Source organism: Pseudomonas sp. TR47 (assembly GCF_044143025.1).
GTDB classification, from domain to species: domain Bacteria; phylum Pseudomonadota; class Gammaproteobacteria; order Pseudomonadales; family Pseudomonadaceae; genus Aquipseudomonas; species Aquipseudomonas putida_E.
The window spans coordinates 1-111,216 of record NZ_JBHFCS010000004.1; the positions used below are offsets into that span (position 1 = coordinate 1).

The following is a 111,216-nucleotide window of genomic DNA, read 5'->3' on the forward strand; positions in this document are numbered from 1 at the left end:
TCCAGCGCAGGCCTCCTGAACTGCGCGGTCCGTGTAGGAGCCGGCTTGCCGGCGATGGGCTGCGCAGCAGCCCTGAAACGGTTAGGGCTAACCAATCAGATTGAACGTTTCAGCAGTCCGCCCCGTCGGTACTTCCAAGTCGTTCGCATTTGGAGGCACTACCCATGAAGTACCGCGCACTCGGCAACACTGGCCTGCTGGTTTCTGAACTGGTGGTCGGCACGGTCCCGTTCGGCGGGCGTGGCGCATTCGAGAAAACCGGCAGCGTGGACGTGGCACTGGCCCGGCGCATGTTCGACATGGCCTTCGACGCCGGGGTCAACCTGGTCGACACGGCAGACCTGTACTCCCACGGCCTGGCCGAAGAAATCGTCGGCCAGGCGCTGGGTGAGCGGCGCCAATCGGTCATCCTCGCCACCAAGGCGCGCAGCCCGATGGGGGACAACCCCAACGACAGCGGCGCTTCGCGCTATCACCTGATCCGCGCCTGCGAAGCCAGCCTCAAGCGCTTGGGCACCGACCATATCGACCTCTACCAGATCCACAACTGGGACGGCATCACGCCTGTGGAAGAGACCCTGGCCGCCCTTGAGCACCTGGTGCAAAGCGGCAAGGTGCGTTACTTCGGCACGTCCAACTACACCGCCTGGCAGATGATGAAAACCCTCGGCAGTGCGCGGCTCAACGGTTGGCAGCAGCCGGTTTCCCAGCAGATCTACTACACCCCCGAGGCCCGTGAAGCGGAGTACGAACTGCTGCCGATGGCACTCGACCAGGGCCTTGCCACGCTGGTGTGGGGGCCGCTGGGGGAGGGCTTGCTGACCGGCAAGGTGCGGCGCGGGCAACAGACGCCGGCCGGTACCCGCCAAGGCAACGATTGGCCGGAACCCTACGTGCATGACAGGGAGCGGGCCTACGACATCATCGAGGCGCTGATCGAGGTGGGGCGCCGGCATGGCTGCTCACCGGCGCGGGTGTGCCTGGCCTGGCTCAAGGACCGACCAGGCATCACCAGTGTCATCACGGCCGGGCGCACGGCCGAGCAGTTGCACGACAACCTGCAGGCGGTGGAGCTGGTGCTGACAGGCCAAGACCTTGAGCAGATCGAGCGGGTGACGCGGATCGCGCCGCAGTATCCGTACTGGCATCGCATCGCCGCGAAAATGGACCGCATCGACCCGGCGGAGGCGCCGTTCATTGCCCTGCATCGGCAAACGATGAAGCAGCACAAACCCTGACCCGCAATCAGCCCGAGGTACCGATGGCCTGAGGCATGCAGGAAAGCTCGCTTTCAAACGGCAGGTCCGGCCCGGCCCTTGAACAGGTCACCGCAGCCGCCCCAATGGCGTAGGCCAGCATCGCATCGACCGTGTCGCGCGCCAGCATCGCCACACCCATCGGGCTGTCCGCACCCAGCCGAGCCAGGCAGGCCAGCACGGCCGCCTGGAACGTATCCCCGGCCCCCACGGTGTCGCGAACCGGCAGTGAGCTGTCCGCCGGCCGGTGCCACGACCCGTGCGCACAATGCACGCTGGCACCCTCAGCCCCGTGGGTCACGAACACCAGCCGGCAGCGCTCGTTCAACCAGCCACGGGCTACCTCGCCAGCGTCGCGCCCCGGGTACAGCACCTGCAGGTCTTCCTCGCTGGCCTTGATCAAATGTGCATGCGCGGCAAACGCTTCAACGCGCCTGCGCCACAGCGCCACATCGGGCTGGGGATTCAGGCGCACGTTCGGGTCCAGGCTGATCAACCGCTGGTCGCGTTCGCGTTCCACCAGTGCCAGCAACGTGTCGGCCACGGGTGTCACCACCAGTGTGTATGACCCCACGTGCAGCCCACGTACGTTCTCATCCAGTACCGGCAGATGCTCAAGCCGCACCTGCCGGTCGGCGCAGCCTTCGCCGCGGAACTGGTACTGCGCCGAGCCGTTAGCATCCAGGCCGACCATGGCCAGGGTGGTGGGTGCATCGCTGGTCACCAGGTGCTGGCAATTTACGCCTTCTTCCTCCAGTACCCAGCGCAGGCGCGCGCCGAGGTGGTCGCTGGACAACCCGCCGAAAAAGCCTGCGGCAACGCCCAGCCTGCGCAGGCCGACGGCGACGTTGAACGGCGAGCCGCCAGCAATTGCGCTAAAGCCCAGCTCTGAGGTGCGCGGGCTGTTTGCCAGGCTGAAGACATCGAACAACGCCTCGCCACATACCAGATACATGAAGTTCTCCCAAACAGAAAAGAGTAAGGACAGTACCGCGATCAGTGCACAGGCAGGTGATCCAGGTAGCGTCTGTAGGCCACGCCGTAGGCGGCCTGTTGCGCCAGGCCGGGCAGGGTGCGGGTGCTTTCGTCCAGCTCGACGCAGCGTTCGCACAGGGCCTGCAGGCTGTCGCCGTGGCCCAGTTGGCGGCCAAGGCTCCAGGCAGCCTGGATTGCCGCCCCCAGCGCGGCGGCTTCGGTCTGGCGCGGGCACACCACTGGCAGGCCGAGCAGATTGGCCAGTACCTGGCGCCACAGCTCGCTTTTTGCCGCCCCGCCCACCAGGCGGATTTCGCTGCCCTGCAGGCCGCTGGCGCGCAGCAGGTCCAGGCCATAGCGCAGGCTGAAGCAAGTGCCTTCGAGTACGGCCCGGCACAGGTTGGCGCGGGTGAGGTTGGCGCTGGTCATGCCATGCAGGCTGGCGCTGGCAGTGGGCAGCGCGGGTACCCGTTCGCCATCGAAAAACGGCAGCATCAACAGGCCGTCGGCGCCAAGCGGCGCTTGCGCGGCGAGGGCCGTGAAGCGGGTGAGGTCAAGCTCCAGCAGGTCACGCACCAGCGCGCAGGCGTTGGTCAGGTTCATCGTGCAGATCAAGGGCAACCAGCCACCGCTGGAGGCGCAGAAGTTCGCCACCTCGCCCTTGGGGTTGAACTGGGCATGGTCGGCGTAAGCTGCCAGGGTGCCCGAGGTGCCCAGGCTGAGGGTAATCATGCCAGGGCTGATATTGCCGGTACCGATGGCGCTGAGCATGTTGTCGCCGCCGCCGATGGCCACCCAGGCGTGAGGGTTCAGCCCCAGGCCTGCGGCGGCCTGCTCGCGCAGCGGGCCGACGCAGTCGCCGGGGGCGAGCAGCTCGGGCAGTGCCGCCAGCAGGCGCTCGCCCGGTTCGATGTGTTGCAGCACATCGGTTGCCCAGGTGTTGTGGTGCACGTTGTAGTAACCGGTGCCAGACGCATCGCCCGGCTCGCTGCAGGCGCGGCCTGTCAGCCAGTAATTGAGGTAATCGTGGGGCAGCAGCACATGGGCCAGGCGGGCGAACAGGTCGGGGAAGTGCCGTTTGCTCCACAGCAGCTTGGATACGGTATAACCCGGCGCAATCACCAGCCCCAGGCGTTCGATCGAGCCCTGCGGGCCGCCGAGCGCGTTCAGCAGTGCCTGGTTTTCTGCCGTGGTTTCGGTGTCGCACCAGAGCTTGGCCGGGCGCAGCACCTGGCCTTGGGCGTCCAGCATCACCAGGCCATGCTGCTGGCCGGATACCGCCAGCGCACGGATGGCCTGGCCATCGACGCCGGCCTCATGCAGCGCGCCAGCGACTGCCGTGTGCAGGGCGGCGAGCCAGTCGGCCGGGTCCTGCTCGCGGCGCCCGTCGCGGCCCCGTGCAGGCGCGTGCGCGGCACTACCAAGGCCCAGCACCCGGCCACTGCCGGCGTCCAGCACCAGCGCCTTGGTACCCTGGGTACCGCAATCAATGCCGAGAAACAGTCCGTCCATTGCGTGTGCTCCAGGTCAGTCGCCAAGCACTCGGCGCAGCGTTTCGCTCACGCCAACCTCACACAGGCTGTCATACAGGCGCTCGAAAGCGCTGACGAAGGCACCGGAGGCGGGGATGACCGTGCCAAATATCGTTTCGTCGCCCAGCACCCGGGCAGCCAGCCCGTCACGCTGCACCACCCGTGCCTGGCATTGGGCCGCGCGTGGGTCGGGGATGGCATAGGCGCTGCCCTGTTCGTCTACCCCGCCCAGGTACAGGGCCCAGGCCGCTACCACCAGGGCCACGCGGTCCAGCGGCTGGCCCTCGGCAATCAGCTGGTTGGCGGTGGGGACGATGTACTTGGGAAACTTCGATGAGCCGTCCGAGCACACCCGCTCCAGCTGGTCGGCGATGGCGCGGTTGGCGAAGCGCTCGGTGAGGCTGTCCTTGTAGCGTTCCAGGTCGATGCCGGGCGCCGGGGCAAGTTGCGGGGTCACGTCCAGGTCCATGAACGTGCGCATGTAGCGGCGCAGCAGTGGGTCGGCAAGGGTTTCGTGGACCAGGCGGTAGCCCTGCAGGAAGCCCAGGTAGGTCAGTGCCAGGTGGCTGCCGTTGAGCAGCTTGATTTTCATTTCTTCATAGGGCGTGACGTCGTCGGTGAACTGCACACCGACCTTTTCCCAAGCCGGGCGCCCGGCTACGAATTTGTCTTCCACCACCCACTGCAGGAACGGCTCGCACACCACCGGCCAGGCATCCTCGACGCCGTGGCGCTCGAACAGTCGTTGGCGGTGGTCGCTGGTGGTCATTGGCGTGATGCGATCGACCATGGCGTTGGGGAAGCTCACGTTCTCGCCTATCCAGTGGGCCAGGTCCGGGTCGAGTAGCCGGGCAAAGGCCAGCAGGGCCTTGCGCGCGACCGCGCCATTGTGCGGAAGGTTGTCGCAGGACATCACCGTGAACGGCCCCACGCCGGCCTCGCGGCGCCGCCGCAGGGCTTCGCAGAGAAAGCCGAACACGCCTTGCGGGGCCTGCGGGTTGGCCAGATCGTGCCGGACCTGCGCCAGGTCGGCGCGAAACTCGCCGGTGCTGTCGTCGATGCAGTAGCCACCTTCGGTGATGGTCAGCGAGACGATGCGGACGCCGGGCTCGGCCAGTTTGGCCAGCAGCGCTTGGGCATCGTCCTCGGCCAAGAGCATGTCATTGAGGGCACCGATCACCCGCACTTCGGTGTCGGGTCGGTCGTCCAGCACGAACAGGGTGTACAGGTAGCCCTGCGCCGCCAGGGCGTCGCGCATGGCGCGGTCTTCGCTGCGCAGGCCGGCGCCGCAGATGGCCCAGTCCAGGCCTTCGCCGCGGTTCATCAGGGCGTCGGTGTAGGCCGCCTGATGGGCACGGTGAAACCCACCTACGCCAATGTGCACGATGCCCTGGCGCAGCTGCGAGGGCGCGTAGGAAGGGCGGGCGACCGTGGGCGCCAGCAGGTCGAGGTGGTGCGGGTCGAGTTTCATCGTGTACGTCCTCAGGCCGCTTGCTGCAGGCGTTTGTCCAGGGCTTGGCCGTTGCTGTCGAACAGGTGGCAGTGGCCTGGGTCGAAGGCCAGTTCCAGGGGCTCGCCGAAGGCCGGCGCAAAGTCGCCGCGCACCCGTACGGTGAGCATTTCCCCGGAGCCGGCACGTACATGGCAGTAGCTGTCACTGCCCAGGCGCTCACTGACGTCGGCGGTCACCTGCAGCAAGCCGGGTGTGCCGTGCCCGGCGCTGGCGATGTTCAGGTGCTCCGGGCGGATGCCCAGCGTCACGGGGCTGCCAGCGGGCAGGCCGTCTGTGCACAGTGCCAGGCTGACACGGGCGCCGCATTCAAGGGTGACCTCGCACGATGTGCCCTGGCTGTGGCTCACGTGGCCGCGCAAAAAGCCCATTTTCGGGGTGCCGAGAAAGCCTGCGACGAACAGGTTGGCCGGGTGGTGGTACAGCTCAAGCGGCGAGCCGACCTGCTCGATGCGCCCGCCGTTGAGCACCACCACCTTGTCGGCCAGGGTCATCGCTTCGACCTGGTCGTGGGTCACGTAGATCATGGTTGCAGCCAGCTCCTGGTGCAGGCGCGCAAGCTCCAGGCGCATCTGCACGCGCAGGGCGGCGTCAAGGTTCGACAGCGGCTCGTCGAACAGGAAAATCTTTGGGTTGCGCACGATCGCCCGGCCGATCGCCACCCGCTGGCGCTGGCCACCAGACAGTTGGCGGGGTTTGCGTTCAAGCAGCGGTTGCAGTTCGAGGATGCGCGCGGCGTTGTCGACTTTGGCCTGCACCTCACGCTTGTCCACGCCGGCCAGGTCCAGGGCGAACGACAGGTTCTTGCGTACGGTCATGTGCGGGTAGAGCGCGTAGGTCTGGAACACCATGGCCAGGTCGCGTTTGGCCGGGGCGGTGTCAGTGATGTCGACGCCGTCCAGGGTGATGTGGCCGCCGCTGACCTCCTCAAGGCCGGCGATCAGCCGCAGCAGTGTCGACTTGCCACACCCGGACGGGCCGACGAACACCACGAACTCACGGTCGCGCACCTCCAGGTCGATGCCCTTGATGATGGCGTGGCCATCGAAGCCTTTGTGCAGGTTGCGGATCTTCAGGTCAGCCATGGCGAATGTCCTCTGCGGCGGCCCGCAATAGGGGTGATTGAGCAGGTGTCGTGTGGGGGCGGTTCATTTCACGGCGCCGAACGAAAGGCCGCGCACCAGCTGCTTCTGGCTGATCCAGCCGAAAATCAGGATGGGCGCGCAGGCCAGGGTCGAGACGGCCGAGAGCTTGGCCCAGAACAGCCCCTCCGGGCTTGAGTAGGAAGCCACCAGCGCGGTCAGTGGGGCGGCAGCCGAAGAGGTCAGGTTGAGCGACCAGAACGCCTCGTTCCAGCACAGGATCAACGACAGCAGCACGGTCGAGGCCAGCCCGCCGCGAGCGATCGGCAGCAACACGCGGACGATTTCCTGCCAGGTGCCGGCACCGTCCAGGCGCGCGGCTTCAAGGATGTCCACCGGGATGTCCTTGAAGTAGGTGTACACCATCCACACCACGATCGGCAGGTTGATCAGGGTGTAGACGATGATCAGCGCCAGGCGCGAGTCGAGCAGGCCGAACTGTTTGGCCAGCAGGTAGATCGGCATCAGCACGCCCACCGGCGGCAGCATCTTGGTCGACAGCATCCACAGCAGCGTGCGCTTGGTATGGCGGGTTTCGAAAAAGGCCATGGAGTAGGCCGCCGGCACTGCGACAAGCATGCACAGCGCGGTCGCCGAGAAGGCGATCAGCACCGAATTCCAGGCGTAGGCGAAGTAGTCGCTGCGCTCGTTGATGTGCAGGTAGTTTTCCAGCGTTGGCGCGAAGATGAACTGTGGCGGTGTGGCGAAGGCGTCGAGCTCGGTCTTGAAGCTGGTCAGCAGCATCCAGAAGATCGGGAAGAAGATCACCAGGGCGATGCCCCAGCACAGCAGGCCGATCAATGCGTCGCGCAGGCGGCGGGTTTGCTTGAGTGGCAGCATGGCGGGCTCCTCAGCGGCGCTCGGTCAGGTTTTTGCCGATCATCCGTATCAGCACGATGGCGGCGATGTTGGCGATCAGCACGGCGATCAGGCCGCCGGCCGAGGCCATGCCGACGTCGAACTGCAGCAGCGCCTGGTTGTAGATCAGGTAGGCGAGGTTGGTGGACGCATAGCCCGGCCCGCCGCTGGTGGTGGTGAAGATTTCGGCGAACACCGACAGCAGGAAGATGGTCTCGATCATCACCACCACGGCAATCGGGCGGGCCAGATGCGGCAGGGTCAGGTGCCAGAAGATCGCCAGCGGCCCGGCGCCATCCAGGCGCGCGGCTTCTTTCTGTTCCAGGTCCTGCGACTGCATGGCGGTCATCAGGATCAGGATGGCGAACGGTAGCCACTGCCAGGAGACGATCAGGATGATCGACAGCAGCGGGTAGTGCGCCAGCCAGTCCACCGGCTGCGCGCCGAACAGCCGCCACACGGCCGCGAGGATGCCCGACACCGGGTGCAATATCAGGTTCTTCCACAGCAGCGCGCTGACCGTGGGCATGATGAAGAACGGTGAAATCAGCAGCACCCGTACCACGCCGCGCCCCCAGAACTCGCCGGCCTCCAGCAGCGCCGCGATGAGCACGCCGAACACCACGCTGATCGCCAGCACGCTGCCGACCAGGGTCAGAGTGTTCAGGGCGCCGGGCATGAAGCCTGGGTCGGTGACGAAGTACGCGAAGTTCTCCAGGCCTACGTACGCATTTTCGCCCGGGTACAGCAGGTTGTAGCGGATCAGCGAAAAATACAGGGTCATGCCCAAGGGTACGACCATCCACAACAGCAGCAGCGCCACCGAAGGGCTGACCAGGAACCAGCCCGGGCCGACGCGGCGTTTGCCGGGGCGTGCGGTGGCGAGGGTCGGGGTATCGAGGGCCGAAGTGTCCATGGCGACTCCGTGTGCAGCGAAAAGGGCGGACGGCAGCCGTCACCGCGCCAGGCGTTGGCGCGGCTCAGGCCACGGGTGGGCTACTTGGGATAACCGGCGCGCTTCATCTCGCGTTCGGTGGACTGCTGGGCGGCGGCAAGCACCTGGTCGACCTTCATCTGCCCGGTCAGGGCGGCGGAGAACAGCTTGCCGACCTGCGTCCCAATGGCCTGGAACTCGGGGATGGTCACCAACTGAATACCCACGTACGGCACGGGCTTGAGCGTGGGGTGGTTGGGGTCAACGCGCTTGAGCGATTCCAGCGTCACCTTGGCGAACGGCGCTGCGGCCAGGTAGGCGTCGCTGTAGGTAGAGGCGCGGGTGCCTGGTGGCACGTTGGCCACGCCTTCCTTGTCGGCCACCAGCTTGCCGTAGGCTTCGGACGTGGCCCAGGTGCTGAAGGCCTTCGCCGCGTCCTTGGCCTTGGAACTGCTGGGGATGGCCAGCGCCCAGGAATACAGCCACGAGGCGCCCTTGTCGGTGACCTCTTTTGGCGCAAAGGTGAAGCCGACCTGGTCGGCGACCTTGCTCTGGGTCTTGTCGGTGACGAACGAGCCGGCAACGCTGGCATCGACCCACATCGCGCACTTGCCGCTGTTGAACAGTGCCAGGTTTTCGTTGAAGCCGTTGCTCGACGCGCCTGGCGGGCCGTACTGCTTCAAGGTGTCGACGTAGAAGTTCAGCGCGTTCTTCCACGCGCTGCCGGTGAATTCCGGCTGCCACTGTTCGTTGAACCAGCGTGCGCCAAAGGCATTGGCCACGGTGCCGATCAGCGCCATGTTCTCGCCCCAGCCGGCCTTGCCGCGCAGGCAGATGCCGTACTGGCCCTGGTCGGGGTGGTGGAGTTTGGCGGCAAATTCACCCAGCTGGGTCCAGGTCGGTTGCTCGGGCATGCTCAGCCCAGCGTTCTGGAACAGGTCCTTGCGGTAGTAGGTGATCGAGGCTTCGGCGTAGAAGGGCAGGGCGTACAGCGTACCGTTGGCCGACAAGCCATTGCGCACAGACGGGAACACGTCGTCGAGGTTGTAATCGGCCGACAGGTCCTTCATCGGCTCCAGCCAGCCTTTGGCGCCCCACAGTGCGGCTTCGTACATGCCGATGGTCAGTACGTCGAACTGCCCGCCCTGGGTGGCGATGTCGGTAGTCAGGCGCTGGCGCAGCACGTTTTCTTCAAGCACGACCCACTTGAGCCTGATGTCCGGGTGCTGCTCTTCGAACACCTTGGCCAGGCGCTGCATGCGGATCATGTCGTTGTTGTTGACCGTGGCGATGGTCAGCGTTTCGGCGCCCTGGGCCATTAGCGGCAGGCTGAGGCAGGCGGCGGCCAGGCAGGCCTTGATCGCGTCGTTCATCTATGAACTCCCTTACCGGGCCGGCTGACGGCACGGAAGACATTATTATTTTTGTGTCGCTGGCGCTGATTACACCCCCGCGTGGCGCTGCCGACAAAGCTTGGGCTGCACGCTGGCTGATACTTTTTTGCAGTTGTTGCGCTCAGTGATGGTTCTGCTCGGTCAGCCGCTGGATCACCAGGCTGCGATAGTCGGAGGGGGTCATGCCTTTGAGCTGTTGAAAGCGCCGGTTGAAATTGGACAGGTTGCTGAAGCCTGATTCGAAGCACACCCCGGTCACCGGCAGGTCGCTTTTGGCCAGCAGTTCGCAGGCCTTGCTGACCCGCAGGCGGTTGACGAACTCGACAAAACCCCGCCCTGCCGCCTGTTTGAAGAAGCGTGAGAAGTAGGTGGGGGTCATGCCCAGGTGCTCGGCCACTTCGTTCTGGGTCAAGTCCTGGGCGTAGTGCTGGAAGATGTAGTTCACCGCCCGGTTGATGCGCTCGACGTTGTGCTCGTCAGCCAGGTGCGAGGAGGTGACCGTGGACAACAACTGGTAGTCCTCGCAGCCGGCCAGCTGCTCCATGAGGATAAAAAAGTATCCAAGGCGGGTCATGCCGCGGCTGTGCGCGATGCGTTGCAACAATCGGCGGCTCTCGGCGATCAGCGCGGGGTCACGGAACTCGATGCCGTAGTGTGCGCGGGCCAGCAACGGGCTGAGCTGGTGCAGTTCAGAAAATGCCCGGCTGCCGCTGTGCAGAACCTCGTCCGTGAAATTGACCAGCATGTCGCGCTGGCTGAATACCTCCCCGGGGCCGGCCTGGCTGATCCAGTTGTGCGGCAGGTTGGGCCCTGTGAGGAACAGCGTGTTCGGCGCGAAGCTGCCGATGTAGTCGCCGATGAACACTTTGCCGGCGCTGGCCACGATCAGGTGCAGTTCGTATTCCTTGTGGAAATGCCAGCGCACCAGCGGGCTGGGAAAGCCATGCTGGCGGTAGATCAGAGAGTCGCCCTCGTGATCGTCCATCAACTCGTAGGACGGGTCGCTGACTTTGCTCGTTCTGGGCATGGCGCTGCTGGGCTCCGAAGGACGAAGTACCATCGTAGCCTGAACAGGGCAGGTGTCACAGGGCGCCAAGCGCGCCCGCGCTTGCGGTAAGATGCACGCTTCTGTCTCTGGAACCTCCCTGGATGAGCAAGCCCGGTCAAATGGTGCTGATCGCGTTACGCAAGATGATCGCCTCGGGCGAACTGGCGGCTGGCGCGCGGCTGATGGAAGTGCCTACCGCCGAACGGTTCGGCGTCTCACGCATGCCCGTACGCATGGCGTTTCGTACCCTAGAGCAGGAGGGCCTGCTGGTGCGTTGCGGCGGCCGTGGCTTCCAGGTGCGTTCGGTCAGCGCCGACGACATTGCCGGCGCGGTGGAGGTGCGCGGTGTGCTCGAAGGCCTGGCTGCCCGCCAGGCCGCTGAGCGCGGCCTGCTGCCCGCGGCGCGCGAGGCGCTGCAGCGCTGCCTGGTCGAAGGCGACCTGTTGTTCGACAAGGGGTATGTGACCGAGGAAGACTTGCACGCCTATCACGACCTGAACATGCGCTTTCACCAGGTGATCGTCGAGGCCAGCCACAACCCGGCCATCGCCGATGCCCTGGCGCGCAACGACCACTTGCCGTTCGCTTCGGTCACTGCGCTGGCGGTGGACCGTCACGACCTGGCCCGTGAATTCCGGCGCTTCAACTTCGCGCACATGCAGCACCATGCGGTGTTCGATGCGCTCACCCACGGCCAGGGTGCCCGCGCCGAGGCGATCATGCGCGAACATGCCAATGCCACGTTGCGCTATGCCGAAACCTTTGGCGCGGCCACGGCGGACGAGGGCATGAAGGTGATCCTGCCCTCGTCCTGAGGCGTTTTACAGGTCCAGTACCAGCAGGGGCGTCTTCGCCCGCGAACAGCACGGCGTGAACTGGTCGTTCAGGGCCTGTTCCTGTTCCGTGAGGAACAGGTCGCGGTGCTCTGGCGTGCCCTGCAGCACACGCGTCAGGCAGGTGCCGCAAATACCCTGTTCACAGGAGACGGCGATCTCGATGCCGTGGCGTTCCAGCACCTGCACCACGCTCTGGTCGGCCGGCACCTCGAACACTTGGCCGGTGCTGCCTACCTGCACCGAGAAGCTGCCGTCGTCGCTGTTTGCAACCGGCGCTGCGGCGAAGTACTCGCGGTGCAGGTTGGCCTGCTGCCACCCCAGCTGCTTGGCAGTGTCCAGCACGTGCTGCATGAAGCCGCCAGGCCCGCACACGTAAAGGTGCACATCGCCCTGCGGGCTGCCCAGCACTTGGGCGATGTCCAGGGCGGTCTCCGGCTGCTCGTCAAAATGTACGAACAGGCGGTCAGCGAAGGGTGCGGCGCTCAGGCGCTCGACAAAGGCTGCGCGGTCGCTTGAACGGGCGCAGTAGTGCAATTCGAAATCGTCGCCGTTGCAGGCCAGTTGCTCCGCCATGCACAGCAGGGGCGTGATGCCGATGCCACCGGCGAACAGCAGGCTGCGCCGGGCGCCCTGGGCCAGCGGGAACAGGTTGCGCGGGGCGCTGATGCGCAGGCGGTGGCCAGCCTGCACCTGCTGGTGAAGGCTGCGCGAACCGCCGCGTGAGGCGGGGTCGTTGAGCACGCCGATCAGGTAGCGGTGGCGTTCTGCAGGGTGGTTGCACAGGGAATACTGGCGCACCAGCCCGTCCGGCAGGTGCACATCGATGTGCGCGCCGGCGCTGAAGGGCGGCAATGGGCTGCCATCGGCGGCCGCCAGCTCGAAGCTGCAGATGCCCAGGGCTTCGTCGTTGCGGGATACCACTACGGCATCGATCATGGCGCGGGCTCCTCAGGCGGGGGTGGTGTGGGTGGCGATCACGTGCGGTTGGGGCGCGTGCTCTTTGGCGATAAGCCGCTCCAGCACCTTGCGCGCCTGTACGCCGCCGGCGTCGATGTTGAGCTTGAGCAGGTTGCGCTCGGGGTAGGCGAGCAGGTTCTGCTGCTGGCGTTCGAGCATTTCCAGGTCTTCGCTGAAAATCTTGCCCTGGCCTTCGCGGATGCTCGCGGTCAGGGCCTGATCGTGGGCGGCAAAATTGCGCGCCATGCCCCAGAAGTACCAGATCGAGGTGTCGCTCTCGGGGGTGATGAAATCGACCACGATGCTCGAGGCCTTGTGCTCGGCCGGGGCGTGGTAGCCGCCGTGGCCGGCATGGGCCACGCCCACCTCGATCAGTACATGGCTGGGCGGGGTGAAGCGGCAGATCTGCCAGCGGTCCACCGGCACATCGTCGGCCAGGCCGTTGCCGCGCAGGGCCATGCGCCAGAAGGGCGGCGGCATGATGTTTTCCATGTGCCGGGCGGTGACCACTTCGTCGCCGCTCACCGTGGTGGCCGGGGGCGCCTCGTCGATTTCCTTCTGGCCGATGCTGGAGGCGTGCACATAGGTTTCATGGGTGAGGTCCATGAGGTTGTCGATCATCAGGCGGTAATCGCAACCGATGTGGAACAACCCGCCGCCATAGGCCCATTCGTCGCTGGCCGCCCACGGCAGGTGCGGGATCAGTGCCGGGTCAGCCTGGGCCTGGTCACCGGGCCAGACCCAGATGAAGCCATGGCGCTCGACCACGGCGAAGGCTTTGTTGCAGGGGAAGCCCCGCACCCGTTGGCCCGGCATGGCGACGGTCTTGCCATCACAGCCCATGACCAGCCCGTGGTAGCCGCACACCAGGTTGCCGTTTTCGACAAAGCCCAGCGACAAGGGCGCGCCGCGGTGCGGGCAAAAGTCTTCTACGGCGGCGACGCGGTTTTCGTTGGCGCGGTAAAACACGATCTTTTCCCCGCAAATCTGCCGGCCCAAGGGCTTCTCGGCGATTTCGTCAGGGGTGCAGGCGACGTACCAGGTATTTTTCGGGTACATGGAGGACCTCCGATTGTTGTTGTTATCTAATGGATCCATTAAGACCTGATCTGAAAGGCTGGTCAATGGTATATCCCAACAAAAATTGGAGGTCTTGCGATTATCGTGCGTCTAATGGATCCATTTAATGGTTTGCGGATGAATGGCCCTATTCCTTGTAAATTTTCGTCAGCAGCCGCAGCAGCTCCGTGCGCTCGGCTTCTTCAAGGCTGCCAGTAGCCTCCCGATCGCTGTCGCTGGCGATCTGTTTGAGCTCCTTGAGCATCGCTTCGCCCGACTTGCTCAAGAAAATCCCGTAAGAGCGCTTGTCCGGCTTGCACCGCACACGCACGGCCAGCGCACGCTCTTCCAGTTTGTTCAGCAGCGGCACCACCTGCGGCGGCTCGATCGCCAGGGCACGCGCCAGGTCCGCCTGCATCAGGCCAGGGTTCTGCTCGATGATCGCCAGCGCAGAGAACTGCGCCGGGCGCAGGTCGTAGGCCGCCAGCCGGCTGATCAGGTGCTGGAACAGCTTCAGCTGGGCGCGGCGCAACGCGTAACCGAGCAGGTCCTCAAGGACCGTGTCGCCAGGGGGCGTGGGCAGGGAAGCGGTGTCGTCGGTTCGGGCAGACCTTGCCATCGGATTGCATGCTCCTGTGTCATGAGTAAGAAAGTTACCCAGTTTGCCTGCGCTGGCTCAATCCGGCTAGTGAAGCTCAGGCTAAAAAGCTTCTCAACCGGCTGGAAGGCAAAGATAATTTTCATAATAGTTAATTGACATAACTAATTTGCCGGATTAGTTTGATGGTCACCACCTCGAACAACAAGAGTGCAGAACCATGAGCAAATACGAAGGCCGCTGGACCACCGTGAAGGTCGAACTGGAGTCGGGCATCGCCTGGGTAACCCTCAACCGCCCGGAAAAACGCAATGCCATGAGCCCCACCCTGAACCGGGAAATGGTCGACGTGCTGGAAACCCTGGAGCAGGACGCCGACGCCGGGGTGCTGGTGCTGACCGGGGCCGGTGAGTCGTGGACTGCAGGCATGGACCTGAAGGAATACTTCCGCGAGGTCGACGCCGGTCCCGAAATCCTTCAGGAAAAAATCCGCCGTGAAGCCTCGCAATGGCAATGGAAGCTGCTGCGCATGTACGCCAAGCCGACCATCGCCATGGTCAACGGCTGGTGCTTCGGCGGCGGTTTCAGCCCGCTGGTGGCCTGCGACCTGGCCATCTGCGCCGACGAGGCCACCTTCGGCCTGTCGGAAATCAACTGGGGCATCCCGCCCGGCAACCTGGTCAGCAAGGCGATGGCCGATACCGTTGGCCATCGCCAGTCGCTGTACTACATCATGACTGGCAAGACCTTCGGCGGTGCCAAAGCCGCCGAGATGGGCCTGGTCAACGAGAGCGTACCGCTGGCCCAGCTGCGCGAGACGACCCGCGAGCTGGCGCTGAACTTGCTCGAGAAGAACCCGGTGGTGCTGCGTGCAGCCAAGAACGGCTTCAAGCGTTGCCGCGAACTGACCTGGGAGCAGAACGAAGACTACCTCTACGCCAAACTCGACCAGTCCCGCCTGCTGGACACCGAGGGCGGTCGCGAGCAGGGCATGAAGCAGTTCCTCGACGACAAGTCCATCAAGCCGGGCCTGCAGGCTTACAAACGCTGAGGGCCGGGGCGGGCTGTGCCGCCACTGGCCACAGCCTGCGGATATTTCTCTACAACCACAACAAGAGGGATGAGCATGTTGCAGGTGCCTTTGCTGATTGGCGGGCAGTCGCGCCCCGCCAGCGATGGACGAACCTTCCAGCGCTGCAACCCGGTCACCGGTGAGGTGGTGTCGCAAGCCGCTGCCGCCACGCTGGCCGATGCCGATGCTGCGGTGGCCGCCGCCAGCGCAGCGTTCCCGGCCTGGGCCGCGCTGGCGCCCGGTGAGCGGCGCAGCCGCTTGCTGGCCGGCGCCGACCTGTTGCAGGCGCGTGCTGCCGAGTTCATCGCCGCGGCCGGCGAAACCGGGGCCATGGCCAACTGGTATGGCTTCAACGTGAAGCTGGCCGCCAACATGCTGCGCGAAGCTGCGGCCATGACCACGCAGATTACCGGTGAGGTCATCCCCTCGGATGTACCCGGCAGCTTTGCCATGGCCCTGCGCGCCCCTTGCGGTGTGGTGCTGGGCATCGCACCGTGGAACGCCCCGGTGATCCTCGCCACGCGGGCCATCGCCATGCCGCTGGCCTGTGGCAACACCGTGGTGCTCAAGGCCTCCGAGGTCAGCCCGGCGGTGCACCGATTGATCGGCCAGGTGCTCCACGATGCAGGCTTGGGCGAAGGCGTGGTCAATGTGATCAGCAATGACCCTGCCGATGCGCCCGCCATCGTCGAGCGGCTGATCGCCAACCCTGCGGTGCGCCGCGTCAATTTCACCGGCTCCACCCAAGTGGGGCGCATTGTCGGCGAGCTGGCTGCACGGCACCTGAAGCCTGCCTTGCTCGAACTGGGCGGCAAGGCGCCGCTGTTGGTGCTCGATGACGCCGACTTGGACGCCGCCGTCGAAGCTGCAGCGTTTGGGGCCTACTTCAACCAGGGCCAGATCTGCATGTCCACCGAGCGCCTGGTGGTCGACAACCGCATCGCCGACACCTTCGTCGACAAGCTGGCGGCCAAGGTCGGCGGGCTGCGCGCAGGTGACCCGCAGGCCAGCACGTCGGTGCTCGGTTCGCTGGTCAGCGGTGCGGCCGGCGAGCGCATCAAGGCGCTGATCGACGATGCCGTGGCCAAGGGCGCACGCCTGGTGTGCGGCGGCCAGCTGGACGGCAGCATTTTGCAGCCCACCCTGTTGGACAACGTCGACGCAAGCATGCGCCTGTACCACGAAGAGTCCTTCGGGCCGGTGGCAGTGGTGCTGCGCGCCGAGGGCGATGAAGCCTTGCTGACGCTGGCCAACGACTCCGAGTTTGGTTTGTCGTCGGCCATCTTCAGCCGCGACACCAGCCGTGCGCTGGCCTTGGCCCAGCGTGTGGAGTCGGGTATCTGCCATATCAACGGCCCGACCGTGCATGACGAGGCGCAGATGCCCTTCGGTGGGGTCAAGGCCAGCGGCTACGGCAGCTTCGGCAGCCGCACCGCCATCGATCAATTCACCCAGCTGCGCTGGGTCACCCTCCAGCACGGCCCCAGGCATTACCCCATCTAGGCAACGCGCACCATCGGCCGCCGCCCGCACCGCCGGGCGGCGGCAGGCTGTACAACAATAACAAGGAGCAACCTGCGTGAATAACCAAGCCCGCACAGGGTCGACCGCCCCTGGTCAAAGCCCGCGCTACCGGCAGGTGTCCATCGGGCATCCCCAGGTGCAGTTCAGCGAGGCCGACGGCATCCTGCGCATGCAGGCCGTCGAGCCCCTGGCGCCGCTGCCGGCGCGCCTGCTTGACCGGCTGCTGCACTGGGCCGCACAGCGCCCGGACACCACCTTCATTGCCGCGCGTCAGCCCGACGGTGCCTGGCGCACAATCACCTACGCGCAGATGCTCGTGCAGGTACGCACCATCGCCGCCAACCTGCTGGGCTTTGGCCTGAGCGCCGAGCGGCCACTGGCGCTTTTTTCCGGCAACGATATCGAGCACCTGCAGATCGCCTTGGGCGCCATGTATGCCGGCATCCCGTATTGCCCGGTGTCGCCGGCCTACGCACTACTGTCCCAGGACTTTGCCAAGCTGCGGCATGTGTGCGAGGTACTGACGCCGGGGTTGGTGTTCGCCACCGACACCCAGCCGTTCCAGCGTGCCTTCGACGCCGTGCTGGATCCATCGGTGGCGGTGGTGAGCGTGCGCGGCCAGGCCGCCGGCCGCCGGCACCTGAGCTTCGACAGCCTGCTGCAGCCGGGCGACCTTGCGCCAGCCGATGCGGCGTTTGCCGCCACCGGGCCCGACACCATCGCCAAGTTCCTCTTCACCTCCGGCTCCACCAAGCTGCCCAAGGCGGTCGTCACCACCCAACGCATGCTGTGCGCCAACCAGCAGATGCTGTTGCAGACCTTCCCGGTGTTCGCTGAAGAGCCGCCGGTGCTGGTGGACTGGCTGCCGTGGAACCACACCTTCGGCGGCAGCCACAATTTGGGCATCGTGCTGTACAACGGCGGCAGCTTCTACCTGGACGCCGGCAAGCCCACCCCGCAAGGCTTCGGCGAAACCTTGCGCAACCTGCGCGAGATTTCCCCTACGGCTTACCTGACCGTGCCCAAGGGCTGGGAAGAACTGGTCAAGGCACTGGAGCAGGACGCACATTTGCGTGAAGTGTTCTTTGCCCGCATGAAGCTGTTCTTCTTCGCCGCCGCCGGGCTTTCACAAAGCGTGTGGGACCGCCTGGACCGCATTGCCGAACAGCACTGTGGCGAGCGCATCCGCATGATGGCCGGCCTTGGCATGACCGAAGCGGCGCCATCCTGCACGTTCACCACCGGGCCTTTGTCGCTGGCAGGCTATGTGGGCTTGCCTGCCCCGGGGTGCGAGGTGAAGCTGGTGCCGCTGGACGGCAAGCTGGAGGCACGCTTTCGCGGCCCGCACATCATGCCCGGCTACTGGCGTTCGCCGCGGCAAACGGCCGAGGCGTTCGATGACGAGGGCTTTTACTGCTCGGGCGATGCCTTGAAGCTCGCCGATGCGCTGCAGCCCGAACAGGGCCTGATGTTCGATGGGCGTATTGCCGAAGACTTCAAGTTGTCGTCGGGGGTGTTCGTCAGTGTCGGGCCGCTGCGTAACCGTGCGGTGCTCGAAGGCTCACCCTATGTGCAGGACATCGTGGTGGCTGCGCCGGACCGCGAATGCCTGGGCATCCTGGTGTTCCCGCGTCTGCCCGAATGCCGGCAACTGGCCGGGCTACCGGCTGCGGCCAGCGATGCCGAAGTGCTCGGCAGCGATGCGGTGCGCAGCTGGTTCGCCGCTTGGCTGGAGCGCCTGAACCGTGACGCCCAGGGCAACGCCAGCCGGATCGAATGGTTGTCACTGCTGGTAGAGCCGCCATCGATCGACGCCGGGGAGATCACCGACAAAGGGTCGATCAACCAGCGTGCGGTGTTGCAGCGCCGGGCTGACAAGGTAGAGGCGCTGTACCGTGGCGAAGACCCAACCGTGCTGCCCGCGCAGGTGCGCCCGTGAGCAGCGCCGGGCTGTGCACCGCGTTCGACGATGTGGCCATCGTGCAGATGGTGCGCACGCCGTGGGTCGACCTTGGCGGTGCGCTCGCCGCGGTTTCACCGATCGACCTGGGCATCAAGGCCGGGCGGGCGGTGCTTGCGCGGGCCGGTATCGCCCCGCAGGCGGTGGACAGCGTGCTGGCCGGCAGCATGGCCCAGGCCAGTTTCGATGCGTACCTGCTGCCGCGCCACGTCGGGCTGTACTGCGGTGTGCCGCAGGCTGTTCCGGCACTGGCCGTGCAGCGCATCTGCGGCACCGGTCTCGAGCTGCTGCGCCAGGCGGGGGAGCAGTTGCGCAGTGGTGTGCAGCAGGTGCTGTGCGTGGGCGCCGAGTCGATGTCGCGCAACCCGATTGCGGCGTATGAACACCGTGGCGGCTTTCGCCTTGGCGCGCCGGTAGGGTTCAAGGATTTTCTCTGGGAGGCGTTGTACGACCCGGCTGCCGGGGTGGACATGATCGGTACCGCAGAAAACCTGGCCCGCGCGCATGGCCTTGGCCGAGAGACCGTGGATGCCTGGGCGCTGCGCAGCCATCAGCGTGCGCTGCAAGCCCAGCAGCAGGGCTGGTTCGACGATGAAATCGTCGAGGTCACGGCGGAGGCTTTCAGCGCCGAAGGCTGCCTGCCACGTGGCATCGAACTGCCACGCGGCGTGGCCCACGTCAGCCACGACAGCCACCCGCGGCCGACCGATGCCACAGCGCTGGCCCGCCTGCGTGCGGTGCACGCCGGTGGCGTGCAAACCGCCGGGAACAGTTGTGCAGTGGTCGATGGCGCGGCGGCGGCGTTGGTGACGCGTTTTTCCACGTGCACCCAGCCACCGTTGGCACGCTTGCTGATGGCCACGGCCGTGGGCGTGCCCCCCAGCACCATGGGCATCGGGCCGGCCCCGGCCATTGCCTTGCTGCTCGAACGCAGTGGCCTGCGCCTGGAGCAGATCGACCGCTTCGAAATCAACGAAGCGCAAGCCGCCCAGGTACTGGCAGTGGCCCAGGCGCTGCAACTGGATGTGGAAAAACTCAACGTGCATGGCGGCGCCATCGCCCTGGGCCACCCCTTGGCTGCCACCGGCCTGCGTCTGGTGCACACCCTGGCCCGTCAGTTGCGCCAGGGCAACCTGCGTTATGGCATCGCTGCGGCCTGCATCGGCGGCGGCCAAGGCATGGCGGTGCTGATCGAAAACCCCCACTTCGCGGCTTGAATCCGAGGACTCCCATGGCTTGGAAGGCTCCCCTGCAGGACATGCAATTCGTGCTGGAGCATTGGCTTAGGGCCGAACAGGAGTGGCAGCACCTGCCAGCCTACGCCGACGTCGATCTCGAACTGGCCCTGCAGGTGCTGCAGGAGGCTGCCCGCTTCAGCGAACAGGTACTGGCGCCGTTGAATGCACCGGGCGACCGCCAGGGCTGCCGCCTGGAGCAGGGCAGGGTACGCACACCGGACGGCTTTGCGGCGGCCTATCGGGCTTACGTGGACGGCGGCTGGCCGGCGCTGGCCTGTGAGCCCCGGTGCGACGGCCAGGGGCTGCCGTTGGTGCTGGATGCAGCGGTTCAGGAAATGCTCTTTGCCAGCAACCATGGCTGGGCCATGTACACCGGCATCGCCCATGGCGCCTACCTGTGCCTGAAGGCCCATGGCAGCGACCAATTGCAGGCGCGTTACCTGCCCGGCATCGTCAGCGGCGCAAGCCTGCCCACCATGTGCCTGACCGAGCCGCAGGCCGGCAGTGACCTTGCCTTGCTGCGCTGCCGTGCCGAACCGCTGGGCGACGGCAGCTACGCGGTCACCGGCAACAAGCTGTTCATTTCCGGGGGCGACCACGACCTGACCCGCGACATCCTGCACCTGGTGCTGGCGCGTTTGCCCGATGCACCGGCAGGCAGCCGTGGGCTGTCATTGCTGCTGGTGCCCAACGGGTTGGAGGGCGGTGTGGGCAACGGGGTGCAGTGCGATGGCCTTGAGCACAAACTGGGCATTCGCGGCAGCGCCACCTGTGCGCTGCGCTTCGAGGGGGCCAAGGGCTGGCTGGTGGGGCAGGCGCACGGTGGCCTGGCGGCCATGTTCGTGATGATGAATTCCGCCAGGTTGCATGTCGGCCTGCAAGGGTTGGGGCACGCCGAAGCGGCTTGGCAACTGGCCCGTGACTACGCGCTGGAGCGTCGCCAGATGCGCGCACCCGGCCATTCGCCGGGCGCCGCTGCCGACCCCATCCACCTGCACCCCGCCATGCGCCTGACGTTACTGGAATTGCGGGTGCGTACCGAAGGCATGCGCACCTTGGGTTACTGGACGGCGCACTGGCTGGATGTGGCCGACGCCTCTGATGACCCTGCGCTGCGTGCCAAAGCGTCGACGCTGGCGGCGTTGCTGACGCCGATCATCAAGGCGGCGTTCACCGACTATGGTTTCAGCCTGTCGAGCAAAGCGCTGCAGGTGTTTGGCGGCTATGGCTACACCTGCGAATTCCCCATCGAGCAGGTGCTGCGCGACAGCCGGATTGCGATGATCTACGAAGGCACCAACGAAATTCAGGCCAACGACCTGTTGTTGCGCAAAGTGCTGGGCGATGGCGGTGAAGGCTTTGCGCTGCTGCTGGGCGAGCTGCGTGCCGAGGCCGGGGCCGGCCAGGGCGGCGCTGCCGAGGCGCTCGGTACGGTCTGCGACCGGTTGCAAGGGGTGGTTGCCGAGGTCGAGCGCAGTGCTGCGCACGGCCCGGAATACCCCTACCGCGCGGCCGGGGCGTTCCTGCAGTTGTGCGCCACGGCACTGCAGGCTTTTGCCTGGGCCCGCACCGTTCGCTGCCTCGAGGCGTTGCCGGCCGAAGCGCCGCTACGGCGCGAGAAGCACGAAAGCGCCACCTTCTTTTTCAACTATCTGCTGCCAGACTTCGACCGGAAGGTGGCAGCCATCGAGGCGGCCGCCTGCCCATTGCCGTTCATTGGCGAACCGTTCTGAACCCCACGTGCGAGGTCGCGATAAAGACGGGCTGCGGCTGGCGTGCCGAGGGCCGGTAACGCATGCACAGGTCTGCTGAGCACAGGTGCGAGCCGCCTTTGATCACCGCCACCGGTATGCCCGGCTCGGCGGGGTCGTAGCTTTCGCTCAAGGCGGGGCCGGGCGGGTCCAAGGCCGCGTCGCGTTGCGCATCGTGGCCCGGGCGATAACCCGTGCGGGTCAGCTCCCAGACATTGCCCCCCGCATCGAACACGCCGAACCGGTTGGCGGGGAAGCAGCCCACCGGTGAGGTACCGGTGAAACCGTCAGCGGCCATGTTGTTGTAGGGGAACTGGCCCTGCCAGGTGTTGGCCATCAGCTTGCCCTTGGGCAGCTCAGTCTTGCCCCAACTGAAGTCGGCATCTTCCAGCCCGCCACGCATGGCGTATTCCAGTTGCGCTTCGCTGGGCAGGGCACGGCCAGCCCAGCGCGCGTAGGCCTGGGCATCTTCCAGTGTCACTTGCACCACCGGGTGGTTTTCAAGCCCTGCCAGGTCACTGCCAGGGCCCTGCGGGTGGCGCCAGCTGGCCCCTGGCACAAACTGCCAGCCGGGGGCGAGCACGTTCGGCCCTTGCTGGAACACCATCGCGCCCGGCACGCGCAGGGTGTCGGGCAGGGTGGGGTCCACCTCGGCGCTGATGCCCCGTTCGGCCTGTGTAAGGTAACCGGTAACTGCCACGAACCGGGCGAACTGGGCGTTGGTGACCGGGTGCCTGTCGACCCAGAAGCCCGACACCTTTGCCGCGTGTGGCGGGCCTTCTTCATCGTAGAAACGGTCGGAACCGAAGGTGAACGCGCCGCCCGGCACGTGCACCATGCCATCGTGCCTGGCGGGCAAGCCGCTGTAGCCCTCGCACAGCAGTACCGGCGCCGGGGCTTGTGGCCAGGCGCCGTAGGCCACGGCGAGTAAGCCGGCGGCGACCAACGCGCAACCGGCTACCCGCGCAATCATGGCTTGCTGGCCAGGGGCAGGGCGGGGCTTGCCGGGCGCCCGTCAGCGTCGATGGCGATATTGCTGCGTTGGGCATAGGCCTTCCAGTCGCGCAGCAGGTCGCTCACCTGCCGGGGGTGTGCGGCTGCGATGTCATGGTGCTCGCCAGGGTCGTTGCTCAGGTCGTACAGGTGCCAGGCCGGGGTGCCATCGGTAGCATCCCACAGCAGTTTCATCGGCCCTTTGCGCAGCGAGGCACTGCCGTTGATTTCCCAGCCCAGGGCCTCGTCATGGGCGTGGATCCGGGTGTCCTTGCCTTGCAGGTAGTCCAGCGCCGAGGTGCCCTGCGGCGGAACGATGGCGCGGTCGCGGTAGTTGATGCCGGGCATCGGCGCGCCGGCCAGTTGCAGCAGCGTCGGCATGATGTCCCGGACACTGGCCAGCTCATCGCTGCGTCCGGCCTTGATGGTGGCCGGGTGGTAAACGAAGGCGGGCACGCGGATGCCGCCCTGGTAGGTGGTCATCTTGTAGCGGCGGCTGGGCAGGGCGCTGACCTGGGCCCAGGCCGAGCCGATCATCAGGAACGAATCACGCCGCCCGTAGTTGGCCAGGCGGGTATCGAAGTTTTCCTTGATCCAGTTGGGGGCGACGCGGGTGGCATTTTCCGGCCCGTTGTCGGACATGAACAGCACCAGTGTGTTGTCCAGTTCACCGGTTTTGCGCAGGTGATCGACCAGGCGCCCGACCTCGGCGTCCAGGGCCGCCACCATGGCCGCGTAGACCTCCATGGTGCGCGCTGATTGCTGTTGCTGCTGTTTTGTCAGCGATGCCCAGCCCGGTACGCCCTCCAGTTGCGGCTCCAGCGGGAAGTCCGCTGGCACCAGCCCGGCCTTGCGCTGACGCGCCAGGCGCTCGCGGGCAATCACCTCATAACCTTGGTCGTAGCGGCCGCGGTATTGCGCCAGGTATTCATCCGGCGCCTGCAAGGGCCAGTGCGGCGCGGTGTAGGCGGCAAAGGCAAAGAAGGGCTTGTTGCTGGCCTTGCCGTCGTCGATGGCGTCGATGAGACGGTCGGTGAACCAGGTCGTGGAGTAGAAATTATCGGGCAGTTCGATGGGCTCGCCATTGTGGCGGAAGGTCGAACTGTAGTTGGGCTGCAGCGCCATGTTGGCCTGTTTGAAATGTGCGGCGCCCCCTTCGAGCAGCACGTAGGCCTGGTCGAAACCACGGTTCTGGGGCTGCTGCGCGGGCTGCATGCCCAGGTGCCATTTGCCGGAGATGTAGGTGCGATAGCCAGCATCGTGCAGCAGTTCTGCCAGGGTGGCGACATTGCTGCCCAGGACCCCTTCGTAACCGGCGCGCACCTGAGCGCCGGCCGGCAAGCGCTTGCGTGCTTCGGCCATCATGCCCAGCCCGGCCAGGTGCGGGTCGTTGCCAGACATCAGCATGGCGCGGCATGGAAGTCCAGCATCAGGCGGCCGTCGGTCAGCAGTTTGTCCAGGTTGGGCGTCTGGATTTCGCTGCCCAGGGCCGACAGGTCCGAGAAGCCAAGGTCATCGGCGACGATCAGCAGAATGTTTGGTTGTTTAACGGTTGGCGAGGCCAGGGCCTGGCTTGCGCCGAGCATGAGCAAGCCGAGAGCGGCAAGAGGTTTGAGGCAGTTCATGAGGATGCTCTTTTTGTTTTGATTAGAGTCGTGGCGGCGTTCCCGCAAGGTAGAGAGCCCGCAACGTCCATGTTAACGGCCATTTGTGCGGCTGCGCAGGCACCTGCGAAAAAAACGTTCGATAAACGAACGCTGGATCTGCCTGATATCAGGTAGTTTCACTCGCCCTATTGACGGCAAGATGGTTAACAAAAATAATCGTTAACAGAGTTATCCAATTTCATAAAAACAAGTAAAGGGAAATTCTGATGGCCAGGCCGTTGAACCGGTGGTGGGTGCCCGTTGTACTGCTTTCGATAGGCCAATGCGTGCAGGCGGCCAGTCCGCTTGAACAGAGCCGGCCAGGCCGGCCCGGTGCGCCTCGCTGGGTTGAGGACTATCGGTTCCTGGATGCCCCGGCCAAGGCCAGCGACCCGTTCGATGGGGTGCGCTACCATCGCTTGTCCGAGTCGGCCTGGCTGCAGCTGGGGGCCGAAGCCCGTTACCGGGCCGATGTATTCAACAAGCCTTTTTTTGGCTTGCGCGGGTTGAACGACGACTCTTATTTGATGCAGCGCTTGCAGGCGCACGCCGACCTGCATCTGTTCGATGATGCTGTGCGCACCTTCGTCCAGGTGGAGAACACCCGGGCTTTCGGCAAGGACCTGTACTCCCCAAATGATGAAAGCCGCAATGAAGTGCGCCAGGCCTTCGTCGATTTCAACCATGATTTTGCCCAGGGGCGTTACACCACCCGCATCGGCCGCCAGGAGATGGGGCTTGGCGACCAGGCTTGGGTCACCTACCGGGACTCGCCCAACATCCGCCTGAGCTTCGACGGCGTGCGCGCCAGCCTCAACCTCAAGGACGGCCGCAAGCTCGACGCCTTCGCGTTTCGGCCGCTCAAGACCGGCGAGGACAGCTGGGACGATGGCAGCAACAATGCAGTCAAGTTCTATGGCCTGTATGGCACCTTGCCGCTGACGGCGGCCTGGAACATCGACCTGTTCGCCTTCGGCCTTGAAACCGATGACCGCAGCCTGGCCGGTGAAGCGGGCGACGAGCAACGCTATACCTTCGGCACGCGGGTGTTTGGCCGCCAGCAGGCGCTGGACTGGAGCTGGAACCTGGCCGGGCAGACCGGGCACCTGGGCAATGCCTCGATCCGTGCCTGGGCGCTGTCCAGCGATACCGGCTACACCTTCGCGCACGCCTGGCAGCCCCGGCTGGGCATGCGCATCGACGCCGCCAGCGGTGACCGCGAGCTGGGCGATGGCAAGGTCAACACCTTCGACCCGCTGTTCCCGCGCAACGGCGTTTATGGCGAGGCCAGCCTGACCACCTTGAGCAACATCATCGTGGTGGGGCCGACGTTCGGCTTTTCACCCTGGCGTACCTTGCGCTTCGAACCGGGCGTCTTCGAAGTGTGGAAGCAGCGTGCAGAAGACGGTGTGTACATGCCTGGCATGAGCCTGCTGGCCAATACCCGTGGTACCGGGCGCCATGTGGGCACCATCTACCGTGCCAACACCCGTTGGCTGGCAACACCCAACCTGACCCTGGACGTCGACCTGAAGTACTACGACGTCAGTTCCGCCATCAAGGACGCCGGAGGGGAAGATTCTTCGTTCATCTCGTTACGTGCCACGTTCAGGCTTTGATCCTAACCCAACGCATAACAACAAAAGGGCTTACCCATGCGTGATTCATCCCCTTCTTCAAGCAAGCCGGTGCTTACCATCGGCCTGTGTTTTCTCGTGGCATTGCTCGAAGGCCTCGACCTTCAGGCTACCGGCATCGCCGCACCGCACATGGCCAAGGCGTTCGCGCTGACGCCGGCGATGCTTGGCTGGGTGTTCAGTGCAGGGCTGCTGGGGTTGCTGCCCGGTGCATTCATCGGCGGTTGGCTCGCTGACCGGCTGGGCCGCAAGAACATCCTCATCGTGGCGGTGCTGTTGTTCGGCGGCTTTTCGCTCGGTACCGCCCTGGCCGACAGCTACGCCTCGCTGCTGGTCGCTCGACTGATGACGGGCCTGGGGCTGGGTGCCGCGTTGCCCATCCTGATCGCCCTGGCCAGTGAAGCGGCGCCCGAGCGGCTGCGCAGCACTGCGGTGAGCATCACGTATTGTGGCGTGCCCCTGGGCGGCGCCATCGCTTCGATCATTGGCATGGCGCCATTGGGCGAAGACTGGCGTGTGGTGTTCTACGTGGGTGGTATCGCACCGATCGTCATCGCCCTGGTGCTGGTGGTATGGCTGAAAGAGTCCCAGGCGTTTCGTGCCCAAACCGGTGAGAAGGTTGCCGGCCAAGGCATGCTGGCCCAGCTGTTCGGGCCGGGGCATGCAAGCCGCACCCTGCTGCTGTGGGTGGCGTGCTTCTTTACCCTGACCGTGTTGTACATGCTGCTCAACTGGTTGCCGTCGTTGTTGATCGGGCAAGGTTTCAGCCGCCCGCAGGCAGGCACGGTACAGATCCTGTTCAACCTCGGCGGTGCGGCGGGCTCGTTCCTGACCGGGCGGATGATGGACAAGGGCCACGCCCGCCGCGCAGTGTTCATTGCGTACATCGGCATGCTGGCGGCGCTGGCGGGGCTTGGCCTGTCGACCAGCTTTGCCTTCATGCTGGTGGCCGGGTTCATTGCCGGCTACTGCGCCATCGGCGGCCAACTGGTGCTGTACGCACTGGCGCCGACCCTGTATTCGACCCAGGTGCGGGCCACTGGGGTGGGCGCTTCGGTTGCCATCGGGCGCTTGGGTTCGATGGCCGGGCCGTTGGCGGCGGGGCAGATCCTGGCCGCAGGGACGGGCGTAGGCGGGGTGCTGCTGGCGGCTTCACCAGGCCTGGTGGTGGCTGCTGTGGCCGCACGGGCATTGCTGGCCAAACGTAATCGCCAACCGCAGTAAGCTGCCTGCAGGCGGTTCAAGGTGCCAGGCAGTTCGGTGACCCTCCCTGGCACTTCTTGGGCTCAGTGTGCGGCCATGCTCATTTCCAGAACCCCTTGTGCGCAGCCGCTGCTTCGTCCTCCAACAGCGGGCCGTGCACGATCACATCACGCTGACCACGGGCAAACACCTCACGGCACGGCAAGGAAAACGTCGGATTTTCCGGGTGGTCCCCGGTCAGCCCGAGCAGCGTATGTTCCGACAGCGCATACACCACCCGGCCAATACCGGTCCAGTACACGGCACCGGCGCACATGCAGCAGGGTTCGGCGCTGGTGTAGAGCGTGCAGTTGGCCAGTGCTTCGGGCGGCAGGGCCTTGGCTGCCAGGGCCGCAGCGACCAGTTCGGCGTGTTGGGTGGGGTCGCCTTCGGGCGGCATGGAGTTGTTGCCGGCGCTGGCGATCACCCGGCCTTCGGCATCGGCGACGATGGCCGCGAAGGGGTGGCGACCGCGTGCTTTGGACTGCTCTGCCAGGCGCATCGACTGGCGTAGCAGGTCCAGGTCGAGGGCGGACAGGTCGGTGGCAGCTGGCGTGTAGGGAGTGGTCATGGATGCTCCTGGGGATAGGCAGGGGTAAAAGGGCTCACTTGGCCACGCTGGCATCGGCGCGGTCCGGGTCTGTGGTCTTGTCGTCATTGAGCAGCAGGTTGAGCGTGATCGCCGTGATCGCGCCGAGGAAAATGCCGCTCTCCAGCACCAGCTTGAGCGGGCCGCTCAGGTGATGGAAAAGCGCCGGGAACGACATTGGCAACACGCCGATGCTGATCGAAACGGCGACGATGATGCCGTTGCGGGTACCTTCGAAAGGCACGCGTGAGAGCGCCTGGATACCGGCCACCGTGGTCATGCCGAACATCACGATGGCGCACCCGCCCAGCACTGGCGTGGGCACGGCGGCGATCAGCGCGCCCAGTTTCGGAAACAGCCCCATCAGCACCATGATTGCGCCGGCAGCGGCGACCACGAAGCGGCTCTTGACGTTGGAAAGCGCGATCAGCCCGGTGTTCTGGGTGAAGGCGTTGTACGGGAAACTGTTGAACAGCCCGCCGAGCATCGTCGACAGGCCGTCTGCCCGGAAAGCGTTGCCTAGTGTGCTGGTATCTGTGGGCTTGCCGACCAGTTTGCCGATGGCCAGGCAGTTGCCCGTGGTCTCGGCCATGATCACCAGCATCGCCAGCACCATGATGAGGATTGGCGTGGTGGAGAACTGCGGCGCACCGAAGGCCATGGGTGGGCTCAGCTCGAACCAGGCGGCTTCGCTGACCTTGCCGAAGTGGGTCATGCCAAAGGCTGCGGCCAGCAGGCTGCCGCACAGCAGGCCGATCAGCACGCTGAGGTTGCCGATAAAGCCCGAAAAGCGCGCATACACCAGCAGCGTGATGGCGACCGTCGCCATGCCCAGCAGCAGGTTGGCGGGGTTGCCGAAGTCCGGTGCACCCGGGTCGCCGCCACCCAGCCAGATGGCCGCTGCGGGCATCAGCGAGATACCGATGATGGTGATCAGGCTGCCGATCACCACCGGCGGGAAAAAGCGCAGCAGCCGGCTGAACAGCGGCGCGAGGCCGATGGTGATGGCGCCGGCGGCAATCACGGCGCCAAACACCTCCTGCAGGCCGTACTGCTTGCCGATCATGATCATCGGTGCCAGCGCGATGAACGAGCAGCCCTGGATCAACGGCAGGCGTGCCCCGAAGCGCCAGAAACCCAGGGTCTGGATCAGTGTGGCGATGCCCGAGGTGAACAGGTTGGCGTTGATCAGCGTCACGATCTGCGCCTGGGTAAGGCCCAGTGCGCTACCGAGGATGAGCGGCACCGCGACCGCGCCGGCATACATCACCAGCACGTGCTGCAGGCCAAAGGTGAACAGTTGCCGCAGCGGTAATACTTCGTCTACAGCGTGGACCTTGCTTGGGCTCATGGCGTGAATCTCCTGAAGGTGCGGCTCTTTTCGTTGTTTTCGGCGCCTGGAGTGACACGCAGCGCAGGGTTCGAACAGGGCAGCTGCAAGCGTGGTCGAGGCCGATGATCCGGCGAAATGAACGATGGAACAAATGAGTAACCATCGTTAGCATCGATGGATCATGTGGCAGGGCAGGGGGTTGGGATGCGCTTTTCGCTGGAGCAATTGCAGGTGTTCGTCGCCGCAGTACAAGCGGGCTCGTTTTCGGCAGCGGCGCGGCGCCTGGGGCGCACCCAGTCCACCGTCAGCGCTGCAATCAGCAACCTGGAAACCGACCTGGGCGTGGAGTTGTTCGACCGCAGCAGCCGCATTCCGGCATTGACCGCCGCCGGGCATAAACTGCTGCTACGGGCCGAGGGCATCCTTGAGCGTTGCTATGCCCTGGAGGGCAGCGCCGACAACCTGGCGCAGCAGGCCGAGCCTGCGCTCACGCTCGCCATCGAGGTGCCGTATGGGTCACTGATCCCGGTGTTCAAAGCGTTCGATCAGGCGTTCCCCTTCGTCGACTTGCTGATTCGCCACCCGGTGCACGGCGATGTCAGCGAAATGGTGCTTAAAGGTGAGGCAGACCTGGGCATCGCTTTTTCCCAGCCGGGCTACCCGCCTGCATTGGCCTTCCAGCAGCTGGGCAAACTGATCATGGCTCATGTCTGCCACGCCACCCACCCGCTGGCGCAACTGCAAACCTGCACCTTCGCCGACCTGCACGCCCACCGCCGCCTGGCCTTCTTCGCCCACGCGCAAAAGCTGCCCAGCAGCGAATACCTGCGTACCGCGCAGCTTTGGCAGGCCGAGAGCTACCTGGCGCTGGTGGAAATGGTGCGCGGTGGCCTGGGTTGGGCGACCCTGCCACGGCAGCTGGTGCAGCGGGAGCTGGATGCCGGTGAACTGATCGAGTTGCAGCTGCAGGCCTATCCGCACACCGACTGGCTGGTCGGCGTCGACCTGCTGTGGCATCAGCAGCGCCGGCCGGGCAGGGCTGCCCTGTGGTTGCGCGATTGCCTGCAGCGCACCAAGGTGTTCGAGCTGGACCGGCGCGGCATGCCTACCACGTTGTAGGCGCCATGTGCTGAGCCTGCCAGGCGCGCTGGCCTGCTGCCGATGATTGCAACGTCGTCTACATTTCAACAAATCTCTACACCGCAAAGGATGCTCTCATGGCCAAGTTGAAAGCTCTGATTGCCGCTGTAACGTCAGTGGCATTGCTCGCGGCGTCGGGCGCTGCGCTCGCCGACCCGGGTAATGGCAAAGGCAACGGTAATGGCAACGATAAGGGGCATGGGCAAGGCAAGGGGCAGGCCCCGCATGCCCAAGGCCAAGGCAACGCTGGCGGCAAAAAGGGTGGCTCGGGTAGCGATGACTGGCATGGCGGGCCGTCGATCGACCGGGGTGATGTGCTGGGCATTCTGGGTGGCCACCGCAGCTATTGGAGCCCGGGCCCCGCATTGCCGCCGGGCATCCAGAAAAACCTGGCGCGGGGCAAGCCACTGCCGCCCGGTATCGCCAAGAAGCTCGATGGCCGGCTGCTTGGGCAGTTGCCTCATTACGACGGTTACGAGTGGATGCAGGCCGGGGTTGACCTGATCCTGGTAGCTGTCGCCACGGGGATCATTTATGAGGTGGTGAACGGGGCGTTCGATTGAAGTGGCTGAAGCGGCGCTTTCAACCCATCTTCAAGCGTGCCGTAGTCGTGTTGACCACCTCGCTCGGGCGCCGCTCTAGCGTTTTGTTGGCTACCCCAAACGGCACATGCACCATCGGCAAGTCCCCTGCCGCCGACATCAGATGGCTGCGCTGGTCATCGAAGAACATGTGTGGTTTGAGAATCGACAGCACGCGGCTCTTCTCCATTCCCCCAAGAAAGAACGATTCATCCGGTGAAACACCCCAGTCCTTCAAGGTCGTCACCACCCGTTCATGTGACGGGGCATTGCGCGCGGTGACGATGGCGATACGCAGGATGCGTTTGTATGCCGGGTCCTGCACCAGCTTCTGATCTTCGAGCGTGCGAATCAGCGAAAGCTTGCGATACAGGTCCGCCAACGGCCCCGGCTGGTGCGGAATGGCCTTGTGCGCATGTTCATGGGCCTGGAATTCATTCAGGTCCTGGCGCTCTTTGTACACGCTCTCCGCTTCGTCATCGGCAATCACCCCATCGAAGTCGAAGGCCACCCGCAATTCGGTGTCGATCTCGTCATCATAGATCTTGCTCGGCAGCACCAGGCCGGCGGGGTAGTCGGCGTCGATGGCACGCTGCACGTCGCCTTCGTGGGCGCTGAGAAACAGCGAGGCGTTGAAGGCGGGGATGTATTCGTAGGGCGAGCGGCCGGACATGAATGCGGCACGGGTGATGTCCAGGCCGTAATGGGCGATGGAGCGGAACACCCGCAGGCCGGTTTCGGGTGAGTTGCGCGACAGCAGCACCACTTCTACCGGCAACTGCTCGGGGAAGGCCTTGTTGATGCTCAGGAAGCGGCGGATGAAGGGGAATGCCACACCTTTGGGGAAGGGCACGTCGAGGTTGGCCTCTTGGTGCAGGCGGTAGGCTTCCACGCCATCTGTCTGGTAGATATCGTCCGAGACGGTCAGGTCGAACAGTGCACTTGAGGCGACGCCGACGACGAGTTTCTGTTCGATGGGGTAGGGCATGGCGGGCTTCCTGGTGATGGTGCAGGGGCGCCTTGTCAGCAGGCTAGGCTCGAATCCTAGCAAACCCGGGCACCTACCGTCACAGACCCTGACCTGCAGCAAGTCCTGCGGCCAAACCACCACTATGCTGAACCCTTCAACTCAAGCTCACTCAGGTAATCAAGGAGGCATTCATGAAAGCTGCAGTTGTTGCAAAAGGGCGCCGTGTGGACGTGGTGGAAAAAACCCTGCGCCCGCTTGCGCACGGTGAAGCGTTGCTGAAGATGCAGTGCTGTGGCATGTGCCACACCGACCTGCACGTCAAGAATGGCGATTTCGGTGACAAGACCGGTGTGATCCTCGGCCACGAAGGGATTGGCGTGGTGGTGGAGGTAGGGCCGGGCGTCACTTCGCTCAAGCCGGGCGACCGGGCCAGCGTGGCGTGGTTCTTCCAGGGCTGTGGGCACTGCGAGTACTGCAACAGCGGTAACGAAACGCTGTGCCGTGAGGTGAAGAACTCGGGCTATACCGTCGACGGCGGCATGGCCGAGGCGTGCATCGTGGTGGCCGACTACGCGGTAAAGGTGCCCGACGGGCTCGACTCGGCTGCCGCCAGCAGCATCACCTGCGCTGGTGTGACCACCTACAAAGCGGTGAAATCGTCCAACATCCGCCCCGGGCAGTGGATTGCGGTTTATGGCCTCGGCGGGCTGGGCAACCTGGCCTTGCAGTATGCGAAGAATGTCTTCAACGCCCGGGTCATCGCGATCGATGTGAATGATGAACAGCTGGCGTTCGCCCGTGAGATGGGCGCCGACCTGGTGGTCAATGCGCGCAGTGAGGATGTAGCCACAGTCATCCAGGCGCAAACCGGTGGCGCGCATGCGGCCGTGGTGACGGCAGTGTCCAAAAGCGCGTTCAACTCTGCGGTCGATGCGCTGCGTGCCGGTGGCCGGCTGGTGGCTGTCGGGCTGCCGCCAGAGGCCATGAGCCTGGACATTCCGCGGCTGGTGCTCGATGGCATCGAAGTGGTCGGGTCACTGGTCGGTACCCGCCAGGACCTGGCTGAAGCCTTTGAATTTGCCGCGCAAGGCAAGGTGGTGCCGAAGGTGACGCTGCGGCCGATCGAAGACATCAACGACATTTTCGAAGAGATGCTGGAAGGTAAGATCAAGGGTCGGATGGTGATCAACTTCGCGGATTGAGCAGTGCCCTGTCAGGTGCATGGGGCGGGTTTTTCAGCGCTGTCTGGATCGAGCGCCAGAACACCCGAGCCATGCACCCGTCACTGTCTTCAACCTTGGCAACATCACCAGGTAATCGGCTGACCGTCCCACGCCCAGAAGCTGCCACTGTCCGCCGGCCCAAGCCGGCCAATCTGCTCAAGGATGCACTGCGCAGCGAACGCAGGTTCAAACAATTGCTCGGCGGGCACATTGGCCTGAAACGGTTGGGAAAGCTGCGTATCGGTGGTGCCGGGGTGCAGCACCAGCACCGTGGAAGCTGGGTTGATGCGTTTGAGTTCGATGCTTGCCGTATGCAGTAACTGGTTCAACGCGGCCTTGCTGGCGCGGTAGCTATACCAGCCGCCCAGGCGATTGTCGCCGATGGACCCGACCCTGGCCGACAGCGCGGCAAAGGTGCAGGGCTGCTTGCGCAGCAGCGCCAGCAGGTGCTTGAGCAGCAGCACCGGCGCGAACGCGTTGGTCGCGAAGCTGGCCTGCAGGCCAGCCAGGTCAAGTTGGGCAAGGGCCTTTTCCGCCTTGGCACCGTCGCGCTGCAGAATGCCCAAGGTGCTTATGACCAGATCAAGGTGCGTGCAGGTGCGGCTGACCTCACGGGCCAGTGCTTCAAGGGACCGTTCGTTGCGGGCGTCGCAATCAATGCGCACCAGGCGCTCGCCATGTGCAGCGGCGAGCGCGGCCAGGGCTTCGCTGCCCCTGGCCTGGCGCGACACCGCCCACACCCGCGCCATGTCATCGCGTGCCAGCAGCTGTTCACAAAGCGCCAGGCCGATGCCCTGGCTGGCGCCGCAGATGAGTGCGTTCAGCGTCATGGTGCAGCGGCCCTATTCGCTTGCCAGGCGCTTGAGCAGCGCCGTGGCCACCGCCTCGGACGATGCCGGGTTCTGCCCGGTGATCAGGTGCCCGTCCTCGACCACATGGCTTGCCCAGTCCGGGCCCTTGGAATACTCACCGCCATTGCGCTTGAGCATGTCCTCGACCAGAAATGGCACCACATCGGTCAGTCCGACCGCGTCTTCCTCGCTGTTGGCGAACCCGGTCACTTTCTTGCCCTTGACCACTGGATGACCGTCCGGTGCGTTGACGTTCTTGAACACACCCGGCGCATGGCACACGGCGGCAATCGGTTTGTTGGATGCATAGAAGGCTTCGAGCAGCGTCTTGGAGTCGTTGTCCTCGGCCAAGTCCCACAGCGGCCCATGGCCACCGGGATAAAACACGGCGTCGAAGTCGTAAGGGTCGATTTCGCTCAGCGGTACTGTGTCGGCCAATGCCATCTGCCCCTCGGTGTCACTGCGAAAACGCCGGGTCGCATCGGTTTGCGCATCGTCCTCGTCGCTCTTGGGGTCCAGCGGCGGCTGCCCGCCTTTGGGCGAGGCGAGGGTGACGTCTGCGTTGGCGTCGATGAACACGTAGTAAGGTGCGGCGAACTCCTCCAGCCAGAAGCCGGTTTTTTTGCCGGTATCGCCCAACTGATCGTGGGATGTCAGCACCATCAGGATCTTTTTCATCTGAGCCTGTTCTCCAAACATGAATGGGCAGCGCGCGGTTCGCCCTGCATTACTGTGGGAGGGCTGCGCAGGGCAGACGTTCCCTGCGCAGCAGCATCCTGTGTTGTCAGCTTTGCGCAGTCTGCGGCCATACCACGGCCTGGCAAGGTAAGTATGTCCGATATCCTGCGGCAGAATGCAGCATCGCCCTTGCTGGTGATGCAGGCGCTGCGGTGTATGGCACCGGCTTTGCCGGTGATCGCCGGCAAGCCGGCTCCTGCAGGAGTGGCGTCAGCTGTAGAAATTGGATAAGCCAGTGCCCCGCAAGGTGGTGAAACGGGTTGGATGCCATGCCTTATGGCCGGCGCCGTACCTCGTGTGTGTGCCGGCTTGCCGGCGATCACCGGCGAAGCCGGTGCCTGTCGAGCTTCAGCCGTTACGCCGGCCTGGCCCTCGTGGTTGACGCTACCCCTACGCCATCCCGTTGCGCCCATGGGCCAGGAAGCCTGCACGCTCGCTCAGCCGTTGGTAGTAATCCCGTACCGCCGGCAGGTGCGGGTGCTCGAAGGGCGTTTCGAACCAGCGATTGACCGAAAGCCCGATGGGGATATCGGCCAGCGTAAAGCTGTCACCGGCCACATAAGCACCGGTCGCAGCCAGCTGCTGCTCGAGGATTCGCATATGGCGCGACCAGTCTGCGCACCCGGCGGCCAGCGCCTGGGCATCCTGGTGCGCGGGTGAGTGACGCACCAGCGACATGAACGCATAGCTCCACGAGCGGTTCAGGTCCGAGGCCTGCCAGTCGATCCATTGATCCACCCTGGCCCTGGCCGTGGCCTCGGTGGGGTACACCGGCGCATCGCCATAACGCGTGGCCAGGTAGCGGATGATGGTGTTGGATTCCCACAGCGTGAAGTCGCCGTCCTGAATCACCGGGACCATGGCGTTGGGGTTCAGGGCCAGGAAGGCGGGCGTGTCGGTGGGCTGGAAGCCTGCGCCCCAGTCTTCGCGCTCGAAGGGAATATCGAACTCGATGCAGGCCCAGAGGACCTTGCGCACGTTGATGGAAGAATCCCTGCCCAATATCCGTAGCATGCTGTAGTCCTTTTCCGGGAAGAGCCGATCGTCAACCACGGCACTTCTTCGGTCAAGCGTAAAGCGCAATGGGCAGTAGCGGCCATGCACCCCCACCTAGGCACCGATTCGGTCCCCGGCGAGACGGCCGTTACCGAGGCCTTGCAGCCTTGGTGTTACGCCCATTCTGGCGTTTAGCATTTGAATGGATCGCGGGCAAGAAGCCCGGCAGCCGGCTACGCTCACTACTTGAGAAACATTCTGCAACATTAGGCCAGCAGGCCCTGAAGGATCACGTTCACCGCTGCTGATGGATGGTCGCGCTGGTTTGGCAGGTCGCCCCATGGGGGGCCGCAAAACACAGGTTGCCGCAAGCAATCTGTGCAACTCCAAGCGGAGGATCATCATGCTCAGGAAATGCTTGTTGGCTTTGGCCATCGGGGCTGTGTTGTCGGCTTCGGCGGTATTGGTGCCTGACACTATCGGCAATACTTCGAATGCGTATGCGAAGGATGGTGGTGGTGGTGGTGGTGGTGGTGGTGGCCATGGTGGCGGTGGTGGCGGCCACGGTGGGGGTAGCGGTGGTGGTGGCCACGGCGGTGGGGGAGGTCACGGAGGCGGCGGTCACGGCGGTGGCGGTGGTGGGGGGCATGGAGGCGGCAGCGGTGGCAGTGGCGCAGGCCACGGCGGTAGCGGCCACAGCGGTGATGGCGGCGGTCATGCTAGCTCAGGTCGCGGTGAAAGTGGCCGCAACGGGGCGGATGATGGGGCCAACCATGAAGCGAATCACGAAGCCAGTCATGGTGTGGGTGAGGCCCACGGCGTAGGGCATGGTGCTGATGATGGGGTCAATCATGATGTCGGGGATGATCATGGAGGTGATCGGACCTGACATTCACTCACCTCATGCAGCCCGATCCTGTCGCCGGCAACCCGGCCACAGGCACCCCGCTGCATGTCAGCTGTTGCAGGCCTCATCGCTGGAATGTTTGCGTAGCCATGCCAGCGATGAGAAGCACCCGTCAGACGCGGAACTGGTCCATCAACCCCTGCTGCTGGTTGGCCAGGCTGTTGAGCGACTGGCTGACCCGCGCCGACTCGTTGGCCTGCCCGGACAACGACTCGGTGACATCGCGGATGGTCGCGACATTGCTGTTGATCTCTTCGGCCACTGCGCTCTGCTCTTCGGCGGCGGAGGCGATCTGCAGGTTCATGTCGGTGATCACGGTCACGGCCTGGCCGATGCGCTGCAGCGCGGTGACGGCCTGGCCGACCTGCTCCACACCGCCCTGGGCCTGGCGGTGGCTGTTGTCCATGGCGCCGACCACTTCGCGGGTGCCGGCCTGCAGGGCTTCGATGACCTGGCGGGTTTCTTCCACCGACTCCTGGGTGCGCTGGGCCAGGTTGCGCACTTCATCGGCGACCACGGCGAAGCCACGGCCGGCCTCACCGGCACGGGCGGCTTCGATGGCGGCATTGAGTGCCAGCAGGTTGGTCTGCTCGGCGATCGAGCGGATCACCTCCAGCACCGAGCCGATCTTCTCGCTGTTGTGGGCCAGCCCTTCGACCTCGGCCATCGCATGGCTCATGTCTGCTGCCAGTGTGTCGATGCTGCGGGTGGTGCGGTCGATCACCGCCAGGCCTTCGCGGGTTGCCTGGTCTGCTTCACGGGCGGCCTGTGCAGCCTGTGCGGCGCTGCGGGCGACGTCCTGGGCCGTGGCGCTCATTTCGTGCGAGGCGGTGGCCGCCTGGTCGACCTGGCGGTATTGCTGTTCCATGCCGGCGCTGGTTTGCGTGGCAATCGCCGAGGACTGGTCTGCGGTGCTGCGGGCCGCCTGCACCGAGCGTTTGACCTCGGCGATGGTCGGCTGCAGTTTGTCCAGGAAGCGGTTGAACCAGCCGGCCAGTTCGCCGAGCTCGTCCTGTTTGTCATAGGTCAGGCGGCGGGTGAGGTCGCCTTCACCGCTGGCGATGTCCTTGAGCATGGCCGCCACCCCGAGGATCGGCCGGGTCACGCCACGGGCCATCAGCCACACCAGCAGCAGGCCGGCAATCGCAGCGCCCAGGCCAAGGCCCAGCTCCAGCAGGGTGCCGCTGGTGTTCAGGGTGTCGAGCTCTTGTTTCAGCGCCTCGGCCGGCCCGGTCAGGGCGTTTTCCGGCACATCCAGCAGCACACCCCATGGCTGGGCGCCAGGGATCGGCTGGAACGCCGCGAGTACCTTGAGGCGTTGCTGGTCGTGGTGGACGCTCAATTTACCTTCGGCCAGCTTGCGTACCAGTTCGGCGCCTTTGCTGGTGTCAACCTGGTCGAAACGCTGGGCCAGCTTGCTGGCATCGGCACTGTAGCCGGCCAGCAGGCCCACGGGGCTGAGAATGCCGACCGTGGTGCGGCCTTCGTACAGGCTGCGGCTGGCTTCCTGGCTCAGGGCCTGCAGGCTGTTGAGGTTGATGTCGATGGACAGGGTGGCGATCACCTTGCCGTTGACCGCCAGCGGGAACACGATGCTGGTCATCAGCACGCGCTGGCCGTCGATGTCGTAGAAGTACGGCTCCACCACGCAAACCTTGCCGCTGCTGCGCGGGCACACCCACCAAGTGTTGGCGGGCTGGCCGCTGGGGCCGATCTCGGTGTTGGCCATGTCGTGCTCGGGCAGGGCCATGGCGGTCAGCTGGCCCACGCGCGGCTGCGACCAGTACAGGGCGAAGCGGCCGGTCTCGTTGCTGCCAAGCTCGGGTTGGCCGGTGAAGAGGCTATCCTTGCCGTCCAGGGCATTGGGTTCGAACACCAGTGACAGGCCCAGCAGGTCGGGGTTGGCCTGTAGGGCTGCACGAACCTGGCGGGTCATGTCTTCGCGCAGGTCGTAGGCATCCAGGAAGCGCTTTTCCGCCTGTTCACGCAGGAACAGCACCTGGCGGGCGAACCCGGCGCCGTACTGGTAGGCATCCATGAACTGGCGGCTGATGTTCAAGGCCTGGACCTCGCCTTGCGACTCGATGCGCGCCTGCGCTGCCTCACTGAGCATCTTCTCGCTGCTGGCTTTGACCAGGTCCGAGCTGTGGTCCATGCGGTACAGCGAAAGGCCGACGAGCAGTGTGACGATGCTGGCCAGGCACAGGCCGGCAAGCAGGGTGATCTTCCACTGGATGGAAAGTTGTCGCAAAGGCATGGGGCGTCCCTTTTTTGAGGGTAAGGGTTTGGCTTTGGATCTTGGGTGGGGCTCAATCCCTCTGCTATATCGGCGGCCCCGGTTTTTTCTTTATTCAAACATTCAATTTAAATTTGCCGGCCCGCGTAATACGCCGCCGCCTGGCGCTTTTGACATCTGTGCGCCAGTGCTGCAGAGTGCGCGCTTTTTGTCTGCAGCTACGAGGAAAGCCAAACCATGAATGCAGTGATTGCCGCGGTAGGCATCATGCTGATACTCAGCCTGTCGCGCGTGCACGTGGTCATCGCCTTGATCATCGGCGCCCTGGCCGGTGGCATGGTCGGTGGCCTGGGCATCGAGGGCACGCTCAAGGCCTTCAACGGCGGACTGGGCGGTGGCGCCACGGTGGCGTTGTCCTACGCCTTGCTCGGCGCCTTTGCCGTGGCGATTGCCAAGTCCGGCCTGGCCCACGCCCTGGCCGACCGTGCGCTGGCGATGATCGACCGCCAGGGCCATGCCAGCGGCGGCAAGGTCAAGTGGCTGCTGATCGGCCTGATGCTGGTGGTGGCGGTGGCGTCGCAGAACATCCTGCCCATCCACATCGCCTTCATCCCGCTGCTGGTGCCGCCGCTGCTGTACGTGCTGACCCGTCTGCGCATCGACCGCCGGCTGATCGCCTGCGTGATCACCTTTGGCCTGATCACGCCGTACATGTTCCTGCCGGTAGGGTTTGGCAACATCTTCCTCAACGAGATCCTGCTGGCCAACGTTGCCCGCGCAGGCGTGGACGTGAGCGGTGTCAACGTCACCCATGCCATGGCCATTCCGGCGGCGGGCATGCTGGCCGGCTTGCTGCTGGCGGTGTTCTTCAGCTACCGCAAGAAGCGTGACTATGACCTGGCGCGCATCGAGCAGGTCGAGCAGGCCAGCGTGCAGTACAACCCGCTGACCCTGCTGGTGGCGGGGCTGGCGATCGCTGCGGCGTTCATCGTCCAGCTGTGGCTGGACTCGATGATCATCGGCGCCATGGTCGGTTTCCTGATCTTCTCGCTGTCGGGCATCGTGCGCTGGAAAGACACCGACGGCCTGTTCACCGAAGGCATGAAGATGATGGCCATGATCGGGTTCATCATGATCGCAGCTTCGGGGTTCGCCGAGGTGCTCAAAGCCACTGGCGAGGTCAACGGCCTGGTACAAACCTCGGCGCAATGGATCGACCACAGCAAGGGCGTTGGTGCCTTGCTGATGCTGTTGGTGGGGTTGCTGGTGACCATGGGCATCGGTTCGTCGTTCTCGACGGTGCCGATTCTGGCGGCGATCTTCGTGCCGCTGTGCGTGCAGCTGGGCTTCGACCCGCTGGCCACGGTGTGCATCGTCGGCACCGCCGGTGCCCTGGGCGATGCAGGCTCACCGGCATCGGACTCGACCCTGGGGCCAACCTCGGGGCTCAACGTCGATGGCCAGCATCACCATATCTGGGACACCGTGGTACCGACGTTCATCCACTACAACCTGCCACTGATGGCGTTTGGCTGGCTGGCGGCGATGACGCTCTAGCGCATCAGCCCTTGTCGGGCGGCGGGGAAATGCGGTTGAGGACGGTGCTGCCGTCCTTGCTGCGGGTCAAGTACACCGGCAGCACCTTGGGCAGGTTGTCCACCAGGCGCTTGACTTCACGGGTGTTGTAGATGCCGCTGATGCGGATGCGGCCGGTGCTGGCATCGGCCAGCAGCAGAGGCGCATCGAGGTAGCGGTTGATCACTGGCAGTGCCTGTTCGAGGCTGAGGTTGTCGAGCACCAGCTTGCCGCTGCGCCAGGCCAGGCTGTTGCCATAGTCTTCGCTCTGGGCCAACTGCGGCTCGAAGTCGCCGGTGCGATAACTGGCCTGCATGCCTGGGCCAAGGCGGTAGCCGCCGGTGCTGCCGTCGCTGCTGACCAGCACCGAACCCTGCACCAGGGTGACCTTGACCTGGTCCTGATACTTCCACACGTTGAACTGGGTGCCAGTGACCCGGGTCTGGCCGTGGCCGGCACGGACGATGAAGGGGTGGGTGCTGTCATGCTGCACCTTGAAGAACGCCTCGCCTCGCTTGAGCGTGACCTGACGCTGGTCCTTGTAGTTGAAGTAGGTCAGTTCGGTGTTGAGGTTGAGCTCCACCGTGCTGCCGTCGCTCAGTTGCACGGTCCGCGCCTTGTCGCCTGCTTCAACGTGCTGGTAGTGGTTGGGTAGCCAGCCCTGCTCCCAGCCAACCCAGCCCGCCAGCGGCAACACCAGCAGGGCGATGGCTGCTGCCGAGGCCATGGGCCGCCAGTGGCGGCGTTGCCGCGCCATAGTGCGTACAGGTGGGTTGAAATCGATGACCGTGGCGTTGCGCGGCAGCAGGTCGGCGGTCTGCCAGATTTCCAGCATCGCCTGGTATTCATCAGCGTGGCGCGGGTCCGCTGCCAACCAGCGTGCGAATGTTTCACGCTCGGCCTGGGTGCAATCGTCGGCGTGCAGGCGCATGCACCACTGCGCGGCGGCGTCGGTGATGGCATCGTCTGGGCTGGGACTGAGGCGGTCTTGGTTCATTGCGGCTCCGGGTTTTGCGCATTCTACCCCTGCGAGGGGCCTCCCGAGAACCAAGGTAATGGCGAATGACTATCAGTTATGTGTGTTTTGATCGGTTTCGCCAGGATTTTCCAGCGTTTGAGAACCCTTCCCGGCACCCACCTGCCGTGTGTCCCAAGGCTATTTCCATAGCCCCCTAACGAAAGCTTTGACATTTGCTGCCTAGGCAGTAATATTTTTACACAATTGCCCTAGCTGCTGCTGATGTCCCATTTCACCCCGCAAAACTTCCAGTCCTGCGCCATCGGCATGCTGCTGGGCCGTGCGGCGATCCTCAAGGACCGCATTCTCGACTGGCACCTCGAATCAGAAGGCGTCACCGCCGCGCAGTTCAAAGTGTTGATCATCGTCACCCAGTACCAGGTGGATACGCCGGCCGAGCTGTGCCGCTACCTGGGCCTGGACAGCGGGTCGATGACCCGCATGCTCGACCGCCTCGAGCACAAGGGCCTGATCTTGCGCAACCGCTGCGCCGACGACCGTCGCCAGGTACGCCTGGCCCTGACCGCCGAAGGCCAACGCCTGGCCGACCGCTTGCCCCAGATCGGCGCGGCGGCGATGAACGAACTGGTCGGCGTGCTGCAGCCTGATGAGCTCAAGACCCTTGAAGGCCTGCTGGCCAAGGTCCTGCTCGGTGCCGGCGACCCTCTGACGATCCGCCGCTTCGGCGATCGTTGATTCCTGTTTCATATTCCAAGGTATTGTCATGGCCAATAACGCAGACACCTCAACTCCCTCCGCCGCACCCGAACCGTCGCGCAAGCGCAAAGTCTGGCTGCTTGGCCTGTTGCTGGTGGTGCTGCTTGCCGGCGCTGGCGCCTGGGCCTGGTACAGCCTGATCGGGCGCTGGCACGAAAGCACCGACGACGCCTACGTCAACGGCAATGTGGTGGAGATCACCCCGCTGGTCACCGGCACCGTCACCAGCATCGGCGCCGATGACGGCGACCTGGTGCATGCTGGCCAGGTGCTGTTGCAGTTCGACCCGGCCGACAGCGAGGTGGCCCTGCAGGCCGCGCAAGCCAATTTGGCCCGTACGGTGCGCCAGGTGCGTGGCCTGTACAGCAACGTCGATTCCCTCAAGGCCCAGTTGCAGACACGCCAGGCCGAGCTGCAGAAGGCCCGGCAGAACTACAACCGGCGCAAGGTGCTGGCTGACAGCGGTGCGATCGCTGCTGAAGAAATCTCCCATGCCCGCGATGACCTGACCGTGGCCCAGGCCGCCGTCAACAGCGCGCGCCAGCAGCTCAATACCAGCACGGCGCTGGTGGACGACACGGTGGTGTCTTCGCACCCCGAGGTCATGGCCGCCGCCGCCGACCTGCGCCAGGCTTACCTGGACCACGCACGCACCACGCTGGTGGCGCCAGTCACCGGTTACGTCGCCAAACGTACCGTGCAGCTCGGCCAGCGTTTGCAGCCGGGCACCGCGACGATGGCAGTCATCCCGCTGGACGAGGTGTGGATCGACGCCAACTTCAAGGAAACCCAGCTGCGCGACATGCGTATCGGCCAACCCGTGGAAATCAGCGCCGACCTGTACGGCAGCGACGTGAAGTACAGCGGCACCGTCGACAGCCTGGGCGCCGGCACCGGCAGCGCGTTCGCCTTGCTGCCGGCACAGAACGCCACCGGCAACTGGATCAAGATCGTCCAGCGTGTACCGGTGCGCATTCACCTCAGCCCGGACCAGCTCAAGGCCCACCCGCTGCGCATTGGCCTGTCCACGGTGGTCGAGGTCGACTTGCACGATCAGAGCGGCCCGGCCCTGGCCCAACAGCCGCCGCAGCAGGCCAGCTACACCACCCAGGTGTACGACCGTCAGTTGGACGAAGCTGACCATCTGATCGCTCGGCTGATCCACGACAACAGCGCCCCTGGCAAGACGGCGCAACGATGAGCAACAACGCTGCGGCGCAGTTCACCCCGCCGAGCCTGCTGCTGACCACCATAGGCCTGTCGCTGGCAACGTTCATGCAGGTGCTCGACACCACCATCGCCAACGTGGCCTTGCCGACCATTTCCGGCAACCTGGGGGTGAGTTCCGAGCAGGGCACCTGGGTGATCACCTCGTTTGCGGTGAGCAATGCCATCGCATTGCCGCTGACCGGTTGGCTCAGCCGGCGCTTCGGTGAGGTCAAGCTGTTCATCTGGGCCACGCTGCTGTTCGTACTGGCGTCTTTCCTCTGCGGTATCTCGCAGTCGATGCCGGAGCTGGTGGGCTTTCGTGTGCTGCAGGGGGTGGTGGCCGGGCCGCTTTACCCGATGACCCAGACCTTGCTGATTGCCGTCTATCCGCCAGCCAAACGGGGGATGGCACTGGCGTTGCTGGCGATGGTCACGGTGGTGGCGCCGATTGCCGGGCCGATCCTGGGCGGGTGGATTACCGACAGTTACAGCTGGCCGTGGATCTTCTTCATCAACGTGCCGATCGGCTTGTTCGCTGCTGCGGTGGTGCGCCAGCAGATGCGCGCACGGCCGGTGGTGACCAGCCGCCAGCCCATGGACTACATCGGCCTGCTGACCTTGATTGTCGGTGTGGGCGCATTGCAGGTGGTGCTCGACAAGGGCAATGACCTGGACTGGTTCGAGTCGTCGTTCATCATCATCGGCAGCCTGATTTCGGTCGTGTTCCTGGCGATATTCATCATCTGGGAGCTGACGGACCGCCACCCGGTGGTCAACCTGCGGCTGTTCGCGCACCGTAATTTCCGCATCGGTACCATTGTGCTGGTGGGGGGCTATGCAGGCTTTTTCGGCATCAACCTGATCCTGCCCCAGTGGCTGCAGACGCAGATGGGCTACACCGCCACCTGGGCAGGCCTGGCAGTGGCACCGATCGGCCTGCTGCCGGTGATCATGTCGCCGTTCGTGGGCAAGTACGCGCAGCGTTTCGACTTGCGGGTGCTGGCGGGGTTGGCGTTCCTGGCCATCGGTGCCAGCTGCTTCATGCGCGCGGGCTTCACCAACGAGGTGGACTTCCAGCACATTGCCCTGGTGCAGCTGTTCATGGGGATTGGTGTGGCGCTGTTCTTCATGCCGACCTTGAGCATCCTGCTGTCGGACCTGCCGCCGCACCAGATCGCCGACGGGTCTGGCCTGGCGACGTTCCTGCGCACGTTGGGCGGCAGCTTTGCGGCGTCGTTGACCACGTGGATCTGGATCCGCCGGGCGGACCAGCATCATGCCTACCTGAGCGAGAACATCAGCCAGTTCGACCCGGCGACGCGGCACACGCTGGAGCAACTGGGCGGGGCAAACCCGCAAAGCTATGCGCAGCTGGAGCAGATACTCAACGGGCAGGCCTACATGATGTCGACGGTGGATTACTTCACCTTGATGGGCTGGGTGTTTGCCGGGTTGATTCTATTGGTGTGGTTGGCCAAGCCGCCGTTTGCTGCCAAGGCGGGGCCGGCTTCAGCGGGGCATTGAGCAGGCGCGGTTTTGGGGGCGGCGCTCAATTTTGCGCAAGCGGTTGGCGCACGCTCTTTCGCCGCGACGCGCTATGCTTGGCCCATGAGCACAGCACTTGCCTTACGCCAACCTTGCCCACCTGGCGCCTGTGACTGCGGCCGCGAGCACCTGGCCGCGCAGCCGCCTGCGGCCCAGCGCATCCTCCTGCTCACCCGCCAGGAGGAGAAGCGCCTGATCGAGCGGCTGGAAAACCTCAAGGACCTTGAAGACCTGCAGCGCTTGCAGGCCAGGCTGTACGAGAACCTGGGCATTCGGCTGCATATCGCGCCCGGTTACAACGAGGTGCGTACCATGCGCGGGATAGTCATCGAACTCGATGACCAGCCTGGGTTATGCCGCAAGACCCGCCAGTCGATTCCGGCGGCTATACGGCGCGGGTTGGAGCGCAATCCGCAGGTGGCTTATCGCTTGCTGGATACCCATGACTTGCTGAGGGATGCTTGAGGCCCAGAAGTTGTCATGCCCAAACGCTAATTTTTCGGATGTTTCCTACGTCTACCAGAGAGCCGCCCTACGCCAAGCGCGTACCGGCATCCATCACTCAAGGAGACAGGCAATGACTTCCGTTTTCGACCGCGACGATATCCAGTTCCAGGTAGTGGTCAACCACGAAGAGCAATATTCCATCTGGCCCGACTACAAGGCGATCCCCAACGGCTGGCGCGCTATGGGCAAGAGCGGACTGAAAAAGGACTGCCTGGCCTACATCGACGAAGTCTGGACCGATATGCGCCCGCTGAGCCTGCGTCAGAAGATGGCGGACGCTGCCGCACAGTGACCGCGCTCAACCTGCTGTGCCTGCCTTATTCCGGGGCCAGCGCCATGGTCTACAGCCGTTGGCGGCGCAAGCTGCCAGCCTGGCTGCAGGTACGCCCGGTCGAGTTGCCCGGGCGCGGTGCGCGCATGGGCGAGCCGCTGCACACCGACATGCAGGCCTTGGCCCGGCAACTGGCGGCCGAGCAGCGCCAGGCCGCTGCTGCGCCGTATGCGCTGTTTGGCCATAGCCTGGGGGCGCTGCTGGCCTTCGAGCTGGCCCACGAGCTGCAGGCGCTGGGGTGCCCGCTACCGGTGGCGCTGTTCGCTTGCGGTACGGCGGCGCCCACCCGGCGTGAGGACTATGACGGCAAGAACTGGCGTGAGCCCAAGACCGATGACGAGCTGCGCAATGAGCTGCGGGAACTCAATGGTACGCCGGAGGAGGTGCTGGCCAATGCCGAGCTGATGAGCCTGACATTGCCGATCCTGCGGGCGGACTTCCTGCTCTGTGGCCGTTACAGCTACCGCCCAAGGCCTGCCTTGGCGTGCCCGCTGCATGTGCTGGGCGGGCAAGACGACCGCGCCAGTGAAGAGCAACTGCGGGCCTGGGGCCAGGAAACCCAGGGTGCATTCACCTTGCAGATGTTTCCGGGCAGCCACTTCTTCATCCATGAGCAGGAGGACCGTGTGCTCACGGCGCTGGCTGCAGCATTGGAGCCCCATCGGCTTTGCGCCTGATTGACGTTGCCGCTTGCCTTGGGGATGCTAGGCGTTTTCCCAGGCAAGAGGCAGACAATGCTGATCGATCCTCACCAGGCCACGTTGCTGGTCGTCGACATCCAGGAAAAGCTCATTGGCGCGATGAGCGACGCCGAGGGCACCCGCGCCCGGGCACGCTGGCTGCTGGCAGCATGCGCCGATCTCGCACTGCCGATCGTCATCAGCGAGCAATATCCCAAAGGCCTGGGTCACACCCTGCCCGAGCTTCTCGCCGCCGCCCCTGCAGCTGAAATCGTGGAAAAGACCCATTTTTCCTGCGTTGCGGCCCAGTGCCTGCCAGCCAGCTTGTTGGCGCGCGAGCAAGTAATCGTGTGCGGCATGGAAACCCACGTCTGCGTGCTGCAGACCGTGCTCGGCTTGCTGGGCCTGGGCAAGCAGGTGTTCCTGGTCGAGGATGCCTGCGACAGCCGTACCTTGGCCAACAAGGCTGCAGGGCTTGCACGGATGCGTCAGGCCGGGGCGCAGGTAGTTACCCGCGAAATGGTGCTGTTCGAGCTCATGGGCAACGCCAGCCACCCGCAATTTCGCCACATCAGCAAGACCTATCTGGTCGGGGAGCAGCCCTGAACGGCCGGCTGCTGGCTGCCGGGTTGATGGCCCTGGCGCTGCTGCAGGGCTGCGCCGGGCGTCGTGAGGAAGAGCCTGAGGCCGACCCTGCCAAGGTGCGTGCCCAACTGGTGCGCTTGTTGCCAGCCCAGGCCAGGGACCGCGAGGGCTGGGCCAAGGATATCCAAGTGGCGTTCGAAGCCCAGCGCATCGCCCCGAGCAAGAGCAACCTGTGTGCGGTGCTGGCGGTGACCGAGCAGGAATCGACCTTCAATGCCGACCCGCAGGTCCCCAACCTTGGGCGCATTGCCCGTGCCGAGGTCGACCGCCGCGCGGCGAGCCTGCATATCCCGCGGTTGCTGGTGGACGGCGCGCTGAATACGGCTTCTGGCAATGGCCAGACGTATCAGCAGCGGCTGCTTGCGGTGCGCAGTGAGAAGCAACTGAGTGCGCTGTACGACGAGTTCATCACCGGCCTGCCGCTGGGCCGGACCTTGCTGGGCGGGCTGAACCCGGTGCACACCGGTGGGCCGATGCAGGTCAGCGTCGAGTTTGCCGAGCAGCATGCCAAGGATTACCCCTACACCTACGACGGCACCATACGCCAGGAGGTCTTCAGCCGTCGTGGCGGCATGTATTTCGGTATCGGCCATTTGCTGGGTTACCCCGCGCACTATGAGCGCCAGCTCTATCGCTTCGCCGACTTCAACGCGGGCTGGTACGCCAGCCGTAATGCCGCGTTTCAGGCGGCCCTGAGCAAGGTGACGGGCGTGCCCTTGGCCCTGGATGGTGACCTGACCGCCCCCGGCGCGATCATGCCCGGCAGCACCGAGCAGGCGGCGCGCAAGCTGGGTGTGAAGCTGGGGCTGCGTAACCCGCAGATCCGCAGCCAGCTGGAACTGGGTGACAGCCTGGCCTTCGAGGACAGCAAACTGTACAGCGGGGTGTTCGCCCTGGCTGACGCAGCCGCAGGCAAGCCGGTGCCGCGCGCCAAGTTGCCGGGGATCGAACTGAAAAGCCCGAAAATCACCCGCAAGCTGACCACGGCGTGGTTTGCGGGGAGGGTGGATGAGCGGTATCAGCGGTGCATGAAACGCTAGGGCTGTCTGCCCTGGCCCGATCGCCGGCAAACCGGCGATCGGGCAGGTACAGGCTGCATCACCCTTTGCTCAGCGCCCCGACCACCTGATCGACACTGGCCTTGAGCCCGGCCACGGCGTCTTGCGGGTCACTTTCCACCACGAGCAACGTGGCCCCCGAGGCCTTTACCACCTCGGCCACTGCCGCATCCGGCTGCCGATGGTCCAGCACCAGCGCCACATCCTGGTTCTTGAGGTTCTCGCCCAGTGCCTTGAGCGCGGCTTCGTCCCACTTGCCCTCGGCCGGCAGTGTCTGTTCCACCACATCCAGGTTCAGGCCGCTGGCCAGGTAGCCCAGGCGCTCGGACAGGCTGACCACGCTGAGGTTGTCGATTTGGGCAAGCTTGGTCTGGCTGCTGGCGGTCAATTCCAGCAACTGGCGCTTGAGCCCCGCCAGGTTGCCCTGGATCTTCGCCTTGTCGGCGGGCGCCAGGCGTTCCAGGTCGTTGGCCAGCACGTCGGCCATGCGCCCAAGGTTGGTCGGGTTCAGCCAGGGGTAGGCGTTGTAGGCGTCATCGCCACTGACCGCGATGCCCGGCAGGGCACCGTCCACCGGCCGCGCTGCATCGATTTCGACGATGCGGATATTGCTGCGCCGGGCCATGGGGTACAGCGGGTCGTCACGCCAGATCGAGCGCAGGCCGATCACCGCATCGGCCTGTTGCGCCGCTTTGGCAAGGCTCGCGCCGCCACGGCTGCTGAAGTACGAAGGCTGGCGGCTGGCCGGCAGGTTGGCCGGCGCGGCGCGCTTGAGCTGCACGGCGGTGCCGTCGAGCAAGGCCGCAGCCAGGCTGTGGGTCACCGGCAGGGTGGTCAACACCTCGGTGGCGAGGGCGAACGAGGGCAGGCCGGCGAGGGCCAGCGCCAGGGTGAGCTGTTTCAGGTTCATGCCGGGTTTCCTTGCAGGCGTGGGACGAGGGCGCGGGCCAGGGCCGCGAGGGCGAAGCAAATGCCGGCAACCAGGATGATCGCGGCACCCGACGGTACCGGCAGGTCAAAGACGATCGGCATCAGGATGCCCAGCAGCGTGCTCAGGGTGGCGATCAGTACCGAGATGAAGAAAAAGCCTTTGAGCGACTGGCTGACCAGGCGCGCGGCAGCGGCCGGAATCACCAGCAGCGCACCGACCAGGATTGCCCCGATCACCTTCACCGACGCCACCGTTACCAGTGTCACCAGCACCACGAACAGGTAGTCCAGAGTCTTCACTGCCACCCCGCGTACGGCGGCCAGCTGGGGGTTGAAGCTGGCCAGGATGATGCGGTTGTACAGCGGCAGGGCCAGCGCCAGCACCAGGGCAGCGACGATGCCCAGCACCACCAGGTCCTGGGCGCTGACCGTCAGCACCGAGCCGAACAGCACGTTCTCGAGGATGTGCACGTTGATCTTGCCGGCCAGCATCAGCAGCAGGCTCGCGCCTAGAGCCAGCGACACCGAAAGGAACACCCCGATCAGCGTGTCAGGCGACAGCCCGGTGCGGTTGCGCAGGAAGTTGAGCAGGATGCCGAACAGCAGGCAGTAGCCGAACAGGCTGCCGTACGGCCCGGTATAGGGTTCGCCGAGCAGGATGCCGATGGCCACCCCGGTCAGGGCGGCATGCCCGACGGCTTCGGAGAAGAAGGCAAAGCGCTTGACCACCACCAGGGTGCCCAGGCCGCCCAGTACCGGGCCGATCATCAGGCCGGCGAGCAGTGCGTTGATCACGAAACCGTAGGCCAGTGCCTCGGGCAGGTAGCCAGCGCCGGCCCATTCCTGGACCAGTTGGCGGAATGCTTCGTAGCTCATCAGGTGCGGCCCTCGCTGCGCGGGTGGACGGAGAACAGGCTCAGCAGGCGCTCCGGGGTAAGGGCTTGGGCAGGTGGGGCGTCGAACAGTACCTGGCGGCTCAGCCCGGTGACCCGGTCGGCCAGGCGCAGCACCGCTTGCAGGTCGTGTTCGATCCACAGCACGGTGGTGCCGGCCTGGCGCCAGCCCTGCAGCAAGTGCTCGAACACCCGGATGCCGGCTTCATCGAGCGCCGACATGGGCTCGTCGAGCACCAGCAACTGCGGCTCGGGGATCAAACCCTGGGCCAGCAGCACGCGCTGGCGTTCGCCGCCCGACAAAGCGCCCATGCGCCGCTTGCGTTTGTCGAGCATGCCGACCTGCGCCAGCGCTGCGTCGATGGCTGGTTGCACGCGGCGCGAAAGGCCGAGAAAGGCTGGGCGGCGTTGGCACATTGCGGCCATGAAGTCGTCCACGGTCATCGGCAGGCCGCGGTCGAACTCCAGCGCCTGGGGGACGTAACCGATCACCTGCTGCTCGCCCGGCCAGTGCAGGGTCAGTTGGCCCTGGTGTGGCATCTGCCCGAGCAGGGTCTTGATCAGCGAGCTTTTACCGCCGCCGTTGGGCCCGACGATGGCATGTACGCTGCCGGCGGCGACGCTGAACTGGACCTGTTCCAGGATGCGCGTGCGGCCAAGCGTCAGGTCTATGCCAGCGAATTCGATGCCGGGCCCGCCGCGCACCATGAGGTTGGCGGCCGCGGTCATGCGCGGTTCTCCTGAATGGCGCGGACCACGGTGTCGAGGTTGCGCTTCATCTCTACTTCGTATTTGTCCTTGGTGTACTCGCCGTAGGAAATATGCGTCAGCGGATACAGGCGCACACCGGACTCACGCTGGATGGTCTCGACATAGGCCGACGGGAAGTCCATTTCCGAGAAGATCACCTTGACGTCCAGCGCCTTGAGCTGGTCGATGGTTTTCTTAAGCTGTGCCGGGCTCGGTTCGATGCCGTGGGCCGGCTCCACCACTGCCGTGACCTCCAGGCCGAAATCACGCACCAGGTAGTCGTAGGCTGCATGAATGGTGGCCACACGGAAGTTGGCGCCGGGTGCCTCGGTGACCTTGGCCAGCGCCTCGGCGCGCAAGCCGCGCAGGCGCTTGGCATAGGCGCGGGCGTTCTGGGTGTAGAACCTGGCGTTGTCCGGGTCGAGCTTGCCCAGTTCACGGGCGATGTTGTTGACCTGGGCAATGGTGGTGCTGATGGACAGGAAGGTGTGCGGGTTGACCACTTTGCCGGCACCGCGGGCGGCGATGCCGGTGGCCGCCAGCAGCGGCACGTTCTGGTTGGCTTCGATGATCTTGATGTCGGGCTTTTCACTGGCAGCGATCATGCGGTCGGCGAAATCGTCATGGCCGACGCCGTTGAGCACCACCACGTCCAGGCTGCCGATACGCTTGATGTCCTCGGCACGTGGCTCGTAGGCGTGCGGGTTGAAGCCTGCGGGAATCAGCGGCACCACTTCGGCCTTGTCGCCGACGATATTGCTCACATAGCTGTAGTACGGGTGCAGGGTAATGCCGATGCGCAAGGGCTTGCCGGTGTCGGCCAGGGCCAGGGCCGGTAACGCGAGGGCCAGGAGCAGGGTGAGGGCGGAGCGCAACATGGGGAATTCCTTGGGTTCAGTGACGGTGTTCGCGGGTGACCCCGGCGTCGTAATGGCTAGCCACTTGCTGCCAGCCAGCGGCGATCAGGGCTGCCTGGCCAAGGTCGTCCGGCACCACCGCGGCGCTGTCGCGGCGCAGCCAGACGTCAGGCTGGGCGCTGTGCTCGTGCGGCACGATCAGCAAAAAGCTGCCGGCGACCTGCGGGGCCTGGCTGCGACCCAGATAGGCGCCAGCCTCCAGCCACTGCCATTGGTGGCTGCCACGGCTCTGGCTGCCGGCGTCTACCACGAACGGTGGCAAGCCTTCCTCGGCCAACGACGCCACACTGGGCACGGCGGCGGTTTCTTCGCGCAGCAACTGAACCTCGTCGAATGCGACGCGAAGGTCGGTATAGATGCCTTGTTCGGCGGGCGTCAGGTCGCGGCGGGCGTCGATCTGGTGGCTGGCGATGGCCTGCTCGTCTTCGCGTTCACCGCGCAGCAGCACCACGCAGGCGGCGACGATGACGATCAGCAGGCTGACCAGCAGCACGTAGAGGGTTTCGTGCCCGGCGCCGGCGGGGCGCACCACCTGGGTACGGCTCAGGGTAGGGCCGCTCATGGTTGCGTGATGTCGGCGTAGTCGACTTCCACCACGTGGCCGGGGCCGGCATCGAACAGCACGTAGAACTCGCCGTCGGGGCGCTTGAAGGTAAGCGTCGAGTCATCGCCCAGCTTGCCGCCGACCAGTACCTGTTCGTCATAGCCGATCACGTCCAGGGTCACGCCCGGGGCGCCGCTGCCGTCCGAGAAGCCACCGGTGCATTTGACCTGGCCGCCATCGAGCTCTTCGCACTCGCACATCGGGTTGTGGGCCAGGGCCGGGCCTGCGGCCAGCACCAGCAGGGGCAGGGCGAGCCTGCGCATCATGTGCTTCATTTCTTGCCTCCTTGTTTTTCGAGCCAGGCCACGGTGGCTGGCGAAGCCTTGCTCAGCGGGACCGATGCCTGATGCATGCTGCCGTCCCAGCCTTCGAGGGTGATCCAGATCTGCGCGTCGGGCTTGGTGCGCGCAGGGATCGGCAGGTTGGTACCCATGCGGTAGGGCGCGCCGAAGAAGATGGTGCCGGCGGCGCGCAGGCTGCGGGGTTTGCCGATGCGCAGGTACACGGCTTTGACGTCGTTGATGCAGGCTTTGCAAAGCGCGGCGTTGAAGGGCTTGAAGTAGCCCGCCGGGCCGTCGGCGCGGGGCGCTTCGCTGCGCAGTTCGGCCAAGTCCAGGCTGTAAGGGCCGACCTGAATATCGCTGATCTGGTTCACGCCCAAGCCGGCATCACCGCGAAACAGCTTGGCGTCGGCGAAATACTTGGGCATGAAGCCCAGCGGGATGAGAATCAGCAGAATGTTCAAGTGAAAGCGCCACTTCAGCCACCACTGCTTGAGTGGGCGGGTGGGCAGGGCCTGGGCCTGGCTCATGGGCGGATCTCCACGGGGGTGTCGCTGGCGGTGGCACGGGGTGCACGGGGTGCACGGGGTGCACGCTCGCTGCGCTTGAGGGCGGCGGCGGTCGCCTGGGCGGTACGTTTGGTCCATATCAGCAGGCCGCTGAACACCATCAGCGTCAGGATAAGGCCGAAGAAGAACCAGATCAGTTTGACCGGCAGGCCGCCAAAGTCGCCGGTGTGCAGTGGGCGCATGGATTCGGTGACGAACTCCAGGGCGGAGCGGTCGCTGATCAGGAACTGGCTGTCGACGTTACGCGTGTAGGGGTTGATGTTGGCACTCTGGAACATCAGCGGGTACCAGCCCGGGCCGTTCAGGGTGATGTGGCTGTAGGCCGTGGCGGGCAGCGAGATGGCGTTGATTTCAAGGCCCGGAATGGCCAGGCCGGCGATGCGCGCCGCTTCGTCCAGGTCGATGCGCGGGGCAGGGCTGCCATCGGCGGTTTGCGGTACATCTTCCCGGGCGATCACAGGTGTGATCGGTTGGCTGGAGATCGTGATCTGGTTATCGAACAGGATCGCCTGGATCAGGAACCAGGTGCCGGTGATGGCAATGACCGCGATGAACCAGATCGACCAGACCCCGGCCAGGCGATGCAGGTCGCCCCAGAAAATGCGCGAGCCGTGGCCGGTGCGAATGGGCTTGAAGAAGCCTTTCCAGAACTTCTTGTACACCACCAGGCCAGTCACCAGCGAAGCGAGCATCGGCAGGCCCAGCAGCGAGACCAGGTACCAGCCCCAACTGAAACCGTTGGTGAAGGGCACCAGCCACCAGCCGTGCAGGGCACGGGTGAACGCTTCGAAGTTGAAGTCCGGGACCTTGCCCTGGATGGCCCCGGTGTAGGGGTTGACGTACAGCGTCGGGTTGCTGCCGTCGGGCAGGGTAACCCCGGCGTTGAGCGCAAAGTGCGAACCGTCCGGCTGCCTCAGTGTGCGCACCACCATATCCGGTTCGGCCTTGTGCAGGGCGTCGAGCACTTGCTGGAAACTCAGGCGTTCTGCGCTGTCGTCGGGCTTGTTGGCGCGCACATCGGCGTTGGCCAGCCAGACGATTTCCTGGCTGACCACGGCGAGCATGCCGGTGAAGCAGACGATCAGCACGAAGAACCAGATCGGCAGGGCGAGCCAGCTATGGACCAGGAACCACAGCTTGGACTTGGATTTTTTGGTTGATTTGGCCATCGGTCGGTCTTCTGAAAATGAGGGTCGAGCATATGCCCAACCACAGGGGCTGCATCTATAAAGACGAATGAGAATGGAAATCCTGCCTATTTAAATGCAAGCAAATGTTTCAGAAAAGCAAAAGCCGACAGGGCGCGGGGCGCCGTGTCGGCTTGAAGGCCGCAGAGGGTCAGGCGCTGGTGAGGGCGACCGGCGGTTGCGCTTTGCCGTGTCGGCGGGCGAGGTCCTGGTACAGCGCCTGGCCGATTTCGGCGGCACGGGACGGCAGTACCGACAGCAGGGTGTCGCTCAGGCCATGGCTGCCCTCGCAGAAACCTTGCAAGTAAACCGACGCTTCAAGGTCTGGGCTGGACAGTACCCGGTAGTTGCGGTCGACGTTGAAATCCTCGAGGTAACCGGCCAGCGGTGCCAGCAGGTCGCGATGCGAGCGGCGCTCGTAGCCGGTGGCCAGGATGACAGCATCGTAACGGTGGGTCTGATGCTGGTCGGTGGCCAGGTCGCGCAGGGTGAGTTCGATGCCGTCGCGGGTGGCGACAACCGCTTCCACCTGGCGACGGCACAGCACGTTGTGGCGCACCTGATGCGAAACCTTCTGGCGGTAGAGGATGCCGTAGATGCGCTCGATCAGGTCCAGGTCGACCACTGAGTAGTTGGTGTTGTGGTATTCACCCAGCAGCTTGGCGCGCTGCTCGGCCGGCTCGTTGTAGACCAGGTCGGTGTAGTCCGGCGAGAAGATCTCGTTGACGAACGGGCTGTCGTCCGCAGGCTTGAGCGCTGAACCGCGCAGTATCATGTCGACCTTGACCGACGGGTAGCTGTCATTGAGGTCGATGAATGCTTCTGCGGCGCTCTGGCCAGAGCCGATTACCGCGATGCGCATCGGTTTGCCCTCGGTGCATGGCAACTTTTGCAGGCTGCTCAGGTACTGGGAGTGGTGGAAGACGCGCGGGTCGTCCTTGAAGGCGCCGAATTTTTCCGGGATTTTCGGCGTACCGCCCGTGCCGACCACGACCGAACGGGTACGCCGGGTGTATTCACGGCCCTGCGCATCTTGAGAGACCAGGCGCAAATGCTCGACACGGCCAGCCTTCACTTCCGGCTCGATGCGCAGCACTTGCTCGCCATAGACGGCTTGATTGGCGAAATGTTCGGCGGCCCAGCGCAGGTAATCGTTGTACTCCAGGCGGCAGGGGTAGAAGGTGCCCAGGTTGATGAAATCGGCCAGGCGCTGCTTTTGGTGCAAGTAGTTGACGAAACTGTAGGGGCTGGTGGGGTTGCGCAGCGAGACCAGATCCTTGAGGAAGGATATCTGCAGCTCGCTCTGGGTCGCCAGCGTTTCACCATGCCAGCGGTATTGCTTCTGCTTGTCGATGAACAGCGCGTCGAGGGCGCGGCCTTGGGTGTGGGCGAGTTCCTCCAGGGCGATGGCCAAGGCCAGGTTGGAAGGGCCAAAGCCCACGCCGATCAGATCCTTGATGGTTTCCGGGTTTGAAGACTGGCTCATGGCTGCGATCCCATAATGGTCGAATGTGTGCGCCCGCCGGGGCTCCGGCGCCTGCGTGAGTACATTGGTTGGAACGAGCCATGTACCGGGGAATTTACTGGGGGCATTGCGCACAGCTTGTGCAGCCGGGCTAAAGAAGTGCGCCGCGTGGCCGATAGGCAGGTCAACGCAAGGACCTATTTCAAGGCAGGGACCGGAACATGGCAGGTATCGCGGCAATCACCATCAACAACGTTTCGGCGCAGGCCGCCGGCAGTGCTGAAACGGTAAAAAGCGAAGACGCACAGAAAAGTGGAGCCTCGGCCGCGTCGGCAGAAACGCCCAAGGCTCAGGGTGGCGGCGGTGCGCAAGGTGCGCAGCAAAGCGATGAGAGCTCGGAGCCTGCGCACATCAAGCAATTGCGCGAGATGATCAAGCAGCTGCAAAAGCAGTTGGCCGAAGAGCAGAAGCAGTTGGCCAACCTGATGGCGCAGAAAATGGAAGAGACAGCCAAGACCGCTGCCGTGAGTGCCAGGCAGGCGAGCATTACCACGCTCAATGGCCAGATCATGACCGCCACGTCGCAACTGCTCGAAGCGTTGCAGGAGACGGGTGGCAGCACTGCGGGTACGGTCGTCAGCACTCAGGCCTGAGCCTGTGTGAACCGGCCCGCCTGCGGATAACGCCGCAAACGGGCCAGCCCCTTGAGGCGTTACTCTGCGGCCAGGCGGCTCTTGTTCTGCCGGTCCGACTTGTACTGCATCGCCACTGCCGGTGCCGGCTTGGCTGTGCCGGTCTCCAGCCACTGGCGCATGCGGCTTGCATCGGCAAAGTGGGTGTACTTGCCGAACGCATCGAGGATCACCATGGCCACCGGGCGGTTGTCCATGCGCGTCAGCAGCACCAGGCAATGCCCGGCCTCATTGGTGAAGCCGGTCTTGGTCAGCTTGATGTCCCAGTTGCTCTTGTTGACCAGGTGGTCGGTATTGCGAAAGCCCAGTGTGTAGTTGGGTTTGCGGAAGGCCACGGTTTTTTCGCGGGTGGTCGACAGCTCGCTGAGCATCGGGTATTTGCGCGACGCCATCAGTAGCTTGGCCAGGTCGCGGGCGCTGGAGACGTTCTGCGTCGACAGGCCGGTCGGCTCGACATAGCGGGTGTGCGCCATGCCCAGGCTGCGGGCTTTGGCGTTCATTGCCTTGATGAAAGCCGGGTAGCCCCCTGGATAGTGGTTGGCCAGGGAGGTGGCGGCGCGGTTTTCCGACGACATCAGGGTAATGAGCAGGGTTTCGCGGCGGTTGAGTTGGCTGCCCAGGCGCACGCGCGAGTACACCCCTTTCATGTCCGGGTTGTTGGCGATGGTCATGGTGAGCATCTCATCCATGGGCAGCTTGGCGTCCAGCACCACCATCGCGGTCATCAGTTTGGTCACCGAGGCAATCGGCACCACGCGGTCGGCGTGGCTCGAATACAGTTCCTTGTTGGTATTGAGGTCGATCAGCAGGGCGCTGCCGGAAGCCAGATGCAGCTTTGAAGGGTCGCGTTGAATCTGGGCTGGGGGTTGTGCAGCAGCGGTCGACGGTAGGGTCGCGGTACCTGTGAGCAACAGCAGCAGGCTGAGGATGGACAGGGATGTTTTCACGTTCAGGCTCACTAAAAGTTGGTATGTCGTTGGCTGTGCAAGGGTTTCCCCCAAAAACCGCTCGCATTCTGGAGTATGGCTCAGCGGCTGTCGAATGCTCGTGGAGCCACCCGGTCGAAATGAAAAAACCTTCATGCTGTAACGGTTATTCTGCCTCCGTTCGTCGGTTTCGCGCCGGCAAAAAAAGACCCGCCAAAAGGCGGGCCAGAACAGGGCAAAGAGCAACGCACAACACATTCGTTTCAAGCGAGCAGGCAATCGTCCTTCAGTCGATCAGCAAGGGCCTGGGCTGATGCACGGGTGGCCAACGGTCCGCTCACCGCTTCACCGTTATGCACCAGGTACCAGCATGCCAGCAGGCCCTGCTCACGCAGAGTAGAGGGGACGGCGCTGCCGACGACGGACATGATCTGAATAGTGGCCATGTGGACCTCCTGTAAAACATGCCGCTACCTTACGCAGTGGCCAGCTCGGTTTGAAATCGACTCGCTCAATAGTGCTCATCAGCTTTATCAACTGTTCACTACTATGGCTCTTGCCACTGTCAGCTGAGCGCAGGGAAACGGTAAAGGTTGTGTAAGGGACGATGAACGGGCGGGTCTGTTACGCTGAACAAACGTTTCAGTTACGAACAAGGAGCAGGTCATGACGGCAACTCCCAGCAGGGACACCGTGCTGTGCATTTCCCTGGCCGGCCGGCCAGGTCACTTTGGCGTTCGCTTTCATAACCACCTGTACCGCCAGTTGGGCCTGGATTACTACTACAAGGCGATGAGCACCGATGACTTGCCGGCCGCTGTGGCGGGTATCCGCGCGCTGGGCATCCGCGGCTGTGGTGTTTCCATGCCGTACAAGGAGGCCTGCATGGCCTTGGTCGATGAGGTTGACCCGTCAGCGGCAGCCATCGAGTCGGTCAACACCGTGGTCAACACGGCTGGTCATCTGAAAGCCTACAACACCGACTACCTGGCAGTACGGCAGTTGCTCGAACAGCATCGTGTCGACCCGTCTACAGCCTTTGCCCTGCGCGGTAGTGGTGGCATGGCCAAGGCGGTGGCCAGTGCGCTGCGCGATGCCGGGTTCAAGGAGGGCATCATCGTCGCCCGCAACGAGCAGGCGGGGCGCCAGTTGGCCGACGTTTGTGGCTATCGCTGGGTCGCTGAGCTGGGTGACCGGTGCCCGCCGATGCTGGTGAACGTGACGCCGATCGGCATGGCGGGCGGGCAGGAGGCCCATGAGCTGGCGTTCAGCGAGAACGCCATTGCTGCGGCGCAGCGGGTCTTCGATGTGGTGGCGATGCCGGCGCAGACGCCCTTGATCCAGCGGGCGCAGGCGCTGGGCAAGCCGGTGATTACCGGCCTGGAGGTGATCGCGTTGCAGGCACTGGAGCAGTTCGTGCTGTATACCGGCGTGCGACCTGCCCGAGAGCAGGTCGAGGCTGCAGTGGCGTACGCCCGGGACGTCTAGATCCTCTTCTGCGGCCTCCTCGCGGGCAACCCGGCGAGAAGGCCGTCTGTGCGCAAAATCAGAACGCCTTGTGCCCCTTGTCCAGCTGCTCGTCCACCAGGGCCCGGCCATGGGCCAGCGACACATGCTGAGCGTTCTCAAGGTCAGAGAAGAACTTCATCGGCATGGATAAACGCTTGCTGGTATGGCCTTGCGGATCGGTGATCAGGCAGCCCGCAGAATAGGGCAGAGGGGAGTCGGGGTGAGGCATCACGCTGGCGGTGATGGTGTGGTCGCGGTATTCACAGTGAAGAGATTGCATCGTCCTTACCTCGCTGTGGCTAGTGAAGCTGTTACTTCCATATACCACAGCGAGGGGCCGGGAGTTCCCGGCCTGACGAGCGCGAGCCGACGAAGCTCACACTTTCGGATCAGCCCTTGAGCTCAGAGGGCTGAATCACTTCGACCCAGTAACCGTCCGGGTCCTTGACGAAGGCCAGATGGTTCATGCGCCCGTCTGCCAGGCGTTTCTGGAACGGCACGTTCAGCTCTTCGAAGCGGGCGCAGGCAACACGCACGTCCGGCACCGAAATGCAGATGTGGCCGAAACCACGTGGGTCGGTGTTGCCGTTGTGATAGGCGAACGCGGGGTCGTTCTCTGTACCGTGGTTGTGGGTCAGCTCAAGCACGCCGGGGATCGATTTCATCCACTGATGGCGCTCGGCGTCGTCGGCTGGAATCTGCGCCGGGTCTACCAGGGCCAGGAAGTACAGGCTGAATTCCGCTTCCGGGAAGTCGCGCTTGTCGACCAGGCGAAAGCCCAGCACACGGGTGTAGAAGTCCAGCGACTTCTCGATGTCCTTGACCCGCAGCATGGTGTGGTTGAAGACGAATTGGGCAGTGGCGGCGTCGGGCTGCGCGGTGACGCCAGGCAGGTTTTGCAGATCGTGCAGGCTCATGGGTACTCCAGAGACGAGGCTGGCACCGGGGCCAGCGGAACAGACAGGAGGGCCATGATACGGCAGTGAACCGATTGCGCAAATGAAAGCGCCCTGCACGAGTGCAGGGCGCTGGAATTAGAGGCCCGCGTGTGCGGGCGCGTGATGGGGTCGCTAGTCCTTTAGCTGTCTCGATATTGAGCCAGCCCTTGTGAAAAAAGTGTGAAGCAAGCGTTGACGTTTCATCAGCGCAGCCAACTTTCCACCGTGCCGGCCCCGTACTGTTCTTTCCACGCCTTCAGCCCGCGATGGTTACCACCTTTGGTCTCGATCAGCTCGCCGGTGTGCGGGTTTTCATACACTTTCACCACGCGCGGGCGGCGTTGTTGCTTTGGCGCATTGGTTGCGCCCCGGGTGACGGCCTTGGGGTCGAGGATGGCGATGATATCGCGCAGACTTTTGTCATAGCTTTTCATCAGGCCGACTAGTTTCTGCTCGAATTCGATTTCACGTTTTAGGCCGGTATCCTTTTTCAGCGCCTCCAGTTGAGCCATCTGTTCCTGGAGCGCTTTTTCGGCAGCACGAAACTCTGCAAGTCTGGACACTGTAATCACTCCTGTACGTCATCTGTGGCGGGGCGTGACGAACATTGAAGAGAAATAACGCCGGCCACGCGGGTGGGTTAAACTGTTCGCTGATGACGAGTGTAGACACTTGTGACAATTGGGTAAACCGCAAACTTTTCCAAATAAGACGGGAACTTTACAAGTTTTCCGGGCGCATAATTCCGGTGGGTACAGGCCGTCGGCCCGGCGCATCTAGACCATGGTCCAATGGTGCGCGCCAGAGCCTTTTCGCGATCATTTCTGATGATGGCCGAGCATTGTTCGGCCGCGTCTTGTCTGCGCCGCGTGCGTTCGCCGTGCATTGTTTCTGTCTTTCTCTGGATGTTCCCTCGCATGTTTGCCTCTTTTCCTCTCGCCCCCGGGCGCCGAGTTGCCGGCCTGTTGCTGATGTGTGCCGGCACGCACGCCCAGGCCGCCGGTTTTCTTGAAGACAGCCGTGCCAAGGTCGAAGCACGCACTGTTTATTTCAACCGGGACTTTCGTGACGGCCACAGCACTTCCAGCCAAGGTGCGTCCAAGCGCGAAGAGTGGGCACAAGGCTTCATTCTCAATGTGCAGTCGGGTTATACCCAAGGCCCGGTAGGCGTTGGTGTGGATGCTTTGGGCATGTTCGGTATCAAGCTGGACTCCAGCCCGGCGGACAGTAACAGCGGTTTGTTGCCTTCTTCCGGCCATGACCCCAGGCGCGCTGCCGACCAATACGCGAAGATGGGCCTGGCTGCCAAGGTCAAGGTGTCCAATACCGTGCTCAGATACGGCTCGATGATGCCGGATGTACCGTTGTTGAAATACAACGACGGTCGCCTGTTGCCCACCCTGTTCCACGGCGCCATGCTCACTTCAGAAGAAGTGCGCGACCTGAAGTTCACGCTGGCCCGCCTGAACAAGTACACCGCCCGTGATTCCACCGACCGCCAGGACATTCGCGTGCATTGCAAGAACAAGCGCTATGCCTGCGATACCCAAGCCGACCACTTCGACCTGGCAGGGCTGGATTACCGGTTCAATGACCGGTTCAGTGCTCAATACCAAGTGGCCAGGCTGGAAAACATATACCGTCAGCACTTTCTTGGCCTGGTGGCCAGCCAGCCGCTTGCGCTGGGCAGCCTGTCGGCCGACCTGCGGCTGATCAAGAGCGATGACATCGGTAGCGCCCGAGCAGGCCAAATCGATCATCGCGCCTTCAGCGCCATGCTCGGCTACAGCCTGGGCGGCCATAAGGTCAGCGCAGGCTGGCAGCGCATGTATGGCGAAAACGCCATGCCCTACCTCGATGGCAGCAACCCGTACCTGGTCAACTATGCGCAGGTCAACGACTTCGCCGCCGCGCAGGAGCGCTCATGGCAGTTGCGTTACGACTACGACTTCAAGGCCCTGGGCGTGCCGGGCCTGACGTTCTTCACCCGCTATATCAATGGCGACCACATCAAGGTCCCGGGTAGTGACGCCCAAGGCAAGGAGTGGGAGCGCGACACCGAGCTCAAGTACCAGGTACAGAGCGGTACCTTCAAAGATGTCAGCGTGCGCCTGCGCAATTCTACCTACCGCAGCAACTACGAAAAGTGGGCGCGTGACATGGACGAAACACGGGTCATCGTCAGCTACAACTTCTCGATCTTCTGAGTGCGCTTTGCCAAACACCGGCGGTCGGCCGACAATGGCTGCTGGTTTTTGTGCAGGGCGAAGCCATGAGAGACCTGTTGTTGATTGGTATCGGCCCGGGCGACCCGCGCCAGGTGACCTACGAGGCTGTCGAGGCGTTGCGTCGCGCCACCGTCTTCTTCGTACTGGACAAGGGGTCGGACAAAGACGAGCTGGTTAGCCTGCGCAAGGCCATTGTTGAACGCTACAGGCCGCAGGGCGGCTACCGCCTGGTACAGGTGGCGGACCCGCAACGCGATGCTGACGCGGCCGACTATGTGGCTGCGGTCCAGGACTGGCATCGCCAGCGCGCGGCGCTGTATGCCCGGCTGATAACCGATGAAATGTGCAGTGAGGATATCGGCGCCTTTTTGCTTTGGGGCGAGCCTGGCTTGTATGACAGCACCCTGCGCATTCTGCAGTTGGTTCGCGAGCGTGGTGTGGCACTGCGCCTGCAGGTCATCCCAGGCATCAGCAGTGTGCAGGCGCTGGCGGCGCGGCATCAGGTGCCGCTGAACCGTATAGGCGAGCCATTGGTGGTTTTACCGGGGCGGCGCCTGGCGCAACAGGGGCAGATTGACAACGTGGTGGTGATGCTCGACGGGCAATGCGCATTTGCCCAGGTCGACGACCCTGGGCTGCTCATCTACTGGGGGGCTTACCTGGGAACGGAGGACGAAGTGCTGATCGCCGGGCCTTTGCAGGCGGTGAAGGGGCGGATTCTGCAGGTGCGCGAGGAGGCGAGGGCGCGCAAGGGGTGGATCATGGATACCTACCTGTTGCGGCGCGAGTCATGGACTTGAGCCGGCCTCTTCACGGGTAAAACCGCGAAGAGGCGCCACCGATGTCACGGCGTACCCAAAATCCCCACCACTTTATCGCGCAACTGCTCGATGCTGAACGGCTTGCCAATCATGTGCATCCCGTCGGGCACATCGAGGCTTTCGGCGTAGCCGCTGGCAAACAGCACTGGCAGCGCTGGCCGGATGGCACGGGCCTGTTTCGCCAGTTCTTCGCCGCGCATGTCCGGCAGGCCTACATCGGTCATCAGCAGGGCCAGCGCCTTGCCTGGGTCTTGAAGGATCTTAAGCGCGGCACTGGCGCAGTCCGCCTCGAGGGTCTCATAGCCCAGTTCGTCGAGCACATCGACCATCAACATACGGACGATGTCGTCATCTTCGACTACCAAGAGGTGCATTGTGTGATCCTGTACCAGAAGAATGTCTTTATTCTGTGCGCTGGCCAGCGTCAGAAGTTCCGTGAGGATACCGATCGTTGTGATTGGATGGAACGATTGCTGAAGGTAACCTTCAAATACTGGCTAAACGCCCTGTCGCGACCAGCAAAGCTGGTTAGACTCGCTGTTAACCGGTGAGCGCGGCGGCATACAAGAACAGGCTTTATCCGCCACACCGTTCAATGGACTTTTTCGCTCGGGCGTTTTCAAATGATTCAAGCAGCCTCGATGGACCAGCAAAGCTTCCGCAAGCTGTTGAGCCGCAACATTGGCTTGCCCCTGGGGGTGGGCCTGCTTGGTGCCGTGGCTTTCGTCGCGGTGATCAACTACCTGTTGTCGGCCATGCAGTGGGTGGAGCACACCGATCGGGTGATCGGCAATGCCAACGAAGCGGTCAAGCTGTCGATCGACATGGAAACCGGCATGCGCGGGTTTCTGATCACCGGTGACGAGCGCTTCCTGGACCCTTACGAGGTCGCCAAACCGAAAATTCAGGGTAGCCTCAACAGCCTGCGCGGCATGGTCGAGGACAACCCTCAGCAGGTCGACCGCATCGACCGCCTGATCGCCCTGCAGCATGCCTGGAATGAGTTTGGCGGCGAGATGATCAACCAGCGCCGCGATGGCGGGGATTACCGACAGTCGGTCATCAACGGCCGCGGCAAGCGCATCACCGACGAGATCCGCAAGGAATTCGACGACCTGATCGGCACTGAACAGCAGCTGCGCATGGCCCGCAACGAGAAGGTCAGCAGCGTCACGGTGACTGCCATCTCAGCGTTTGTGCTATTGATCGTTGGCCTGAGCGCTTTGTTGGCTTACCTGGGCCGTCGCGACCTGATGGCGCTGTCTACCAGCTACGATGACAACCTCAAGGCTCAGCAGCGCTCGGCCGAGCGCCTGGAACACCAGGCCTGGCTGCGCAACGGTCAGACCCAGCTGGCCGAGCAGGTGCTGGGGCAGCTGACCCTGCCGATGCTTGGCGAAAACATCCTGCGCTTCTTCGCCAGCTATCTGGGCAGCGTGGTCGGTGCGCTGTACGTGCGCGACGGCCATGGGCGCCTGGTGCGCGTCGCCAGCTATGGCCTGGACGCCGAGGAGCAGGGCCGCGAACAGGTGCTGGCCGCCCACGATGGCCTGCTGTCTCAGGCAGTGCGCGAAGGCCGCCTGCTGCGCCTGGATGACCTGCCCGAGGACTACTACCGCCTCAGCTCCGGCCTGGGTAGCGGCTTGCCGCGCAGTGCCTTGCTGATGCCGGCCATCGACGATGGCCAGATCAACGGCGTGATCGAGCTGGGCTTCCTGCGCCCGCTGCAGGAGCGGGACGATGAGCTGATGGAGCGGGTTGGCGGCAACCTTGGCATGTCCATCGAAAGCGCCCGCTACCGCCAGCGCCTCCAGGAAGTGCTGGCCGAGACTCAGCAGCTCAACGAAGAGCTGCAGGTGCAGCAGGAAGAACTCAAGACTGCCAACGAGGAGCTTGAAGAGCAGTCCCGTGTGCTCAAGGAGTCCCAGGCCCACCTGGAGACCCAGCAGGCCGAGCTCGAACAGACCAACGAGCAACTGTCCGAGCGCACCGATGCCCTGGACCGCAAGAACGACGAGTTGATGCAGGCCCAGCAAGAGTTGCAGGCCCGCGCCGATGAGTTGCAGCGTTCGAGCAAGTACAAGTCCGAGTTCCTCGCCAACATGTCCCACGAGCTGCGCACGCCGCTCAACAGCTCGCTGATCCTGGCCAAGCTGCTGGCGGAGAACGGCGAGGGCAACCTCAGCGCCGAACAGGTCAAGTTCGCCGAGTCCATCTATTCGGCCGGCAATGACCTGCTCAACCTGATCAACGACATTCTCGACATCGCCAAAGTCGAGGCCGGCAAGCTTGAAGTGCGCCCCGAGACCACTCAGCTGGAGCGCCTGGTCGAAGGCCTGCGCGGCATGTTCCTGCCGCTGGCCGAGCACAAGGGCCTGGCGTTCGAGGTCAAGGTCGAACCGCATGTACCGGTGACACTGTTCACCGACCGCCAGCGCCTGGAGCAGATACTCAAGAACCTGCTGTCCAATGCGATCAAGTTCACCGACCACGGCCAGGTCAGCCTGACCATCAGCCACCAGGCAGGCACCGGCATTGTCTTCGCCGTGCGCGACTCCGGCATCGGTATTGCCGCTGACCAGCAGCAGGCGATCTTCGGCGCCTTCCACCAAGTCGATGGCAGCAGCAACCGCCGATACGGCGGCACCGGGCTGGGCCTGTCGATCTCCCGCGACCTGGCGCATTTGCTGGGTGGGCAGATCAGTGTCGACAGCAACCCAGGCCAGGGCAGTGTGTTCAGCCTGACCATGCCGGAACGTTACGAAGCTGAGGCCGAGGAAGTCGAGGCCCACAGCCTGCGTCCGGCGGTCGACACGCTGCCGCCAGTGCCCAAGGTGGCTATGGCAGTGGCGCCGAAACTGCCGGCACCGACCTTCACCGATGACCGCGAGCACGCCCCGTTCGGCAACCGCTGCATCCTGGTGATCGAGGACGAGCCGAACTTCGCCCGTATCCTCTTCGACCTGGCTCACGAACTGGGCTACAGCTGCCTGGTGGCCCAGGCCGCCGACGAGGGCTTCGCGCTGGCAGCCCAGTACATTCCCGATGCGATCCTGCTGGACATGCGCCTGCCCGACCACTCCGGCCTCACCGTGTTGCAGCGCCTGAAGGAGCTGGCAGCCACCCGGCACATCCCGGTGCACATCATATCGGTGGAAGACCGCGTCGAGGCGGCCATGCACATGGGGGCGGTGGGTTACGCGGTCAAACCGACCAGCCGCGAAGAGCTCAAAGAAGTGTTCGCTCGCCTGGAAGCCAAGCTGACACAGAAGCTCAAGCACATCCTGCTGGTGGAGGATGACGACCTGCAGCGTGAGAGCATCGCCCGCCTGATCGGCGACGACGATATCGAGATCACCGCCGTGGCCCTGGCCCAGGACGCCCTGGCGTTGCTGCGCGAGAACATCTACGACTGTATGATCATCGACCTCAAGCTGCCCGACATGCTCGGTAATGAGCTGCTCAAGCGCATGACTGCAGAAGATATCCGTTCCTTCCCACCGGTGATCGTCTACACCGGGCGCAACCTCACCCGCGAAGAAGAAGCCGAGCTGCTCAAGTATTCGCGCTCGATCATCATCAAGGGGGCCCGCTCGCCAGAGCGTTTGCTCGACGAAGTGACGTTGTTCCTGCACAAAGTCGAATCGCAGCTGTCCCATGAACGCCAGCGCATGCTCAAGACCGCGCGCAGCCGTGACAAGGTGTTCGAAGGCCGCAAGGTGCTGCTGGTGGACGACGATGTGCGTAACATCTTCGCCCTCACCAGTGCCCTGGAGCACAAGGGCGCCATCGTCGAGATCGGCCGCAACGGGCGTGAGGCCATCGAACGCCTGGAGCAGCATGACGATATCGACCTGGTGCTGATGGATGTGATGATGCCGGAAATGGACGGCTTCGAGGCTACCCGCCTGATCCGCCAGCAGCCGCGCTGGCGCAAGTTGCCGATCATCGCCGTGACCGCCAAGGCGATGAAGGATGACCAGCAGCGCTGCCTGCAGGCTGGCGCCAATGATTACCTGGCCAAACCGATCGACCTGGACCGCCTGTTCTCGTTGATCCGTGTGTGGCTGCCGCAACTGGAGCGAATTTGATTAGCGAGCGCAACACCGACATCGAGATCAGGCTGCTGATCGAGGCGATCTACCTCAAGTACAGCTACGATTTTCGCAACTACTCCGGCGCTTCGATCAAGCGCAGGATCCTCCATGCCCTGCGCCAGTTCGATTGCCTGACGGTGTCGGCCCTGCAGGAGCGGGTGCTGCACGACCCGGGCATGTTCATGCAGTTGCTGCAGTTCCTGACGATCCCGGTCAGCGAGATGTTCCGCGACCCTAGTCACTTCCTTGCCCTGCGCAACGAAGTGGTGCCGCTGTTGCGCACCTGGCCGTCGATCAAGATCTGGATCGCCGGCTGCAGCACCGGCGAGGAGGTGTACTCGATGGCCATCCTGCTGCGCGAGGAGGGGCTGCTCGAGCGCACCATCCTGTATGCCACCGATATCAACCCGCGTTCCCTGGACAGGGCCAAGCAGGGCATCTACTCGATGCAGAGCATGCGCGAGTACGAAGAAAACTACCGCCTGGCCGGCGGGCGGCGCGATTTTGCCGAGTACTACACCAGCGCCTACGGTAACGCCATCATGGACAGCAGCCTGCGCGACAACGTGACCTTCGCCGACCACAGCCTGGCCACCGACAGCGTGTTTTCCGAAACCCAGCTGGTGTCCTGCCGCAATGTGCTGATCTACTTCAACAAGGACCTGCAGGACCGCGCCCTGGGGCTGTTCCATGAGTCCTTGTGTCACCGTGGCTTTCTGGTGCTGGGCAGCAAGGAATCGGTGGATTTCTCCGCTTACAGCGACCGCTTCGAGCCGCTGGTCAAGCCCGAACGGATCTTCCGGAAATCATGAAGGGCGTGAGCGCGGTGGTGATCGGTGCCTCGGCGGGCGGCGTGCAGGCGCTGTTTCAGGTGCTCGGCGGCCTGCCGCCGGCATTCGTGACGCCTGTGCTGTGCGTGCTGCACCTGCCCGATGACCGCCACAGCCATCTGGCCGAAGTGCTGCAGCGGCGCCTGCACAGGCCGGTACGTGAGGCTCGGGACAAAGAGGTCATCGCCCCTGGCCAGATCTACGTGGCGACGCCTGGTTATCACCTGTCGGTCGAGCAGGATTTGAGCCTGTCGCTGAGCCAGGAGGAGCCGGTGCATTTCTCGCGCCCGGCCATTGACTTCCTGTTCTTCTCGGCTGCCGATGCCTATGGCGCGGGCCTGCTGGGCGTATTGCTCACAGGCGCCAACGAGGACGGTGCCAAAGGCCTTGCCTACATCAAGAACAGCGGCGGCCGGACCGTGGTCCAGGACCCCCGCGACGCCCAGGTGGCGCTGATGCCGGAGGCCGCATTGGCGCTCCACCAGCCCGACCTTATTCTTTCTTTGAGCGGTATCGGGCAATTGCTCGCCAACCTGGAATCCAGCGCATGCTAAGGCACATCACCGCCAAACTGCTGATCGTCGACGATCTGCCGGAAAACCTCCTGGCCCTCGACGCCCTGATTCAGGGCCAAGACCGTGAGGTTCACCAGGCCCAGTCTGCGGAAGCCGCATTGTCGTTGTTGCTGGAGCACGAATTCGCCCTGGCCATTCTCGACGTGCAGATGCCGGGCATGAACGGCTTTGAACTGGCCGAACTGATGCGCGGCACGGAAAAGACTCGCAATATCCCGATCGTCTTCGTCACCGCTGCCGGGCGCGAGATGAATTACGCCTTCAAGGGCTACGAAAGCGGCGCGGTGGACTTCCTGTACAAGCCGCTAGATACCCTGGCGGTGAAAAACAAGGTCACGGTGTTTGTCGACCTTTACCGCCAGCGCAAAGTGCTCGACAGGCAGTTGCAGGCCCTTGAGCGCAGCCGCCAGGAGCAGGAGCTGCTGCTGACGCAGTTGCAGGTGGCGCGCAGTGAGCTGGAGCATGCGGTACGCATGCGCGACGACTTCATGTCGATCGTAGCGCACGAGGTGCGCACGCCGCTCAATGGCCTTATCCTCGAGACCCAGCTGCGCAAGATGCACTTGGCCCGCGGCAGCCTGGAGGCGTTCAGCGCCGACAAGCTGCAGGCCATGGTCGAGCGCGACGAACGGCAGATCAATAGCCTGATCCGTCTGATCGAAGACATGCTCGATGTGTCGCGCATCCGCACCGGCAAGCTGTCGCTGCGGCCAAAGCTGTTCGACCTCGGCCAGCTGGTGCGTGGCCTGGTGGAAAACTTCACCGCCCAGGCCACCGCGCTGGGCACGCATATCGATCTGCAGCGCTGCGATGGCCTGCAGGGTGAGTGGGACGAATTCCGGATTGAACAAGTACTGGCCAACCTGTTGTCCAATGCCTTGCGTTATGGCGAACGCCAGCCGGTCGAGGTTCGGGTATTCGAGCAGGCGGGCATGGCCTGCGTGCAAGTGCAGGATCACGGCATCGGCATCAGTGGCGTGAATCAGCAACGGATCTTCCAGCAGTTCGAGCGCGTGGCCACCCAGCAGGCCAGCGCCGGGTTGGGTTTGGGGCTGTATATCTCGGAGCAGATCGTCCAGGCCCATGGTGGGCAGATCCAGGTGCAGAGCGAGGAAGGCAAGGGCGCCACCTTCTGCCTGCAATTGCCGCTGACGCGGCTGACAGAACAAAACGACCAGGTGCGGGCAACCTCTGCCTGAGCCTGGGGTCCGATGGCCAACTGTATGAATTTCAAGGCGTTGTTGTCATGAGTGAAGATGCACAAGATGTGGTTTTGGTGGTCGAGGATGAACCGGCAATCCGGATGATCCTGCGTGACTACCTGGCAGGCGAGGGCTATCACGTACTGGTGGCCGAGGACGGTGAACAGGCGTTCGCCATCCTGGCGAGCAAGCCGCACCTGGACCTGATGGTCACCGACTTCCGCTTGCCCGGCGGCATTTCCGGCGTCGAGATCGCCGAGCCTGCGGTGAAACTGCGACCGGACCTGAAGGTGATCTTCATCAGCGGCTACCCGGCGGAGATTCTTGAGTCGGGCAGCCCCATCGCCCGCAAGGCGCCGATCCTGGCCAAACCGTTTGATCTGGACACCTTGCACAAGCAGATCCAGGACCTGTTGCGCTGAGGCCGTGTACCGGGGCTGACCGCCCCGGCTATTGCCCCTGATGCAAGGCACAATCTCGTCATTGAGCCTTTTCACTGAAGCTCAACAGGCATATGGTGTACGCCGTCCATATTTCCTGGAGCTGTCATGTCCAATCTTTTCCCTTCCGTTCGCCCCCGCCGCCTGCGCCAGAACGAGTCGCTGCGCACGATTTTCCAGGAGACGGAATTCCGCCTCGAAGACCTGATCCTGCCGATCTTCGTCGAGGAAGGCATCGACGACTTCGTGCCGATCAGCAGCATGCCGGGGGTCAACCGCATCCCCGAGAAACTGCTGGCCCAGGAAATCGAACGCTACGCCCGCGCCGGCATCAAGTCGGTGATGACCTTCGGCGTTTCGCACAACCTCGATGCCACCGGTAGCGATACCTGGAACGAGAACGGCCTGGTGGCGCGCATGGCACGCATCTGCAAGGACAGCGTGCCGGAAATGGTGGTGATGTCCGACACCTGTTTCTGTGAGTACACCAGCCACGGCCATTGCGGCGTGCTGCACGACCATGGTGTGGACAACGACGCCACCCTGGCCAACCTGGGCAGGCAGGCGGTGGTCGCTGCCGCGGCCGGTGCCGATTTCATCGCACCGTCGGCGGCGATGGACGGTCAGGTTCAGGCCATCCGTGGTGCACTGGATGCCGCGGGCTTTCACGACACCGCGATCATGGCCTACTCCACCAAGTTCGCCTCGTCGCTCTATGGCCCGTTCCGTGAAGCCGGTGGCACCACGCTCAAGGGCGACCGCAAGAGCTACCAGATGAACCCGATGAACCGCCGCGAAGCGGTGCGCGAGTCGCTGCTCGACGAGCAGGAAGGCGCCGATGTGCTGATGGTCAAACCGGCGGGTGCCTACCTGGACGTGATCGCCGACATTCGCGCTGCGTCGCGTTTGCCGCTGGCGGCTTACCAGGTCAGCGGTGAGTACGCGATGATCAAGTTCGGCGGCCTGGCCGGCGCCATCGACGAAGGGCGAGTGGTGCGCGAGAGCATCGGCGCGATCAAGCGTGCCGGTGCCGACCTGATCCTGACCTACTTCGCCATGGACCTGGCCCGCGAAGGCATCTGAGGCCAATACACGCGAGAAATCGCTGAGTGTGGAATTATTTTGTGTCCCTGTGTATCTGATGCCAAAGAGCCTCAGTGACAGGGACACAGGGATGAAATCACGCAAGAAAACCGTCAAGCCGATCGGCTTGAAAGACATCACCATCGTCGACGACGCCAAGATGCGCAAGGCGATCACTGCCGCTGCACTGGGCAACGCCATGGAGTGGTTCGACTTCGGCGTTTACGGCTTTGTCGCTTACGCCCTGGGCAAGGTGTTTTTCCCCAACGCCGACCCCAGCGTACAGATGATCGCGGCCTTGGCCACCTTTTCGGTTCCGTTCCTGATTCGCCCGCTGGGCGGGCTGTTCTTCGGTGCCCTGGGCGACAAGTTCGGCCGACAGAAAATCCTCGCCGCGACCATTGTGATCATGTCGCTCAGTACCTTCGCCATCGGCTTGATACCGTCCTACGCCTCTATCGGCATCTGGGCGCCGATCCTGCTGCTGCTGGCGAAAATGGCCCAGGGCTTCTCGGTGGGTGGTGAATACACCGGCGCCTCGATCTTCGTCGCCGAATACGCACCCGACCGCAAGCGCGGCTTCCTCGGCAGCTGGCTGGACTTTGGCTCGATCGCCGGCTTCGTCCTTGGCGCGGGCGTGGTAGTGCTGATTTCCACCTTCCTGGGCGAGGAAAAATTCCTTGAATGGGGCTGGCGCCTGCCGTTCTTCCTGGCCTTGCCGCTGGGCATCATCGGCCTCTACCTGCGCCATGCGCTGGAAGAGACCCCGGCGTTCCAGCAGCATGTCGAAAAACTTGAACAGGGTGACCGCGAAGGCCTGGCCTCGGGGCCCAAGGTGTCGTTCAAGGAAGTCGCCACTAAACATTGGCGCAGCCTGGTGACGTGCATTGGCGTGGTGATCGCCACCAACGTCACGTACTACATGCTGCTCACCTACATGCCCAGCTACCTGTCGCACAACCTGCACTACAGCGAAGACCACGGTGTGCTGATCATCATCGCGATCATGGTCGGCATGCTGTTCGTGCAGCCGATCATAGGCCTGCTCAGCGACAAGTGGGGCCGCCGCCCGTTCATCATCGTCGGCAGTGTCGGCCTGTTCGCCCTGGCCATCCCGGCCTTCATGCTGATCAACAGCGGTGTGCTCGGGGTGATCTTCGCCGGCTTGCTGATCATCGCCGTGTTGCTCAACTTCTTCATCGGCGTGATGGCTTCGACCCTCCCAGCGATGTTCCCCACCCACATTCGTTACAGCGCCCTGGCCAGCGCCTTCAACATTTCGGTGCTGATCGCCGGCCTGACCCCAACCCTGGCTGCCTGGCTGGTAGAGAGCACCGGCGACCTGTACATGCCGGCCTACTACCTGATGGTGGTTGCCGCCATCGGCCTGATTACCGGCCTGACCATGAAAGAAACCGCCAACAAGCCACTGCGTGGCGCCGCCCCGGCGGCATCGGATATCGATGAAGCGCGTGAGCTGCTGCAGGAGCACCACGACAACATCGAGCAGAAGATCGAAGATATCGACGAACAGATTGCCGAGCTTGAGGCCAAGCGCAAGTCGCTGGTGCAGCAACACCCGCGCATCGAGTAAGGGAAGGGCCTGTTCACCCAGTCGATAAACTGAATGTCATCCGCCCGAGGTGGCTGGTCATGCCAATCATGCAGTGCCCATCACCGGGCAGAACATCAGGGTCGATGGCGGTATTACCCGCAGCATCTGATCAGGCACGGGCCAGTGTGGCTTTGAGTGTGCGCTCCACCACATCGACCAGGACCATGGTCTGGTGGTCCACTTCGATGTTGATCAGTTCACCGGCCTGGTAGTTGGCGAAAGTGGTCTGGCGCAGGGTTTCCGGGATCAGGTTGATGGTGACCAAGGTGTCGTCCACGTCGGCGACGGTCAGGCTGCAGCCGTTGACCCCGAGAAACCCGCGTGGGAACACGTATCTGGCCCACTGCGGCGGCATGCGGAAGGTGATGAAGGCGCCGGTTTCCTTGATCGACAGCTCGACGATCTCGGCGGTGGTAGCGACGTGGCCGGCCATCAGGTGGCCGCCGACTTCGGCATTCATTTTCGCCGAGCGCTCGATGTTCACGCCCTGGCCTGCCTTGAAACAGCGCAGGTTGGTGCGCTCCAGGGTGGCTGTCATGGCGTCGAACTTCACGTGGGTGCCGTCGATTTCGGTGACCGACAGGCAGGTGCCCTCGACACTCACGCTGGCGCCGATCTTCAGGTCGTCGAGCAGTTCGGGGGTAAGGTCGATGGTGAACTCGTTGTGGCCCGGGTAGGTGGTCACAGCAAGCAGGGGGCGGACGGCCTGGACGATGCCGGTGTACATGGAATTTGCTCCTGGGCGCGGTAAATGATGCCCGGAAACTATGCCCCTGGAGCTTTAAAAGCAAGCCGGGCGGACCGTGAGCGCCGGCAACCCGGCGCCCACAGGTGTAGCTGATACAGCCTCAGACGTGCCCACTGCTGTTGACGATTCTCAAGCACAAGGCTTCATACGGGTCCAGGTTGATCATCAGCCGCCCATCCTCGGTCAGGTCGCCTTCGACCGTCTCGTTGATCATGTCCACCACCGTCCCGGGCGTGAAGCCGGTCAGCAGCAGCTCTTCAGCGATCACCTCCTGCCCGAAGTTCAGCGCACTGATCTGGATGCCACGCCCGGCCGGCAGCTCGTGCACCATCACCAGCAGCCCCGGGCTGCTGACCTCGGGCACCAGTACCTGGCGGCTGCTGGCAATACCGTAGGCCTGGCGCACGGCGAGCAGTTTTTTAACTTTGCTGGCGAACGAATCGCTGCTTTCCAGCTGCTGGTCGAGGCTGCCGTACAGTGCGCGTGCGCGCGGCATGCCACGCACCGATGCCTCGGCCTGCGCATCGAGCCCGGCCAGGTCGTAGCCGCCACGGTGTATCCAGCGGGTATCGCCATCGGCCATCTTTTGCGCCACCGCCTCGGCCGGCAGCGGCAGGGCGCCGACCAGGTCCCAACCGGACAGTGCGACCACACCGGGCTGCATGGCGTTGTACATCACCAGCAACAGGTGCACCTTCTGGATCAGCTCGACATCCGCCGGGCCAATCTGGTCCAGGTCACGGATGCCCAGCGCCGCCGTGATCAGGCTGGCGGTGGTGCAGGAGATGCCGTTGGTGACAAAGCGCAAGTTGTAAGGGGCATGTTCGCCCGAGAGGCGTTCGTAGATTTCCTCGCGGATATGTTCGCGCAGGATGTTGCCGGGCAGGGTCTGGCCCCGGTACAGGTACATGTCATGGGCGTGCAGGGTCCAGAAATGCACCAGCTCGACGGTGAGCTCGTCGTGGTTCTGCAGGGCGTGGATCAACGACGCCGGGTCGATGCCAAAGCTGTGCATTTCCTTGAGCATCAGGCGCAGGAACTCGGTATCGCCGGTCAACAGTGCATGCTGGTACGCCGGGCGGGTGATGAAGTCATAGGACAGGTCGGCGCCGCCTTTGGACATTTGTGCGATGTCGTCCAGGGTCAGGTTCAACTCCTGGAAGCTGAACCCGCCAGCCTTGCGGATCATGCCGCCGATCAGCTGGTTACCGACGAGCGACAGCGGGTGGCTTTCCGACCAGGCGGTGCCACTGGCGCAGGTCTCGACCCCGAGAAAACCGTTGGCATCCAGGCGTAGGCCGCGCGCGCCCAGGCAGTCCAGCGCGTGCAGGGCGTCGCCGATGATCATTTGCTGGGCGGCAAAGCTTGGGTCCAGCCAGTTCAGCGACGGCTGGCCATCCTTGAAGTAGTGCAGGTAGACCCAGCGCCGCGTCTTGCCATCGACACCGGTGATCGGTGGCGTTGCGCTCCAGTCGGTCTCCTTCACGCCAGGCTCGAAGAAGATCACCCGTTGCAGCTGGCCGACGATGTAGTGGTGTGCCTTGAGCTCGTCGCACTGCGCCGGCAGCAGGTTGACCGAGTCGCGGCCAGGGGGCACGTCTGGCAGCAGCGGCCAGTCTTCCTCGCGGATCTCGACCATGTGGTACAGCCCTGGATAGGCGCCGTGGGCCAGCTCGGCCAGGCGGAAATCGGCGCCCTTGCCGGTGTGCGAGGGGATCAGGTCGTCGATGGTCACGGCATTGTGCGCCGCCGCCATGCGGCTCATCTGCACCAGCTCTTGTTCACTGCCGTAGAGCGGGTCGATGTCGAAGCTGATGCGGTCGAAGTTGCCGTCCACGCTGGGGGTGAAATCGCGCCCGCTGACACCGCCGGACTGTTTGATGGGGCCGGTATGAATGCCCTGCACGCCAATTTCCGACAGGCGCTTCCACAAGGCTTCGTGGCCCAGCGCGCCGAGCACCGAGCAGCCTTCAGGCGCGATGATCGCGTCGGGGTAGACGGTGAGCCATACCGACGCAATGTCGGTGGCGCGGCGTGGCTGCGTTTCGGCGTAGGGGTTCATCCACAGGCGAGACTGGCCGGAATACAGTCGGGCCCGCTCCTGCGAGGCCTTGAGCATGGAACGCTCTTCGAGCCATTTGACGTATGACGGGTCTGGTTGAGTCATTTCGCGTCCTCTCTGCGTGGCGGCACCGGCCAAGTTATGACGACGACGGCGCCGGAACGTTCGGCTCAGGTCTCAAGGCCCTGGCCATTCAGCGCCGAGCCGACAACTGTTGCGGCGCCAGGAAAGCACCATGGAAGTAGTCGCGCAAGGCCTGCATCGCCGGGCTGAATGCCCGCTCGCGGTGCCAGGCCAGGCCCACGCTCATGGGCGTTACCGGGTCGCTGATGGTCACGGTTTCGATGCGCTTGCCTTCGAGCGACCAGGGCCGGTGCACCAGGTCCGACAGGATCGCCACGCCGCTGCCATTGGCGACCATACTGCGCACCGCCTCGACCGAACTGGTGCGCACCCGCACGCTGGGCCGCTGGCCGGCCAGCTCCCAGTAACGCATGGCGCTCTGCTCGGCTTCGTCCACGGTCAGCAGGATGAACGGCTCACGCGCAACATCGGCCAGGCTGACCGTAGAGCGCTCGCACAATGGATGGTGGCTGGGCAGCCACAGCCGGCGCTCGGAGTTGAACAGGGTTTCGGACACGATATCCGGGTGGGTGAGGTTGGCGGTGAGCACCACCGCCATGTCGAAGCGGCCTTCCAGCAGGCCTTGTTCGATGGCGCTGCGCTCCTGCTCGTGTACCTGGAGGTTTACGTCCGGGTGCCAGTGTTCCAGGCGTTGCAAGTGGTGCGGCAGGAAATAGCCGATCACCGTGTAGCTCGCCGCCAGGCGCAGCAAGCCACTGGCGCGCACGTCCGGCAGCGGGCTGTTGAGTGCGTCATCGACACTGCGCAGGATCACATAGGCGCGGTTGAGAAAATGCCGGCCCGCATCGGTCAGGCTCATGCCTTGCGCCGAGCGCTGGAACAACAACACCCCGAGCATTGCCTCCAGTTCCTTGATCGCGGTAGTGACCGCCGATTGGGAAATGTTGAGGTGGATGGCGGCCTGGGAGATCTGGCCGATCTCGGCGGTGGCGACGAAGTAGCGAACCTGGCGCAAGGTCAGTGACACAGGAGACTCCTGGGTATCTGTTTTTCAGAAGACACCCTATCTGTTTATAGATCTTCCCAAGGGGGTTGTGGAGAATCTAACGTGACCTTCACACCGTCACAAGCACCGGGAGCGTAGGCATGCAGGCAGTAGACTTCAATTCTGACATGGGCGAGGGTTTCGGCCCGTGGACCATCGGCGACGGCGTCGACAACGAACTGATGGCCTTCATCAGTTCGGCCAACATCGCCACCGGCTTTCATGCCGGCGACCCTGGCACCATGCGTCGCACCGTCGAACGGGCCAAGGCGCTGGGCGTGGCGGTAGGCGCTCACCCGGGGTTTCGTGACCTGGTCGGGTTCGGCCGCCGGCACATCAACGCGTCGGCTCAGGAACTGGTCGACGATATGCTCTACCAGTTGGGCGCGCTGCGTGAAATCGCCCGTGCGCAGGGCGTGAAACTGCAACACATCAAGCCCCATGGTGCCCTGTACATGCACCTGGCCCGTGATGAGGAAGCCGCCCGGTTGCTGGTGCAGAACCTGCAGGTGATCGAGCCGCAGCTGTTGCTGTACTGCATGCCTGGCTCGGTGATCTGCCGGGTTGCGCAGGCACTTGGCCAGCCGGTGGTGCGTGAGTTCTATGCTGACCGCGAGTACGACCTGAGCGGCTCCATCGTGTTTACCCGCAATGTGCGTGGCCATGAGCCGCAGGCGGTCGCCGAGCGCGTGCTGCGGGCTTGCCGCGAGGGCGTGGTACGCACGGTCGAGGGCCAGGACCTGGCCATCGAATTCGACTCGATCTGCCTGCACAGTGATACTCCCGGCGCGCTCGACCTTGTCGAAGCCACACGCGCAGCGCTGGACGCCGCTGGCATCGAGGTGCGCACGCCCCGTTGAGGTTCAAGGCACCCGGTGCCCAGACACCGGTGCCGCTGCACTGCATTGTTTTTGCCTGCCTTACGATAAAGATTCCAAAAAAGGAGCAGACATGGCCGAGCCGCTTGCCAGTACCCCGATCCGCTACAGCTTTGGTGCCGACGAGCACCTGTTTGCCGAGGTCAGCGACAGCATGTCGCTCCAGGCCTTCTTCAAAGGGATGGCCGTCACCCGGGCGGTGGAGCGCCTGGCGCTGGAGGGCGTGCTGGACATTTGCCTGGCCAACGCCTCGTTCCAGATCCGCTTCGACCCCGACCGCATCGCCCCCGATGTGCTGCTTGCAGCGGTGCGCGGTGCAGAGGCCGAGGCGGTTGCCGAACGCGCGTTGCACACCCGGATCATCGAGATCCCGGTGCTGTACAACGACCCCTGGACCCATGAAACCCTCATGCGCTTTCGCGACCGCCACCAGGACCCGAACAGTACCGACCTCGAATACGCGGCGCGCATCAATGGCCTGGCCGATGTCGATGCGTTCATCGCCGCGCACAGTGGCGCGCCTTGGTTCGTGTCGATGGTCGGCTTCGTCGCCGGCCTGCCGTTCATGTTCCAGATGGTCGAGCGCGAGCGCCAGTTGCAGGTGCCCAAGTACCTGCGCCCACGCACCGACACGCCAAAGCTGACCTTGGGCCACGGCGGTTGTTTCGGTTGCATCTATTCGGTGCGCGGGGCAGGGGGCTACCAGATGTTCGGCGTTACCCCGGCGCCGATCTACGACCCGCAGCAGGGCCTGAACTACCTGAAGGAGCACATGGTGTTCTTCCGCCCAGGGGACATCGTGCAGTTCAAACCCATCGACCGTCAGGCCTACGACCAGGCGGTGGCGGATGTCGAGGACGGCCGTTTCGACCTGCGCATTCGCCCGGTAGAGTTTTCCCTCGATGCTTTCCTGGCCGACCCGGTCGGCTATCCCAAGTCGTTGCAGGAGGTGCTGGCATGATCAAGGTACTCAAACCTGGCCTGGCAACCTCGGTACAGGACCTGGGCCGTGAAGGCTATTACCACCTGGGTATCCCGCCCTCCGGTGCGCTTGATCAATATGCGTTGCGCGCCGCCAATCAGCTGGTCGGCAACCCGGCGGGTACTGCTGGCCTTGAATGTGCGCTGGTGGGGCCGGAGCTGGAGTTTCTGCAGGATGCCGTAGTGGCGGTGTGTGGCGCACAGATGCCGGTGCTGCTCGATGGCCGCGAACAGCGCCCTGACACTTCGTTTGCAGTCAGGGCAGGCCAGGTGCTGCGCTTCGCCTTCCCCACAGCCGGGGCACGTGCTTACCTGGCAGTTGCGGGCGGCATCGATGTGCCAGAAGTGCTGGGTAGCCGGTCCACTTACGCCCTGGGCGCGCTGGGCGGTTTTCACGGCCGCAAGCTGCTGGCAGGCGATGTATTGCCGGTCGGTGTACCCAGCGCCAAAGCCCGTGCCGGAGCCAGTTTGCCAATGGCGCTGCGCCAGGCACTGGGAGGGGAAGTGGTGTTGCGCGTGGTGCCGGGGTTGTACTTCCACCGCCTGACTGATGCTGCGGCGAAAAGCTTTTTCACCGATGCCTGGACGGTGGGCTCCGAGGCCGACCGCATCGGCTACCGCTACAAAGGCGGAAACGCGCTGACTTTCCAGCCGCGAGAGCAGCCATTCGGCGCAGGATCGGACCCGTCCAATATCGTCGACAGCTGCTACCCGATCGGCTCGATACAAGTGCCAGCCGGGCTGGAGCCGATCATTTTGCACCGCGATGCGGTGTCTGGCGGTGGATACGCCATGATCGGCACGGTGATCAGCGCCGACCTGGACCTGATCGGGCAGATGCAGCCGAACCAGCAGGCGCGGTTCCTGCCGGTGAGCATGGAGGATGCGCTTGAGGCGCGGCGGTCCTACAAGAAAAGGCTGGGGTATCTGAGCAAATTGTTCAGCTGATTCGCGGGGTGCCTGTACCGGCGTCTTCGCGGGTTGTGCTGCGAAGCGTCCGGTACAGGCTGGCAACCCGTCAGGTCAGAAGCTGTATTTGGCCGTCAGCATCATGTTGCGCGGCGCGCCCCAGGTGTCGCCGGCATAGTTGACCGAGGTGGCCACGGCCGAGTAGTACTTGCGATCGAACACGTTGTTGGCGTTGAGCTGCAGGTCGAGGTGCTTGTTGACCTGGTAGCCGGCCATCAGGTCGGTGACCGCGTACGACCCCTGGACCAGGCGGTACTCGCTGCCATCGGCAACGGTGAAGTCGTTGTAGATGCGGCTCTGCCAGGAGATGTTGCCGCCGATGCGCAGCTTCTCAAGCGGGCCTTCGAAGCGGTAGGTGGTGGTCAGCTTGAACAGGTGCTCCGGGGTGTCGGTGTCGAAGCGCTGGTTGACGTTGCCGGGGTTGGCGGCGTCTTTAAGCGTGTGGACGCGGGCATAGGTGTAGCCGGCACCGACCTGCCAGTTGCGGGTCAGCGCACCTTGCAGCTCCATGTCGATACCTTGGCTGCGCACTTCGCCGGATGCGACGTAGCAGTTGGTAGGGTCGCTGCAGCCGGCCAGGTCGGTCTGCGAAACGCCACGGTTTTCCTGGTCGATACGGAACAGCGCCACGCTGGCATTGAGGGCGCCATCGAAGTACTCGCCCTTGACGCCGATTTCATAGTTCTTGCCCTCGACCGGCTTGAGCGGGCTGCCGGAAGCGTCCTTGTACTCCTGCGGGTTGAAGATGTCGCTGTAGCTGACATACACCGAGTGATGATCGTCCAGGTCGTAGATCAGGCCCGCGTAGCGAGTGACGTTGCGCGTGACCTTGTAATCGGCGCTGGCGCTTTCCTTGTTGTCATAGTCATACCAGTCCAGGCGGCCGCCCAGGATCAGCTTCAGCGGATCGGCCAGGCTCAGGCGGGTGGTCATGTACACACCTTCCTGGGTAGTGACTTCGCGTACGTTGTTGGTGTGCACGAAGTTCGGCTTGCCGGCATTGATCGGCCAGTTGGTGTCGTACGGGCTGTAGTTGCGCGTGTCCATGTCGTAGATGCGCTTGCTGGCGCCCACCACCAATTCATGGGTGCGGCCGAAGGCTTGGAACGGGCCGCTGACGAAGCCGTCAAGGCCGGCCTGGTTTTCCTGGTGCTTGGACTGGTAGGCCGTGCGGGACAGCGGCGCATTGAGCCCTGCCCAGCGCGACTGGTAGGAGCCGGTGAAGGTGCCGTCCTGCTGGGAATAGTTGGCGTTGACCTGAAGTTTCCAGTCATTGGCCAGGCGCTGCTGCACTTCGGCGAATACGGTGTTGATCTCCTGGTCCTTGTTTTCCCAGTCACTGCCTGGGTTGTAGGAACGCGAGAAGTCCATGTGGTGGCCGTTCAGGGCGGTTGGCATGGCGCCCCAGAAGTTGTTGGTCTGGTCTTTCTGGTGAGAGAAGCCGAGGGTCAGGGTGGTGTCTTCGGACAGGTCCGCCTCGGTGATTGCATAGAACAGGCCGTGGTCTTCTTCGACATCATCGATGTAGCTGTTGGCCCCCCGGTATGACGTCACCACGCGGCCGCGCAGTGTGCCGCTGTCGTTGAGCGGGCTGGAGGCATCGATTTCGCCGCGGTAGTCGTCCCAGCTGCCAGCGGCGCCGGTCAGGGTGACCTTCTGTTCGGCCAGCGGACGCTTGCGTACCAGGTTGATGGCCGCCGAAGGGTTGCCGGAGCCGGTGATCAGGCCGGTCGCGCCGCGGACGATCTCGACGCGGTCGAACATGGCCAGGTTAGGCTGGGCGCCCACGGTGTAGGGCTTGTAACCGCTCGGAATGCCGTCGTACATCAGGTTGTCGATGTCAAAGCCACGCGAGATGTAGTTTTGCCGACCTGGACCGCCGGAATAGTCAAGGAACAGCCCTGGCGTGGCCTTGACCACGTCGTTGATGCTGGTCATCGCCTGGTCGTCCATGCGCTGACGGGTGATCACGGTCACCGCCTGCGGCGTTTCGCGCAGGCTCAATGGCAGCTTGGTGGCGGTGGCCATGGAACCTGTGGTGTAGGACTGCGAACCCTCGGTGGTGCTGCCCAGCCGATCGGAGCTGATCTCGGTGGCGCCCAACACCAGCGTGGTGGGCTGGTCGTCTTCGGCCAGGGCCGGTGTGACGATGGCCATGCACACGGCCATGGCGAGCAGGTTGCGGGCAGGGAAATTGCGCGAGGGCGCGAGTGGCGACGGCATGGGGGGTGGGTTCCTGTACATTGTTAAACGTTATTAAAGATGTTTATGAGAACGATTAACAATCAGTTTGTCAGGATTTGCCTGCCCTTGAAAGATTGGGATGTAGGAATTTTTACCTTTTTTTCACATTTGTGGCGGTGGCCAGGCGGCTTCGTGCAGAGGGGATCAGGGTTCAGCGCGGTTTATCGTCTTGCCCTGCTGCACAGCCACTTCCGCTGCCTGGCCATCACGTTGCTTGCCTTGGCGCGCCAACCCTTCCAGTTGCGGGATCAGCATGCCTTCTGGCAAATGTCGCCAGAAACGCCCCGGCATGTGCAGGCGCAAGGCATCCGGGTTGAGGCGGGCGGGGTTGAAGGTATGGCGGTAGTAGGTCCGCCACAGCTCGGCACCCGGGTCGTCGGCATTGCGCGCCCACTGCCGCCAAGCGTCCGGGCAGTGCCGCTGATATTCGAAACCCTGGCCGTCGAAGCGAATACCGTCCCCCGGTGTGGCGATCAACCAGCGCTGGCGCCCCAGGCGGTCAGCGAAGTGCGCGCTGGCGCTGAGCAGAATGTCATGGGCCGGCTCGTGATAGGCGACCAGGTCCAGTTGCAGCTGCTCGGCAAGTGCTGGCGGCAACGGCACGAAACGTACGAACGCATGCAGGTGGTGTGCTTCACGGCTGACCTGCTTTATACGCCCGTGCAGTTCACTGCCCAGGCGGTCGCCTGCAAGCATTGCCGTGCGGTCACCGTGGGCCACGCGCCAGAGCACTTCGTACAGCAGGTTCCAGCGTTGCTCGCCCCGGTAGCGCGATGCCTGTTCCAAAAGGCTCAACAGCGCTGCCGGTACCTTGGCGCGGAACGGGCCGGGCCCGTCTGGCAGGGGGGCAGGCACCGCCAGCAGGTCGTCGATCGGGCCTTGCGACCAGGTCACTTGCGCCGGGTCGATGCCGTGCCCGAGCAGCGTGCGGGCCTGGTCGCGCCAGGTGCTGAAGTGCTCGTCACAGCCGAGCGCGATCACCCCCACAACCCCATCTGCACAGGTGCCTGTGGTTCACGCAGGCGCTCGCGCAGCAGGCCGCTGCGCAGCTCCGCCTGGCCTGGGCGGTAGTCGCTGGTGATGATGAATGGCCGGGCCTTGTCGAGCACGCAGCGCAGTTGGATCAGGTCGTCGTAGCGCACGCGCCGTTCACGGCGCAGCGCCACCAGCCGCTGCACACTGCGCAGGCCGATGCCGGGGATGCGTGCCAGCAGTGCCGGCTCGGCACGGTTCACATCCAGCGGAAACACCTCACGGTTGGCCAGCGCCCAGGCAAGCTTGGGGTCTATGTCCAGCGCCAGGTTACCCTCCAGGCCAAGCAACTCACCCGCTTTGTAGCCATAGCCGCGCAACAGGAAGTCTGCCTGGTACAGGCGGTGCTCGCGCAGCAGCGGTGGGGCTGCCAGCGGCACGCTGCCGGGGCTGTCGGGTATCGGGCTGAAGGCTGAGTAATACACGCGCTTGAGGCCGTAACCCTGGTACAGCGACTCGGCGTTGCGCAGCAGTGTGCTGTCGTCAGTGGCGTCGGCGCCGACGATGACCTGGGTGCTTTGCCCGGCCGGGGTGAAACGCGGTGCCTTCGGTTCGCCCGCCACGGCTTGCTGCCCCTGGTGGATCACGCCCATGGCCTGGCGAATGGTGTGGGCGTGTTTTTCCGGGGCCAGGCGCTTGAGGCTGGCATCGGTGGGCAGTTCGATATTGACGCTGAGGCGGTCGGCCAGGCGCCCGGCTTCCTCGATCAGCAGTGGGTCGGCGTCGGGGATGGTCTTGAGGTGGATGTAACCCCGGAAGTTGTGCTCCTCACGCAGCAGGCGCGCCACGCGGATCAACTGTTCCATGGTGTAGTCGGCCGAGCGGATGATGCCGGAGCTCAGGAACAGGCCGCTGATGCAGTTGCGCCGGTAGAAATCCAGGGTCAGGCGCACCACCTCCTCGGGCGTGAAACGTGCCCGCGGCACGTTGCTGGAGCGGCGATTGACGCAGTATTGGCAGTCGTACAGGCAGAAGTTGGTCAACAGCACCTTGAGCAGCGAAACGCAGCGCCCGTCCGGTGTATAGCTGTGGCAGATGCCCATGCCATTGGTGGCGCCCAGGCCCTCGCTGCCGCGCGAGCTGCGTTTGGGCGCGCCACTGCTGGCACAGGACGCGTCGTACTTGGCGGCATCGGCGAGGATGCCAAGCTTGGCAATGAGCTGCATGAGGGTGTCTCGTGATACTGAATATCCATACAGTATTTTGAGAATGGACTGAATGCAAGTGCGCAGCAGCCCTGTCAAACGTTCCGACCCGCTCAGTCAGGACATCTAAACTTACAAACAGCCCGCCGCGGTTTCCATCACGGCGGGCTCTCACACCTTAATCCGACCACCGCGACCCCGGACCGGACATCCCTCGCTGACGGTGGCCTTCTTGCAGAGGAGGGCAGGTCATGGACGAGGCAAAGCTTCATGATTTCATGGGCAAGCTGGTGGGAGACATGGGCGCTGCGGCGACCCTGGCCAATGTGATACTTGGCGACGAACTGGGGTTGTACCGGGCCATGGCCGATAGCCAGCCGGTCACCCCCGAGGTGCTGGCGGCCCGGACCGGCTGCCACCCACGGCTGGTGCGCGAATGGCTCAACGCCCAGGCCGCGTCCGGCTATATGGTCCATGACCAGGGCAGTTTCGTGCTGCCCGAGGAACAGGCCATGGCACTGGCGCTGGAGGACTCACCGGCCTATATGGCGGGTGGCGCGGCGGTGGTGGCCGCGCTGTTCCATGACAAGGACAAGCTGGTGGCTGCCATGCGCGGTGATGGCGGGCTGGCCTGGGGCGACCATCACCCCTGCATGTTCAGCGGTACCGAGCGTTTCTTCCGGCCCGGCTATCGCACCTTCCTGGTGGCCGACTGGCTGCCGGCGCTCGACGGTGTGGTGGCCAAGCTGCAGGCCGGCGCGAAGGTCGCGGATGTCGGTTGCGGGCATGGCGCTTCGACGCTGGTCATGGCTCAGGCGTTTCCGGCATCGACCTTCATCGGCTATGACTACCATGCGCCGTCCATCAGCACGGCCCGCGAACGCGCCAGTGAGGCCAGCTTGACCCAGCGGGTGAGTTTCCAGCAGGCGTCGGCCAAGGATTACCCGGGCAGCGATCATGATCTGGTGTGCTTCTTCGATTGCCTGCACGACATGGGCGACCCCGTTGGCGCTGCACGGCATGCCTACCAGGCGTTGAAGCCCGGCGGCACGGTGATGCTGGTGGAACCCTATGCCGAGGACACGCTGGACGGCAACCTGACGCCGGTCGGTCGCCTGTTCTATGCCGCGTCGACATTCATCTGTACACCGAATTCGCTGTCTCAGGAGGTTGGGCTGGGGCTGGGCGCACAGGCCGGGGAGGCGCGCTTGCGGGCGGTGTTCGAGGAGGCGGGGTTCACGCAGTTCCGGCGGGCGACACAGACACCGTTCAACCTGATACTGGAAGCCAGGAAGTAGGCGTAGATCAATGCTGGCGATGAGGCCGGTGCAGACAAAAAGAAGGGGCGCCCAGTTGGCGCCCCTTCTCTTGCTGCTTAGGCTTCAGCGTCCCAAGGACGATCGCCTTTTTCATCTTTCACGCGGGTCGGCAGGCCCATGACGTCCAGCGCCTTGAGGAACGGCTCGGCTGGCAGCTCCTCGACGTTGACCATGCGCTTGGCATCCCACTCGCCACGGGCAACCAGCAGGGCTGCAGCCACTGGCGGTACACCGGCGGTGTAGGAGATACCCTGGCTGTCAGTCTCGGCGTAGGCCTCTTCATGGTCGGCCACGTTGTAGATGAACACTTCACGCGGCTGACCATCCTTGGTGCCCTTGACCAGGTCACCGATGCAGGTCTTGCCGGTGTAGCCCGGGGCCAGCGAAGCCGGGTCAGGCAGCACGGCCTTGACCACTTTCAGCGGCACCACTTCCAGGCCTTCAGCGGTCTTGACCGGTTGCTCGGAAAGCAGGCCAAGGTTCTTCAGCACGGTGAACACATTGATGTAGTGCTCGCCGAAGCTCATCCAGAAGCGCACGTTCGGCACGTTCAGGTTCTTCGAGATCGAGTGGACCTCGTCGTGACCTGTCAGGTACAGGTTCTGCGAACCCACGACCGGCAGGTCGTCGGTACGCTTGACCTCGAACATGGTGTTGCTGGTCCACTGGCTGTTCTGCCAGCTCCATACTTGCCCGGTGAACTCGCGGAAGTTGATTTCCGGGTCGAAGTTGGTGGCGAAGTACTTACCGTGGGACCCGGCATTGACGTCGAGAATATCGATCGAATCAATGCTGTCGAAATACTGTTGCTGCGCCAGTTTTGCGTAGCTGTTCACCACACCCGGGTCGAAACCGACGCCGAGAATGGCGGTGATGTTCTTCTCTTGGCATTCTTCGAGGTGTTTCCACTCGTAGTTGCCGTACCAGGGCGGCGTCTCGCAGATCTTGCCCGGTTCTTCGTGGATCGCGGTGTCCAGGTAGGCGACACCGGTATCGATGCAGGCACGCAGCACCGACATGTTGAGGAAGGCGGAGCCCACGTTGATCACGATCTGCGATTCGGTCTCGCGGATCAGTGCCTTGGTTGCCTCGACATCGAGGGCGTTGAGCGAGAAGGCCTGGATGTCGGCGGGTACCTTGAGGCTACCCTTGGCCTTGACGCTGTCGATGATGGCCTGGCATTTGGAGATGTTCCGCGACGCAATGGCAATACGACCGAGTTCGTCGTTATGCTGCGCGCACTTGTGGGCCACCACCTTGGCGACACCTCCTGCACCAATGATAAGAACGTTCTTCTTCAATTTATCCCTTGCTCCTTACTTGATAGCCGGTCTTACGACAGGCTGGAAACGTAGTCTTCGAAACCGAACTCGCGCACCACTTCGACGCTGCCGTCGAGCTGCTTGACCGCGATGGATGGCATCTTCAAACCGTTGAACCAGTTTTTCTTGACCATGGTGTAACCCGCCGTGTCGATGAACGACAGGCGATCGCCGATGGCCAGCGGACGATCGAATTGGTACTCGCCGAAGATGTCGCCGGCCAGGCACGATTTGCCGCAGACCATGTAGGTGTGCTCGCCATCGTTGGGGGCCATCTTGGCGTTCAGCCGGTAGATCAGCAGGTCGAGCAGGTGTGCTTCGATCGAGCTGTCGACCACCGCCAGGTGTTTGCCGTTGTACAGGGTGTCGAGCACGGTCACTTCCAGCGAGGCGCTGTTGGTGATGGCCGCTTCGCCCGGCTCCAGGTAGACCTGCACGCCGTACGTCTGCGCGAAGGCTTTCAGGCGCGCGCAGAACGCATCGACGGCATAGTCTTCACCGGTGAAGTGAATGCCGCCACCCAGGCTGACCCACTCGACCTTGTGCAGCAGGTGGCCGAAGCGCTCTTCGATGAGCGTCAGCATCTTGTCGAACAGGCCGAAGTCACCGTTCTCGCAGTTGTTGTGGAACATGAAGCCGGAAATCTGCGAGATGACCTTCTCGATCTTCTCCGGGTCCCACTCACCGAGGCGGCTGAACGGGCGGGCCGGGTCGGCCAGCAGGTAGTCGGAGCTGCTCACCTGCGGGTTGACGCGCAGGCCGCGGACCTTGCCTTCGGACTTCTCGGCGAAGCGCTGCAGCTGGCCGATCGAGTTGAAGATGATCTTGTCGCAGTTCTCGAGCATTTCCTCGACCTCGTCGTCGGCCCAGGCCACGCTGTAGGCGTGGGTCTCGCCGGCGAACTTCTGGCGGCCGAGCTTGAGCTCGTACAGCGACGAGGACGTGGTGCCGTCCATGTACTGCTGCATCAGGTCGAAGACCGACCAGGTGGCGAAGCACTTGAGGGCGAGCAGAGCCTTGGCACCGGAGTGTTCGCGCACGTAGGCGATCTTCTCCATGTTGCTCAGCAGCTTGGTTTTATCGATGAGGTAATACGGCGTCTTGATCATTTAAAGGCCCCCGGCCAGGCCGGCCAAAAAAAGGACACGCATTGTGCCTTCACTTGCTGCATACCGAAAGGGCGAGATATGCATTTCGTCGAGGTCGTTGCCGACAGGCCGGAATTTTTCCGATTGCGGCGAGCTCATTGGAACAGGCCAGTATGACCATCCTAATCACCGGCTGCGCATTTGAAGGAGAATCCGATGAGTAGCTGCAACGCAGCAGACCCGCACAGGAGCCATGAATGAAAACTGGCGTCATCTCCGACACCCACGGCTTGCTGCGGCCCGAGGCGCTTGATGCGCTGGCCGGTTGCGAACTGATCGTGCATGCCGGTGATATCGGCAAGCCTGAAATCATTGAGGCACTCCAGGCGTTGGCGCCCGTGCAGGTGGTGCGCGGCAACAACGACCTGACGCTGCCCTGGGCAGCTCGATTGGCCGATCAGCGATACTTCGACATGCAGGGGTGGCAGACACTGCTGGTGCACGACATTGCCGATGTACCGGCCGAACTGGATGAGGCGGTGCGCGTGGTGATCACTGGGCATTCGCACAAGCCATTGATCGACTGGCGGCAAGGGCGCTTGTACCTGAACCCCGGGAGTGCCGGGCCGCGGCGGTTCAAGTTGCCGGTCACGGTGGCGGTCATTGACATCGAGGGCGAGCATCTGGCGCCGCGCATCATTCAATTGCTTGGGTGATGCTCTGCCCTGATCGCTGGCCTGCCGGCGATCAGGGCCGTGAAGGCAACTTCAGGCGATCTGCTTCAACCAGTCCTGAATCTGTTTCAGCGTGGCCGTAGCCCCCCCACAAACGACCACCAGCACATTCTGGTAACCGTCCAGCTTCGCGGCCTCATAAGCCAACGCCAATGCCGCCCCGCAGGCAGGCTCCACCAGCACCCGGTGGTCCGCCAGAAACCGTTCGCATGCTTCAAGCGCCGCGCGATCACTGACCAGAACACTGTGCACCGGATGCTCCTGCACGCACGCCAGGGCCTGGTCGGCAACACGCTTGGCGCCCAGCGAGGTCGCCACCGATGTGAGGCGCTCCAGCTCTACCGGGTGACCTGCCTGTACCGCCGCGTGCAGCGAGGCCGCCCCGTCGGTTTCCACCGCCAGCACAGGGACATCGTTCCAGCCGTTGCGCCTGAGCCCTTCGACCACGCCACTGAGCAGGCCGCCGCCGCCCACCGACAACACCACCGCATCGGGCTTGTACCCGGTTGCCGCAACTTCATCCACCAGGCTGGCATGCCCGGCCCACAGCAGCGGGTCATCGAAGGGGTGAATGAAGGCATCGTCCGGCCCGACCAGGGTTTGCGCCAACGCGTTGGCCTCCTGCCACGAGCTGCCATGCACCACCACCTTGGCACCCTCCTGGTGCAACAGTTCCTTGGCGCGTTCGGTGGTGGTCTCAGGCACTACCACCGTGACCGGCACACCCAGCTGGCGCCCGGCGTAGGCTACCGCCAGGCCGGCATTACCACCGGACGAGGACACGAAGTGGCGGGCGCCCCGGGCATGGTGCACTTCGCAGGCATGGCCCACCCCGCGCAGCTTGAACGAGCCACAGGGCTGAAGCGCGTCGAGCTTCAGCCAGATCGAGCGGCCAGCGGCCAGTGACAGCGGGCGGGATTCGATCAGAGGGGTGTGGATATGCAGGGTCATCGCGTAGCTCCATGCTTCGGGTAGGGGTCAATGGTAACGCGGGATGCCAGGTGTATGTCGTTGAATTCGTGGTGATTGCACCCTGCCTGTCAGCAAGCCTCGGCCACAGCGCTATTGCTGACGCTGCGCCCCAGCACCAGCACCGTGACGAACCCGCAGCCCACCAGCGCCGTGGCCAGACTCAGCAGCACCGAGCTGCCCAACTGGTCGACGATCTGCCCGCCGAAGAACGAGCCCAGCGCGATGATCACCTGGAACATGGCGACGAACAGTGGCATGCCGCGTTCGACATCCTTGGGTGCAACGACAAACATCCAGATGCTGGCACAGGCCGGGAAGGCGCCGAAGGCGAAGCCCCAGAGCGCGATCAGCATCGCCGCGCCAGTCATGCCAGTGGCGAAGTGGGGGAACAGGGCGGTGCTGATGCCGATCATCAACGCGACCAGCAACAGGGTGTGACGCACGCTTTGGTTGGCGGCGAAACCGGCAAAAATGTTCCCCATCACCCCGGCCACGCCATACAGCAGCAACAGCGAACCGATGGTCGGCCCATCGAAACCGGAATTCTGTTTGAAGAAGGGCGCGACGTAGGTGTAGGCGGCAAAATGCGCCAGGCCGATCAGCAATACCGCAATCAGGCCCACCCGGGCTTGTGGGTTGATGAACAGCGCCGGCAGGTCACTGATGCGGATGGCCTTGTCCGGGTTGAGCCGCGGCAGCAGCAGGATCTGCGCCAGCAGCACCGGTACGCCTACCAGGGCGGTGACCAGAAAAGTCATGCGCCAGCCCAGCAGGCCACTGAGCCAGGTGCCTACCGGCACGCCCAGTACAGTGGCCAGGGTCACACCGACCATGATGATCGAGGTGGCCTGGGCAACGCCCACCCCCTTGGGTGCCAGGCGGCCGCTCAGGGCAATGGCGGTAGCCCAGAAACCGCCGATGCTGATGCCCAGCAAAACGCGGCCGAACAGCAGCAGGTTGAAGTCGCTGGCGTAGGCCACCACCGCATTGGCAATGATCATGATCAGCGTCAGGCCGATCAGCAGATAGCGCCGGTCCAGTGCACCGATGCCCACCGACAGCAAGGGCGCGGCGAGGGCGGCCATGATGCCGGGCAGGGTGACCATCAGGCCGGCGTGGCCTGCACTGATGCCTAGGTCACTGGCGACATCGTTCAATACGCCTACCGGCAGAAACTCGCTGGTCACCAAAGCGAAGGCACCCACGGCGACCGAGAGTATCGCCAGCCACTGCTGTTTGACGCTTTGCTGACTGTGTTCGGGGAGGCCACTTGGGGCCGGGCTGGTATTTGACATGGTGCGGGGTTCCAGAAGGGGAGTGTCGCCTTGAGCAGGCGCGTGGAGCGGGGAGAATTCGGGGAGGAGTATACGGGGCCTGTCTGCCAGGCCGACAGGCGGGTCTTTCGATAGTGATCATCAGTGCGATTGATAAGGCGCCCATGCAGGCGCCTTTCTGATTGCTTGTGTGCTGCACCCTCACGTCATCGGGTGTTGACGCCACCCCCTGCAAAACGTGGTGCCAGTCGCGCTGCTGCTGCTTCGAACGCGTGCGCTATCTGATCGACGACTTCATCGCTGTGCTCGAACGACAGGTAGATACGGCCATACGGCGAGGGCATCACCAGCACGCCCTCGGCACGTAGCGCCAGGTGCAGCGCCTGGCTGAACGCGGCGTCGGCGAACGCGGCGGCTTCTTCATAGTCGGATGGCGCGCGTTCGGACGGCCAGATGGCGAACACGTTGCCGTAGCCACTGGTGCTGATGGTGATGCCCTGGGCCTTGAAGATCGCCTGCACGGCGTGGCGCAGCTTCTCGCCACGCTCGATCAGTTGTGGGTAAGCGGCGCTGTCCAGTTTTGCCAGCGTGGCGAGCACCGCTGCGCAGGCCATCGGGTTGCCGCTGAAGGTTCCGCCGCGCAGCACCTTGCCCTCTTCGAAGCCCGCCAGAATGTGCGGTTTGCCGACGATGGCCGATACCGGCACGCCGTTGTCGATGGCTTTGCCGACGCTGGCGATGTCCGGGTCAAGGCCTGCCTGCAGGCTGGCCAGGCCGGCATGCAGGCGAAAGCCCATCAGCACTTCGTCGCTGATCACCAGTGCGCCATGACGATGAGCCACGGCCTGCACATGCTGCAGGTAACCTGGCGCCGGCATGATGCAGCCGGCATTGGCGAGCATCGGCTCCAGCAGCACGGCAGCGATGTCCTCGTCCTGCGCGAACAACCGCTCCACATCGTCGAAGTCGTTGAAACGCAGCAGTGTGGTACGGCCTGTCGAGGGGCGCTCGCCATTTGCGAACGCGGCTTCGGGCGAGCCGACGTTGCCGAAACTGACATCGTCGAACCAGCCGTCGAAACCGGCTGCCATCTTGGCGATTCGCCCGCGCCCGGTGTAAGCGCGGGCAGCGCGGCAGGCCAGGTGCACGGCCTCGCTGCCGGAGTTGGTGAAGATCACGCGGCTGAGTGCGCCGGTGTGCGCTGCCAGCGCACTGGCTGCAGCATGTTCGCGCACGTGGGCCCAAGAGGGCGAGGCGGAGTCGCCCAGGGCCTGGGCCACCTGCGCATTGACGCTGTCATCGGCATGGCCGAGCAGTACGGCACCGAAGCCCAGTGCGGTATCGATGTAGCGCTGGCCCTGGTCATCCCACAGGTACGGCCCTTTGCCGTTGCGGATGAACAGGGCCTGACCGTCGAGTGCCGGCAGGATACGGGCGGCGCTGGAAACATCGCCTACGAGATTGCGCATGAGTACCTCTGTGTAATGGTGCGCAGCAGGGCTGACGGCGGGTCAGGTTCTGCTGGCAGGATTTCGTCCCCTCAGCGGGTGTTCCACGGGCTGCTGGCGAGCTTCTGTTCGAGAAAGTCGCGGAATACGCGGATTCGCGGGCTGAGGTGTTTGCGATTGGTGTAGATCATGTAGAGCGGTTCGACGCTGTCCTGGGCGTATGCCTGCAGCAGAGGGACCAGGCGGCCCTCCTGGATGTCCTGGCCAATATGAAACTCCGCCAGGCGCACGATGCCGGCACCGCCCAGCGCCAGGTCGCGCAGCAGGTCGCCCTGGGCGAACGTGGCCTTGGGAACCACCGGTACGGTGATGGCCTGGCCATCGACCACGAACCCCCAGGTGTTCCACACGCTGCTGAAACCAAAGGAAAAACAGGTGTGCTGCAACAGCTGCCCAGGGTGTGCAGGTGTGCCGTGCGCGGCCAGGTAGGCGGGCGATGCACAGAGGATCCAACGGCTCTGGCCGATCTTGCGGGCGATGCGCGAGGAGTCGGGCAGCACGCCACTGTGGATCGCCACGTCCAGCCCTTGGTCGAACTGGTCGCTGAACTGCGCGCCAACCTGGATATCCACGGTCAGCCCCGGGTAGGCAGCCAGGAACTCCGGCAGCCAGGGGATGATCTGGTGCTTGGCGAAGGTGGTCATGGTGTGGACCCGCAGCGTGCCGCTGACGCGGGTAGGAAACGCCTCGGCCAGCGAGTCGGCTTCGGCCATGGCATTGCTGACTGCACGGGCACTGACCAGGTAGGCGGCACCTTCCTCGGTCAGCGTCAGGCTGCGGGTGCCACGCTGAAACAGGCGCACCTGCAGGCGGTCTTCCAGGCGCGAGATCAGCTTGCTGATGGCCGACGGGGTCATGCCGCAAGCACGCGCCGCAGCAGAAAAATTGCCGTGTTCGGCAGCGCCGAGGAAGGCCAGCAGTTGTGAGTAGTTGTCCATGTTCTGCCTCCGGTGATCAGCAGAATGCTGGCAGCGCCGCGTCGGGGTGGCAACCCGCGTGCATCGGGATACGCGGGTCGGGTGGCGTGGTGGCCGTTCAGCGAATGAACTGCTCGATGTAATCGTCCGGCAGGCCGAGCGCCTTGTAGTGGGCGCGGGCGGCCTCAAGCTTGGTGAACACGTCCTCGTACCCCACGGCGACCCCTTGTGGGTCGACATAGGTGTAACCGCCTTGCACGTGGAACCAGGTGATCATCTCTTCGACGTCCTGCGGCACGAACAGGGTGTGCGTTTCGCCTGGTGGCTCGAAGGCGAACGAGCCTTCCTCGGCGACCCAGTCGTGCTCCAGGTAGTACCAGCGGCCCTTGAGCACCAGTGCATGCACGCCGCCGGTGTGGCGGTGACGCGACAGCACACCGCTCTGGCGCACCCGCAGCAGGTTGATGTAATAGCCGCCAGAGACGCTCAGCAGCAAGGGCTTGAACGATACCGAAGCGGTCACCGGGACCCACAGTTGGTCGTCTTCGAGCCACTTGCCGAGTACACCGGGGTGGACCATGTCGGGGGACATGAACGGTACTTGCGGCAGTTGATAGGGGATGGCCAGTTCGTCGGGTTTGGGGGCAATGCTCATGAGGGCTTCCACAGTTGGGTTTCTTGAATCCCCGGCCCGTTCAGGGCCGGGGTTGCAGGCAGCTTAGGGATGCGCTGCAGGGCGAAAAAGGGCTTGCTCGGCACAGCTGCTGTGACGCGGGGTCACGGCTGGCAGGCCTCGAACTGCAAGGCGCTGCGCTGGGCCGACAGCGCCGGCTGGCGCTTTTGCAGGTAGACGCCGATGGCCACCAGCACGGCCGTCAGCCCCAGGGTGCTGAGCAACTCGGCCCGCTGGCCGGGGAACGCCGCCATGATGGCGAACACGCTGACGATCAAGGCGATGGTGAACAGGGTCAGCCAAGGGAACAGCCACATGCGCACCGCCAGTGGCCTGCCCAGGGCAACCAGCTTGCGGCGCATGCACAGTTGGGTGATGGCGATCACCAGGTACATCAGCAGGGCCAGTGCACCGCTGGTGGCCAGCAGGAACTGGAACACCTGGGCCGGCAGCAGATAGTTGGCGGCCAGCGCCGCCAGTGCGGCCGCCGAGGTCAGGGCCACAGCCAGTAGCGGCACGCCCTGGGCGGTGGTGCGGGAAACAGCGTCGGGCGCATCGCCGCGGCGCGCCAGTGAATAGACCATTCGCGACGCCGTGTAGATGGCCGAGTTCAGGCAGCTGGTGACGGCCACCAGCACCACGATGCTCATGATGCCCGGCGCCCAAGGGATGTTCATCGCGTTCAGCACCGCCTGGTACGAGCCCTGGGCCAGGCCCGGGGCGTTCCACGGGATCAGGCACACCACCACGAACATCGAGCCGAGGTAGAACAGGCCCAGGCGCCACACCACGGCCCGGATGGCCTTTTTGATGTTGGCTTTGGGGTCGGGTGATTCGGCGGCGGCGATGGTCACCACCTCGCTGCCCTGGAAGCTGAACATCGCGGTCAGCAGTGCAGCGACGATGGCCACATTGCCGTTGGGGGCGAAGCCGCCGTTGGCGTACAGGTTGCTGATGCCGCTGGTGGACGAGCCGGGCATCAGGCCCAGGATCGCCAGCACGCCGAGCCCGATGAAGCTGACGATCGACACCACCTTGAACAGCGACAGCCAGTACTCCAGCGTACCGAACGAACCGACACTGAGGCTGTTGCACAAGACCAGTACCAAGGTCATGGCAAAGGCGGTGAGCCAGTGCGGCAAGCCCAGCCAGTCACCCAGGATGTTGCCGGCAACGATGGCCTCGATGGCGATCACCAGCACGTAGAACCACCAGTACAGCCAGCCAATCGAAAACCCGGCCCAGCGCCCGATGGCCTGGTCGGCGTAGGAGGAAAACGAGCCGGTGTCTGGCCGCGCCGTGGCCATCTCGCCGAGCATCTGCATGACCAGCACCACGATCGCTGCGGCGATCAGGTACGCCACCAGGACCGCCGGCCCAGCGGTGACGATGGCGTTGCTGGAGCCCACGAACAGGCCGGCGCCAATTACCCCGCCGATCGAGATCATCGTGACCTGCCTGCCTTTCAAGCCCGTCCCCAGCTTGTTGTTTGTATTGCCTTGATCGCCACGCATCGGCTTGCACCTCGGTTGCTCGCTTGTTGTTGTCGTGGGCCGTTTGCGCAACGGCCTTGCAGGGTCACCTTAAGCGGCAAAGGCGTGTGGGATTAGCCGGCCAGGCGTCACACCGGGTGTGAACACAGTTCATAGCTGAGCAGGGCAGTACCCGGCAGGCAGGGCAGGGCCGCGCAGTCGGTCCGATATAACCCTGTTGCCGGACGGGAAGGCGCACACTCGAAACAGCCCAGGACTTCTGGGCGTTGAGAGGTGCGTATGACCACTGGCAAGCGCTTCACGGATATCGATGCCCCAGGTGCCAAACCCCATGAGGACGCAGACTGGCCAACCGGGGAAGACGACGAGGACAGTGAGCAGGACGAGCGCTCCAAAGCACAGGCTTCTGATGACCATAGGGATGAGAAGGCGCGCACGGAAGGCGAAAGAGGTTCGGGTCGGCCGGACCCGTCCAGGGCTTCTGAGGCTGAACGGTACAGCTATCAGCCTTGGCAAAAAATCAAGCCGTGATGGCCCCGGCCCAGGGTCAGGCGCCCTGGGCCTCTGTATACCCGATGGGTTCACACCGGTGCATCAGCGCCTGCCTGCTCGAGCAAGCCACTGGTCTGCAGGTGTCTCAGTGCTTGTCGGTGAAGTGGTGAGGGTAAAGCACCCGGTCAAGTTCCAGCTTTTCAGCATCCCCCACGCGCTTGCGTACTTCAGCGTAGAACTGCTGGCTCTGGTTCTGGAACCTGATGTAATCGCGGCTACAGGCCTTGAGCGCTGTGCTGAGCTGCTCGCCGGTCAGCCCCTGTGCGTGCTTTTGCGAGGCAAGATAAGCCTGCCAGCTGTTTTCCACCTGCTGCAGCCCCTGAGCGAGCGCTGTTGTCTCGATTGTCGCCATTGCTGCACCCTCTTTGAGCCGTTAACGGCCCGTCGGTGTGGATCGCCCGAGCGACGATGGACCTGCGATGCTTTGCCGGGCACTGGTGTGGCCTCGGAAACCCGAGCTTAGCCTGTTTTCACGAGGGCGCCTGCACCGTGCGCCAAACGGCGGCGGGCGCACGCGGCACGTAGGCGAGCAGCCGGCATCGTGATGATGCGTCCGGGCGCAGTGCTGTCGATGGTTGGCGCTGCACCTGAAAAAGCCGCGCAAAGGCCCAACGTCTGTGGCAGTGTTAGGCATCTGGCCAGCCCCACAGTGGTTCCACATGCAAACTCGCAAAACCGGTGTTCGCGCCCAGCAGGCAGACCGCACCAGGCACAAGATTCTTCAGGCGGCGGTGAAGGTCTTCAGCAAGGAAGGCTTCACTGGCGGGCGCATCGAGCAGATCTCCTCGCTGGCAAACTCCAATGACCGGATGATCTACTACTACTTCGGCAACAAGGAAAAGCTGTTCATCAGCGTGCTGGAGCACATCTACGCAAGCTTCAACCAAGCTGAAGCCAAGCTGCGACTGGACCTTTCCGACCCCGAGGCGGCACTGCGCGAGCTGGTGGCGTTCATCTGGGACTACTACGTGCGCCATCCCGAATTCGTCACCCTTCTGGCCACAGAGAACCTCCATCAGGGCAAGCACGTCAGGCAGTCGCAAAACCTGAAGGCGCTGTCCGGCGAGGCGGTCGGCGTACTGCGGCCGATCGTCGAGGCGGGCCAGGCCAAGGGCGTGTTCCGCACAGATATCGACATCAGGCACACCTACCTGATGATTGCCTCGCTCTGCTATTTCTATAACTCCAACCGCTACACGCTCAGTTCGTTTCTTGCCGTGGACCTGGCCGATAAACAGGCCAAGTCCGACTGGCTGGCGTTCATCAGCGACCTGGCCTTGCGCGGGCTGCGCTGCTGACGGGCGAGCGCACGGGTCAATGGCTGCCGGGGTTGGCGCGCACCTGGGCGCTCTTGGCCATCAGCCCCTCCCAGGCCGGCTTTTGGGCCGCGAAGCGCTGGCGCAGGTAAGCGGCAAGGTCCGCCACCTGGCGGTTCGACAAACTGTCCTTGAACCCTGGCATGTAGCCCAGCTCACGTGTCGCCGGCGCCGGTATGCCGTGCAGTATCACGCGCAGCAGGTTGTCCGGCAGGTCGCTGTGAACATTGCTGTTCACAGCCATGGACGGGCTGACCCCGAACAGCTTCGGCCCCAGCCCGTCGCTGTGGCAGGCCATGCACGCGCCCTTGAACACCCGCTCGCCATTACTCAGGGACACCTGGGTGTCGACTTGCGCTGGCGCCTTGGCTGCGACCGCCTGCGGTGTGCCGTCCAGTGAGGCCAGGTAATGGGCAATAGCGCGTACATCGCTTTGCGGCAAAGTTGCCAGTTCGCTGACCACCGGCCCCATGGGGCCGGCAGCCACGCCATGCTTGTCGGAAAAACCGGTGCTCAGGTAGGTGAACAGCTCATTCTCGCTCCAGGGGGTCGATGACTTGCCCAGGGCATTGAGTGCAGGCGCTTCCCAGCCATCGACCATGCCGCCGGCGAGGTAGCTGTTGCCGCTTTTCTCCGCGCCCATCAGGTTGCGTGGCGAGTGGCACGCCGCGCAGTGGCCGAGCCCGTCGACCAGGTAGGCGCCGCGGTTCCATTGCTCGCTGCGCTGCGGGTTGGGCTGGTATTCGCCGCGCTTGAGAAACAGCGCGTTCCAGCCGGCCATCAGGGGGCGCTGGTTGAACGGGAAGCGCATCTGATTGGCCGAGGGCGCCTGGTATACAGGCGTTTGCGACATCAGGTAGGCGTACAGGGCCTGCATGTCGGCGTCAGTGATGTTGCGAAATGAGGTGTAGGGGAAGGCCGGGTACAGGTGCCGGCCGTCGCGGCTGATGCCCTCGCGCATGGCCCGCTCGAAGGCGGCGAACGACCACCGGCCGATACCGGTATCCGGATCGGGAGTGATATTGGTGCTGTAGAGCGTACCGAACGGAGTCTCCATCGCCAGGCCACCGACATTGACCTTGCCGCCTTGTACCGTATGGCAGACAGCACAGTCGCCGGCAGCAGCCACTTGGCGCCCGCGCTCGAGCATCGAGGCCGACCAGCTGCCAGCAGCAGGTGGTGTCACCGGGGCGATTTCAGCGCGCCAGGGCAGGGCGGTAGCGGTCATGCCCAACGCGGCGCCGAACACTCCGGCGATTGAGCCGAACCACCATTTCGAGCGCTTCGGCGCGGGCTGTGCCGGCGCCGGCCCGCCGGAGCCCTGGCCATCGCCACTCAATGCCTCGCGCACCCGCTCAGCTGTGATCGGCAGCTCGCGGAAACGAATGCCGGTGGCATCGAACACGGCGTTGGCGATGGCTGCGGCACTGGGTACCGAGGCTGATTCACCGCTGCCCATCGGCGGCTCGTGTTGGCGCGGCAGCATCATTACATCGATGGCCGGTACTTCGGGGAATGTCAGGATCGGGTATCCGCCCCATTCCTTGCTCGCCACCGTCGATTCTTCGAAGCTCACCTGCTCCTTGAGCACGCGGCTGGTGGACTGAATTACATTGCCGTGTATCTGGTGCCGCACCCCGTCGGGGTTGACCATCATGCCGGCGTCATGGCCGATGACCACACGTGTCACGGCGACCTCGCCGGTGCGCCGGTCCACTGCAACATCGGCGACCCAGGCCGCCCACGCAGCCCCGAAGCCCGGGAACTTGCTGTGGATGTAACGTGCATAGGCGAAACCGCGTCCGCGCAACACATCACCTTCGGCGGGTGTCTGCATGGGCTCGGTGCGCGGCTGCCAGCCGGCGCGCTCGGCCGTGGCTTTGACCAGGTCGATGGCGCGCGGATCGCTGAGGTGCTTGAGGCGGTACTCGACCGGATCGACGCCTGCTGCAAAGGCCAGTTCGTCGATGTAGGACTCATGGGCGAAGCTGTTGGGCATGGCCGACACACCACGCATCCACGAGGCGCGTACCAAGGGCGTCATGTCATTGATGGTGACGCGCATGTGTTCGTAGTCATAGGGTGGGATGGAGGTGCGGTCGCCCATTTCGAACAGTGCCGGTACCGGCTCCACGGCGCCTGTGAGCAGCAGGGCGAGTGTAGGTGCACCGTTGGAGGGGTAGCTGGTCTGGAAGTCGTAGGCGGCGACCGTGCCGTCGGCATTCAGGCCGCCATCGATTTCCATCAGCTGCGCGGTACCCTTGGGCTCCCAGGCATGCTCCTGCTCGCGGGTCAGTTGCACCCGCACCGGGCGGCCGACTGCACGCGACAGCAGCACTGCATCGGCGCAGACGTCGTCCGCGCAGTTTCGGCCATAGCAGCCGGCCGCTTCCATGCGGATGATCTCGATGCGTTGTTCGGCACAGTCCAGCAGCCAGGCCAAGTCTGCGCGCAGCAGGTGCGGGTTCTGGGTGCCCGACCAGACGCGGATCTGCCCGTCGGTGTAGTCGGCGAGCGCGCAGGAGGGGCCAATCGAGCCATGCAACTGGTAGGGCCAGAGATAGCTGCGGCTCAGGCGCTGGCTGGCGTTGGCGATGCCGGCGTCGACATCGCCCTGGTCCAGCACGGTGCGTTGCACACGGGGGTTGTCGCGGATTGCCTGGGCGACATCGCTGAGGTCGGGCAATTTGCCGGTGAGCGGCTTCCAGCTGAGCTTCAAGTCGTGGGCGGCGCGGATCGCCTGCTCCTCACGCTCGGCAACCACACCGACGAAGTCACGGATGACCACCACCGCGACCACCCCCGGCACATGGGCAATAGACGATTCGTCCACTGCCAGCAGGCTGTTGCCGACGAACTCGCCACTGTCGTGGCCTGCATAGGGCGGGCGGATCACCCGGCCATGCAGCATGTCGGGCAGGCGCATGTCGTGGACGTAGGTCAGTTCGCCGGTCGCCTTGCCAGGGATGTCCACCCGTGCCGCGCTGCGACCGACCAGGCGGTAATCCTCGACGGCCTTGAGCGGCGCATCGTCGGCAATGTGCAGTTGATGGCGCTGCCCGCCGACCAGGTCGGCAAAGCTCAGGGTGCGGCCATCTTCGGTAATCAGCGTGCCGGCATCCATGCGCAACGCCTGCACCGGGCAGCCCAGGCGCAGGCTGGCCTGTTCCAGCAGGAAGCGCCGCGCCGTTGCTGCGGCCTTGCGCAGCGGCACGGCGGAAATCTGCAGGGTCGCGCTGGCGATGGTGGCGCCCTGGTTCGGCGCCCGCTCGGTGTCACCCAGCACCATGTGCACCTGGTCCATGCGCAGGTCGAGTTCTTCGGCAACGATCTGAGCCAGCGAAGTGCGGATGCCGGTGCCCAGGTCAACGTGGCCATTGAAGGCGTAGACCATGCCGTCATCGCTTACGGCAAGAAACAGCGCCAGCTCACGCGCCTTGACCGTGGGTGTCACACCCTTGGCCACAGGGCCCGAGGGCGGCGTGATCTGGTCGACGATCAACAGTACGCCGGTTTTGCCCAGCAACTGGTCGCGGGTGGGAACGTGTTGGGAGTGGTTCATGTTCTGCTCCGGGTCTCAGGCCTGGCGGCCGGCAGCGCGGCGCACCGCGCGCAGGATTTCGACATGGGTGCCACAACGGCACAGGTTGCCTGACAGTTCGTTGCGGATCTGTTCGTCACTGGCGTCGGGGATGCGGTCGAGCAGGGCCTTGGCGGTCATGATCATGCCGTTCATGCAGTAGCCGCACTGGGCGGCCTGCTCATCGATGAACGCCTGTTGCACCGGGTGTGGCGCGGCCTTGCTGCCCAGGCCTTCGAGGGTGGTGATGTCGCGGTTGGCGGCGCCGGACAGCGGGATCACGCAGGCGCGTGCGGCCACGCCGTCGATGATCACCGTGCACGCCCCGCACTCGCCCAGGCCGCAGCCGTACTTGGGGCCGTTCAGGCGCAGGTCGTTGCGCAGGACCAGGAGCAAGGGCGTGTCGGCCATGGCGCTGACTTCGACATCCTGGCCGTTGACCCGCAGGGGGAGGGTGATTTGCATGGTTGGCTCATCTCTGGAAGTTTGCATGCCGTTCAAAAGCGAGTACCTGCGCTACCAAACCACTCAAGTGGTGCGCTTGTTTAGGTAAGTACTCACTACATGAAATGTTCAGGCAAGAAGCAGGCCAGGGACGATTCCGTAGGGGTTGCTCGGGGTATTGGGCGCGCTCAGCCCGCTTGATCGTCCCCGTCGATCATCTTGCGCAGCAGAAACAGGATCGCCACCCGCTCTGCGGCGTTCAGGCAGCCCATGCTCAGTTCACTGATTTGCCGGGCGCAGGGGATCATCGCATCGAGCAAGGCTGCGCCACTGTCGGTGAGCCCGACAATGACCTTGCGCCGGTCATCCGGGTCTGGTGACAGCTCGATCAGCCCGCGTGCCTTGAGGCGTTCGACAATGCCGCGGATGGTCGCCTGATCGACGGCGGTGGCCTTGATCAGTTCGGCTTGGGAGCTGGGGCCGTGGTCGCGCAGGGCGCACAGGGTGACGAACTGGATCGAGGTCAACTGCGGGTCGCACGCCTGTTGCTGGAAAATCGCGGTGTGCCGTTGGTAGGCCTTGCGTAAAAGGTGGCCGACCTGTTCGGTCACGTCGTAGGGGGCAGTGTCGGGTGCAGCGGGAGCGGGGGTGTTTTTATTCGACATGGGTTGGCTTGGGCTGTGTGGGTTGGCTGGCCGGCCCCCCGGAACGGGGCGCCGGGCCAGTATAACCACTATCGCGCCTTGGACTCCTCAGGCGCGACCACATCACCGGCCAGCACCACGGCCTGGTCATCCAGGTAGATATCGCAGTTGCGCAGCGGAATATCCAGATGGCAGGGGGTCTTGCGCTTGCCCCCGACTTCGGTGTTGGGGCCGGTGGAGAACAGGAAGTTGCCATAGAACGCGCGGGCATCCATGCACATGCCGTCGTTGCGGTCGTGCAGCCCCATGGCGGTCCACTGGGCACGCGGCTGCAGGCCCCAGCCGATATGGGAGATGCCGTAGACCTCGGGGTCGTTGAAGTACTTCATGTAGTCGCGCAGGTACTCAGCCTCGAAGCCGCCATGGATGCCGGTAATGAAGCCTTTCTCGATCTCCAGGGTGATGCGCTCGCGGCAGTAGTTCTTGAACGGCAGGATGATGTCGCCCACATCCAGTACCAGCGTGCCTTCGGCGCTGTCCTCGTTCGGCCAGGTGAACAAAAAGCCGCTTGGCCAGTGGTCCCAGCGGCCGGGCTCGTCGGCATAGCCGTATTCGGTAACGGCCGGGTATTGGCCCAGTGGGGCGTGGAAATCACTGCCGGCCCTGGAACGCACCTGCATCGTGCGGGCTTGCTTGAGCTGGGTTTCGGCGGCCAGCACGCGGCGCTTGTCGTCTTCGCTGGGCAGCATGCGCGCCAGGACTTCCGGGGGTTCGACCGCCAGCAGTATGCGCGTTCCGGTCTTCAGGATCTGCTCCTGCTCGGGTGAGTGCAGCAGCATCATGGTGTCGACGACCAGGTCGGCGGCTTCCAGCGCCCGCTGGGCTGCCAGGTTGCCGGTCAGGGCGGTGTCGCCGCAGTAGGCGGTCATGTCGTTGCCCATGGCCGTGGGGTGGTTGAACGCGGGCAATTCCACGGCGTAGACCTTCGCCTTGAGCCGCTGCGCCGCTTCCATCGCGGCACTGACCGTACGCGGGTCGGAGTAGTGGCTCTTGAGCACGGCGACGCTCTGAGTTTCGTCCACCCGGGACAGTTTGAGTACGTGTTCGAACATTTGGGTCAGTTCTGCGTTGCTAACCGGCATCAGCTTTCTCCTGGCAGGCCTCGATGAAACCGAAATGCCGCGCCGCAGTGGTGCGGGGCGCTTTATCTCGGTGCGAATTAATAGCGTGTACGCCCTATATGCGTTGATGAAAGCGTATCCGGCCTGCAAGCGCAAGTGGTGCGTTGAAACGTTACGAATCCACACATAGCCTAGGTAATGCGGTGACATCTAGCCGACTCGCCGATTTCGATCACCCGTTTGAATTTTTTTGAATATTCCCCTTCCCAATAAAAAAATACAGCGTATACACTCTAATTCGTCAGGCGGTTCGGCTGACCACATCACAGAACAAGAGGGGACATACCTATGCGGGGCAGGCAGAAAATCGCAATCGTCGGTGCAGGATTGGGCGGGGCAGCCGCCGCCACTTTGTTGCAGCAGGCCGGCTTTGAAGTCGACGTGTACGAGCAGGCACCGGAGTTCACCCGCCTTGGCGCGGGTATTCACATCGGCCCTAACGTGATGAAGATATTCCGCCGCATGGGGTTGGAGCAGAAGCTGGAGCTGATGGGGTCGCACCCGGATTTCTGGTTCAGCCGCGACGGCAACACCGGTGACTACCTGGCGCGCATCCCGCTGGGCGATTACGCCCGTCGTGAATACGGTGCCTCGTACATCACCATTCACCGTGGCGACCTGCACGCCCTGCAGATCGATGCGATCAAGCCGGGCACCGTGCACTTCGGCAAGCGCCTGGAGAAGATCCTGGACGACGGCGATCAGGTACGCCTGGACTTCGCCGACGGCACCCATACCGTGGCCGACATCGTCATCGGTGCCGACGGCATCCATTCGCGCATCCGTGAAGCGCTGCTGGGTGTCGAGGCGCCGATCTACAGCGGCTGGGTGGCTCACCGTGCACTGATCCGCGGCGAGCATCTGGCGCAACATGCCGACGTGTTCGAGGACTGCGTGAAATGGTGGACCGAAGACCGCCACATGATGGTCTATTACACCACCGGCAAGCGCGACGAGTACTACTTCGTCACCGGCGTCCCGCACGAAGCGTGGGACTTCCAGGGCCCGTTCGTGGACAGCAGCCAGGAAGAAATGCGTGCTGCGTTCCAGGGCTACCACCCCACGGTGCAAAAGCTGATCGACGCCACCGAATCGATCACCAAGTGGCCGTTGCGCAACCGCAACCCGTTGCCGCTGTGGAGCCGTGGCCGCCTGGTGCTGCTGGGGGATGCCTGCCACCCGATGAAGCCGCACATGGCGCAAGGTGCGTGCATGGCCATCGAGGATGCGGCGATGCTCACCCGTTGCCTGGAAGAGACCGGGCTGTCCGACCACCGCACCGCCTTCGCTTTGTACGAGGCTAACCGCAAGGAACGCGCTTCGCGGGTGCAGGCGGTCTCCAACGCCAACACCTTCCTCTACACCCAGGAAGACCCGGCATGGGTCTATGGCTACGACCTCTACGGCCAGGCGCTCAAGAGCGGGGAGGCAGCATGAGCACCTTCGTCGCCGGCGGCAACGTCAACGCCAATGGCATCCGTCAGCATTACCTGCGTTACGGCGGCAAGGGCCCTGCGCTGATCCTGGTGCCGGGCATCACCAGCCCGGCGATCACCTGGGGCTTCGTCGCCGAGCGCCTTGGGCAGCAGTTCGACACCTATGTGCTGGATGTACGCGGCCGCGGCCTGTCCGCGAGCGGGCCTGCACTGGACTATGGCACCGATGCCTGCGCTGCGGACATTCCGGCGTTCGCAGCGGCGCTGGGCCTGGCCAGCTACCACCTGGTCGGCCATTCGATGGGCGCGCGTTTCGCCATCCGCGCCGCCGCGCAAGGGGCGCCCGGGCTGCAGCGGCTGGTGCTGGTCGACCCGCCGGTATCCGGGCCGGGTCGGCGCGAATACCCGAGCAAGCTGCCGTGGTACGTCGACTCTATCCGGCAGGCCTGCAGTGGCATGAGCGGTGACGACATGCGCGCCTTCTGTGCAACCTGGACCGACGAGCAGCTGGCGCTGCGCGCCGAGTGGCTGCACACCTGCCACGAGCCTGCGATCGTGCGCGCCTTCAACGATTTCCACCAGGTGGACATCCACCAGGACTTGCCCCACGTGCGCCAACCGGCATTGCTGATGGTGGCGGGGCGAGGCGGGGTGATCCAGCCCCAGGACATCGCCGAGATCCGTGAGCTCAAGCCGGACATCCAGGTCGCTCACGTCGACAACGCCGGCCACATGATTCCCTGGGATGACCTCGAAGGCTTCTTTGCCGCCTTCGGTGATTTCCTGGGCCACCCCCTTGTCTGAAGGAGCACGCGACATGACCAAGCCCTACCGTATCGGCCAGATCGTGCCGAGTTCGAACACCACCATGGAAACCGAGATCCCGGCGATGCTCCTGGCCCGCCAGGCGATCCGCCCGGAGCGCTTCACCTTCCACTCCAGCCGCATGCGCATGAAGCAGGTGAAGAAGGAAGAACTGGCGGCGATGGACGGCGAGTCCGACCGCTGCGCAGTGGAACTGTCAGATGCCAAGGTAGACGTGCTCGGCTATGCCTGCCTGGTGGCGATCATGGCCATGGGGCTGGGGTATCACCGCCAGTCAGAGAAGCGTTTGCAAAAAGCCACTGCCGAAAACGACGCGCTGGCGCCGGTCATCACCAGTGCCGGTGCGCTGGTGGAGGCCCTGCACGTGATGAAGGCCAAGCGCATCGCCATCGTCGCGCCCTACATGAAGCCGTTGACCGAACTGGTGGTCAACTACATCCGTGAGGAAGGCTTCGAGGTGCAGGACTGGCGCGCGCTGGAAATCCCCGACAACCTCGCCGTGGCCCGTCACGACCCGGCCAACCTGCCGGGCATCGTCGCCGGCATGAACCTTGAGGGCGTCGATGTGGTGGTGCTTTCGGCCTGCGTGCAGATGCAGTCGCTGCCGGCAGTCGCCAAGGTCGAGGCGCAAACCGGCAAACCGGTGGTCACCGCTGCCATCGCCACCACCTACGCCATGCTCAAGGCGCTGGACCTGGAACCGGTGGTTCCGGGCGCTGGCGCCTTGCTGTCGGGCGCCTACTGAATCGGGAGACGAACATGAGCGACGCACAAAGCGCCAGCGACAACTACCAGGGCGTATGGGGTCAGCGTATCGGCTTCGGGCGCAAGGCAGCCCTGCTGATGATCGACTTCATGCAGGGCTACACCACCCCCGGTGCGCCGCTCTACGCCCCCGGCGTGGTGACGGCGGTCGAGCAGGCTGCCGTGCTGCTGGCATTGGCCCGGGACTGCGGTACGCTGGTGGTCCATACCAATATCCGCTACCAGGCCCCGCATTTTGCCGATGGCGGCGTGTGGGTACGCAAGGCGCCGGTAATGAAGGACATGGTCGAAGGCAACCCGCTGGCGGCGTTCTGCGAGGCCGTCGTGCCACGGGCTGATGAGCCGGTGCTCACCAAGCAGTACGCCAGCGCGTTCTTCGGCACCAGCCTGGCACCGCTGCTGCATGCACAAGGGATCGACACCGTGGTGCTGGCCGGCTGCTCCACCAGTGGCTGCATCCGCGCCAGTGCGGTGGATGCGCTGCAGCACGGCTTGCGAACCATCGTGGTGCGTGAGTGCGTCGGTGATCGCCACCCCGCGCCGCACGAAGCAAACCTGTTCGACATCGACAGCAAGTACGGCGATGTCGTCAGCCTGCAGGAAGCCATGGCGCAACTCCAGCGCCTGGCCAGCTGAAACCGCACACCTTGCACCCATAACAATCAAGTAACGGCGCGGGAAGCCCGTTGCATGACCGTCCGCTGTGCGGGCGGCCACCCCGCAGGAGCACCCGGGGTCTTGTGACGCCATCCTCAAACGCCGCGTATAGTGCGCGGCGCGCCCGGAGCGTCGAAAACTGCTGGCCTGAAAACAAAACCACAAAGTCACCCGCCAGGAGACAGGAAATGCCAATTGCGAATGCAACAGCGGTCCACAGCGACATCGACCAATCGACTCAAGCGCTTTACCGCAGGATCACCTGGAGGCTCATACCTTTCCTGTGCTTCTGCTACCTTGCGGCCTACCTGGACCGCATCAACGTCGGCTTCGCCAAGCTGCAGATGCTCGAAGACCTGCAGTTCAGCACCGCAGCCTATGGCTTGGGGGCGGGCCTGTTCTTCGTCGGCTACATCATCTTCGAGGTGCCAAGCAACCTGGTCCTGCAGCGCGTCGGCGCCAAGCTGTGGATCGCCCGCATCATGATCACCTGGGGCCTGCTCTCGGCCTGCACCATGTTCGTCACCACCACCACGCAGTTCTATGTCCTGCGCTTTCTGCTCGGGGCGGCCGAAGCGGGCTTCCTGCCGGGGGTGCTGTTCTATCTGACCATGTGGTACCCGACCTATCGGCGCGGGCGCATCATCGCGCTGTTCATGATCGGGCTGCCGCTGTCGAGTGTGATCGGCGGGCCGATCTCGGGCTGGATCATGGGTCACTTCGACCAGGTGCATGGCCTGCAGGGCTGGCAATGGCTGTTCCTGCTGGAGGCGATCCCCAGTGTGCTGCTCGGTATCCTGACGTTCTGGGCATTGCCGAACAACTTCCAGCAGGCCAAGTGGCTGTCCGCAGACGACAAGGCACAACTGGCCGCCGACCTTGCCGCCGACGATGCCGAAGGCAAGGGCAGCAAGCACAGCTTCCGCGACGGTTTCTTCAACCTGAAAGTGTGGATGCTCGGTGGCATCGATTTCTCGATCCTGCTGAGCGCCTACGCCATGGGCTTCTGGATGCCCACCTTCATCCGCGACGCCGGTGTCAGCGATACCTTCCATATCGGCCTGCTCACGGCGATCCCGAGCCTCGCGGCATTGCTTGGCATGTTGATGATCGGGGCCAGTTCCGACCGTCATCGCGAACGCCGCTGGCACATCATCGTGCCCTTCATCATCGGTGCAATTGCCATGGCCAGCAGCACCCTGTTCAGCCAGAACCTGGTGATGACCGTGCTGCTGTTCGCCATCGCCTCGGCAGCCATCATCGGCGCAGTGCCGGTGTTCTTCAGCCTGCCGGCGACCTTCCTCAAAGGCACCGCTGCGGCGACCGGTTTCGCCCTGGCGTGTTCGCTGGCCAACATCGCGGGGCTGGTGAGCAACTCGCTGATGGGGATGGTCACCGACCTGACCGGCACCTCCCATGCGGCGCTGTGGGTGTTCGCCCTCTGCTTGCTGCTCAGCTGCTTCCTGGTCATCGCCTTGCCGGCCAAGCTGGTCAACCGATAACGGCCTGACCCTTCGCGTCACGGCAGTGCAAGCGGGCCAGCCAGCCCGCTTGAAGACCCTTCCAAAAACACTCCGCGCGGGTGGCCTCAAGGCCACTGCGGCGGGGGGCTGTTGCCCGAATCCAGGAGTCGTTTTCAAATGCCCGTTAACATGCCACAGCGTCATTCCCCGACCGCGCGCCTGGCTGGCGGCTGTATCGCCGCAGCCCTCTGTGCTGAAGCGACGGCCGAAGAGGCCGGTTTCATCGAGGGCGCCAGTGCTACGCTGCAAGCGCGCAATTATTTCTTCAGCCGCGATTATGCCGATATCAAAGGCGCGAGCACCCAGTCGCGCACCCAGGAGTGGGCCCAGGGCTTCATCCTCAATGCCGCCTCTGGCTACACCCGAGGCCCCATCGGCGTTGGCATGGACGTCACCGGGCTACTGGGCTTCAAGCTCGACAGCAGCCCCGCGCATGCCAGGTCAGGGCTGTTGCCCAGCCTTGACAGCGGCCAGTCGGCAGACGATTACAGCCGCCTTGGCGCGGCGGTGAAATTCAAGGTGTCGCGCACCGAACTGAAGGTGGGCGAATTGATGCCCAACCTGCCGGTGTTGCTGTTCAGCGACCTGCGCCTGCTGCCGCCGACCTACCAGGGCGCCATGCTCGAGTCCCGCGAGTTTGCCGGGTTGACCTTGAGCGCCGGGCAGTTTCGCTCCACCAGCCTGCGCGACTCCTCCAACAGCCAGAAGATGTATGCCCTGGTCAATGACCCGATCAACCCTTCACGGTTGGCGCGATTCACCAGTGATCGTTTCAATTATGTCGGCGCGGACTATGCGTTCAACGACAACCGTACCCAGGTCGGCGTATGGCAAGCGCAACTGGAAGACATCTACCAACAGCGGTTCTACAGCCTCAAGCACGCCGAACCTTTGGGTGACTGGACCCTGGGGGTGAATGCCGGCTACTTCGATGCCCAGGAGGATGGCCGGCAGATCGCAGGCCGTTACGACAACCATGCACTGTTCAGCCTGTTCTCGGCCAAAACGGGTGGGCATACCTTCTATGTGGGGTACCAGCAGATCGGCGGGGACGACGGGTTCATCCAGGTTGGCGCCAACACCAACCCGATGGGCAATACCCTGCCCACCTATGAGTTCGCAGCGCCCGGTGAGCGTTCGTGGCAGGTTCGTCACGATTACAACTTCGTTGCGCTGGGGATACCCGGGCTGACCTCGACGCTGCGCTATGTAAAGGGGCGTGACGTGGAGACCGGCCTGGGCTTCGAGGGGCGTGACCGGGAGCGCGATCTGGACCTTGCCTATGTGGTGCAGAGCGGCCCCCTGGCCGGGCTGGGGGTGCGGGTTCGCAACGTGATGGCCCGCTCGAACTACCGCACGGACATTGACGAGAACCGGTTGATCCTCAGTTATACGGTAAAGCTGTTCTGACCTCGGGCTGGCTTACTCCTGCGCCTGGGCCCCGGCGATATGCCGACCGGCCACATAACCGAACGTCAGCGCCGGGCCCAGGTTGATGCCCCCGGACGGGTACCAGCCGCCGAACACGCTGGCCATGTCGGTGCCCGCTGCATACAGGCCGCCGATGGGCTGGCCGTGTTCATCCAGCACACGTGCGTGGCCGTCGGTGCGCAGGCCGGCGAAGGTGCCGAAGCAGCCGGGCTGCACCTTGACCGCGTAGAACGGGCCTTGCTCGATCGGCGCGACGCAGGGGTTGGGCCCCTTGTGTTGGGGGTCGCCCTGTTTGCGGTTGAACGGTGTGCTGCCGCGCCCGAACTCAGGGTCCTGGCCTTGGCGCGCGTGGCGGTTGTACTCGGCCACCGTGGCACTCAGCCCCGCAGGGTCGATGCCGCAGGCGCGGGCCAGCAGTTCCAGGCTGGCACCGCGCTTGAGGTAGCCGCTGCGCAGGTGTGGCCACACCGGCAGCGGGGCGGGGCGGGCGTGGCCAAGGCCATACCGGCGCAGGAAGCGGTGGTCACAGATCAGCCACGAGCAGGCTTGCTCGTCTTGCGGTACGGCGTCGAGCATGGCGGCGACATAGTCGTAGTAGCCGTGCGCCTCGTTGACGAAGCGCTTGCCGTTGGCCAGCACACCGATGATGCCCGGCTTGCCGCGTTCGATGATGTGCGGGAAGTGGCCGACGCTGCCATCACGGTGCGCTATCTTGGACACCGGGGCCCAGGCGACCGCCGACTTCAGGTCGGTGGCTACCACGCCGCCGGCTGATTCGCCCAGGCGCAGGCCGTCGCCGGAGCACGACGGCGGCGGCAGTGCGAGGTTGTCGTGGCCACTGGCATCGCGCGGGAACAATTGCCGGCGCCGCACGGGGTCGTGAGCAAAGCCACCAGCGGCCAGCACCACGGCTTTGGCGCGAAGCGTAATGTCGCCCTGCGCTGTACCGATCACCGCGCCACGCACCTGGCCGTCCTCCATCAGCAGGCGTTTGGCTGGCGCAGACTCAAGCAGGCGCACGCCCAGGTCTTCGGCCGACTTGGCCAGGCGCGCCACCAGTGCCACACCGTTGACCAAGTGCATGGCCCGGCCATGGCGGGCAAGGTGGTACAGGTGGCGACTGAAGCGCTTGCACACATGCCAGAAGGCGCGGGGCGAGCGGGTCATGTTGAGAAAGGCCGCAAGGTCGGCGCCAGCCATGATCGGCATGCCCATGAACGAGGTTTCGCGCAGTGTCCTGCGCAAGCGTGGCAACAGCGCACCGAGTTCGCGGGCGTCATAAGGGGCGGCGATGACCTGGTGCCCACCGGTGGCGGCGCCAGGGGTGTCGCCGTGCATGTCGGGGATGGCGTTGCCCTCAGCGAACTGCAGGGCCGTGTGTTTCTCGAAAAAGGCGACCATGTGCGGGCAGGCTTCGAGAAAGGCGTCGATGCGCTGCGCATCGTAATGCGCGCCCAGTTCGTTGCGCAGGTAAGTGCGTGGCTGCTCGATGTCTTCTTCGATACCGGCGCGGCGCGCCAGCGGGTTGCGCGGCACCCAGGCCCAGCCGCCGGACCAGGCAGTGGCGCCGCCGAACACCGGGTCTTTTTCCACAAGGGTAACCCGCTGCCCATGCCAGGCAGCCGTGACCGCAGCAGCCAGCCCGGCGGCGCCGGAGCCAATGACCAGTACATCGCATTCGGCTTGCAAGGTGTCGGTGGGCATTGCGGGTCTCCGGTATTATTATTGGAACAAGGTTCCATATTCTTCTTGGTTGACCTGCCAGGATGCAAGTGACGCTAGCAAGTAGTGGTCGATAAACGGACACTTCA

Annotated in this window: 101 protein-coding genes and 2 pseudogenes; 46 read left to right on the forward strand and 57 right to left on the reverse strand. The window is 64.0% G+C overall.

The genetic code is table 11. The annotated features are described in order from the left end of the window. The first annotated feature begins 164 nt into the window (after positions 1-164). A complete protein-coding gene (locus ACEWE8_RS05565; protein WP_012313923.1) occupies positions 165-1,238 on the forward strand; it encodes an aldo/keto reductase in 1,074 nt (357 codons plus the stop codon). A gap of 7 nt (positions 1,239-1,245) precedes the next feature. Here the strand turns inward: ACEWE8_RS05565 and ACEWE8_RS05570 are convergent, their stop codons facing one another. The 8 genes from ACEWE8_RS05570 to ACEWE8_RS05605 form a co-directional block, all read right to left on the reverse strand. After that, positions 1,246-2,211 (reverse strand): carbohydrate kinase, encoded by a 966-nt coding sequence (locus tag ACEWE8_RS05570; RefSeq protein WP_046785653.1) that lies wholly within the window; start codon positions 2,209-2,211, stop codon positions 1,246-1,248. Between the two features lie 41 nt (positions 2,212-2,252). After that, positions 2,253-3,743, reverse strand: a complete 1,491-nt coding sequence (gene xylB / locus ACEWE8_RS05575) for a xylulokinase (RefSeq protein WP_052750412.1) — start codon at positions 3,741-3,743, stop codon at positions 2,253-2,255. Positions 3,744-3,758: 15 nt separating this feature from the next. Continuing rightward, entirely contained in the window at positions 3,759-5,234 is a 1,476-nt protein-coding gene (locus ACEWE8_RS05580) for a mannitol dehydrogenase family protein (RefSeq protein ID WP_046785652.1), read from the reverse strand. 11 nt (positions 5,235-5,245) lie between these two features. After that, positions 5,246-6,358: an ABC transporter ATP-binding protein gene (locus tag ACEWE8_RS05585; RefSeq protein WP_046785651.1), complete on the reverse strand. Its 1,113-nt coding sequence runs from the start codon at positions 6,356-6,358 to the stop codon at positions 5,246-5,248. Between the two features lie 63 nt (positions 6,359-6,421). Continuing rightward, a complete protein-coding gene (locus ACEWE8_RS05590; protein WP_012313928.1) occupies positions 6,422-7,255 on the reverse strand; it encodes a carbohydrate ABC transporter permease in 834 nt (277 codons plus the stop codon). Positions 7,256-7,265: 10 nt separating this feature from the next. Beyond that, positions 7,266-8,189, reverse strand: coding sequence for a carbohydrate ABC transporter permease (locus tag ACEWE8_RS05595; protein WP_046785650.1), 924 nt, complete (start codon positions 8,187-8,189; stop codon positions 7,266-7,268). Positions 8,190-8,269: 80 nt separating this feature from the next. Continuing rightward, positions 8,270-9,580 carry a sugar ABC transporter substrate-binding protein gene (locus tag ACEWE8_RS05600; RefSeq protein ID WP_046785649.1) on the reverse strand — a complete coding sequence of 437 codons (1,311 nt, stop codon included), beginning with the start codon at positions 9,578-9,580 and terminating at the stop codon, positions 8,270-8,272. A gap of 142 nt (positions 9,581-9,722) precedes the next feature. Further along, positions 9,723-10,628, reverse strand: a complete 906-nt coding sequence (locus ACEWE8_RS05605; protein WP_046785648.1) for an AraC family transcriptional regulator — start codon at positions 10,626-10,628, stop codon at positions 9,723-9,725. 122 nt (positions 10,629-10,750) lie between these two features. Between ACEWE8_RS05605 and ACEWE8_RS05610 the strand changes: the two genes are divergently transcribed. Next, positions 10,751-11,464, forward strand: coding sequence for a GntR family transcriptional regulator (locus ACEWE8_RS05610; RefSeq protein ID WP_174141723.1), 714 nt, complete (start codon positions 10,751-10,753; stop codon positions 11,462-11,464). 6 nt (positions 11,465-11,470) lie between these two features. On the opposite strand, the gene ACEWE8_RS05615 is transcribed toward ACEWE8_RS05610, so the two are convergent. The 3 genes from ACEWE8_RS05615 to ACEWE8_RS05625 all read right to left on the reverse strand — a co-directional run bounded on the left by ACEWE8_RS05615 (position 11,471) and on the right by ACEWE8_RS05625 (position 14,120). Further along, positions 11,471-12,421 carry a PDR/VanB family oxidoreductase gene (locus ACEWE8_RS05615; protein WP_046785646.1) on the reverse strand — a complete coding sequence of 317 codons (951 nt, stop codon included), beginning with the start codon at positions 12,419-12,421 and terminating at the stop codon, positions 11,471-11,473. A gap of 12 nt (positions 12,422-12,433) precedes the next feature. Continuing rightward, positions 12,434-13,501 (reverse strand): aromatic ring-hydroxylating dioxygenase subunit alpha, encoded by a 1,068-nt coding sequence (locus ACEWE8_RS05620; protein WP_046785645.1) that lies wholly within the window; start codon positions 13,499-13,501, stop codon positions 12,434-12,436. Between the two features lie 148 nt (positions 13,502-13,649). Continuing rightward, on the reverse strand, positions 13,650-14,120 hold the full coding sequence (locus ACEWE8_RS05625) for a MarR family winged helix-turn-helix transcriptional regulator (protein ID WP_046785644.1): 471 nt from the start codon (positions 14,118-14,120) through the stop codon (positions 13,650-13,652). A gap of 199 nt (positions 14,121-14,319) precedes the next feature. On the opposite strand from ACEWE8_RS05625, the gene ACEWE8_RS05630 reads away from it, so the two are divergent. The 5 genes from ACEWE8_RS05630 (at position 14,320) to ACEWE8_RS05650 (ending at position 21,626) form a co-directional block, all read left to right on the forward strand. After that, positions 14,320-15,150, forward strand: a complete 831-nt coding sequence (locus ACEWE8_RS05630) for a p-hydroxycinnamoyl CoA hydratase/lyase (RefSeq protein ID WP_046785643.1) — start codon at positions 14,320-14,322, stop codon at positions 15,148-15,150. Positions 15,151-15,225: 75 nt separating this feature from the next. Continuing rightward, a complete protein-coding gene (locus ACEWE8_RS05635; protein ID WP_012313937.1) occupies positions 15,226-16,674 on the forward strand; it encodes an aldehyde dehydrogenase in 1,449 nt (482 codons plus the stop codon). 76 nt (positions 16,675-16,750) lie between these two features. Next, entirely contained in the window at positions 16,751-18,634 is a 1,884-nt protein-coding gene (locus tag ACEWE8_RS05640) for a feruloyl-CoA synthase (protein ID WP_046785642.1), read from the forward strand. Next, positions 18,631-19,872, forward strand: coding sequence for a thiolase family protein (locus ACEWE8_RS05645; protein ID WP_046785641.1), 1,242 nt, complete (start codon positions 18,631-18,633; stop codon positions 19,870-19,872). Before ACEWE8_RS05640 ends, ACEWE8_RS05645 begins: the two co-directional genes overlap by 4 nt. A gap of 14 nt (positions 19,873-19,886) precedes the next feature. Beyond that, entirely contained in the window at positions 19,887-21,626 is a 1,740-nt protein-coding gene (locus tag ACEWE8_RS05650; RefSeq protein WP_046785640.1) for an acyl-CoA dehydrogenase, read from the forward strand. On the opposite strand, the gene ACEWE8_RS05655 is transcribed toward ACEWE8_RS05650, so the two are convergent. Together ACEWE8_RS05655 and ACEWE8_RS05660 are read right to left on the reverse strand one after the other, a co-directional pair. Beyond that, positions 21,607-22,617, reverse strand: coding sequence for a formylglycine-generating enzyme family protein (locus tag ACEWE8_RS05655; RefSeq protein ID WP_046785639.1), 1,011 nt, complete (start codon positions 22,615-22,617; stop codon positions 21,607-21,609). The genes ACEWE8_RS05650 and ACEWE8_RS05655 overlap by 20 nt on opposite strands. Continuing rightward, a pseudogene (locus tag ACEWE8_RS05660) lies at positions 22,614-24,262 on the reverse strand (arylsulfatase). Before ACEWE8_RS05660 ends, ACEWE8_RS05655 begins: the two are co-directional and overlap by 4 nt. A gap of 248 nt (positions 24,263-24,510) precedes the next feature. On the opposite strand from ACEWE8_RS05660, the gene ACEWE8_RS05665 reads away from it, so the two are divergent. Then, positions 24,511-25,902 carry an alginate export family protein gene (locus ACEWE8_RS05665; protein WP_046785638.1) on the forward strand — a complete coding sequence of 464 codons (1,392 nt, stop codon included), beginning with the start codon at positions 24,511-24,513 and terminating at the stop codon, positions 25,900-25,902. A gap of 36 nt (positions 25,903-25,938) precedes the next feature. Beyond that, positions 25,939-27,144, forward strand: coding sequence for a 3-(3-hydroxy-phenyl)propionate transporter MhpT (gene mhpT, locus ACEWE8_RS05670; RefSeq protein ID WP_046785637.1), 1,206 nt, complete (start codon positions 25,939-25,941; stop codon positions 27,142-27,144). A 79-nt stretch (positions 27,145-27,223) separates the two neighbouring features. On the opposite strand, the gene ACEWE8_RS05675 is transcribed toward mhpT, so the two are convergent. Together ACEWE8_RS05675 and ACEWE8_RS05680 are read right to left on the reverse strand one after the other, a co-directional pair. Beyond that, positions 27,224-27,733 (reverse strand): nucleoside deaminase, encoded by a 510-nt coding sequence (locus ACEWE8_RS05675; protein WP_012313945.1) that lies wholly within the window; start codon positions 27,731-27,733, stop codon positions 27,224-27,226. A 34-nt stretch (positions 27,734-27,767) separates the two neighbouring features. Beyond that, positions 27,768-29,102, reverse strand: a complete 1,335-nt coding sequence (locus ACEWE8_RS05680; protein ID WP_367903600.1) for a nucleobase:cation symporter-2 family protein — start codon at positions 29,100-29,102, stop codon at positions 27,768-27,770. Positions 29,103-29,288: 186 nt separating this feature from the next. Between ACEWE8_RS05680 and ACEWE8_RS05685 the strand changes: the two genes are divergently transcribed. Together ACEWE8_RS05685 and ACEWE8_RS05690 are read left to right on the forward strand one after the other, a co-directional pair. Beyond that, positions 29,289-30,203 (forward strand): LysR family transcriptional regulator, encoded by a 915-nt coding sequence (locus ACEWE8_RS05685; RefSeq protein WP_046785635.1) that lies wholly within the window; start codon positions 29,289-29,291, stop codon positions 30,201-30,203. 98 nt (positions 30,204-30,301) lie between these two features. Then, the gene (locus ACEWE8_RS05690; protein ID WP_046785634.1) at positions 30,302-30,787 is read left to right on the forward strand and encodes an anti-virulence regulator CigR family protein; all 486 of its coding nucleotides are present in this window, start codon (positions 30,302-30,304) and stop codon (positions 30,785-30,787) included. A 19-nt stretch (positions 30,788-30,806) separates the two neighbouring features. On the opposite strand, the gene ACEWE8_RS05695 is transcribed toward ACEWE8_RS05690, so the two are convergent. Beyond that, entirely contained in the window at positions 30,807-31,793 is a 987-nt protein-coding gene (locus ACEWE8_RS05695; RefSeq protein ID WP_046785633.1) for a 5'-nucleotidase, read from the reverse strand. Between the two features lie 173 nt (positions 31,794-31,966). On the opposite strand from ACEWE8_RS05695, the gene adhP reads away from it, so the two are divergent. Next, entirely contained in the window at positions 31,967-32,977 is a 1,011-nt protein-coding gene (gene adhP, locus ACEWE8_RS05700; RefSeq protein ID WP_395589232.1) for an alcohol dehydrogenase AdhP, read from the forward strand. A 104-nt stretch (positions 32,978-33,081) separates the two neighbouring features. Here the strand turns inward: adhP and ACEWE8_RS05705 are convergent, their stop codons facing one another. From ACEWE8_RS05705 to ACEWE8_RS05715, 3 genes are all read right to left on the reverse strand, one after another. After that, positions 33,082-33,828 (reverse strand): SDR family NAD(P)-dependent oxidoreductase, encoded by a 747-nt coding sequence (locus ACEWE8_RS05705; RefSeq protein WP_046785631.1) that lies wholly within the window; start codon positions 33,826-33,828, stop codon positions 33,082-33,084. Between the two features lie 12 nt (positions 33,829-33,840). Then, the gene (locus ACEWE8_RS05710) at positions 33,841-34,527 is read right to left on the reverse strand and encodes a type 1 glutamine amidotransferase domain-containing protein (RefSeq protein WP_046785630.1); all 687 of its coding nucleotides are present in this window, start codon (positions 34,525-34,527) and stop codon (positions 33,841-33,843) included. 450 nt (positions 34,528-34,977) lie between these two features. Next, positions 34,978-35,601, reverse strand: coding sequence for a glutathione S-transferase family protein (locus ACEWE8_RS05715; protein WP_046785629.1), 624 nt, complete (start codon positions 35,599-35,601; stop codon positions 34,978-34,980). Positions 35,602-36,077: 476 nt separating this feature from the next. Between ACEWE8_RS05715 and ACEWE8_RS05720 the strand changes: the two genes are divergently transcribed. Then, positions 36,078-36,407: a hypothetical protein gene (locus ACEWE8_RS05720; RefSeq protein WP_189339949.1), complete on the forward strand. Its 330-nt coding sequence runs from the start codon at positions 36,078-36,080 to the stop codon at positions 36,405-36,407. Between the two features lie 195 nt (positions 36,408-36,602). Here the strand turns inward: ACEWE8_RS05720 and ACEWE8_RS05725 are convergent, their stop codons facing one another. Both ACEWE8_RS05725 and ACEWE8_RS05730 read right to left on the reverse strand, forming a co-directional pair. Beyond that, a complete protein-coding gene (locus ACEWE8_RS05725; RefSeq protein ID WP_371316831.1) occupies positions 36,603-37,358 on the reverse strand; it encodes a methyl-accepting chemotaxis protein in 756 nt (251 codons plus the stop codon). 102 nt (positions 37,359-37,460) lie between these two features. Then, positions 37,461-38,747 (reverse strand): annotated as a pseudogene (locus ACEWE8_RS05730) (HAMP domain-containing protein); the annotation flags it as partial. Positions 38,748-38,963: 216 nt separating this feature from the next. Here ACEWE8_RS05730 and ACEWE8_RS05735 point away from each other — a divergent pair. Further along, positions 38,964-40,283 carry a Na+/H+ antiporter family protein gene (locus tag ACEWE8_RS05735; protein WP_046785627.1) on the forward strand — a complete coding sequence of 440 codons (1,320 nt, stop codon included), beginning with the start codon at positions 38,964-38,966 and terminating at the stop codon, positions 40,281-40,283. Between the two features lie 4 nt (positions 40,284-40,287). Here ACEWE8_RS05735 and ACEWE8_RS05740 read toward each other — a convergent pair whose 3' ends face one another. Further along, a complete protein-coding gene (locus ACEWE8_RS05740; protein WP_046785626.1) occupies positions 40,288-41,298 on the reverse strand; it encodes a FecR family protein in 1,011 nt (336 codons plus the stop codon). Between the two features lie 243 nt (positions 41,299-41,541). On the opposite strand from ACEWE8_RS05740, the gene ACEWE8_RS05745 reads away from it, so the two are divergent. The 8 genes from ACEWE8_RS05745 (at position 41,542) to ACEWE8_RS05780 (ending at position 47,993) form a co-directional block, all read left to right on the forward strand. After that, a complete protein-coding gene (locus tag ACEWE8_RS05745; RefSeq protein WP_046785625.1) occupies positions 41,542-42,015 on the forward strand; it encodes a MarR family winged helix-turn-helix transcriptional regulator in 474 nt (157 codons plus the stop codon). Positions 42,016-42,043: 28 nt separating this feature from the next. Then, positions 42,044-43,237 (forward strand): HlyD family efflux transporter periplasmic adaptor subunit, encoded by a 1,194-nt coding sequence (locus tag ACEWE8_RS05750; protein ID WP_046785624.1) that lies wholly within the window; start codon positions 42,044-42,046, stop codon positions 43,235-43,237. After that, the gene (locus tag ACEWE8_RS05755) at positions 43,234-44,769 is read left to right on the forward strand and encodes a DHA2 family efflux MFS transporter permease subunit (RefSeq protein ID WP_046785623.1); all 1,536 of its coding nucleotides are present in this window, start codon (positions 43,234-43,236) and stop codon (positions 44,767-44,769) included. The genes ACEWE8_RS05750 and ACEWE8_RS05755 overlap by 4 nt, the downstream gene beginning before the upstream one ends. Positions 44,770-44,853: 84 nt before the next feature. Continuing rightward, positions 44,854-45,255 carry a hypothetical protein gene (locus ACEWE8_RS05760; RefSeq protein ID WP_046785622.1) on the forward strand — a complete coding sequence of 134 codons (402 nt, stop codon included), beginning with the start codon at positions 44,854-44,856 and terminating at the stop codon, positions 45,253-45,255. Positions 45,256-45,367: 112 nt separating this feature from the next. Then, positions 45,368-45,589: an MbtH family protein gene (locus ACEWE8_RS05765; RefSeq protein ID WP_046785621.1), complete on the forward strand. Its 222-nt coding sequence runs from the start codon at positions 45,368-45,370 to the stop codon at positions 45,587-45,589. After that, positions 45,586-46,305 (forward strand): thioesterase II family protein, encoded by a 720-nt coding sequence (locus ACEWE8_RS05770; protein ID WP_046785620.1) that lies wholly within the window; start codon positions 45,586-45,588, stop codon positions 46,303-46,305. The genes ACEWE8_RS05765 and ACEWE8_RS05770 overlap by 4 nt, the downstream gene beginning before the upstream one ends. Before the next feature lie 57 nt (positions 46,306-46,362). After that, positions 46,363-46,914, forward strand: coding sequence for a hydrolase (locus ACEWE8_RS05775; RefSeq protein WP_046785619.1), 552 nt, complete (start codon positions 46,363-46,365; stop codon positions 46,912-46,914). Positions 46,915-46,940: 26 nt separating this feature from the next. Next, positions 46,941-47,993 (forward strand): DUF1615 domain-containing protein, encoded by a 1,053-nt coding sequence (locus ACEWE8_RS05780; protein ID WP_046785618.1) that lies wholly within the window; start codon positions 46,941-46,943, stop codon positions 47,991-47,993. Between the two features lie 58 nt (positions 47,994-48,051). Here ACEWE8_RS05780 and ACEWE8_RS05785 read toward each other — a convergent pair whose 3' ends face one another. The 9 genes from ACEWE8_RS05785 to ACEWE8_RS05825 all read right to left on the reverse strand — a co-directional run bounded on the left by ACEWE8_RS05785 (position 48,052) and on the right by ACEWE8_RS05825 (position 55,628). Next, entirely contained in the window at positions 48,052-48,921 is an 870-nt protein-coding gene (locus ACEWE8_RS05785) for a metal ABC transporter solute-binding protein, Zn/Mn family (protein WP_046785617.1), read from the reverse strand. Next, positions 48,918-49,817, reverse strand: a complete 900-nt coding sequence (locus tag ACEWE8_RS05790; protein WP_046785616.1) for a metal ABC transporter permease — start codon at positions 49,815-49,817, stop codon at positions 48,918-48,920. The genes ACEWE8_RS05785 and ACEWE8_RS05790 overlap by 4 nt, the downstream gene beginning before the upstream one ends. Further along, positions 49,817-50,563, reverse strand: coding sequence for a metal ABC transporter ATP-binding protein (locus ACEWE8_RS05795; protein ID WP_046785615.1), 747 nt, complete (start codon positions 50,561-50,563; stop codon positions 49,817-49,819). The genes ACEWE8_RS05790 and ACEWE8_RS05795 overlap by 1 nt, the downstream gene beginning before the upstream one ends. Beyond that, positions 50,560-51,462: a metal ABC transporter substrate-binding protein gene (locus ACEWE8_RS05800; RefSeq protein ID WP_046785614.1), complete on the reverse strand. Its 903-nt coding sequence runs from the start codon at positions 51,460-51,462 to the stop codon at positions 50,560-50,562. Before ACEWE8_RS05800 ends, ACEWE8_RS05795 begins: the two co-directional genes overlap by 4 nt. A 16-nt stretch (positions 51,463-51,478) precedes the next feature. Beyond that, positions 51,479-52,048, reverse strand: coding sequence for a DUF6162 family protein (locus ACEWE8_RS05805; protein ID WP_046785667.1), 570 nt, complete (start codon positions 52,046-52,048; stop codon positions 51,479-51,481). An 11-nt stretch (positions 52,049-52,059) separates the two neighbouring features. Next, the gene (locus ACEWE8_RS05810; RefSeq protein ID WP_039601114.1) at positions 52,060-52,380 is read right to left on the reverse strand and encodes a hypothetical protein; all 321 of its coding nucleotides are present in this window, start codon (positions 52,378-52,380) and stop codon (positions 52,060-52,062) included. Next, positions 52,377-52,916 (reverse strand): hypothetical protein, encoded by a 540-nt coding sequence (locus ACEWE8_RS05815; protein ID WP_046785613.1) that lies wholly within the window; start codon positions 52,914-52,916, stop codon positions 52,377-52,379. Before ACEWE8_RS05815 ends, ACEWE8_RS05810 begins: the two co-directional genes overlap by 4 nt. Next, on the reverse strand, positions 52,913-54,124 hold the full coding sequence (locus ACEWE8_RS05820; protein WP_046785612.1) for a PepSY domain-containing protein: 1,212 nt from the start codon (positions 54,122-54,124) through the stop codon (positions 52,913-52,915). Before ACEWE8_RS05820 ends, ACEWE8_RS05815 begins: the two co-directional genes overlap by 4 nt. 169 nt (positions 54,125-54,293) lie before the next feature. After that, positions 54,294-55,628: a lysine N(6)-hydroxylase/L-ornithine N(5)-oxygenase family protein gene (locus ACEWE8_RS05825; protein WP_046785611.1), complete on the reverse strand. Its 1,335-nt coding sequence runs from the start codon at positions 55,626-55,628 to the stop codon at positions 54,294-54,296. A gap of 200 nt (positions 55,629-55,828) precedes the next feature. On the opposite strand from ACEWE8_RS05825, the gene ACEWE8_RS05830 reads away from it, so the two are divergent. Beyond that, on the forward strand, positions 55,829-56,260 hold the full coding sequence (locus ACEWE8_RS05830; protein WP_046785610.1) for a hypothetical protein: 432 nt from the start codon (positions 55,829-55,831) through the stop codon (positions 56,258-56,260). Positions 56,261-56,319: 59 nt separating this feature from the next. Here the strand turns inward: ACEWE8_RS05830 and pbpG are convergent, their stop codons facing one another. Together pbpG and ACEWE8_RS05840 are read right to left on the reverse strand one after the other, a co-directional pair. After that, positions 56,320-57,246 carry a D-alanyl-D-alanine endopeptidase gene (gene pbpG / locus ACEWE8_RS05835; RefSeq protein ID WP_042111355.1) on the reverse strand — a complete coding sequence of 309 codons (927 nt, stop codon included), beginning with the start codon at positions 57,244-57,246 and terminating at the stop codon, positions 56,320-56,322. Between the two features lie 242 nt (positions 57,247-57,488). Next, the gene (locus ACEWE8_RS05840) at positions 57,489-57,671 is read right to left on the reverse strand and encodes a hypothetical protein (RefSeq protein WP_046785609.1); all 183 of its coding nucleotides are present in this window, start codon (positions 57,669-57,671) and stop codon (positions 57,489-57,491) included. Between the two features lie 220 nt (positions 57,672-57,891). Here ACEWE8_RS05840 and ACEWE8_RS05845 point away from each other — a divergent pair, with 220 nt between their 5' ends. After that, positions 57,892-58,713 (forward strand): shikimate 5-dehydrogenase, encoded by an 822-nt coding sequence (locus ACEWE8_RS05845; RefSeq protein WP_046785608.1) that lies wholly within the window; start codon positions 57,892-57,894, stop codon positions 58,711-58,713. Between the two features lie 58 nt (positions 58,714-58,771). Here ACEWE8_RS05845 and ACEWE8_RS05850 read toward each other — a convergent pair whose 3' ends face one another. The 3 genes from ACEWE8_RS05850 to ACEWE8_RS05860 form a co-directional block, all read right to left on the reverse strand. Next, positions 58,772-59,014 (reverse strand): hypothetical protein, encoded by a 243-nt coding sequence (locus tag ACEWE8_RS05850; protein WP_039601125.1) that lies wholly within the window; start codon positions 59,012-59,014, stop codon positions 58,772-58,774. 109 nt (positions 59,015-59,123) lie between these two features. Beyond that, positions 59,124-59,651, reverse strand: coding sequence for a lactoylglutathione lyase (gloA, locus tag ACEWE8_RS05855; RefSeq protein WP_046785607.1), 528 nt, complete (start codon positions 59,649-59,651; stop codon positions 59,124-59,126). A gap of 224 nt (positions 59,652-59,875) precedes the next feature. Further along, complete coding sequence (locus tag ACEWE8_RS05860) at positions 59,876-60,235, reverse strand: histone-like nucleoid-structuring protein, MvaT/MvaU family (protein WP_046785606.1); 360 nt, start codon at positions 60,233-60,235, stop codon at positions 59,876-59,878. Positions 60,236-60,589: 354 nt separating this feature from the next. Here ACEWE8_RS05860 and ACEWE8_RS05865 point away from each other — a divergent pair, with 354 nt between their 5' ends. Beyond that, positions 60,590-61,879, forward strand: coding sequence for an OprD family porin (locus ACEWE8_RS05865; RefSeq protein ID WP_046785605.1), 1,290 nt, complete (start codon positions 60,590-60,592; stop codon positions 61,877-61,879). A 65-nt stretch (positions 61,880-61,944) separates the two neighbouring features. After that, positions 61,945-62,700 (forward strand): precorrin-6A synthase (deacetylating), encoded by a 756-nt coding sequence (gene cobF, locus ACEWE8_RS05870; protein ID WP_046785666.1) that lies wholly within the window; start codon positions 61,945-61,947, stop codon positions 62,698-62,700. A 44-nt stretch (positions 62,701-62,744) separates the two neighbouring features. On the opposite strand, the gene ACEWE8_RS05875 is transcribed toward cobF, so the two are convergent. After that, complete coding sequence (locus ACEWE8_RS05875) at positions 62,745-63,095, reverse strand: response regulator (protein ID WP_046785604.1); 351 nt, start codon at positions 63,093-63,095, stop codon at positions 62,745-62,747. A 249-nt stretch (positions 63,096-63,344) separates the two neighbouring features. On the opposite strand from ACEWE8_RS05875, the gene ACEWE8_RS05880 reads away from it, so the two are divergent. From ACEWE8_RS05880 to proP, 7 genes are all read left to right on the forward strand, one after another. Next, positions 63,345-66,812 (forward strand): response regulator, encoded by a 3,468-nt coding sequence (locus ACEWE8_RS05880; RefSeq protein ID WP_367903604.1) that lies wholly within the window; start codon positions 63,345-63,347, stop codon positions 66,810-66,812. Continuing rightward, complete coding sequence (locus ACEWE8_RS05885; protein WP_046785602.1) at positions 66,809-67,630, forward strand: protein-glutamate O-methyltransferase CheR; 822 nt, start codon at positions 66,809-66,811, stop codon at positions 67,628-67,630. The genes ACEWE8_RS05880 and ACEWE8_RS05885 overlap by 4 nt, the downstream gene beginning before the upstream one ends. Continuing rightward, complete coding sequence (locus ACEWE8_RS05890) at positions 67,627-68,202, forward strand: chemotaxis protein CheB (protein ID WP_367903605.1); 576 nt, start codon at positions 67,627-67,629, stop codon at positions 68,200-68,202. Before ACEWE8_RS05885 ends, ACEWE8_RS05890 begins: the two co-directional genes overlap by 4 nt. Next, positions 68,196-69,422 (forward strand): hybrid sensor histidine kinase/response regulator, encoded by a 1,227-nt coding sequence (locus ACEWE8_RS05895; protein ID WP_046785600.1) that lies wholly within the window; start codon positions 68,196-68,198, stop codon positions 69,420-69,422. The genes ACEWE8_RS05890 and ACEWE8_RS05895 overlap by 7 nt, the downstream gene beginning before the upstream one ends. A 47-nt stretch (positions 69,423-69,469) precedes the next feature. Further along, positions 69,470-69,847: a response regulator gene (locus ACEWE8_RS05900; RefSeq protein ID WP_012313999.1), complete on the forward strand. Its 378-nt coding sequence runs from the start codon at positions 69,470-69,472 to the stop codon at positions 69,845-69,847. Positions 69,848-69,973: 126 nt separating this feature from the next. Beyond that, on the forward strand, positions 69,974-70,948 hold the full coding sequence (gene hemB / locus ACEWE8_RS05905; protein ID WP_046785599.1) for a porphobilinogen synthase: 975 nt from the start codon (positions 69,974-69,976) through the stop codon (positions 70,946-70,948). Positions 70,949-71,039: 91 nt separating this feature from the next. Next, on the forward strand, positions 71,040-72,542 hold the full coding sequence (proP, locus tag ACEWE8_RS05910; protein WP_046785598.1) for a glycine betaine/L-proline transporter ProP: 1,503 nt from the start codon (positions 71,040-71,042) through the stop codon (positions 72,540-72,542). Positions 72,543-72,672: 130 nt separating this feature from the next. Here the strand turns inward: proP and ACEWE8_RS05915 are convergent, their stop codons facing one another. From ACEWE8_RS05915 to ACEWE8_RS05925, 3 genes are all read right to left on the reverse strand, one after another. Next, positions 72,673-73,290 (reverse strand): riboflavin synthase, encoded by a 618-nt coding sequence (locus ACEWE8_RS05915; protein WP_046785597.1) that lies wholly within the window; start codon positions 73,288-73,290, stop codon positions 72,673-72,675. Positions 73,291-73,411: 121 nt separating this feature from the next. After that, a complete protein-coding gene (gene treS, locus ACEWE8_RS05920) occupies positions 73,412-75,478 on the reverse strand; it encodes a maltose alpha-D-glucosyltransferase (RefSeq protein ID WP_046785596.1) in 2,067 nt (688 codons plus the stop codon). Positions 75,479-75,566: 88 nt separating this feature from the next. Next, positions 75,567-76,484 (reverse strand): LysR family transcriptional regulator, encoded by a 918-nt coding sequence (locus ACEWE8_RS05925; RefSeq protein WP_046785595.1) that lies wholly within the window; start codon positions 76,482-76,484, stop codon positions 75,567-75,569. Positions 76,485-76,603: 119 nt separating this feature from the next. Here ACEWE8_RS05925 and ACEWE8_RS05930 point away from each other — a divergent pair, with 119 nt between their 5' ends. From ACEWE8_RS05930 to ACEWE8_RS05940, 3 genes are all read left to right on the forward strand, one after another. Further along, the gene (locus ACEWE8_RS05930; RefSeq protein ID WP_046785594.1) at positions 76,604-77,362 is read left to right on the forward strand and encodes a 5-oxoprolinase subunit PxpA; all 759 of its coding nucleotides are present in this window, start codon (positions 76,604-76,606) and stop codon (positions 77,360-77,362) included. 91 nt (positions 77,363-77,453) lie between these two features. Beyond that, a complete protein-coding gene (locus tag ACEWE8_RS05935; RefSeq protein ID WP_046785593.1) occupies positions 77,454-78,341 on the forward strand; it encodes an allophanate hydrolase subunit 1 in 888 nt (295 codons plus the stop codon). Further along, a complete protein-coding gene (locus ACEWE8_RS05940) occupies positions 78,338-79,309 on the forward strand; it encodes a biotin-dependent carboxyltransferase family protein (RefSeq protein ID WP_046785592.1) in 972 nt (323 codons plus the stop codon). The genes ACEWE8_RS05935 and ACEWE8_RS05940 overlap by 4 nt, the downstream gene beginning before the upstream one ends. Before the next feature lie 75 nt (positions 79,310-79,384). On the opposite strand, the gene ACEWE8_RS05945 is transcribed toward ACEWE8_RS05940, so the two are convergent. From ACEWE8_RS05945 to ACEWE8_RS05955, 3 genes are all read right to left on the reverse strand, one after another. Further along, positions 79,385-81,553: a TonB-dependent siderophore receptor gene (locus ACEWE8_RS05945; protein WP_046785591.1), complete on the reverse strand. Its 2,169-nt coding sequence runs from the start codon at positions 81,551-81,553 to the stop codon at positions 79,385-79,387. Between the two features lie 165 nt (positions 81,554-81,718). After that, positions 81,719-82,561, reverse strand: coding sequence for a TIGR03915 family putative DNA repair protein (locus ACEWE8_RS05950; protein ID WP_046785590.1), 843 nt, complete (start codon positions 82,559-82,561; stop codon positions 81,719-81,721). Then, positions 82,552-83,772: a putative DNA modification/repair radical SAM protein gene (locus ACEWE8_RS05955; protein WP_046785589.1), complete on the reverse strand. Its 1,221-nt coding sequence runs from the start codon at positions 83,770-83,772 to the stop codon at positions 82,552-82,554. The genes ACEWE8_RS05950 and ACEWE8_RS05955 overlap by 10 nt, the downstream gene beginning before the upstream one ends. A gap of 230 nt (positions 83,773-84,002) precedes the next feature. Here ACEWE8_RS05955 and ACEWE8_RS05960 point away from each other — a divergent pair, with 230 nt between their 5' ends. Then, entirely contained in the window at positions 84,003-85,049 is a 1,047-nt protein-coding gene (locus tag ACEWE8_RS05960; RefSeq protein ID WP_046785588.1) for a class I SAM-dependent methyltransferase, read from the forward strand. A gap of 77 nt (positions 85,050-85,126) precedes the next feature. On the opposite strand, the gene ACEWE8_RS05965 is transcribed toward ACEWE8_RS05960, so the two are convergent. Together ACEWE8_RS05965 and ACEWE8_RS05970 are read right to left on the reverse strand one after the other, a co-directional pair. After that, positions 85,127-86,371: a saccharopine dehydrogenase family protein gene (locus ACEWE8_RS05965; protein WP_039602482.1), complete on the reverse strand. Its 1,245-nt coding sequence runs from the start codon at positions 86,369-86,371 to the stop codon at positions 85,127-85,129. Positions 86,372-86,403: 32 nt separating this feature from the next. After that, entirely contained in the window at positions 86,404-87,501 is a 1,098-nt protein-coding gene (locus ACEWE8_RS05970) for a carboxynorspermidine decarboxylase (protein WP_046785587.1), read from the reverse strand. 236 nt (positions 87,502-87,737) lie between these two features. Here ACEWE8_RS05970 and ACEWE8_RS05975 point away from each other — a divergent pair, with 236 nt between their 5' ends. Continuing rightward, positions 87,738-88,196 carry a metallophosphoesterase family protein gene (locus ACEWE8_RS05975; protein WP_046785586.1) on the forward strand — a complete coding sequence of 153 codons (459 nt, stop codon included), beginning with the start codon at positions 87,738-87,740 and terminating at the stop codon, positions 88,194-88,196. Between the two features lie 51 nt (positions 88,197-88,247). On the opposite strand, the gene ACEWE8_RS05980 is transcribed toward ACEWE8_RS05975, so the two are convergent. From ACEWE8_RS05980 to ACEWE8_RS06005, 6 genes are all read right to left on the reverse strand, one after another. Continuing rightward, entirely contained in the window at positions 88,248-89,165 is a 918-nt protein-coding gene (locus ACEWE8_RS05980) for a pyridoxal-phosphate dependent enzyme (RefSeq protein WP_046785585.1), read from the reverse strand. Positions 89,166-89,254: 89 nt separating this feature from the next. After that, positions 89,255-90,481, reverse strand: a complete 1,227-nt coding sequence (locus ACEWE8_RS05985) for an MFS transporter (RefSeq protein WP_046785584.1) — start codon at positions 90,479-90,481, stop codon at positions 89,255-89,257. Positions 90,482-90,666: 185 nt separating this feature from the next. After that, positions 90,667-91,929: an aspartate aminotransferase family protein gene (locus ACEWE8_RS05990; protein ID WP_395589233.1), complete on the reverse strand. Its 1,263-nt coding sequence runs from the start codon at positions 91,927-91,929 to the stop codon at positions 90,667-90,669. 71 nt (positions 91,930-92,000) lie between these two features. Next, a complete protein-coding gene (locus ACEWE8_RS05995) occupies positions 92,001-92,906 on the reverse strand; it encodes a LysR family transcriptional regulator (RefSeq protein WP_046785582.1) in 906 nt (301 codons plus the stop codon). 97 nt (positions 92,907-93,003) lie between these two features. Beyond that, on the reverse strand, positions 93,004-93,540 hold the full coding sequence (locus tag ACEWE8_RS06000; protein ID WP_046785581.1) for a 2,4'-dihydroxyacetophenone dioxygenase family protein: 537 nt from the start codon (positions 93,538-93,540) through the stop codon (positions 93,004-93,006). 122 nt (positions 93,541-93,662) lie between these two features. After that, positions 93,663-95,072 carry an amino acid permease gene (locus tag ACEWE8_RS06005; RefSeq protein ID WP_046785580.1) on the reverse strand — a complete coding sequence of 470 codons (1,410 nt, stop codon included), beginning with the start codon at positions 95,070-95,072 and terminating at the stop codon, positions 93,663-93,665. A gap of 258 nt (positions 95,073-95,330) precedes the next feature. Between ACEWE8_RS06005 and ACEWE8_RS06010 the strand changes: the two genes are divergently transcribed. Next, positions 95,331-95,582, forward strand: a complete 252-nt coding sequence (locus tag ACEWE8_RS06010; protein WP_046785579.1) for a hypothetical protein — start codon at positions 95,331-95,333, stop codon at positions 95,580-95,582. 106 nt (positions 95,583-95,688) lie between these two features. Here the strand turns inward: ACEWE8_RS06010 and ACEWE8_RS06015 are convergent, their stop codons facing one another. Continuing rightward, on the reverse strand, positions 95,689-95,955 hold the full coding sequence (locus ACEWE8_RS06015) for a hypothetical protein (protein ID WP_046785578.1): 267 nt from the start codon (positions 95,953-95,955) through the stop codon (positions 95,689-95,691). 307 nt (positions 95,956-96,262) lie between these two features. Between ACEWE8_RS06015 and ACEWE8_RS06020 the strand changes: the two genes are divergently transcribed. Continuing rightward, the gene (locus ACEWE8_RS06020; protein WP_046785577.1) at positions 96,263-96,901 is read left to right on the forward strand and encodes a TetR family transcriptional regulator; all 639 of its coding nucleotides are present in this window, start codon (positions 96,263-96,265) and stop codon (positions 96,899-96,901) included. A gap of 16 nt (positions 96,902-96,917) precedes the next feature. On the opposite strand, the gene ACEWE8_RS06025 is transcribed toward ACEWE8_RS06020, so the two are convergent. From ACEWE8_RS06025 to ACEWE8_RS06040, 4 genes are all read right to left on the reverse strand, one after another. Further along, positions 96,918-100,481, reverse strand: coding sequence for a molybdopterin cofactor-binding domain-containing protein (locus ACEWE8_RS06025; RefSeq protein WP_046785576.1), 3,564 nt, complete (start codon positions 100,479-100,481; stop codon positions 96,918-96,920). A 15-nt stretch (positions 100,482-100,496) separates the two neighbouring features. Beyond that, positions 100,497-100,964: a (2Fe-2S)-binding protein gene (locus ACEWE8_RS06030; protein WP_046785575.1), complete on the reverse strand. Its 468-nt coding sequence runs from the start codon at positions 100,962-100,964 to the stop codon at positions 100,497-100,499. A gap of 167 nt (positions 100,965-101,131) precedes the next feature. Beyond that, a complete protein-coding gene (locus ACEWE8_RS06035; protein ID WP_012314026.1) occupies positions 101,132-101,608 on the reverse strand; it encodes a MarR family winged helix-turn-helix transcriptional regulator in 477 nt (158 codons plus the stop codon). 68 nt (positions 101,609-101,676) lie between these two features. Next, positions 101,677-102,729 (reverse strand): 2,5-dihydroxypyridine 5,6-dioxygenase, encoded by a 1,053-nt coding sequence (locus ACEWE8_RS06040; RefSeq protein WP_046785574.1) that lies wholly within the window; start codon positions 102,727-102,729, stop codon positions 101,677-101,679. Between the two features lie 327 nt (positions 102,730-103,056). Here ACEWE8_RS06040 and ACEWE8_RS06045 point away from each other — a divergent pair, with 327 nt between their 5' ends. From ACEWE8_RS06045 to ACEWE8_RS06070, 6 genes are all read left to right on the forward strand, one after another. Continuing rightward, the gene (locus ACEWE8_RS06045) at positions 103,057-104,205 is read left to right on the forward strand and encodes an FAD-dependent monooxygenase (RefSeq protein ID WP_012314029.1); all 1,149 of its coding nucleotides are present in this window, start codon (positions 103,057-103,059) and stop codon (positions 104,203-104,205) included. Next, positions 104,202-105,008, forward strand: coding sequence for an N-formylmaleamate deformylase (gene nicD / locus ACEWE8_RS06050; RefSeq protein WP_046785573.1), 807 nt, complete (start codon positions 104,202-104,204; stop codon positions 105,006-105,008). Before ACEWE8_RS06045 ends, nicD begins: the two co-directional genes overlap by 4 nt. 13 nt (positions 105,009-105,021) lie before the next feature. Further along, on the forward strand, positions 105,022-105,774 hold the full coding sequence (locus tag ACEWE8_RS06055) for an Asp/Glu racemase (RefSeq protein ID WP_046785572.1): 753 nt from the start codon (positions 105,022-105,024) through the stop codon (positions 105,772-105,774). A 14-nt stretch (positions 105,775-105,788) separates the two neighbouring features. After that, the gene (locus tag ACEWE8_RS06060) at positions 105,789-106,430 is read left to right on the forward strand and encodes an N-carbamoylsarcosine amidohydrolase (protein ID WP_046785571.1); all 642 of its coding nucleotides are present in this window, start codon (positions 105,789-105,791) and stop codon (positions 106,428-106,430) included. A gap of 209 nt (positions 106,431-106,639) precedes the next feature. Then, complete coding sequence (locus tag ACEWE8_RS06065) at positions 106,640-107,953, forward strand: MFS transporter (RefSeq protein WP_012314033.1); 1,314 nt, start codon at positions 106,640-106,642, stop codon at positions 107,951-107,953. Between the two features lie 138 nt (positions 107,954-108,091). After that, complete coding sequence (locus ACEWE8_RS06070; protein WP_046785570.1) at positions 108,092-109,384, forward strand: OprD family porin; 1,293 nt, start codon at positions 108,092-108,094, stop codon at positions 109,382-109,384. Positions 109,385-109,396: 12 nt separating this feature from the next. Here the strand turns inward: ACEWE8_RS06070 and ACEWE8_RS06075 are convergent, their stop codons facing one another. After that, positions 109,397-111,109, reverse strand: a complete 1,713-nt coding sequence (locus ACEWE8_RS06075; protein ID WP_046785569.1) for an FAD-dependent oxidoreductase — start codon at positions 111,107-111,109, stop codon at positions 109,397-109,399. Positions 111,110-111,216 lie beyond the last annotated feature (107 nt).

What these genes read in the sequence shown, in the direction of transcription:
- ACEWE8_RS05595 (WP_046785650.1), bottom strand. Translation starts at nt 8,189, where the DNA reads ATGGACACTTCGGCCCTCGATACCCCGACCCTCGCCACCGCACGCCCC.
- ACEWE8_RS05815 (WP_046785613.1), bottom strand. Translation starts at nt 52,916, where the DNA reads ATGAGCCAGGCCCAGGCCCTGCCCACCCGCCCACTCAAGCAGTGGTGG.
- ACEWE8_RS05795 (WP_046785615.1), bottom strand. Translation starts at nt 50,563, where the DNA reads ATGACCGCGGCCGCCAACCTCATGGTGCGCGGCGGGCCCGGCATCGAA.
- ACEWE8_RS06020 (WP_046785577.1), top strand. Translation starts at nt 96,263, where the DNA reads ATGCAAACTCGCAAAACCGGTGTTCGCGCCCAGCAGGCAGACCGCACC.
- ACEWE8_RS06070 (WP_046785570.1), top strand. Translation starts at nt 108,092, where the DNA reads ATGCCCGTTAACATGCCACAGCGTCATTCCCCGACCGCGCGCCTGGCT.
- ACEWE8_RS05825 (WP_046785611.1), bottom strand. Translation starts at nt 55,628, where the DNA reads ATGAGCCAGTCTTCAAACCCGGAAACCATCAAGGATCTGATCGGCGTG.
- ACEWE8_RS06040 (WP_046785574.1), bottom strand. Translation starts at nt 102,729, where the DNA reads ATGCCGGTTAGCAACGCAGAACTGACCCAAATGTTCGAACACGTACTC.
- ACEWE8_RS05680 (WP_367903600.1), bottom strand. Translation starts at nt 29,102, where the DNA reads ATGAGCCCAAGCAAGGTCCACGCTGTAGACGAAGTATTACCGCTGCGG.
- ACEWE8_RS06035 (WP_012314026.1), bottom strand. Translation starts at nt 101,608, where the DNA reads ATGTCGAATAAAAACACCCCCGCTCCCGCTGCACCCGACACTGCCCCC.
- ACEWE8_RS06025 (WP_046785576.1), bottom strand. Translation starts at nt 100,481, where the DNA reads ATGAACCACTCCCAACACGTTCCCACCCGCGACCAGTTGCTGGGCAAA.
- ACEWE8_RS05935 (WP_046785593.1), top strand. Translation starts at nt 77,454, where the DNA reads ATGGCCGAGCCGCTTGCCAGTACCCCGATCCGCTACAGCTTTGGTGCC.
- ACEWE8_RS05980 (WP_046785585.1), bottom strand. Translation starts at nt 89,165, where the DNA reads ATGACCCTGCATATCCACACCCCTCTGATCGAATCCCGCCCGCTGTCA.
- ACEWE8_RS05600 (WP_046785649.1), bottom strand. Translation starts at nt 9,580, where the DNA reads ATGAACGACGCGATCAAGGCCTGCCTGGCCGCCGCCTGCCTCAGCCTG.
- ACEWE8_RS05785 (WP_046785617.1), bottom strand. Translation starts at nt 48,921, where the DNA reads ATGAACCTGAAACAGCTCACCCTGGCGCTGGCCCTCGCCGGCCTGCCC.
- ACEWE8_RS05990 (WP_395589233.1), bottom strand. Translation starts at nt 91,929, where the DNA reads ATGCGCAATCTCGTAGGCGATGTTTCCAGCGCCGCCCGTATCCTGCCG.
- ACEWE8_RS05650 (WP_046785640.1), top strand. Translation starts at nt 19,887, where the DNA reads ATGGCTTGGAAGGCTCCCCTGCAGGACATGCAATTCGTGCTGGAGCAT.
- ACEWE8_RS06065 (WP_012314033.1), top strand. Translation starts at nt 106,640, where the DNA reads ATGCCAATTGCGAATGCAACAGCGGTCCACAGCGACATCGACCAATCG.
- ACEWE8_RS05845 (WP_046785608.1), top strand. Translation starts at nt 57,892, where the DNA reads ATGACGGCAACTCCCAGCAGGGACACCGTGCTGTGCATTTCCCTGGCC.
- ACEWE8_RS05960 (WP_046785588.1), top strand. Translation starts at nt 84,003, where the DNA reads ATGGACGAGGCAAAGCTTCATGATTTCATGGGCAAGCTGGTGGGAGAC.
- ACEWE8_RS05850 (WP_039601125.1), bottom strand. Translation starts at nt 59,014, where the DNA reads ATGCAATCTCTTCACTGTGAATACCGCGACCACACCATCACCGCCAGC.
- ACEWE8_RS05875 (WP_046785604.1), bottom strand. Translation starts at nt 63,095, where the DNA reads ATGCACCTCTTGGTAGTCGAAGATGACGACATCGTCCGTATGTTGATG.
- nicD (WP_046785573.1), top strand. Translation starts at nt 104,202, where the DNA reads ATGAGCACCTTCGTCGCCGGCGGCAACGTCAACGCCAATGGCATCCGT.
- ACEWE8_RS05655 (WP_046785639.1), bottom strand. Translation starts at nt 22,617, where the DNA reads ATGATTGCGCGGGTAGCCGGTTGCGCGTTGGTCGCCGCCGGCTTACTC.
- proP (WP_046785598.1), top strand. Translation starts at nt 71,040, where the DNA reads ATGAAATCACGCAAGAAAACCGTCAAGCCGATCGGCTTGAAAGACATC.
- ACEWE8_RS06030 (WP_046785575.1), bottom strand. Translation starts at nt 100,964, where the DNA reads ATGCAAATCACCCTCCCCCTGCGGGTCAACGGCCAGGATGTCGAAGTC.
- ACEWE8_RS05745 (WP_046785625.1), top strand. Translation starts at nt 41,542, where the DNA reads ATGTCCCATTTCACCCCGCAAAACTTCCAGTCCTGCGCCATCGGCATG.
- ACEWE8_RS05970 (WP_046785587.1), bottom strand. Translation starts at nt 87,501, where the DNA reads ATGATCAAGACGCCGTATTACCTCATCGATAAAACCAAGCTGCTGAGC.
- ACEWE8_RS05790 (WP_046785616.1), bottom strand. Translation starts at nt 49,817, where the DNA reads ATGAGCTACGAAGCATTCCGCCAACTGGTCCAGGAATGGGCCGGCGCT.
- cobF (WP_046785666.1), top strand. Translation starts at nt 61,945, where the DNA reads ATGAGAGACCTGTTGTTGATTGGTATCGGCCCGGGCGACCCGCGCCAG.
- ACEWE8_RS06005 (WP_046785580.1), bottom strand. Translation starts at nt 95,072, where the DNA reads ATGCGTGGCGATCAAGGCAATACAAACAACAAGCTGGGGACGGGCTTG.
- ACEWE8_RS05955 (WP_046785589.1), bottom strand. Translation starts at nt 83,772, where the DNA reads ATGCAGCTCATTGCCAAGCTTGGCATCCTCGCCGATGCCGCCAAGTAC.
- xylB (WP_052750412.1), bottom strand. Translation starts at nt 3,743, where the DNA reads ATGGACGGACTGTTTCTCGGCATTGATTGCGGTACCCAGGGTACCAAG.
- ACEWE8_RS05755 (WP_046785623.1), top strand. Translation starts at nt 43,234, where the DNA reads ATGAGCAACAACGCTGCGGCGCAGTTCACCCCGCCGAGCCTGCTGCTG.
- ACEWE8_RS05580 (WP_046785652.1), bottom strand. Translation starts at nt 5,234, where the DNA reads ATGAAACTCGACCCGCACCACCTCGACCTGCTGGCGCCCACGGTCGCC.
- ACEWE8_RS05765 (WP_046785621.1), top strand. Translation starts at nt 45,368, where the DNA reads ATGACTTCCGTTTTCGACCGCGACGATATCCAGTTCCAGGTAGTGGTC.
- ACEWE8_RS05695 (WP_046785633.1), bottom strand. Translation starts at nt 31,793, where the DNA reads ATGCCCTACCCCATCGAACAGAAACTCGTCGTCGGCGTCGCCTCAAGT.
- ACEWE8_RS06045 (WP_012314029.1), top strand. Translation starts at nt 103,057, where the DNA reads ATGCGGGGCAGGCAGAAAATCGCAATCGTCGGTGCAGGATTGGGCGGG.
- ACEWE8_RS06060 (WP_046785571.1), top strand. Translation starts at nt 105,789, where the DNA reads ATGAGCGACGCACAAAGCGCCAGCGACAACTACCAGGGCGTATGGGGT.
- ACEWE8_RS05895 (WP_046785600.1), top strand. Translation starts at nt 68,196, where the DNA reads ATGCTAAGGCACATCACCGCCAAACTGCTGATCGTCGACGATCTGCCG.
- ACEWE8_RS05605 (WP_046785648.1), bottom strand. Translation starts at nt 10,628, where the DNA reads ATGCCCAGAACGAGCAAAGTCAGCGACCCGTCCTACGAGTTGATGGAC.
- ACEWE8_RS05665 (WP_046785638.1), top strand. Translation starts at nt 24,511, where the DNA reads ATGGCCAGGCCGTTGAACCGGTGGTGGGTGCCCGTTGTACTGCTTTCG.
- ACEWE8_RS05740 (WP_046785626.1), bottom strand. Translation starts at nt 41,298, where the DNA reads ATGAACCAAGACCGCCTCAGTCCCAGCCCAGACGATGCCATCACCGAC.
- ACEWE8_RS05915 (WP_046785597.1), bottom strand. Translation starts at nt 73,290, where the DNA reads ATGTACACCGGCATCGTCCAGGCCGTCCGCCCCCTGCTTGCTGTGACC.
- ACEWE8_RS05945 (WP_046785591.1), bottom strand. Translation starts at nt 81,553, where the DNA reads ATGCCGTCGCCACTCGCGCCCTCGCGCAATTTCCCTGCCCGCAACCTG.
- ACEWE8_RS05615 (WP_046785646.1), bottom strand. Translation starts at nt 12,421, where the DNA reads ATGATCGATGCCGTAGTGGTATCCCGCAACGACGAAGCCCTGGGCATC.
- ACEWE8_RS05760 (WP_046785622.1), top strand. Translation starts at nt 44,854, where the DNA reads ATGAGCACAGCACTTGCCTTACGCCAACCTTGCCCACCTGGCGCCTGT.
- ACEWE8_RS06000 (WP_046785581.1), bottom strand. Translation starts at nt 93,540, where the DNA reads ATGAGCATTGCCCCCAAACCCGACGAACTGGCCATCCCCTATCAACTG.
- ACEWE8_RS05995 (WP_046785582.1), bottom strand. Translation starts at nt 92,906, where the DNA reads ATGGACAACTACTCACAACTGCTGGCCTTCCTCGGCGCTGCCGAACAC.
- ACEWE8_RS05720 (WP_189339949.1), top strand. Translation starts at nt 36,078, where the DNA reads ATGCGTATGCGAAGGATGGTGGTGGTGGTGGTGGTGGTGGTGGTGGCC.
- ACEWE8_RS05800 (WP_046785614.1), bottom strand. Translation starts at nt 51,462, where the DNA reads ATGTTGCGCTCCGCCCTCACCCTGCTCCTGGCCCTCGCGTTACCGGCC.
- ACEWE8_RS05590 (WP_012313928.1), bottom strand. Translation starts at nt 7,255, where the DNA reads ATGCTGCCACTCAAGCAAACCCGCCGCCTGCGCGACGCATTGATCGGC.
- ACEWE8_RS05820 (WP_046785612.1), bottom strand. Translation starts at nt 54,124, where the DNA reads ATGGCCAAATCAACCAAAAAATCCAAGTCCAAGCTGTGGTTCCTGGTC.
- ACEWE8_RS05685 (WP_046785635.1), top strand. Translation starts at nt 29,289, where the DNA reads ATGCGCTTTTCGCTGGAGCAATTGCAGGTGTTCGTCGCCGCAGTACAA.
- ACEWE8_RS05630 (WP_046785643.1), top strand. Translation starts at nt 14,320, where the DNA reads ATGAGCAAATACGAAGGCCGCTGGACCACCGTGAAGGTCGAACTGGAG.
- ACEWE8_RS05985 (WP_046785584.1), bottom strand. Translation starts at nt 90,481, where the DNA reads ATGTCAAATACCAGCCCGGCCCCAAGTGGCCTCCCCGAACACAGTCAG.
- hemB (WP_046785599.1), top strand. Translation starts at nt 69,974, where the DNA reads ATGTCCAATCTTTTCCCTTCCGTTCGCCCCCGCCGCCTGCGCCAGAAC.
- treS (WP_046785596.1), bottom strand. Translation starts at nt 75,478, where the DNA reads ATGACTCAACCAGACCCGTCATACGTCAAATGGCTCGAAGAGCGTTCC.
- ACEWE8_RS05880 (WP_367903604.1), top strand. Translation starts at nt 63,345, where the DNA reads ATGATTCAAGCAGCCTCGATGGACCAGCAAAGCTTCCGCAAGCTGTTG.
- adhP (WP_395589232.1), top strand. Translation starts at nt 31,967, where the DNA reads ATGAAAGCTGCAGTTGTTGCAAAAGGGCGCCGTGTGGACGTGGTGGAA.
- ACEWE8_RS05710 (WP_046785630.1), bottom strand. Translation starts at nt 34,527, where the DNA reads ATGAAAAAGATCCTGATGGTGCTGACATCCCACGATCAGTTGGGCGAT.
- ACEWE8_RS06075 (WP_046785569.1), bottom strand. Translation starts at nt 111,109, where the DNA reads ATGCCCACCGACACCTTGCAAGCCGAATGCGATGTACTGGTCATTGGC.
- ACEWE8_RS05890 (WP_367903605.1), top strand. Translation starts at nt 67,627, where the DNA reads ATGAAGGGCGTGAGCGCGGTGGTGATCGGTGCCTCGGCGGGCGGCGTG.
- ACEWE8_RS05570 (WP_046785653.1), bottom strand. Translation starts at nt 2,211, where the DNA reads ATGTATCTGGTATGTGGCGAGGCGTTGTTCGATGTCTTCAGCCTGGCA.
- mhpT (WP_046785637.1), top strand. Translation starts at nt 25,939, where the DNA reads ATGCGTGATTCATCCCCTTCTTCAAGCAAGCCGGTGCTTACCATCGGC.
- ACEWE8_RS05780 (WP_046785618.1), top strand. Translation starts at nt 46,941, where the DNA reads ATGGCCCTGGCGCTGCTGCAGGGCTGCGCCGGGCGTCGTGAGGAAGAG.
- ACEWE8_RS05900 (WP_012313999.1), top strand. Translation starts at nt 69,470, where the DNA reads ATGAGTGAAGATGCACAAGATGTGGTTTTGGTGGTCGAGGATGAACCG.
- ACEWE8_RS05690 (WP_046785634.1), top strand. Translation starts at nt 30,302, where the DNA reads ATGGCCAAGTTGAAAGCTCTGATTGCCGCTGTAACGTCAGTGGCATTG.
- ACEWE8_RS05735 (WP_046785627.1), top strand. Translation starts at nt 38,964, where the DNA reads ATGAATGCAGTGATTGCCGCGGTAGGCATCATGCTGATACTCAGCCTG.
- gloA (WP_046785607.1), bottom strand. Translation starts at nt 59,651, where the DNA reads ATGAGCCTGCACGATCTGCAAAACCTGCCTGGCGTCACCGCGCAGCCC.
- ACEWE8_RS05725 (WP_371316831.1), bottom strand. Translation starts at nt 37,358, where the DNA reads ATGGAACAGCAATACCGCCAGGTCGACCAGGCGGCCACCGCCTCGCAC.
- ACEWE8_RS05610 (WP_174141723.1), top strand. Translation starts at nt 10,751, where the DNA reads ATGAGCAAGCCCGGTCAAATGGTGCTGATCGCGTTACGCAAGATGATC.
- ACEWE8_RS05715 (WP_046785629.1), bottom strand. Translation starts at nt 35,601, where the DNA reads ATGCTACGGATATTGGGCAGGGATTCTTCCATCAACGTGCGCAAGGTC.
- ACEWE8_RS06055 (WP_046785572.1), top strand. Translation starts at nt 105,022, where the DNA reads ATGACCAAGCCCTACCGTATCGGCCAGATCGTGCCGAGTTCGAACACC.
- ACEWE8_RS05840 (WP_046785609.1), bottom strand. Translation starts at nt 57,671, where the DNA reads ATGGCCACTATTCAGATCATGTCCGTCGTCGGCAGCGCCGTCCCCTCT.
- ACEWE8_RS06015 (WP_046785578.1), bottom strand. Translation starts at nt 95,955, where the DNA reads ATGGCGACAATCGAGACAACAGCGCTCGCTCAGGGGCTGCAGCAGGTG.
- ACEWE8_RS05675 (WP_012313945.1), bottom strand. Translation starts at nt 27,733, where the DNA reads ATGACCACTCCCTACACGCCAGCTGCCACCGACCTGTCCGCCCTCGAC.
- ACEWE8_RS05775 (WP_046785619.1), top strand. Translation starts at nt 46,363, where the DNA reads ATGCTGATCGATCCTCACCAGGCCACGTTGCTGGTCGTCGACATCCAG.
- ACEWE8_RS05930 (WP_046785594.1), top strand. Translation starts at nt 76,604, where the DNA reads ATGCAGGCAGTAGACTTCAATTCTGACATGGGCGAGGGTTTCGGCCCG.
- ACEWE8_RS05810 (WP_039601114.1), bottom strand. Translation starts at nt 52,380, where the DNA reads ATGAAGCACATGATGCGCAGGCTCGCCCTGCCCCTGCTGGTGCTGGCC.
- ACEWE8_RS05635 (WP_012313937.1), top strand. Translation starts at nt 15,226, where the DNA reads ATGTTGCAGGTGCCTTTGCTGATTGGCGGGCAGTCGCGCCCCGCCAGC.
- ACEWE8_RS05750 (WP_046785624.1), top strand. Translation starts at nt 42,044, where the DNA reads ATGGCCAATAACGCAGACACCTCAACTCCCTCCGCCGCACCCGAACCG.
- ACEWE8_RS05975 (WP_046785586.1), top strand. Translation starts at nt 87,738, where the DNA reads ATGAAAACTGGCGTCATCTCCGACACCCACGGCTTGCTGCGGCCCGAG.
- ACEWE8_RS05940 (WP_046785592.1), top strand. Translation starts at nt 78,338, where the DNA reads ATGATCAAGGTACTCAAACCTGGCCTGGCAACCTCGGTACAGGACCTG.
- ACEWE8_RS05830 (WP_046785610.1), top strand. Translation starts at nt 55,829, where the DNA reads ATGGCAGGTATCGCGGCAATCACCATCAACAACGTTTCGGCGCAGGCC.
- ACEWE8_RS05865 (WP_046785605.1), top strand. Translation starts at nt 60,590, where the DNA reads ATGTTTGCCTCTTTTCCTCTCGCCCCCGGGCGCCGAGTTGCCGGCCTG.
- ACEWE8_RS05585 (WP_046785651.1), bottom strand. Translation starts at nt 6,358, where the DNA reads ATGGCTGACCTGAAGATCCGCAACCTGCACAAAGGCTTCGATGGCCAC.
- ACEWE8_RS06010 (WP_046785579.1), top strand. Translation starts at nt 95,331, where the DNA reads ATGACCACTGGCAAGCGCTTCACGGATATCGATGCCCCAGGTGCCAAA.
- ACEWE8_RS05565 (WP_012313923.1), top strand. Translation starts at nt 165, where the DNA reads ATGAAGTACCGCGCACTCGGCAACACTGGCCTGCTGGTTTCTGAACTG.
- ACEWE8_RS05620 (WP_046785645.1), bottom strand. Translation starts at nt 13,501, where the DNA reads ATGTACCCGAAAAATACCTGGTACGTCGCCTGCACCCCTGACGAAATC.
- ACEWE8_RS05705 (WP_046785631.1), bottom strand. Translation starts at nt 33,828, where the DNA reads ATGACGCTGAACGCACTCATCTGCGGCGCCAGCCAGGGCATCGGCCTG.
- ACEWE8_RS05625 (WP_046785644.1), bottom strand. Translation starts at nt 14,120, where the DNA reads ATGGCAAGGTCTGCCCGAACCGACGACACCGCTTCCCTGCCCACGCCC.